General features: G+C 51.8%; 85 protein-coding genes (2 of these 85 running past the window's edge). 49 read left to right on the top strand and 36 right to left on the bottom strand.

All coding sequences use genetic code 11. From position 1 onward, the window contains the following. The 4 genes from argS to H144_RS0103165 form a co-directional block, all read left to right on the top strand. A protein-coding gene (gene argS, locus H144_RS0103180) for an arginine--tRNA ligase (protein WP_019940585.1) crosses the window boundary here: on the top strand, positions 1 to 1213 show its 3' portion. Its footprint begins 566 nt before the window's first position; only the last 1213 of its 1779 coding nucleotides appear in the window; its start codon lies off the left edge, out of view; it ends in the stop codon at positions 1211 to 1213. 137 nt (positions 1214 to 1350) lie between these two features. Beyond that, positions 1351 to 1908: a glutathione peroxidase gene (locus H144_RS0103175; RefSeq protein WP_019940584.1), complete on the top strand. Its 558-nt coding sequence runs from the start codon at positions 1351 to 1353 to the stop codon at positions 1906 to 1908. 81 nt (positions 1909 to 1989) lie between these two features. Next, a complete protein-coding gene (locus H144_RS0103170) occupies positions 1990 to 2373 on the top strand; it encodes a DUF5618 family protein (RefSeq protein WP_019940583.1) in 384 nt (127 codons plus the stop codon). A 25-nt stretch (positions 2374 to 2398) separates the two neighbouring features. Next, positions 2399 to 3292, top strand: coding sequence for a 1,4-dihydroxy-2-naphthoate polyprenyltransferase (locus H144_RS0103165; RefSeq protein WP_026350374.1), 894 nt, complete (start codon positions 2399 to 2401; stop codon positions 3290 to 3292). 3 nt (positions 3293 to 3295) lie between these two features. On the opposite strand, the gene H144_RS0103160 is transcribed toward H144_RS0103165, so the two are convergent. The 6 genes from H144_RS0103160 to H144_RS34690 all read right to left on the bottom strand — a co-directional run bounded on the left by H144_RS0103160 (position 3296) and on the right by H144_RS34690 (position 11337). Then, positions 3296 to 5077, bottom strand: a complete 1782-nt coding sequence (locus tag H144_RS0103160) for an SGNH/GDSL hydrolase family protein (RefSeq protein ID WP_019940581.1) — start codon at positions 5075 to 5077, stop codon at positions 3296 to 3298. 71 nt (positions 5078 to 5148) lie between these two features. Continuing rightward, positions 5149 to 5592 carry a DUF4920 domain-containing protein gene (locus H144_RS0103155; protein WP_019940580.1) on the bottom strand — a complete coding sequence of 148 codons (444 nt, stop codon included), beginning with the start codon at positions 5590 to 5592 and terminating at the stop codon, positions 5149 to 5151. Positions 5593 to 5669: 77 nt separating this feature from the next. Continuing rightward, positions 5670 to 9131 carry a DUF7948 domain-containing protein gene (locus H144_RS0103150; protein WP_019940579.1) on the bottom strand — a complete coding sequence of 1154 codons (3462 nt, stop codon included), beginning with the start codon at positions 9129 to 9131 and terminating at the stop codon, positions 5670 to 5672. Positions 9132 to 9152: 21 nt separating this feature from the next. After that, a complete protein-coding gene (locus H144_RS0103145; protein ID WP_019940578.1) occupies positions 9153 to 9773 on the bottom strand; it encodes an ABC transporter ATP-binding protein in 621 nt (206 codons plus the stop codon). A 17-nt stretch (positions 9774 to 9790) separates the two neighbouring features. Continuing rightward, positions 9791 to 11005, bottom strand: coding sequence for a hemolysin family protein (locus H144_RS0103140; protein ID WP_019940577.1), 1215 nt, complete (start codon positions 11003 to 11005; stop codon positions 9791 to 9793). Further along, on the bottom strand, positions 11002 to 11337 hold the full coding sequence (locus tag H144_RS34690) for a hypothetical protein (RefSeq protein WP_019940576.1): 336 nt from the start codon (positions 11335 to 11337) through the stop codon (positions 11002 to 11004). Before H144_RS34690 ends, H144_RS0103140 begins: the two co-directional genes overlap by 4 nt. A 238-nt stretch (positions 11338 to 11575) precedes the next feature. Here H144_RS34690 and fbaA point away from each other — a divergent pair, with 238 nt between their 5' ends. After that, complete coding sequence (gene fbaA, locus H144_RS0103120; protein WP_019940574.1) at positions 11576 to 12655, top strand: class II fructose-bisphosphate aldolase; 1080 nt, start codon at positions 11576 to 11578, stop codon at positions 12653 to 12655. Between the two features lie 74 nt (positions 12656 to 12729). Here the strand turns inward: fbaA and H144_RS0103115 are convergent, their stop codons facing one another. Further along, positions 12730 to 14652, bottom strand: coding sequence for a T9SS type B sorting domain-containing protein (locus tag H144_RS0103115; RefSeq protein WP_019940573.1), 1923 nt, complete (start codon positions 14650 to 14652; stop codon positions 12730 to 12732). 280 nt (positions 14653 to 14932) lie between these two features. On the opposite strand from H144_RS0103115, the gene H144_RS0103110 reads away from it, so the two are divergent. Together H144_RS0103110 and H144_RS0103105 are read left to right on the top strand one after the other, a co-directional pair. Then, the gene (locus tag H144_RS0103110; RefSeq protein WP_019940572.1) at positions 14933 to 15763 is read left to right on the top strand and encodes a retropepsin-like aspartic protease; all 831 of its coding nucleotides are present in this window, start codon (positions 14933 to 14935) and stop codon (positions 15761 to 15763) included. 224 nt (positions 15764 to 15987) lie between these two features. Then, positions 15988 to 16683, top strand: a complete 696-nt coding sequence (locus H144_RS0103105) for an FkbM family methyltransferase (protein WP_211220669.1) — start codon at positions 15988 to 15990, stop codon at positions 16681 to 16683. 2 nt (positions 16684 to 16685) lie between these two features. Here H144_RS0103105 and H144_RS0103100 read toward each other — a convergent pair whose 3' ends face one another. Next, positions 16686 to 17051 (bottom strand): winged helix-turn-helix transcriptional regulator, encoded by a 366-nt coding sequence (locus tag H144_RS0103100; protein ID WP_033402403.1) that lies wholly within the window; start codon positions 17049 to 17051, stop codon positions 16686 to 16688. Positions 17052 to 17155: 104 nt separating this feature from the next. Here H144_RS0103100 and H144_RS0103095 point away from each other — a divergent pair, with 104 nt between their 5' ends. From H144_RS0103095 to H144_RS0103085, 3 genes are all read left to right on the top strand, one after another. Continuing rightward, positions 17156 to 17791: an NAD(P)H-dependent oxidoreductase gene (locus H144_RS0103095; RefSeq protein WP_019940569.1), complete on the top strand. Its 636-nt coding sequence runs from the start codon at positions 17156 to 17158 to the stop codon at positions 17789 to 17791. A gap of 245 nt (positions 17792 to 18036) precedes the next feature. Beyond that, complete coding sequence (locus H144_RS0103090) at positions 18037 to 18744, top strand: DsbA family oxidoreductase (protein WP_019940568.1); 708 nt, start codon at positions 18037 to 18039, stop codon at positions 18742 to 18744. 200 nt (positions 18745 to 18944) lie between these two features. Continuing rightward, positions 18945 to 21509: a DUF5686 and carboxypeptidase regulatory-like domain-containing protein gene (locus tag H144_RS0103085; protein ID WP_019940567.1), complete on the top strand. Its 2565-nt coding sequence runs from the start codon at positions 18945 to 18947 to the stop codon at positions 21507 to 21509. On the opposite strand, the gene H144_RS0103080 is transcribed toward H144_RS0103085, so the two are convergent. Next, a complete protein-coding gene (locus tag H144_RS0103080; protein ID WP_019940566.1) occupies positions 21510 to 23366 on the bottom strand; it encodes a M1 family metallopeptidase in 1857 nt (618 codons plus the stop codon). Between the two features lie 203 nt (positions 23367 to 23569). Between H144_RS0103080 and H144_RS33765 the strand changes: the two genes are divergently transcribed. Then, positions 23570 to 23734: a DUF1328 family protein gene (locus H144_RS33765; RefSeq protein WP_019940565.1), complete on the top strand. Its 165-nt coding sequence runs from the start codon at positions 23570 to 23572 to the stop codon at positions 23732 to 23734. A gap of 61 nt (positions 23735 to 23795) precedes the next feature. Here H144_RS33765 and guaA read toward each other — a convergent pair whose 3' ends face one another. Beyond that, positions 23796 to 25325, bottom strand: coding sequence for a glutamine-hydrolyzing GMP synthase (gene guaA / locus H144_RS0103070; RefSeq protein ID WP_026350373.1), 1530 nt, complete (start codon positions 25323 to 25325; stop codon positions 23796 to 23798). 202 nt (positions 25326 to 25527) lie between these two features. Between guaA and H144_RS0103065 the strand changes: the two genes are divergently transcribed. Further along, positions 25528 to 28011 carry an outer membrane beta-barrel protein gene (locus tag H144_RS0103065; RefSeq protein ID WP_229207832.1) on the top strand — a complete coding sequence of 828 codons (2484 nt, stop codon included), beginning with the start codon at positions 25528 to 25530 and terminating at the stop codon, positions 28009 to 28011. Positions 28012 to 28248: 237 nt separating this feature from the next. After that, complete coding sequence (locus H144_RS0103060; RefSeq protein WP_019940562.1) at positions 28249 to 30690, top strand: TonB-dependent receptor; 2442 nt, start codon at positions 28249 to 28251, stop codon at positions 30688 to 30690. A gap of 123 nt (positions 30691 to 30813) precedes the next feature. Here the strand turns inward: H144_RS0103060 and H144_RS0103055 are convergent, their stop codons facing one another. After that, a complete protein-coding gene (locus H144_RS0103055) occupies positions 30814 to 32004 on the bottom strand; it encodes a phosphoglycerate kinase (RefSeq protein ID WP_019940561.1) in 1191 nt (396 codons plus the stop codon). A 283-nt stretch (positions 32005 to 32287) separates the two neighbouring features. Here H144_RS0103055 and H144_RS0103050 point away from each other — a divergent pair, with 283 nt between their 5' ends. Continuing rightward, complete coding sequence (locus H144_RS0103050; RefSeq protein ID WP_019940560.1) at positions 32288 to 34015, top strand: VRR-NUC domain-containing protein; 1728 nt, start codon at positions 32288 to 32290, stop codon at positions 34013 to 34015. Here H144_RS0103050 and H144_RS0103045 read toward each other — a convergent pair. Then, a complete protein-coding gene (locus H144_RS0103045) occupies positions 34002 to 34799 on the bottom strand; it encodes an endonuclease/exonuclease/phosphatase family protein (RefSeq protein WP_019940559.1) in 798 nt (265 codons plus the stop codon). The two genes, H144_RS0103050 and H144_RS0103045, sit on opposite strands and share 14 nt — an antisense overlap. A 76-nt stretch (positions 34800 to 34875) precedes the next feature. Here H144_RS0103045 and H144_RS0103040 point away from each other — a divergent pair, with 76 nt between their 5' ends. The 3 genes from H144_RS0103040 to H144_RS0103030 are packed head-to-tail and all read left to right on the top strand — an operon-like array spanning position 34876 to position 38518. Then, positions 34876 to 36198, top strand: coding sequence for a M16 family metallopeptidase (locus H144_RS0103040; RefSeq protein WP_019940558.1), 1323 nt, complete (start codon positions 34876 to 34878; stop codon positions 36196 to 36198). Positions 36199 to 36223: 25 nt separating this feature from the next. Further along, the gene (locus H144_RS0103035) at positions 36224 to 37600 is read left to right on the top strand and encodes a M16 family metallopeptidase (protein WP_019940557.1); all 1377 of its coding nucleotides are present in this window, start codon (positions 36224 to 36226) and stop codon (positions 37598 to 37600) included. A gap of 60 nt (positions 37601 to 37660) precedes the next feature. After that, positions 37661 to 38518 carry a sugar phosphate isomerase/epimerase family protein gene (locus tag H144_RS0103030; protein ID WP_019940556.1) on the top strand — a complete coding sequence of 286 codons (858 nt, stop codon included), beginning with the start codon at positions 37661 to 37663 and terminating at the stop codon, positions 38516 to 38518. 99 nt (positions 38519 to 38617) lie between these two features. Here the strand turns inward: H144_RS0103030 and H144_RS0103025 are convergent, their stop codons facing one another. From H144_RS0103025 to H144_RS0103010, 4 genes are all read right to left on the bottom strand, one after another. Beyond that, positions 38618 to 40513, bottom strand: coding sequence for a RagB/SusD family nutrient uptake outer membrane protein (locus H144_RS0103025; RefSeq protein ID WP_019940555.1), 1896 nt, complete (start codon positions 40511 to 40513; stop codon positions 38618 to 38620). A 15-nt stretch (positions 40514 to 40528) separates the two neighbouring features. Continuing rightward, positions 40529 to 44026, bottom strand: coding sequence for a TonB-dependent receptor (locus H144_RS0103020; RefSeq protein ID WP_157504415.1), 3498 nt, complete (start codon positions 44024 to 44026; stop codon positions 40529 to 40531). 166 nt (positions 44027 to 44192) lie between these two features. Then, positions 44193 to 45326, bottom strand: a complete 1134-nt coding sequence (locus H144_RS0103015; protein WP_019940553.1) for a FecR family protein — start codon at positions 45324 to 45326, stop codon at positions 44193 to 44195. 91 nt (positions 45327 to 45417) lie between these two features. Next, the gene (locus H144_RS0103010; RefSeq protein ID WP_019940552.1) at positions 45418 to 46005 is read right to left on the bottom strand and encodes an RNA polymerase sigma factor; all 588 of its coding nucleotides are present in this window, start codon (positions 46003 to 46005) and stop codon (positions 45418 to 45420) included. Between the two features lie 176 nt (positions 46006 to 46181). Here H144_RS0103010 and H144_RS0103005 point away from each other — a divergent pair, with 176 nt between their 5' ends. The 7 genes from H144_RS0103005 (at position 46182) to H144_RS0102975 (ending at position 53889) form a co-directional block, all read left to right on the top strand. Beyond that, positions 46182 to 47138 (top strand): isopenicillin N synthase family dioxygenase, encoded by a 957-nt coding sequence (locus H144_RS0103005; protein ID WP_019940551.1) that lies wholly within the window; start codon positions 46182 to 46184, stop codon positions 47136 to 47138. 58 nt (positions 47139 to 47196) lie between these two features. Continuing rightward, positions 47197 to 48339 (top strand): chromate efflux transporter, encoded by a 1143-nt coding sequence (gene chrA / locus H144_RS0103000; RefSeq protein ID WP_019940550.1) that lies wholly within the window; start codon positions 47197 to 47199, stop codon positions 48337 to 48339. Between the two features lie 75 nt (positions 48340 to 48414). Next, positions 48415 to 48681: a UPF0175 family protein gene (locus H144_RS0102995; RefSeq protein WP_019940549.1), complete on the top strand. Its 267-nt coding sequence runs from the start codon at positions 48415 to 48417 to the stop codon at positions 48679 to 48681. Positions 48682 to 48727: 46 nt separating this feature from the next. Then, positions 48728 to 51691 carry a serine hydrolase domain-containing protein gene (locus tag H144_RS0102990; protein WP_026350370.1) on the top strand — a complete coding sequence of 988 codons (2964 nt, stop codon included), beginning with the start codon at positions 48728 to 48730 and terminating at the stop codon, positions 51689 to 51691. A 66-nt stretch (positions 51692 to 51757) separates the two neighbouring features. Beyond that, positions 51758 to 52078, top strand: a complete 321-nt coding sequence (locus tag H144_RS0102985) for a DciA family protein (protein ID WP_019940547.1) — start codon at positions 51758 to 51760, stop codon at positions 52076 to 52078. 68 nt (positions 52079 to 52146) lie between these two features. Further along, positions 52147 to 53079 carry a S66 peptidase family protein gene (locus H144_RS0102980; protein WP_019940546.1) on the top strand — a complete coding sequence of 311 codons (933 nt, stop codon included), beginning with the start codon at positions 52147 to 52149 and terminating at the stop codon, positions 53077 to 53079. 9 nt (positions 53080 to 53088) lie between these two features. Next, positions 53089 to 53889, top strand: a complete 801-nt coding sequence (locus H144_RS0102975; protein WP_019940545.1) for an SDR family oxidoreductase — start codon at positions 53089 to 53091, stop codon at positions 53887 to 53889. 13 nt (positions 53890 to 53902) lie between these two features. On the opposite strand, the gene H144_RS0102970 is transcribed toward H144_RS0102975, so the two are convergent. The 5 genes from H144_RS0102970 to H144_RS0102950 form a co-directional block, all read right to left on the bottom strand. Next, on the bottom strand, positions 53903 to 55252 hold the full coding sequence (locus H144_RS0102970; protein WP_019940544.1) for an amidohydrolase: 1350 nt from the start codon (positions 55250 to 55252) through the stop codon (positions 53903 to 53905). Between the two features lie 111 nt (positions 55253 to 55363). Continuing rightward, complete coding sequence (locus tag H144_RS0102965) at positions 55364 to 55864, bottom strand: lipid-binding protein (protein WP_019940543.1); 501 nt, start codon at positions 55862 to 55864, stop codon at positions 55364 to 55366. 10 nt (positions 55865 to 55874) lie between these two features. Beyond that, positions 55875 to 56483 carry a DUF5011 domain-containing protein gene (locus tag H144_RS0102960; protein WP_019940542.1) on the bottom strand — a complete coding sequence of 203 codons (609 nt, stop codon included), beginning with the start codon at positions 56481 to 56483 and terminating at the stop codon, positions 55875 to 55877. A gap of 49 nt (positions 56484 to 56532) precedes the next feature. Next, complete coding sequence (locus tag H144_RS0102955; RefSeq protein WP_019940541.1) at positions 56533 to 58011, bottom strand: SusD/RagB family nutrient-binding outer membrane lipoprotein; 1479 nt, start codon at positions 58009 to 58011, stop codon at positions 56533 to 56535. Positions 58012 to 58022: 11 nt separating this feature from the next. After that, positions 58023 to 61226, bottom strand: a complete 3204-nt coding sequence (locus tag H144_RS0102950) for a SusC/RagA family TonB-linked outer membrane protein (protein WP_026350367.1) — start codon at positions 61224 to 61226, stop codon at positions 58023 to 58025. Positions 61227 to 62005: 779 nt separating this feature from the next. On the opposite strand from H144_RS0102950, the gene H144_RS0102940 reads away from it, so the two are divergent. The 6 genes from H144_RS0102940 (at position 62006) to H144_RS0102915 (ending at position 73750) form a co-directional block, all read left to right on the top strand. Next, positions 62006 to 65260 carry a SusC/RagA family TonB-linked outer membrane protein gene (locus tag H144_RS0102940; RefSeq protein ID WP_026350366.1) on the top strand — a complete coding sequence of 1085 codons (3255 nt, stop codon included), beginning with the start codon at positions 62006 to 62008 and terminating at the stop codon, positions 65258 to 65260. A 5-nt stretch (positions 65261 to 65265) separates the two neighbouring features. Further along, positions 65266 to 66702, top strand: a complete 1437-nt coding sequence (locus H144_RS0102935) for a SusD/RagB family nutrient-binding outer membrane lipoprotein (RefSeq protein WP_019940537.1) — start codon at positions 65266 to 65268, stop codon at positions 66700 to 66702. A 204-nt stretch (positions 66703 to 66906) separates the two neighbouring features. Further along, the gene (locus H144_RS0102930; RefSeq protein WP_026350365.1) at positions 66907 to 70125 is read left to right on the top strand and encodes a SusC/RagA family TonB-linked outer membrane protein; all 3219 of its coding nucleotides are present in this window, start codon (positions 66907 to 66909) and stop codon (positions 70123 to 70125) included. A gap of 30 nt (positions 70126 to 70155) precedes the next feature. Further along, entirely contained in the window at positions 70156 to 71604 is a 1449-nt protein-coding gene (locus tag H144_RS0102925) for a SusD/RagB family nutrient-binding outer membrane lipoprotein (RefSeq protein WP_019940535.1), read from the top strand. 68 nt (positions 71605 to 71672) lie between these two features. Next, positions 71673 to 72917, top strand: a complete 1245-nt coding sequence (locus H144_RS0102920; protein WP_019940534.1) for a pyridoxal phosphate-dependent aminotransferase — start codon at positions 71673 to 71675, stop codon at positions 72915 to 72917. A gap of 44 nt (positions 72918 to 72961) precedes the next feature. After that, on the top strand, positions 72962 to 73750 hold the full coding sequence (locus H144_RS0102915) for a queuosine precursor transporter (protein WP_019940533.1): 789 nt from the start codon (positions 72962 to 72964) through the stop codon (positions 73748 to 73750). A gap of 6 nt (positions 73751 to 73756) precedes the next feature. Here the strand turns inward: H144_RS0102915 and H144_RS0102910 are convergent, their stop codons facing one another. Beyond that, a complete protein-coding gene (locus H144_RS0102910) occupies positions 73757 to 74518 on the bottom strand; it encodes a TrmH family RNA methyltransferase (RefSeq protein WP_019940532.1) in 762 nt (253 codons plus the stop codon). A 44-nt stretch (positions 74519 to 74562) separates the two neighbouring features. Between H144_RS0102910 and tamL the strand changes: the two genes are divergently transcribed. The 6 genes from tamL (at position 74563) to secG (ending at position 81638) form a co-directional block, all read left to right on the top strand. After that, positions 74563 to 76974: a translocation and assembly module lipoprotein TamL gene (tamL, locus tag H144_RS0102905; protein ID WP_229207831.1), complete on the top strand. Its 2412-nt coding sequence runs from the start codon at positions 74563 to 74565 to the stop codon at positions 76972 to 76974. A 92-nt stretch (positions 76975 to 77066) separates the two neighbouring features. Beyond that, entirely contained in the window at positions 77067 to 78527 is a 1461-nt protein-coding gene (gene miaB, locus H144_RS0102900; protein WP_019940530.1) for a tRNA (N6-isopentenyl adenosine(37)-C2)-methylthiotransferase MiaB, read from the top strand. A gap of 77 nt (positions 78528 to 78604) precedes the next feature. Next, on the top strand, positions 78605 to 79900 hold the full coding sequence (locus H144_RS0102895; RefSeq protein ID WP_019940529.1) for a sigma-54 interaction domain-containing protein: 1296 nt from the start codon (positions 78605 to 78607) through the stop codon (positions 79898 to 79900). Next, positions 79890 to 80435 (top strand): LptE family protein, encoded by a 546-nt coding sequence (locus H144_RS0102890; protein ID WP_229207830.1) that lies wholly within the window; start codon positions 79890 to 79892, stop codon positions 80433 to 80435. Before H144_RS0102895 ends, H144_RS0102890 begins: the two co-directional genes overlap by 11 nt. 59 nt (positions 80436 to 80494) lie before the next feature. Continuing rightward, positions 80495 to 81148 carry a DUF8458 domain-containing protein gene (locus tag H144_RS0102885; protein ID WP_019940527.1) on the top strand — a complete coding sequence of 218 codons (654 nt, stop codon included), beginning with the start codon at positions 80495 to 80497 and terminating at the stop codon, positions 81146 to 81148. Positions 81149 to 81248: 100 nt separating this feature from the next. Beyond that, on the top strand, positions 81249 to 81638 hold the full coding sequence (gene secG, locus H144_RS0102880) for a preprotein translocase subunit SecG (RefSeq protein ID WP_019940526.1): 390 nt from the start codon (positions 81249 to 81251) through the stop codon (positions 81636 to 81638). Positions 81639 to 81734: 96 nt separating this feature from the next. Here secG and H144_RS0102875 read toward each other — a convergent pair whose 3' ends face one another. After that, positions 81735 to 82442 carry a hypothetical protein gene (locus tag H144_RS0102875; protein WP_019940525.1) on the bottom strand — a complete coding sequence of 236 codons (708 nt, stop codon included), beginning with the start codon at positions 82440 to 82442 and terminating at the stop codon, positions 81735 to 81737. A 227-nt stretch (positions 82443 to 82669) separates the two neighbouring features. Between H144_RS0102875 and H144_RS0102870 the strand changes: the two genes are divergently transcribed. Continuing rightward, positions 82670 to 82966, top strand: a complete 297-nt coding sequence (locus H144_RS0102870) for a co-chaperone GroES (RefSeq protein WP_019940524.1) — start codon at positions 82670 to 82672, stop codon at positions 82964 to 82966. Positions 82967 to 83022: 56 nt separating this feature from the next. After that, entirely contained in the window at positions 83023 to 84654 is a 1632-nt protein-coding gene (gene groL / locus H144_RS0102865; protein ID WP_019940523.1) for a chaperonin GroEL, read from the top strand. Positions 84655 to 84758: 104 nt separating this feature from the next. On the opposite strand, the gene H144_RS0102860 is transcribed toward groL, so the two are convergent. Then, positions 84759 to 85430: an ABC transporter ATP-binding protein gene (locus H144_RS0102860; protein WP_019940522.1), complete on the bottom strand. Its 672-nt coding sequence runs from the start codon at positions 85428 to 85430 to the stop codon at positions 84759 to 84761. An 85-nt stretch (positions 85431 to 85515) separates the two neighbouring features. On the opposite strand from H144_RS0102860, the gene sucC reads away from it, so the two are divergent. Further along, positions 85516 to 86739, top strand: coding sequence for an ADP-forming succinate--CoA ligase subunit beta (gene sucC, locus H144_RS0102855; protein ID WP_019940521.1), 1224 nt, complete (start codon positions 85516 to 85518; stop codon positions 86737 to 86739). A gap of 81 nt (positions 86740 to 86820) precedes the next feature. Here sucC and H144_RS0102850 read toward each other — a convergent pair whose 3' ends face one another. From H144_RS0102850 to H144_RS0102840, 3 genes are all read right to left on the bottom strand, one after another. Further along, positions 86821 to 88155 carry a GntP family permease gene (locus H144_RS0102850; protein WP_019940520.1) on the bottom strand — a complete coding sequence of 445 codons (1335 nt, stop codon included), beginning with the start codon at positions 88153 to 88155 and terminating at the stop codon, positions 86821 to 86823. Between the two features lie 7 nt (positions 88156 to 88162). Then, positions 88163 to 89314, bottom strand: coding sequence for an alpha/beta hydrolase family protein (locus H144_RS0102845; RefSeq protein ID WP_019940519.1), 1152 nt, complete (start codon positions 89312 to 89314; stop codon positions 88163 to 88165). A gap of 110 nt (positions 89315 to 89424) precedes the next feature. Beyond that, positions 89425 to 90321, bottom strand: a complete 897-nt coding sequence (locus H144_RS0102840; protein WP_019940518.1) for a diacylglycerol/lipid kinase family protein — start codon at positions 90319 to 90321, stop codon at positions 89425 to 89427. Between the two features lie 45 nt (positions 90322 to 90366). On the opposite strand from H144_RS0102840, the gene H144_RS0102835 reads away from it, so the two are divergent. The 6 genes from H144_RS0102835 to H144_RS0102810 all read left to right on the top strand — a co-directional run bounded on the left by H144_RS0102835 (position 90367) and on the right by H144_RS0102810 (position 99126). After that, entirely contained in the window at positions 90367 to 91404 is a 1038-nt protein-coding gene (locus H144_RS0102835; RefSeq protein ID WP_026350364.1) for an App1 family protein phosphatidate phosphatase, read from the top strand. An 87-nt stretch (positions 91405 to 91491) separates the two neighbouring features. After that, complete coding sequence (locus H144_RS0102830) at positions 91492 to 92178, top strand: response regulator transcription factor (protein ID WP_019940516.1); 687 nt, start codon at positions 91492 to 91494, stop codon at positions 92176 to 92178. 6 nt (positions 92179 to 92184) lie between these two features. Next, positions 92185 to 93552: a sensor histidine kinase gene (locus H144_RS0102825; protein WP_019940515.1), complete on the top strand. Its 1368-nt coding sequence runs from the start codon at positions 92185 to 92187 to the stop codon at positions 93550 to 93552. 104 nt (positions 93553 to 93656) lie between these two features. Beyond that, positions 93657 to 94904 (top strand): TolC family protein, encoded by a 1248-nt coding sequence (locus H144_RS0102820; protein WP_019940514.1) that lies wholly within the window; start codon positions 93657 to 93659, stop codon positions 94902 to 94904. A gap of 19 nt (positions 94905 to 94923) precedes the next feature. Continuing rightward, on the top strand, positions 94924 to 96012 hold the full coding sequence (locus H144_RS0102815) for an efflux RND transporter periplasmic adaptor subunit (RefSeq protein ID WP_019940513.1): 1089 nt from the start codon (positions 94924 to 94926) through the stop codon (positions 96010 to 96012). A 6-nt stretch (positions 96013 to 96018) separates the two neighbouring features. Then, a complete protein-coding gene (locus H144_RS0102810; protein ID WP_019940512.1) occupies positions 96019 to 99126 on the top strand; it encodes an efflux RND transporter permease subunit in 3108 nt (1035 codons plus the stop codon). Positions 99127 to 99177: 51 nt separating this feature from the next. Here H144_RS0102810 and H144_RS0102805 read toward each other — a convergent pair whose 3' ends face one another. The 6 genes from H144_RS0102805 to H144_RS0102780 form a co-directional block, all read right to left on the bottom strand. After that, entirely contained in the window at positions 99178 to 100035 is an 858-nt protein-coding gene (locus H144_RS0102805) for a hypothetical protein (protein WP_026350363.1), read from the bottom strand. A gap of 84 nt (positions 100036 to 100119) precedes the next feature. Next, positions 100120 to 101550: a hybrid sensor histidine kinase/response regulator gene (locus tag H144_RS0102800; protein ID WP_019940510.1), complete on the bottom strand. Its 1431-nt coding sequence runs from the start codon at positions 101548 to 101550 to the stop codon at positions 100120 to 100122. Between the two features lie 21 nt (positions 101551 to 101571). Next, positions 101572 to 103035 (bottom strand): sigma-54-dependent transcriptional regulator, encoded by a 1464-nt coding sequence (locus tag H144_RS0102795; protein ID WP_019940509.1) that lies wholly within the window; start codon positions 103033 to 103035, stop codon positions 101572 to 101574. 27 nt (positions 103036 to 103062) lie between these two features. Beyond that, positions 103063 to 104505, bottom strand: a complete 1443-nt coding sequence (gene rpoN / locus H144_RS0102790; RefSeq protein WP_026350362.1) for an RNA polymerase factor sigma-54 — start codon at positions 104503 to 104505, stop codon at positions 103063 to 103065. A gap of 467 nt (positions 104506 to 104972) precedes the next feature. Then, the gene (locus H144_RS0102785) at positions 104973 to 105284 is read right to left on the bottom strand and encodes a hypothetical protein (RefSeq protein WP_019940507.1); all 312 of its coding nucleotides are present in this window, start codon (positions 105282 to 105284) and stop codon (positions 104973 to 104975) included. A gap of 19 nt (positions 105285 to 105303) precedes the next feature. Then, a complete protein-coding gene (locus tag H144_RS0102780) occupies positions 105304 to 105588 on the bottom strand; it encodes a YtxH domain-containing protein (protein ID WP_019940506.1) in 285 nt (94 codons plus the stop codon). Between the two features lie 377 nt (positions 105589 to 105965). On the opposite strand from H144_RS0102780, the gene H144_RS0102775 reads away from it, so the two are divergent. Continuing rightward, positions 105966 to 106343 (top strand): response regulator, encoded by a 378-nt coding sequence (locus H144_RS0102775; RefSeq protein WP_019940505.1) that lies wholly within the window; start codon positions 105966 to 105968, stop codon positions 106341 to 106343. Between the two features lie 125 nt (positions 106344 to 106468). On the opposite strand, the gene H144_RS0102770 is transcribed toward H144_RS0102775, so the two are convergent. The 3 genes from H144_RS0102770 to pgmB all read right to left on the bottom strand — a co-directional run bounded on the left by H144_RS0102770 (position 106469) and on the right by pgmB (position 111847). After that, on the bottom strand, positions 106469 to 108745 hold the full coding sequence (locus H144_RS0102770; protein ID WP_019940504.1) for a tetratricopeptide repeat protein: 2277 nt from the start codon (positions 108743 to 108745) through the stop codon (positions 106469 to 106471). A 139-nt stretch (positions 108746 to 108884) separates the two neighbouring features. After that, complete coding sequence (locus H144_RS0102765) at positions 108885 to 111200, bottom strand: glycoside hydrolase family 65 protein (RefSeq protein ID WP_019940503.1); 2316 nt, start codon at positions 111198 to 111200, stop codon at positions 108885 to 108887. Beyond that, the gene (gene pgmB / locus H144_RS0102760; protein ID WP_019940502.1) at positions 111197 to 111847 is read right to left on the bottom strand and encodes a beta-phosphoglucomutase; all 651 of its coding nucleotides are present in this window, start codon (positions 111845 to 111847) and stop codon (positions 111197 to 111199) included. The genes H144_RS0102765 and pgmB overlap by 4 nt, the downstream gene beginning before the upstream one ends. 132 nt (positions 111848 to 111979) lie before the next feature. On the opposite strand from pgmB, the gene H144_RS31335 reads away from it, so the two are divergent. The 3 genes from H144_RS31335 to H144_RS0102745 form a co-directional block, all read left to right on the top strand. Beyond that, positions 111980 to 113719 carry an alpha-amylase family protein gene (locus H144_RS31335; RefSeq protein WP_019940501.1) on the top strand — a complete coding sequence of 580 codons (1740 nt, stop codon included), beginning with the start codon at positions 111980 to 111982 and terminating at the stop codon, positions 113717 to 113719. A 129-nt stretch (positions 113720 to 113848) separates the two neighbouring features. Next, the gene (locus H144_RS0102750; protein WP_026350361.1) at positions 113849 to 114667 is read left to right on the top strand and encodes an N-acetylmuramoyl-L-alanine amidase-like domain-containing protein; all 819 of its coding nucleotides are present in this window, start codon (positions 113849 to 113851) and stop codon (positions 114665 to 114667) included. Positions 114668 to 114673: 6 nt separating this feature from the next. Next, a protein-coding gene (locus H144_RS0102745; RefSeq protein ID WP_019940499.1) for a mechanosensitive ion channel family protein crosses the window boundary here: on the top strand, positions 114674 to 115343 show its 5' portion. 410 nt of this gene lie beyond the right edge of the window; 670 of the gene's 1080 nt are visible here — the first part of the coding sequence; it begins with the start codon at positions 114674 to 114676; its stop codon lies off the right edge, out of view.

Here is a 115343-nt window from a genome sequence, read left to right as displayed (position 1 = left end):
CCATTTGGCGGGTAAATATTATGTACTCTTCGATGTCGAATACAAAAAGCAGATTAAAGCGCTGGTAGCGGAAGGACTAAGCGAGGAAGAAGCGGCGAAAAAGGCGCCCTGGATTCTGGAAGCGCAAAAATTGCTGTTGCTTTGGGAAAATAACGACCCCGAAACGGTGGCGCTCTGGCAAAAAATGAATAACTGGGTGTACGCGGGCTTCGCTGAAACTTACAGGAAGATCGGCGTGAGCTTCGATAAAACATATTATGAGTCAAACACTTACCTGCTAGGCAAAGACATTATCGAAGAAGGCCTTCAAAGAGGGGTATTTTTCAAAAAAGCCGACAACTCGGTGTGGATCGACCTTACCGAAGAAGGGCTGGATGAAAAACTGGTGCTCCGCGGCGACGGCACATCCGTATACATTACACAGGATTTGGGCACTACCGAGCTGAAAAACAACGACTTCGGAAACGATCGTTACCTGTGGGTGGTAGGCAATGAACAGGACTATCATTTCAAAGTGTTGTTCGCCATCCTGAAACGTTTGGGAAGAACCTACGCCGACGACTGCCACCATATCAGCTACGGCATGGTGGATTTGCCTTCCGGAAAAATGAAGTCCCGCGAAGGAACCGTCGTGGATGCGGATGACCTGGTGGCCCAAATGATACAAACCGCTTCCGACCGTACGCAGGATCTCGGCAAAATCGACGATTTCAACAGCGAAGAGGCCAAACAGCTTTACAGCCAGCTGGCATTGGGCGCATTGAAATACTTTCTGCTGAAAGTAGACCCGAAAAAACGAATGCTCTTCAATCCGGAAGAATCCATTGATTTCCAAGGTCATACAGGGCCATTCATCCAATATACCTACGCCCGCATCCGTTCGATCATGCGCAAGGCGGAGCAGGCAGGCGTCGCCGCCGAAATTCCGGGCGAAAGCTACGTCATGCACCAGGCCGAGCGCGAGCTGGTATTTGCCTTGTCGCAATATCCGGTGAAGGTTCTGGCGGCTGCCAACGAGTTTGCGCCTTCGCTCATTTCGCAGTACGCATTCGACCTGGCGAAGGTCTATAACCAGTTCTACGCCGAGGTTTCGATCTTCTCCGATCCCGATCCCGAGGCGGTGAAATTGCGGGTCGCGTTGTCGGGCGCCGTTGCGGAAACGATTCGCAAGTCTTTGGGGTTATTGGGCATAGACGTCCCCGAAAGGATGTAAGCAACTTTTCTCAAAATCGGGCCGTATAGTGTTTTGGAAATGGCAATAACCCGATCCGTGCATGCAATATCACTTTCTAACATATGTACTAACCGTAACCAAAACCGATTATGAGCTTCATTAAGACACTTTTTATTATGATTACTTCATTGATTACAGGGCTTTTTGCTGATAAATCCGAAATCGCAAGTCGCCCGGAGAATGCTCCTGTTGCCAAGCAATCGCTTTATGATTTCAAGGTAAAATCGCTCGTGGGTGGGAAAACCGTCGATTTGAGCAAATACAAAGGCAAAAAAGTGGTGATCCTGAATGTGGCTTCCAAATGCGGCTACACCAAGCAATATGCCGACTGGGAGAAATTTTACAAAGACCACGGCGACAAAGTGGTGGTACTCGGCTTTCCAGCCAACAACTTCGGCGGCCAGGAGCCAGGCACCAGTGAAGAAATCGCGACATTCTGCTCGGCGACCTACGGCGTAACCTTCCCGATGTTCGAGAAAGTATCCGTACTCGGCGACGACCAGGCTCCGATCTACAAATGGCTGAGCAGCAAAGACCTGAACGGCTGGAACGACAAAGTTCCTACCTGGAATTTCTGCAAATATGTAATCAACGAAAAAGGCGAGCTGACACATTTCTTCGCCTCGAAAGTATTGCCTACCGACGCGGAGTTTACGCAGGCGGTTGGGATTTAATTAGATTTGCAGTCGGAAGCGTCTTCGGTTCTTCCGGGGGCGCTTTCGGCTGTTTTTTTAACACATTAACTATACGCAACTATGAAAAACATCAGCACCATTGACGAAGCACGCCGCTACCTCTCCAATGCCAAACAAATTCTTCTCGAAAAAGCAGTTAAGGAAGATGAGTTGTACAAAGACAAGAAGTATGTAAAAATGGCGGGGCACACCGCATACATCGGTGTATTGGAAGCGCTGGATGTTGTGTTTGTAACGAAGAAAAAAGGCAGAAAAAGCGTCGACTGGTACCGGGATGAATTATCAGCCGTAGACAAAAAGATGCTTTCATTATTCATTGAAGCCTATAATACGCTTCACCTTGCCATGAGCTACGATGGAAACCGTCTTGTGCCAGTTTCAAACGGAGGCCTTGACATCGCCGAAAAAATTATAAACTGGGCCGAGCAGAAAACTGCCGCCTGACATTACCCGAATTAACAATACCGAAATGAATCCCTGGATTGAAGCCGCGCGTCCCCGCACATTACCTCTTGCATTGTCTTGTATATTAATGGGCTGCTTTCTGGCGGCGGGAACAGGGCAGTTTAGCTGGCCGGTAGCCGCATTGAGCGTGCTGACGACCATTATCCTGCAAGTATTGTCCAACTTCGCCAATGACTACGGCGATGCGGTGAACGGCAAGGATACGGAACTACGCGAGGGCCCCCGCCGGGCCGTGCATTCGGGGCACATTACGGCGGAGAAAATGCTTCGCGCGATTATCATCTTTTCAGTCCTCGCGTTGATTTCCGGCATTTCGCTCCTGACTATTGCACTAAAGAACGCTCCTGCCAATACATTCTGGGTATTTCTCGGCATCGGCGTTGCCTGCATCATCGCGGCCATTACCTACACGGCGGGCAAGCGTCCGTATGGCTATGTGGGCCTGGGCGACCTTTCCGTACTGATCTTTTTCGGCTGGGTAGGCGTGCTGGGCAGCAACTTCCTGCATACGCACGTATGGGATTGGGGCCTGCTTCTGCCCGCCAGCAGCTGCGGACTTTTCGCCGTCGGAGTATTGAATATCAACAACATACGCGACATTGAATCCGATCGCGCTACCGGTAAAAACTCCATCCCCGTGCGGATCGGCCGCGAAATGGCGATCGTGTACCATTGGTGCATTCTGCTCGTCGGGATGCTATGCGTGACGGTTTACACCGCCCAGCATTTTTCGAGCTACACGAGCCTGATTTTCTTTCTCAGTTTCCCCCTTTTCGTCAAAAACGGCCTGGCCATTTCACGCCTTACCAAAGCCAGCGAACTCGATCCCTACCTGAAACAGATGGCGCTTTCGACGCTGCTGTTTGTGATATTGTTCGGGATTGGGATTGTGCTTTAGTGCCTATTTCACAAGTGGTTTAATCGCGTTACCCAGCAGGCTGTATCCTTTCTCATTCGGATGCAGGCCGTCGGAAAACAATGTCTCGTCGATCTTTCCGTCCGTTTTCAAAAACACTTTTCCCGGGTTGAGGAATGTGACATTCGCTTCGCCTGTGATTTGCAGTAATTTGTCATTCAATGCAGCCACGCGCGGCTCCTGCTGGCGGCGCGGGTAGATGCCCATCATGATGATCTGCGCCTGTGGCTGGCGGTATTTCAATGCCCCGATCAGCAGTTTCCAGCCTTCGGCGATTTCCTCGTCACTGTTAAAACCCAGGTTGTTCGTACCGATATTCACAAATAGCTGCTTCGCCTTGAAGCCGTCGAGCTCGCCGTGGTAAATGCGCCAAAGCACATTCTCGATGCGGTCCCAGCCGTAACCCATATTCACGGCATTCTTCCCGAATGTATTGCTCCATGAAGACTCACCCGCAGCTCTCGGACCTTTCGGTAAGCCGCCCCAGAAGTGGGTTATGGAATTGCCGATAACCACCGTCGAAGGCGAAGTCTTGCTGTTGTATTCGAGCACTTCCGCGTGGCGTTTTTCCCAATCATAATTGTGCAACTCGCGCATTTGAGTTATTGGGCGGGTCGTAGAAACGTCGCCCGCAGGCTCATGCAGGATGTTTCTCAAATGCTTTTCATAACCGTCGGCCATTTGCAGCATGCCCAGGTCCGTCGGGTGCGTACCATCGACGGTCGATTCGTAGGTTTGCCCGAAATCCGCTTTGGGTATGATATAAATATTTTGGACGCCTTGCGATTTCAGTGCGGCAAATGCATCCCGCAGTACCTCATTCACTTCCGTATAAAAGTGCTTGCTTTGCGGATTAATCGCCTCGTCGGTGTAGCCGGCATGTTCCGCGAGCACAATCGGTGCGTCTGCGCGCTTCTGCCGTAACGCCTTTACGGTGCGCATTACACGGTTTTTGATCTCTTCGGTAGTCAGGGGCATTTTCGAATCGGGGCGGATCGTGAGATTGGGCAGGCAATCGAGCACGTACACTTTCGCATCGATTTCACTTACCAGATCTACGACCTCGGTTTCCAGCCGCCCGTTACCCGAAAACCCGAGATTAATGAGCGGCCGGTCCATTTTACGCCCTAAAATCGACGTCCAGGCCATTCCCGGCCGGGATGCACATGCTCCCTGGGCAATGGAGGTGCCATAAATAACAATGGGCTTGTCGGGCCGCACGGCAAGCGGCGCAAATTCCGCCCCCGCGGGCGTCCCGATTTCCAGCCATTTCACGCTATTGTAAAGCGGTAGGAACAAACGGTATTCACGGCCATGCTTATGGTAGTTGTCGTTAGGCGCGAGGTTTTTAAAATCATAGGTAATGGTGTCACCAAATGCATATTTCCCGGCACACCAGCGCGTTTCGCCGTCGTTGCTGACCGCATACAGGTCGACCCCGCTCACGCCCGTTGCGGGCATATGAGGGAGCGCGTGCTTGCCTCCGACGGTATAGCGGATTTTAATTTCCGATGAATTGGCCCGAAACCGGATCATTAACCCGGCCGACTGGGTGGACAGCCCCCATACCACATCCCTTACCTGCTTTTCCGCACGCGCCGGGAGGCGGTCATAGGGACTTTTGAGCTCCTTCGGCCACGCCTGCCCTTCCACAACGGGAAAGGTCGCCGACTGCGGATTCCACCAGACATACTGGTTGTTTTGGGCAAAAACCTGAATGCCGAGCAGCAGGCCCAGCCACAAAATGGAGAAAGATCTGGAAAGCATAAAAAGAAAACGGACACCGGTGTATCGCTACAAAAGTGCCCGTTTGGCCATTTCTCCCGTAAACGGGCCGATTATTTCACGATCACGCCGTCGGCGATAAACGTCAGCTCGTCCTTCGGCCCGGTGATTTTCGCTATTTCTTCCCTGCTCTTGCCGGCATCCTGCGCATAATGTTTCAAATGCTCCACCGGCACTGTCGTTTTCTTCGCTTCTCCTTCAAAAACGACCGTTTTACCGGTAATATCCTTCGGCACGAAGAATGCGTAGTCCTTGAACATCACGCGCATTGTTTCGCCGTTATTGAGGTTTACCATCATCCAGCAGCCTTTCACCTGGCACACCGATTCTACCGTACCCGTCACTTTCACCTGCATTTCGCTTTTATCGCCCATCTTCGCCGGAAGCGCCGTCGCCGCAATGGCCTGTTGTTCATCGATTTGCTTCCCAAAATTCCCCTGCGCCTGCGCAAATGAGCCGGTTAAGATGACTAGTAGTATGGAAAAGATGTTTTTCATGTGTTTTTGTATTTAAAAGTGTGTTTCAATTTGATCAACTTAAAGTTAACACCTCTGCCGAAACAATCAAAACCCTTCTATTCCAGCACCTCCACCCAGCCTTTGCAGTGATTACCCTGCGGTGTGTCGACGACGTACAGGTAAGTGCCGTTGGCGATCCCTTTACCCCAATCGTTTTGGTAATCAGCACTTTTGAAGATGGATTTTCCCCAGCGGTTGAAGATTTCCAGTGTCGAAGAGGCGACTGGCACGATAAAGAAGTCGTTTTTGCCGTCTCCGTTGGGGGTGATCACATTGCTTAGCACAAATGCCGGCTCGGCACTGACTTTTTTAGAGGCCGTCAGCGAGCAACCCGCGGCATTGTAGGCCGTGAGCGTGATCGTGTATTCCCCGGGGACTTCGTAAATGTAATTTTTCACTTCCGGGTCGGTCACCGGGTTGCCGGTGCCCATATGCCATTCGTAGCGCTGCGCATTGCGGGTTTTGTTTGTAAGCGAATAGGTAAATGGCTCGTTACAAGCCCCGCCCGATTGCACGACGTCGAAATCCGGGGCGTAGGCGTTATCGACTTTCACGGTAATCTCGCGTAACGGGCGGCAGCCGTCTTCGTACATGCCTTCGATGATATAGGTGGTCGTTTGCGTCGGTTTGACCGTCACCGACTTGCCGATGGTTTCTTCGAGCCCGCTCGTCGCGTGCCATTTGTACCGGGGCGCGTTGCCGGCCACCGTGAGCGTCACCGTCGCGCCCTGGCATACTTCCGTATCGGGCATATCCACGAAATCAGTCTTTTTCGCGACGGTCACTTTCACGGTTTCAGAAACCTTACACCCTGCCCCGTTGCTGATTTCGACAGTATATTCCGCATTTTCTTTCACCGTGGCGACGGGCGTGGCGATATTCGCATTGTCGAGGCCCGTTGCGGGCGACCATTTGTATTGCGTACCTCCGCTCGCGCTGAGTTTTACGGCCGTATTTTCACAAACAGTGGTGTCGCCGGTTACCCTGGTCGCCAATGTTTCGACAATCACTTTCTTTTGCGCGACGTCCATTCGCTTACAGCTCAGACGGTTGTAGGCTTTGAGCGTCACCGTGTATTCACCAGGTTTGGTAAACCTGTACTCCGACTGCCCCTCTTCCCGCGAAATTGTAGCGCCATTAACCTCCCAAATGTAATCGACCCCGCCTTCGCTTGTGTTTACGAACGTCAGGTCCAGCGGTGCGCAGCCTTTGAGCACGTCTTTCGTCTGGCCCGCGTACACGTCGAAATCCGCTTTCAAACGGTCGATATCGATCTTGAATGCGGCGTTGTTGCAGTTGTCGCTGTTGTTGGTTTCCGACCATGCGTCTGGCGTGGCCGGGAAATGGCTGCCGCCGCAGGCACAGGTAGCGTGGTAGATCATGCCGTTTTTATCGAACCGGCTCGTACCGCCATCGACGTGGTCGCCTTGCAGGCGGGTATCGCGGGCGAGGCTGCCGAAAAATGTCGCGTACAGCATTGATTTAGCACCTTCTTCGAGAATGGCGATGTAAAAATTATTGCCGTTGGTCGTCGGTTGAATGGCGTCTTCGGTGACGTGGAGGCCGGTCGTGCTGCTGGCTGCATTGTTGTCCGTCCCGCTGTTGACATTACCGCCCCAGCCTGCCAGGTAAATGTTCCCGCATTCGCTTACCAGGAATGCGGTCGGCGAAATATCCGGCGTGCCGCGGCCGGAACCGATCACGGTCGAAAAGACGCTTTGGGACAATGCAGCATTCAATGCATGCACAAATTGACCGCTTTTTGCATTCTGATACACACCCTGGCTCACGGGATATGTGCCCATCGTGAGCCCGTACACATACACCTGCCCCGCCTGATCGAGATCGAGCAGGTAAGCGCCGTCCTCCTTGTCCGTACCCAGGTAGGTTAGTGCAGAAAGCTGGTCGTTCACAAAACGAGCTACAAAACCGTCCTCGACGCCCTTCAATGCCGCCTGGTAGGCACCGGTTTTGGAGGGCAGATTGGCGCTCCGCGAAATGCCCGCAATATAAATGCCGCTATTACCCGCTACTTTCAGCGAATAGGCCGCGTCCCACTTGCTGCCGCCCACATAAGTCGACCATAACAGCTGATCGAGCCCTGCCGAAAGCCTGCATACCACCGCATCCTGGCCGCCTGCCAGCTTATTCTGCGACGGGTTTTTCAATGGAAAATTAGCTGAATTGGTAGACGACACCACATAAACCTGGTCGTTTTGATCCACCCCAATTTCGCCGCGGAAGGCGTCGCCATAGTTCCGGATGGTAATACTGTCGGTGATGCTCACGCCGTCGTTACCGCTGCCGCCAAGGAACGTCGAGCCGGTGAGCTGGTTCCCCGCCGCATTTAACTTGGACACAAAAAGATCCCCGCCATAGGCCAGAATAAGGCCGGAAATAGGCTGAATGCCGGTCCCGCCGCCGAACGTCTTTTGAAATGCATTGGTGCGCACCGGAAAATCTTTGGAAGAAGTGGTGCCGAGAATGAGCAGCTCCTTTTGGCTGTTGACGATCATGCTTGTGGGCACATCGGTATTGTCGCCGCCAAGGAATGTCGCATAGAGCAGGTCGGTACCGTCGGGGTTGAATTTCATGATCGCGACATCCACCATTCCTTCAAATTTGACCTGAAAAGCGCCGGTAGTAGCCGGAAAATCGGTACCGAAAACGGTGCCGCCGGAGTACAGGTTACCCTCGCCGTCGTACGTGGCGGTATGGCCCCAGTTGTCGGCAGCCGAGCCGGAATAGGTCGAGAAGATCAGCTCCGGATCGATGGTGAGCGGCAATGATTGGTTATAACCATCGGGCAGCTCGAAATGGGCGATGTTATCGGGTGACAGGCGGAATGCGGAGGCTACTTCGGAGGTGCGGGCGTTGGCGGCAGGCTGATACGAGTAGGGCTGCGCTTCTTTAAATTCCCCTACCGAAGTTTTGATGACGATTTGCCCCGATTCATTCAGCGAAACCTTCTCGGCTCCCTTGTATTGCAGGGCGATCTGCGAGGCATCCGCGCCGGGTTTGACGATGAATTCGTATTTCAGCCGTGCCTGGTTCAGGTAAACACGCAGGTCGATATTGGGATAAATATTTTCATAAATCACTTCTTCAAACCCCTTCACGCCCGCCGCCCAGTTATCCGCATTGCTTCCAAGAAAATAGTTGAATGCCGATTTTCCCGCCTTCGCCGTTTTGAACCGCACATTGCCCGCTCCATTTCCCACCATCACTTCCACTCCGTGCGCACGTACGCCGGGCGCGCTCATGTCCTCACGTGCAGCGGGCATGCCACCGTGACTTTTGGCATGCAAAGCCGAGACTTTGGCGCCATCGTAAAGTACATAGAGCAAGGATTGATCTTTCAAAAACAGGAACCCACCGGGAATAGCGGCACGGAAGCGGATATCCTTGTCCCATTGCCCCCTGTTTTCAACAAACAGGCCGGTAGCGGCATGCGCGTGGCCGGCAGCACGGACGATGATCAGAAACGATATGAAAAGAAGCCGTAGAGTTTTCTGCATAGTCCGTATCGGCGGGTTTTTCTATTTGAACGCAGAAACCGAGATGATATTTTTGCAAAATTCGTATTCCTGCTGCACGTTCGAACCGAGCAAAACAAGCTGATTCTGTGTATGATCTATGACGTGATCGAGGTACCAATTGATGCCTTGCACATCCAGGTTTGTTGTTGGCTCATCGAGAAAAACCACCGGCACGTCCGAGAGAAACGCGAGGCCCAGCTTGACCCGCTGCTTCATACCGGAGGAAAAATGCCGGATAATCTTGTTACTGGCGTGGGGAAGTTGAATAAAATCTTCAAAATCTTTCGCCGACATACCGTTTTTGAAAGGTTTGAACTTCGCGTGAAATTCGATCTGCTCGCGCAATGTGAATTCTTCGATCAGTTCGAGGTAGGGAGCGGCGATCACGAGGTGCTTGTACCAATGGTCGGTTTCCACTTCCTTGTTACCGGAACCGGTGTAAATGATCTTGCCTTCGGAAACGGGTAGCATGCCCGTCAATAGTTGCAGCAACGTCGATTTACCGCTTCCGTTGGGCCCTACAAAAACATATTTCTCGCCGGCTGCGAGTTCGAAGCTCGCATTCCGTACGATCCATTCCCTGATAAACTTTTTACCTATTTGCTCTGCTGTAATCCGCACTGGTCCTGTAATGTCTGTTAATTGTGGCCGTTCCGTTCCGTCTTGCGCTCTTTTTCCTCGATCGTCAGCTTGACGAGCTCGATACGCGTGTCCTGGACGGAAACGATCTGGAATGAGTACGGCGGCATATCCACGACCTCGTTCTCGTCGGGCAGGTCGCCGTAAAAATGGATAAGCATACCGGCAATCGTGTCGTAATCGCCTTCGGGTAATTCCCAGCCATATTTATCATTGAGGTAATCGAGCTCGTGGCGGGCGCTGAGCATGTAAGTATGATCGTCGACTTGCCGCTCCGTCCAGTCCTCAGTGGTATCGTATTCGTCCTGGATTTCACCGAAAATCTGCTCTACCACGTCCTCTACGCTCACCAGACCGGAAGTTCCGCCGAATTCGTCCACCACCAGGGCAATGCTGCGGCGCTCTTCGAGAAAGCGGAGCATCAGGTCGCGGGCGGGCATGGCTTCGGGCACAATCAGGATCGGTGTGACGATGCTGCTGATGTCTTTGGGTTTTTTAAATAACGACAATGCGTGGCAGTAGCCGAGCACCTCGTCGACGGATTCTTTGTGTACGATGATTTTCGAATGCCCGCTGGTCAGAAACGCCGTCCGCAGGTCCTCGATGCTTGCATTCACATTCACGGCCGAGATTTCCGTGCGCGGGATCATACAGTCGCGGATTCGTAAATCTTTGAAATCCAATGCATTGATAAACATCCGCTCCTCGATGCTGTGATCGTCGAAATCAGGATCGTCGGCCGAGATAATGTCGTCACGCAAGGAAGGCGACAGGATATTTTCCTTCACAAACGGCTCGATGACCCAGTAAAGCGGCGTCATGAGCCATTCGCCGAAGCGTACCGGGAACGCTTTCAGGTCGAGTATTTTAGGAAAACTGCGCCCTACTTTCACCCAGGTTGAATAGCTGCCCATCCAAAGCACGGCCAACGCCGCAAAAAGCGCAATGACCAGCAGCCAGTTGCCTGCGCCGGAGTCCAATGCGAATAGTGGAAAAACCGTGATCACGGCCATAAAGCAGCCCAATGCGACGGCGGCGAGACGGATCATGCGCAGGATACGACGCCAGTAGAGCGTCTGCTCCACCTGCTCGTTCTTCTCATGCCGCAGCGAATACCGGTCGATCCACACATCGAGCAACACCGATCGTACCGCGCCGTAATAGCCCGCCAGCATGAAGAATATGATCGTGGTAACGAGGAGTATCAGGTTCATTTTTTCGGATTTTTACCGGGTTTGGAACGAGCCGGTGAGGCTGCTGACGGCTGACCGCTGACCGACGAAGGCTGACCGCTGACCGCTGACGGCTGACCGCCGACCGCTGATGCCTTACCCGGTTTTTTGGATGCAGCCCCGGTTTCCGCTGCCTGTTTCGCAAGCGAAGCGGCTTTCAAGCGGCTGAATTGGAATAGCAAAAAACAAATGACGCACAGGAGTAGCAGCCAGTAGCTTTCGAAAAGGCCGGCACGCCGGAATTCGAGCACCCACAAGGCCAGAAAACCGAATGCGAGGGCCAGGAAAATCGTCCGGATCAGTTTGGAATTCATTAATGAAGGATCTTCTTAAACATCGGGAGCGGCGCTCCCATTTTCTCATTGATTTTCAAAGATACCACAGATTGCGCCAAAACGATCACGGCTGTATTAATCTTCGCTGGAACGCATAATAAACCATACATAGCTCGGCCATTTTCCCTAAAATAGCTAACTTGCAGGGATTGCCGTACAATTCAGGGCCTACACTTGAATTGTAAAATTAATTCTTGAAAAAATATCCTTTATTACTATGAGCGAAACGACAAAACGCTTTGCACCCGGTGTTGTAACCGGCGATGGAGTTAGTGAAATTTTCCGCCATGCCAACGAAAACAACTACGCCCTTCCGGCAGTTAACGTGGTAGGTACCAACTCGGTAAATGCGGTCCTGGAAACAGCCAAAGCGGTTAACAGCCCTGTTATCATTCAGTTTTCAAACGGCGGCGCTATATTTTACGCAGGAAAAAGCCTTTCCAATGCCAACCAGCAGGCGGCTATCGCCGGCGGTATCTCGGGTGCGCAGCACGTACACCAGATGGCGGCATTGTACGAAGTTCCGGTAATCCTCCACACCGACCACTGCGCGAAAAAACTCCTGCCGTGGATCGACGGTTTGCTGGATGCGGGCGAGCGTTATTTCGATCAATACGGCAAGCCTTTGTACAGCTCGCACATGCTCGACCTTTCGGAAGAGCCTATCGAGGAGAACATCGAGATCTGCGCTAAATATTTCGAGCGTATGGCGAAATTGGGCATGACGCTTGAAATCGAACTCGGTGTAACCGGCGGCGAAGAAGATGGTGTTGACAACTCGGACGTTGACAGCTCGAAATTGTACACGCAGCCTGAGGAAGTGGCATTCGCTTACGAAGAACTTTCTAAAATCTCCCCTAACTTCACCATTGCAGCGGCATTCGGTAATGTTCACGGGGTATACAAGCCGGGTAATGTGAAGTTGGAGCCGAAAATCCTCCGCAACTCACAAGACTACATCAAGCAGAAATTCGGTACCGGCGACCTGCCTGTTAACTTCGTATTCCACGGAGGATCAGGCTCATCCCGCGAAGAAATCCGCGAAGCGATCGAGTACGGCGCGATCAAAATGAACATCGACACCGACATGCAATGGTCGACCTGGGAAGGTGTTCTCAACTACTACAAAGCAAAGGAAGGCTATCTGCAATCACAACTCGGCAACCCCGAAGGCGCAGATTCGCCGAACAAAAAATACTACGACCCACGCGTATGGCTGCGCAAAGGCGAAGAGAGCATGATCTCCCGCCTGAAAGTGGCGTTCGAAGATTTGAACTGCATTAACCAACTGGGCTAATCGGTTTCGGATTTTAAAGGAATGGAAAAGCAACCTGAGAGGGTTGCTTTTTTGTTACATTCGCGTTCGGCATTTCAGCGGATCAACGTCACCGACCCCGCCAGCTCAGGGCTATTTTCAGTCAACCGGATCTTGTATGCATACACGCCCGGCATTTGCAATGCGCCCGCGACCGTTCCATCAAATGCATTCTGATAGCCGACCGAGTTGAATACCACCGTTCCCCATCGGTTGTAGATCGTCACCCGGCAGTTTGGGTAACCTTCGATACCTTTCAATTCCCAGGTTTCGTTGATACCGTCGTTGTTGGGCGTGAATGCATCGGGGATGAGAATACTTTCGATGATTTTAATCTGAACATTACGGCTGGCTGCACAGCCGTATGCATTCGTGGCGGTGACGGTGTAGGTAATGCCCCCGGATGGTGTAGATGTAGGATTCGCGTAAAAATCGCTGTTCAGGTTGTTAGGAGGCGTCCATTGATAGGTTACGTCTAGCGAATCTTTCACCACGATTTGAATAGGTTTGCCTCGGGAACCATACAGCACGTCCTCCAAATCCAGCACCGGCGTTTCGCTGACAATCACTTCGCGCTTCGCTACCGATCCGGGGCAATCCGCCGAGCCCTGAAACGTGTACTCCACTTCATGCCTGCCTACCCCGGCAATGCCAGGATCGAATGTATTTCCCGCTACCCCCGGACCCGCAAACGTCCCGCCGAATGGTGTCGCGTTCAATGCTACGGGTGGCGCCGAGATGTCGCAAATCGGCGGAATACTGTCCAACGCTGCCCCGGCCGACGATGCAACGATTACGTTTACGGTTTCCGAATCGAAAGAATCGGGACAGCCATTAATGCGGGTTGTCAGTAGTTGATAATTGCCATTTTCCTTTACCGTGATGCTTTGCGAAGTAGCTCCCCAGATCGGCTTGCCGTCTTTGGTCCACTGGAATTCGGGTTGCGGGCCGGGGAAGGTTTGTCTGGAGGTTAACGTTGCTTCCGAGCCCTGGCAGATGGTGAGGGTTTGAACTGCGGTGGTGTCGTGGTAAAGCTTTTTGTCAAAAACCTGCTGCTGGTTGCAGTCTACAACCACGAGGGTGTAATAAAAGCTGACGGCGCCGATCTTTTGTCCGTTTCGATACTCTTCGACAGAGAGTCCAATAAAATATTGACCTGCCTCATCTGCTTTAACGGTCATTTCACCAGTGTTCTCATTGATGGTAAGTCCTGGGTTTCCATGGACTTGATTTTGGTCATTATAGCCGTTTGCCCAAATCAAATCGCGAGCAAATATTTCACCGTGCATGAGCCCGCCACCGCTCATTACGATACCAGGTTTCGACAATTTATATTTAAGCTGATCACCATCGCTATCGACTGCCGAGAATTGAATGGTTTCGAGATCATCCTTACATACGAAGAAAGTATTCAGATTTCCAATGACCGGACTTGAATTGCGAATACGCGCGCCAGTCATTGTCATAGGTGGAATGAATGTTGTTACCCATTCAAACGCATTTCCCGAATTGACGGAATTACTATCCTTACCATCACGCGTCCCGATCGAATGCCATCCGATTATGAATCCGTTATTCGAAGACAATCTCTGTAAGTCGGGAAGATTTACCGTTTTTTCATAGATGTTCACAAATACATGCCGCTGGCCATCGAAGTCTTCCCACGAGCCCGTTCCTGCACAGGCAAGTGTATCCTGTCCAACTTCGCGGGAGGATAGTCGTTCAAGCATGATTGACTCAAAATGGAGCCATTTTCTATTACCGGTTTCCCAATGTCGGTTATTCTTAAAAAGATAAACAGGTTGCTGCTGCTGCTCCAACTCTGCACTGGTCGCATCGAGGTAGAGGATCAACCTCACTTTGTATCGATCATTCGAACCCGGCACGGTTTGCCATTCCAAATAGCTTCCCATTACAGAAAGGCTGAATGCTTGTGTGCAAAAACAAAGCATTACAATGATTGAAAACAGTTTGATCATTTCCGACAGAGGTTAAAATGAATGCAATCCCCGCAACCGACAATCACCCACATTTTAACCACCCAGCAGTGACAAATGAAATCCAATGTGCAACGGGCCTATTTCAATTATTGAATAGCCCGCAGAGCAAAAGGGAGTCTTAAAAGCTGCTTATGAATGTGCGCTTCACGTTCAATGTCCACAGCGGACCGTTCACACATTTATCCCCGCCTCTTAATTATCTATATTCTTCTGATTGGCTGGAAGGCCTATTTTTCGAAAAACAAAACCTTTCACTCCGATGCGAACACACGCTCTTACCGCTACCTTCCTTATTCTCGTGAATTATGCCAACGCGCAAAAGACAACCGGAAGCATACCGGCAAAAACAATAAACAACGACCTATTCGTGGAAGCTTTCGTGAATGGAAAAGGTCCATACAATTTTCTGGTGGATACCGGCGCATCAGGAATGGGCCGTATTGACGAACGGATTGTAAAGGAACTTGGCCTGACCGCATCCGACTCAGTCAGGAATTACGATGGAAGCGGCAAATACAATGTCGTCCCGGTTTTTAGCGTGGCAGGCCTACGGGTTTCTGCACTCGAAGAGAAAAATGTCCGGTTACTTTCCAGAAACTATAATGGAAATAGGAAAAATGGCAGAATGTTGATCGATGGTATCATCGGGCGGGAATTCTTCCGGAAATACCTTCTCACAATCGATCCAAAAGATGAAAAAATCACATATTCAATGGATTCATTGACGACCGGCGACCCAGGTGTAATTCCCTACCAAGGCGATTTTCAAATTAGCGCGATCGTGGGTGACACCGCGGTAACGTTGCACCTGGATACCGGATCCACCCTGACCATGCATTTTCCCAAAATATTGATAGATAAGCTTCCGCACACCAATACGGAGAAGAAGACTATCGCCAGAAGAGCAAACTCTGAATATTTTATACAAGAGACAGTCCTGCATGCCACACTGAAAGTAAGTTCGGTTGAAATTAAGGATTTGGTTGTCGACTACTCCGAGCAGGCGCAATTTGTCAATGTTGGAATGGGATTTCTTAAAAAATACAAGCTCACTATTGACCAAAAACGGCGATTAGTACGAATTGAGTGAGCAAATTTTATTTGATTCCGTCGTGTTTTTTGGATAACCGTTTAAATTATCATCTGCGTATATCCCATCGTTTAAATTCCAAATTATCATTAACTTTCAGCACACTAATCACTACACATCGAAACACAATGCTGAAATTGATCGAAAAAATCTATGTGGCACTTTTTGCAAGAAAAAGTTTGTATGCCCTCAATTGCTTTGTTTACAAATTAGGGTTAAAAGGAATGGGCGTTCTGAATTATGAAACGGATGCCGTCAGCGGGGAAAAGGCTTTTATTGATTATATGATCGCCAATAGCAAGCTCACCGGCGGCGTGGTGATGGATGTCGGGGCCAATGTCGGTGACTATTCCACCATGCTCCGCCAGAATAATGTCCGCATTCCGATCTTTTCGTTCGAGCCGCATCCTGTTACGTTCTCCAAACTTATTACGCAAAGCGAAAAATACGCCTTCAACCCCGTCAATAAAGGTATGGGGCAGAAAGCCGAAAGTCTGATGATCTACGATTATCAGTCGAACGACGGGTCGGAACATGCCAGTATTTTCAAAGACGTGATCGAAACCATCCATCACAGCCAGGCACGGGGCACGGAAATCGAACTGACGACGGTCGATTCGTTTGTGGAAGAAAATGGCATTTCCAAAATAGCCCTGCTGAAAATCGACACGGAAGGAAACGAATACAATGTGCTCAAAGGCGCTTCGCAGACGATCGAAAAGGGCATTATCGACACCATCCAGATCGAATTCAACGAAATGAACGTAGTTTCACGCACGTTCATGAAAGATATCGTGGATCTGTTGCCCGGCTATACATTCTACCGCCTCCTGCCCGACGGGTTACGTCCCATGGGCGCCTACTACGTTTTCACCTACGAGATTTTCGCATTCCAGAACATCGTAGCCATGCGCAACTAGCTTTACTCCGCCACCATCATCCGCTTCCGGTGCGCTACGCCCCAGTCACGCAGCGTCTTGATCACGATTTCCAGCGAATGGCCATATTCCGTCAGTGAATATTCGACCACGACGGGTATGGAATCGTACACCGTTCGTTTGACGAGGTCGTTGGATTCCAGCTCACGGAGTTCTTTCGATAGCATTTTGTCGGTAATGCCGGGCACTTCTTTCGCGATCTGCGAAAAGCGCTTGTTGCCGAACATGAGGGATATAATGATGGGCAGCTTCCACTTCCCGCTCAGTACTTCCAATGCGTCGCGGACCGGAAGTATGCTTTTCGTGCATTCGCCGAGCGTGTGGGGGTGCGTTTCCTTTGTCTTTTCCATAGCCATTTTTTTCACTATCCTTTTGTATACTACTTACAAATGTATAGCTTATTTAATTAAGTTTGCATGCCGGTTAATCATTGGCACACCAAACTTAGATAAAAATGAGCGAGTTAATAAAAAAATTGAACTGGCGCTATGCCACCAAACGCATGAACGGCCAAACCGTTCCCCAGGAGAAACTGGACAATATCCTCGAAGCGATCAAACTGGCGCCTTCTTCCGTTGGTTTGCAACCATATAATGTTGTAGTTGTTGAAGATAAAGAACTGAAAGACAAAATCTTCCATGAAGCAGCGAGCCGCCAGGCGCAGATCCCGGACGCTTCGCATTTGCTGATTTTCGCAGCATGGGAAAAACTGACTTCGCAGCATGTAGAGGATTATATCAAACTCATCGCTTCCACCCGTAATGTGAGCATCGAGTCGCTGGCCGGTTTTCACAGCAGCATTAACGGCGGTATCCTCAGCCGGGGCGAGGATGTGAATTTCGACTGGGCTGCCCGCCAGGCGTACATTGCTTTGGGCCACGGGCTCGTTGCCGCCGCTACCGAAGAAGTGGACGCTACGCCGATGGAGGGCTTCGATGCGGCAAAACTCGATGAAATCCTGGGACTTCGTGAGAAAGGGCTTCGCAGCGTCGTGATCCTTACCCTGGGCTACCGCGATCACGAGAAAGACCCTTTGGTGAATGCGAAGAAGGTGCGCCGTGCGCATGACGAACTTTTTATTTCGATCTGACATTCTCCTTAACGGGTAAAGGGAGGTTGGACGTCAGGATGTAGTAAAGTGGTCAAATGTAGTCAGGACTACACCTGACCAAAAATGACAATCCCTGACGACAAATGACTACGCCTGACCAAAAATGACAATCCCTGACAACAAATGACTACACCTGACCAAAAATGACAATCCCTGACAACAAATGACTACGCCTGACCAAAAATGACTCTCCCCCAGAGTTAAAACTACGAACAAACGATACCATGAAAGTCGAAATATGGAGTGATGTAATGTGCCCGTTTTGCTATATCGGCAAGCGGCGCTTTGAGCGTGCGCTGGCGGAATTTCCGCAGGCCGACCAGATACAGGTCGAGTGGAAGAGTTTTCAGTTGAATCCTCAGATGAAGACCCAGCCCGGAAAAAGCATTAACGAATATCTCGCCGAAACCAAAGGCTGGACGCCTGAATATGCCCAGCAAATGAACGACCATGTGACCAATATGGCCGCAGAAGCAGGTCTGGAATATAATATGGATAAGGCCGTACTGGCCAATTCGTTCGATGCGCACCGGTTTTTGCAGTTTGCCAAAACAAAAGGCCTCGGCGACGCGGCGGAAGAGCAATTGTTTAAAGCTTATTTTACCGATGGCAAAAATACCGCCGATCACGAAACGCTGATCGACCTCGGAACGGCCATTGGTCTTGATGCGGCCGAGTTGAAAGCCGTACTGGAAGGCACGCGGTTCAGCGAGGATGTGCGCCGGGATATCTACGAAGCGCAGCAGGTAGGCGCACGCGGTGTGCCGTTCTTCGTCCTCGACCGTAAATATGCCGTTTCTGGCGCCCAGCATACCGAAACTTTCCTGAATGCATTGCAACAGTCGTTCGGTGAATGGGAAAAGGCGAATCCAAAACCCCTCGTAAACCTGGCCGATGGTGCGAACTGCACCGTCGACGGCGAATGCGATTAACGATATAACACCCCTTGCCACGCGGCGTACCGACTGATCGGTACGCCGCTTTTTGTTGCCGCCCGCATCACTGGTACGGTTCTATAAGTAAAGTCCACGTCGGTAGTCCGGAATGTCATGTAATTTGTGCTAATTGCGCTAATTTGTTGCACAAAATACCGCCTTCCAACTATCACTGACAGCACTTTACACTTTACTATATGCGTTTTCTGGCCCTATTGCTGCTCTTTCTGACCATGCAACAACTCTCCCGCGCCGGGGGAATCCGGGGACGCATTACCACAAAAAATGGCGAAGCCCTACCCTACGCGGGCATTGCCGTAAAGGGCACGAGTAACGGCACGATGGCCAACGACGAGGGGGAGTACGAGTTCAGCCTTGCGCCGGGCAACTACGAAATCATCTTCCAATACCTCGGCTTCAAGAGCGTTTCCAGAGCCATTACCGTCGGCAGCGACTTCACGGAAATCAATGTGATGATGGAAGAGCAGGCGCTCAGCTTGCAGGAAGCCACGATCGGCAGAGCGAAGGAAGACCCCGCGTACAGCATCATGCGCCGCGCGATCGCGAAGGCACGTTTTCACCAGTTACAGGTGCGGGGCTACACCGCGAAAGTGTATTCCAGGAGTACCGGCGTAGCCACCAAAATTCCCTTTTTATTACAAAAAAGACTGAAAAAAGAAGGCGTCCAGCAAGGAAAGGCCATTTTGAACGAGAGCGTAGCGGAAATCAAATACCGCCGCCCGAACAATTACAGTCAGCGCATCATCTCTACCCGTAACAGCCTCGACAACAGCATTCCATCCCCCAACGAATACATTCTCGCGAGTTTGTACAGCCCCGAGATCGCGGGTACCATTTCTCCCCTGTCGCCCAAGTCTTTTGCCTATTATAAGTTTGAATATGAGGGGTATTTCGAAGAAAGGGGGGAAATAGTCAATAAGATTAAGGTAATCCCAAAAGCATACGGCGAAGGGGTTTTCAGGGGGAGCTTGTTTATACTCGAAGACCGTTGGGCCATTCATAGCTACGATTTGCAAACTACGACCAGCGGTTTGAACATTTCGGCCAAGCAGATTTTCAGTCCGGTACAAGGTGTATGGATTCCGGTGAACCAGCAGTTCAGGCTCAACGGCAGCTACCTCGGGTTCGCGGGGGAATTCCGTTACCTCGTTTCGCTGACCTATGAAAAACTGGACGTCGATCCGGGCCTGCGCGAGGATATTAGCATCGCCGACCACAAAAAAGAAGAAACCGCCAAAGTGAAAGGCGGCAAAGACCTCGAAAACCTGATCCAGGCCCAGAAAGAATTTTCCACGAAAAATTTCAGGAAACTCACCAAACAATACGAAAAGCAGCAGAAGAAGGAGCAAAAGGAGCAGCTCGGCAACGACCGGCTCGTGCGCCAGGATTCCATCGTGATCGATTCTATGGCCAACAAGCGCGACACCACCTATTGGCAGGCATTGCGGCCCATTCCGCTGACTAAATCGGAGGTTTCGAGCTATGTCACGCAGGATAGCATCAAGGTCGTGAAAGATTCGATCCGGGTCAAAACCAAGCCGGATTCCACGCATTTCAAACCAATCCACATTATCACGGGGAATACCTATTCGCTCGGCAACCGGAACACTTTCTATTTCAAAAGTCCGCTGCTATCGATCAGCTACAATTCCGTGGAAGGTAATGCGATCAATCTCATCACCGAATGGCAGAAACGCTGGGGTAAAGCCTCGTACCTGAGCGTACGACCGCTCATGCGCTACTCGTTCGGGCGCAAGAAATGGTATGGGAACCTTGAAACCAATGTCGGCGGTAAAAATTGGAACCTGGCGCTGGCCGGCGGCGAAATGGCCTCTCAGATCAATAGCCGCGAGCCGATTCCACCATTACCGAACAGCGTCGCCGCGCGCTTTTTCGACCGCAGCCTGATGAAGTTGTACCAAAAGCAATTCGGGCATATTCAATATACATTAAGAAACATCGGTGACGTGCTGAGCGTTAATGCCAGCTTCGATTTCGAGCGGCGGAAAGAGCTTTTCAACCAGGAAAGCGCGCGGCCGATCATTTTCTGGAGCCAGTTTGGCTTTACCCCCAACAGGCCGCCCAACCGCGAGCTCGCCAATACCGGTTTTGAAGACCACGACGCTTGGCTTTTCGATGTTACGGCCACCTTGCGGCCGTGGAGAAGGTACCTGATCCGAAATGGAGAAAAGCGTTATCTGCGAAGCAAGGGGCCATCTTTCAGTGTGAATTACAAAAGCGGACTGGGTTTTCTGGGCGACGTCGATTATTCCCTGTTGCAAGGCACGATCCGGCAGGACCTGAGCCTCGGCCCGAGAAGCAACCTCGAATACCTGGTGAATGGCGGCGGATTTTTGAATACCGCCAAAATGTATTTCCCCGATTACCAGCATTTTATGGGGAATGAGTTTTTCTTCCAATACGTGTACCCGCCCGACCAGTTCCGCATGCTGCCCTATTACCGTTACAGCACTTCGCAATGGTTTTTCCAGGCACACCTCACGTGGAGCATGCAGCATTTTGCGCTTACACGCATTCAGTCGCTGCGCGTGACGGGCCTTTCTGAGACGTTGCAGCTGCATTACCTGCGCGTCCCAACGATCAGAAACTACTCGGAAGTCGTGTATGGAATCGACAATATCATGCGGATCGTTCGGTTGGAGGCCGTAGCGCAATTCCACGGCTCGCATTTCAACGGCATGGGATGGCGCATCGGTGCCTCCTTTCGGTTCGGACGATAGTTATTTTGCTTTGGCAGCCTTGAAACGCGGGATGGTCCTCGTTACCACCGGCCACACGTTATTATCAGGGTCGATATCGGCCATTCGCTGGCTTGGATCGATCACAATGGCTTGAATTTCGGCGATATTGCGGTCTATCGTGAAGGTATATTCCGGGTAAGTCCAACCCCAATCGGCCATTTGCGTCGTTTTAGAATACCAATTCTCCTTCTTTTCGCCCCGCATGATTTCCAGCGGAATATAAAAATTCTCCTGCGTGCCGTCTTTGTAGCTCACCACCACATCAAGCGGCATCGGCATCTGCCCGATCCTTTCGAGCACCACATCGGCTTTCCCGGCGTTAGCTACCACTTCACGAATGCCGTAGTCGATCGTTTTCGTCGTCCCTACGAAATTTTCCCAGTACCAATCCAGTTCCAGCCCCGATTCCTTTTCCATAATGCGCTTCAAATCGGTCGGGTTCGGGTGTTTGAACTTCCATTCATTGTAATACCGCTTCATACCCCGCTGGAACACGTCCTTGCCAATAATGTAGTTCAGTTGGTTCAAAAACACGGCGCCTTTGGAATAGCTCGCAATGCTGTACGCGCGGTTGGTATTGTAGTGGTCCGCATGGGTGGTCAGCGGCTCTTCCAGCCCCGACTTGACAAGACTGCGGTAACTGGTGGTCGCGCTGCGCTGGGCGTCACCGCGGGACGGGAACAGCTCGGCCATAACCATATTCTGCGCGTAAGTGGTAAATCCTTCGTCCATCCACGAGTATTTCGATTCGTTCGTCGCCAGAACGCCCTGGAACCAGCTGTGGATCGATTCGTGGACCGTTACGCTCGTCAATGCATTCAGGTTCAAGCGACCTGTGATGAGTGTCGCCATCGGGTACTCCATACCACCGTCACCACCCTGGATGACCGAATATTGTTTATAAGGATAACGCCCGAACTGCTCGTTCATGATCTTGAATGAGCGCACCGCCAGCGGCTCCATTTCCTTCCATGAATTAGCCAGCGTATCGGTTTGGTAAAAGAAATGCAGGTCCAGGTTATCATCCACCTTTACAATATCATGCTTGTAATCGCGGTCGGCGGCCCACATGAAGTCGTGCACTTCGGGCGCGACGAAATGCCAGGTAAGGCGGTCGCCGGGTTTGTGGGTAATGTTTTTGGCGGAATAACCGTGACCAATCTTGTCGGGATTCTGCAGGTAGCCTGTTCCGGCAATGGTATAGGCTGCGTCCATCGTGATTTTTACATCAAAATCACCCCATATTCCGTAGAACTCGCGACCGATGTAGGGATTGGCATGCCAGCCCTCATAATCGTATTCGCACATTTTGGGATACCATTGTGCCATCGAATAGTCGATGCCCTCGCTGTTGTTGCGGCCCGTGCGGCGGATTTGTACCGGCACTTGTGCTTCAAATTCCAGGTCGAAAGTATGCTGTGACTTGGGGAGGATTTTCTCGTTCAAAGTTACCTCGAGGATCGTGCCCACGACCTCGTATTTCAATGCCTTGCCATTCTGTTTGAGTGAAAGCACTTTTTCGTAACCGATTTCCGAAGGCGACAATCTGGAAATGCGGTCCTTCACGCGTGCATCGGGGTCGCTGATGGTGCGCGAGCGAACGTCCATCTGGCTGCCGGGCTGGAATGCATTCAGGTATAAGTGATAAAAAACCTTCTGAAGCGTATCGGGGGAATTATTGGTGTAAGCCAGCTTTTGGGTCCCTTTGTACTGGTGTTTGACAGCATCAAAATCGATCTCCATCTGATACTTCGCACGCTGCTGCCAACGGTCGTTTTGTGCTGAAACCCGGAATGTAACCGCCAGGAGCATCAACACAGACAATTTAAACTTCATTCGTAATCAGGTATTTTGGTTAAACCGCAAATTACGGGAATTGTCTGGTTTTATCCGGAAACTGTGCATCATTCTCCACAAAAAACCTCATTTCTAGGCGATTCCAGCGATTCAGGCGCTATTGTGCGCTTCTGCGCTTCTGGCATAATGTTGGTAGCTGTTATATCAGAAATCAATAATTAAAAACTAAATACTTGTCAATCATGCTTAGATGGACCGTAATATTTCTGATCATCGCTATTGTGGCCGGTATCCTCGGATTCGGTGGTATAGCAGCAGGCGCAGCCGGAATTGCTAAAATTCTTTTCTTCGTATTCCTTGTACTCTTCGTATTGAGCTTATTAAGCCGTGGCGTCGGGCGATCCTGACGTTTTACGCAAACACTACTAATGAAAAAAGCGGACGTAAGGTCCGCTTTTTTCGTATTCGTTATTCCCACTCGATGGTAGCCGGTGGCTTGGAAGAAATGTCGTAAACGACCCTGTTCACCCCTTTTACCTTATTGATGATGTCGTTCGAAACTTCCGCCAGGAAGTCGTAAGGTAAATGCGCCCAGTCGGCTGTCATACCGTCCACGGACGTCACGGCACGCAGCGCGACTACGCGCTCATACGTACGCTCGTCCCCCATTACGCCTACGCTTTGCACGGGCAGTAGCATCGCACCTGCTTGCCAAACGTCCTTGTAAAGATCCCATTTACGCAATCCGCCGATGAAAATCGCATCCACTTCCTGCAAAATTGCCACTTTTTCCGGGGTAATGTCGCCCAGGATACGGATCGCCAGGCCGGGACCTGGGAACGGGTGACGGCCCAGGATCTTCTCATCGATACCCAGTGTACGTCCCACCGCCCGCACTTCGTCCTTGAACAAAGTATTCAGTGGCTCAACGATTTTCAATTTCATGAAATCAGGCAAACCGCCCACGTTATGGTGCGATTTGATCGTCGCCGAAGGTCCTTTGACAGAGACTGATTCAATCACATCGGGATAGATCGTGCCTTGTCCGAGCCATTTTACGTCCTCGATGAGGTGCGCTTCCTGGTCGAAGATGTCGATAAACGACTTTCCGATCGCCTTGCGTTTCGCTTCCGGGTCCGTCAGCCCGTCGAGCGATTGGTAAAAGTGTGATTTTGAATCCACACCTTTGATATTTAAGCCCATATCCTGGTAAGAATGGAGCACTTGCTCGAACTCGTCCTTCCGCAGCAGGCCGTTATCTACGAAAATACAGTACAAATTCTGACCGATCGCGTGGTGTACAAGCGTTGCCGCCACCGTGGAATCCACTCCGCCCGACAATGCCATTACGACCTTATCGTTGCCCAGCTTCTTGCGAAGCTGCTCCACGGTGTGTTCTACAAATGAATCGGAAGTCCAATCCTGCTTGCAGCCGCAGATATTCACTACGAAGTTGTGCAGCAGCTTTTTACCCTCGGTGGTATGCGTCACCTCCGGGTGGAACTGGATACCGTAGGTCAGTTCGTCTTCAACTTTAAATGCAGCCACCTTCACCGATTCCGTCGACGCGATCACGTGGAAGTTCTGCGGCGCGCGAACGATGGTATCGCCATGCGACATCCAAACCTGCGAAGATTCCGACAGGCCGGCCAGCAATGAAGAATCCGTATCGTCGATTTCCAGGCGTGCCCGGCCGTATTCGCGGTGCTGCGAGGGTTTCACATCGCCGCCGAGCTCCTGTGCGAGGAGTTGCGCACCATAGCATACGCCCAGCAGGGGCAAGGTTTTGCGGAATTTGTTAAGATCTACGCGGGGAGAATCCTCATCCCTTACCGAACAGGGGCTACCTGAAAGAATGACGCCTTTGACGTTGGGAGTGAGGTCGGGGAAGTTGTTGTATGGGTGGATTTCACAATAAACATTCAGTTCGCGTACTCTGCGTGCAATCAACTGGGTGTACTGTGAGCCAAAATCTAAAATAAGAATTTGTTCAGTCATATATATGCTATCTAAAACGCAAAGGTAGGGAGATTGGAGGAAAACCAAAAAACGAAGTTGAAAGATAGGGGAGATAATGAAAAGGCCCGCACCGACAACCAGCTGCTAAATGATCGCTGCCGCGTGCTTATTTAATTGTTCTGTGGCTTCGGGGAGCCTTAAGTTCGCTAGATAATCCGATTGGTTCGGATCAGCGTGAACCATGAAACATTCTTTCCTTAAACCATCCTTCGCTCGTACAATGAAATTTTACCTATCCCCACTCCTGCTTCTTCTCTTCGCATTCGCCACATCAGCCCATGCTCAAAAAGCATCGGGAAAGATTATAGGCTCAGTTGTGGACGAAAACTCGACGGCCTTACCATTTTCCAGCATTGTTGTATCCAGCGCAAAGGATTCATCGATGGTGGTGGGTCAAACGGCGGATGAAAACGGCAAATTCAGTTTCGAAAAAATTCCTAATGGCCTTTACATGGTAACGGCTTCAATGGTGGGGTACCAAAGGTCTACGAGCTCCGCTTTTCAAATCGATGATAACACAATCCAGCTTCCGAGTCTGCAACTGTTGCATGCATCGCGCGATCTTCAGGAAGTTGCCGTGGTGGCAAAGAGGCCATTCGTAGAACAGCTGGTTGACAAAACTGTCATTAATGTTGCCAGCAGTATCAGCTCCACCGGCGGTTCCGCCTTGCAGGTCTTAGAAAAATCGCCTAGCGTATCGGTTAACGCACACCAGGAGCAAATTGAACTTGCAGGAAAATCCAATCCACTGGTAATGATCGACGGGAAACCTACTTATCTGTCACAGGCAGATCTTTTCAATCTGCTGAAAAACACCCCAAGCGAAAACATTGAAAAAATTGAACTGATAACAAATCCTTCGTCCCGATACGACGCGGCAGGGAATTCGGGAATCATCAACATAATATTTAAGAAAGGCAGTAAGCCTGGAACCAATGGCAGTGCATCTATATCCGGCAGTATCATCACACACGGATATGGCAGGGGTTCAATTGCTACCAGTATTAATCATAGTGAAGGAAGACTCAATTTGTTCGCCTCATTGAACGGAATGGAGGGTAAAGGATTTAGTAAAACCATTTATGACAGAACAATTGTTGATGGGCCTACACAAGTTCGGTTTGATCAGGTTTATGGTAACCTGCATTGGCTTAAAAACTATGGATATCGCGCCGGAGCGGACTACAATCTCGGCAACAATACAAGGATAGGTGCCAAGATCTATGGAACACTTAATAAGCTCAAGACATTGTCGCGGTACTCCGACACCAAGCTTTACAACGCAGATTTTACGCTTAAACAGAAATACTACACAAACGCACATACCAATGATCGGAGAGATAATATCAATGCGAATGTTAACTTTGATCATTCGTCAAAAAGCGGCTTGGGAATAAACTTCGATGCCGACTATCTGGCTTACACGGGGATAAAAGTAAATTCTCTCACAACCCACTTCTATAAACCTGACGAAAACCTCGATGGCCCACCGCAGGTGGTAAGAAATACGATGCCACTATCTATTAGGATCGGAGTTGCTAAACTCGACTTTAATAAAAAGGTTGGAAAATTCAATTTCGAAGGCGGAGTAAAATCGAGTTTTGTCAAAGCCGACAACGAAATGGTATACGAGGACTTTGAAAACCAGTGGATAGTAGACTCTCTTCGATCAAACCGCTTTATTTATAAAGAAAACATAAATGCTGCCTACTTTTCATTCAGACGGCCACTTACACCTGGTGTAACATTACAGCTCGGTTTGCGACTTGAACACACCAGGCTGTCGGGGCATTCGACAACACTTAAAAAATTAAATGAACAAAATTACATTCGCCCTTTCCCGACATTATTTTTGTCTCATGTTCTGAATGCTGCGCATACACTGACGTGGTCTTATGGCTATCGAATCGACCGTCCCAACTATCAGCTCCTAAACCCATTTGAAAGTTATCTCGACCCTTATACAACACTTCGTGGAAATCCTGATTTGCAGCCCCAGTTCACAAACAATTTCCAATTCACCCACCTATTTCGGGGTGTGGTAAATACAAATATTGCCTATGCCATCACCAGAAATTTAATCGTCAACGAATTTCCCTCCATTACAAAAAATGATAGCAAAATGTCCCTCTCGCCGGAGAACATGAGCTTTTCACGTCATATCAGTATTACGATATCTGCACCATTGGCGCTCACTTCCTGGTGGAACCTTCAAGCCAGTTTGTCAGGCCGGCTGAGTCGTTATCGAACATTCTATAAGCAAGACCAATTTCTTGTAAAGCAGCCTACGCTATCACTAATGATGAGCAATACGCTGAGCTTTGGAAAGGAATGGTCAGGAGAAATTTCAGGCAATTACATGAGCCGTCGCGTTTATGGACTTTTAACCTGTCCACCTATCGGGGCTGTGAACTTGGGTGTACAGAAGACATTCTTTCAAAAGAAAGCGAGCGTTAAATTTATCGGTCAAGACGTTTTTTGGACAAGCAAGTTTGTCGGATCGACCCATTTTGCAGATTTGGATCTTACCGTTCAGTCCCTTGGTGTTAGTCAAACTTTCACTATTTCTCTTTCTTACAAATTCGGCGCTCAAAACCTGTCAAAAGAAAAACCCACCAACAGCAATGCCGAAGAATTCCAAAAAAGAGCATCGGGAGGCAGCTAATGTCGCTCAAACCGCCATTTAACCGTTTAAACTTTTTTTTACGCCATATGCAACTTCCTTTTATCTCTTTGTATCTATAAGCCGAAAGATAGCCACACACCACTTGTACAGCATTTTGAACCATTTATGTAATCTAAGGTTCTATGCAATACCAGGTACTTATCTTTACAGTGTACCAAAAGGAACAACGCTTCCCTGCGTACGCTGAACTTTCAACTATTAGCCATGAAAATCTTAATGAACCTAACTGCAGCGCTGCTGCTGGGCAGTGGATTTGTGCACGCACAAGCTCCCCAGCCTCTTCCCGGAAAAGGAAAGATCACCGGCGCGGTGCTCGATGAAAAGTCACAACCGTTCCCGTTTGTGAATGTGCTCCTGCTGCAAGCCAAAGATTCGGTGCTTGTAAAAGGCCTTGCGGCCGACGACAACGGCAAGTTCGCCTTCGACCAGGTGGCCGCCGGCAAATACCTGACGCTGGTCTCGATGGTGGGCTACCAGAAAGCATACAGCGAAACATTTAATGTCAAAGACGCTCCCGTAAACCTTCCTACTATCACGCTTACATCGGATACGAAATCACTGAACGAAGTGACCGTCGTGGCGAAAAAGCCGTTTATCGAACAGGAAATCGACCGGACGGTGGTGAATGTCGAAAACAGCATTGTGTCCGCCGGCGCTACTGCACTGGAAGTGCTCGAACGCGCGCCGGGCGTGACGGTCGATCAGCAGAACGAACAACTGAAACTGCGCGGCAAGGAAGGTGTGATTGTTCAGATCGACGGAAAACAAACCTTTTTATCCCAGCAAGAACTCATTACCCTGCTCCGCAACACGCCGAGCGACAATATCGAAAAGATTGAGCTGATCACGAACCCATCTGCCAAATACGACGCGGCGGGCAACTCGGGGATCATCAATATCAAAATGAAGCGCAACAAAAACTACGGTACCAACGGGAATATCAACCTCGGCGGCGCGTGGGCGAAATACGGTCGCGCCAACCTTAACGGAACGCTCAACCACCGGGCCGGAAAAGTGAGCTCGTTTATCAGTGCAGGCGCTTTTTATAACAAAGGTTTTAACAACAACGACATTTACCGGACCATTCCCTACGATGGCAAAGTGACGATCTTCGACCAGAAAACGGAGCGGATCAACGAATCGGAATACTATAATGTGCGGGCAGGCATCGATTACAATGCAACGGACAAAACCACAGTGGGCGTACTGGTTTCCGGGTTCTACAACGATTGGAGCAACCCATTCGGACAAACCAATACCCGGATCCTGAACGAGAACATGAGCCTTCAACGGACCTTCCGGACCAACGTTTTCAATGGCGGCAAAATGAATAACATCAGTTCTAACCTCAACCTGAAACACCAGTTCAACGACAAAGGCAAGGAACTGACTTTCGATGTGGATTACGTGCATTACGGCGGCAAAAAGAAAAGCAACCTGGATACACGCTACTTCAATCCGAACGGCACGCCCGACGAATCCGCTACTGAAATCGTGCGCAACGAAATGCCTTCGGACATCAACATTGCGATGGCGAAACTGGACTACACCCAGCCCATCGGCAAAGGCAAGTTTGAAACAGGCTTGAAAACGAGCTACGTGACCTCGGATAACGATATGGTGTTCGAAACTTTCGCCGACAGCTGGCAGATCGACCCGAAACGTTCCAACCGTTTCAAATACACGGAAAACGTGAATGCTGCCTATGCCAATTACGCCGGCGCATTCTCGAAAAAAGTGAAATACCGGATCGGCGTCCGTGCAGAACACACACATTCGATCGGCAACTCGGTCACACTGAACCAGAAACGCGACCGGAATTACCTTAACTTTTTCCCAAGCATTTTCCTGTCGAACCAGCTCGATACGAACAACGTCCTGAACCTGTCGTACAGCCGCCGGATCGACCGGCCGAATTACCAGTCGCTGAACCCTTTCGAGTTTTACCTCGATCCGTACACATTTGCGAAAGGTAACCCGAACCTGAAACCGCAATACACGCATTCGTTTCAAATCGTACACGTATACAAGAATGCCATTAATACGACGCTGGCGTACAGCCGTATCAAGGATATGATCGCGGATGAACTGCCTCAGCAGATCGCATCGGAGAATAAGACTTTTGTAACATCCGATAACCTGGACAACCAGGACAACGTTAGCCTGACGGTCTCCTTCCCGATCCCGGTCACTAAATGGTGGCAGGTACAAGCGAACTTTACGGGCGTGTACAACCATTACAAATCATATTACCTCGAACAACAGCTCGAAATCAAACAGGTATCGTGGAATATGTACGCGAGCAACCAATTTACTCTCGGCAAGGGATGGTCCGCTGAGCTCTCCGGCTGGTATAATAGCAAGCAGTTCTACGGATTGTATAATGCCAAGCCGATGGGGATGATCAATGCAGGGTTGCAGAAAAATATCCTGAACAAGAAAGGAACGATCCGTTTCAATGTGAACGACATTTTCTGGATGAACCGTTTCCGCGGAACGGCCATGTATAAGGATATCGATTTCAGGGTGCGTTCCGAATGGCCTAGCCGCCAGTTCAGACTGACCTTCACCTACAACTTCGGTAACCAGAATGTGAAGGGTGCCCGCCAGCGCAATACCGGCTCCGACGATTTGCAGAAACGCGCAGGCGGCAATTAAAAGTGGAATTCCGGCCGAACGAGGCCAGTGTTCATAAATTAGTTAGGTTTGTTATGCAGAAAATCCATCCCGCGATGTGCGGGATGGATTTCTTTTTTTGCAATAAACCTAAAAAGGAAATGCTTATGCCTGCAATGCGGCAACACCCGGAAGCACTTTGCCTTCCATGTATTCCAGCAATGCGCCGCCGCCGGTCGAAACGTAGCTTACGCGGTCGCCGTAGCCTGCATTGTTGATTGCCGAAGCCGAGTCGCCACCGCCGATGAGCGAGAATGCGTCGTTTTCTTCGGTGACCGCCACCACTGCCTCCGCGATGGCATTGGTGCCTTGGGCGAAGTTAGGGAACTCGAATACGCCCATCGGGCCATTCCAGAGTACGGTTTTGGAGTTTTTGATAATGTCGGAGAAAATTTTCGCCGTTTCAGGACCGATGTCCAGGCCTTCCCATTCGTCGGGGATCTGGCCGGCAGGTACTACTTTGCGTTCCGCGTCGTTCGAGAATTTGTCGGCGATCACGGTGTCCACGGGCAACACGAGGTTAATCCCTTTGGCTTTCGCTTTTTCGATCAGTTCCAGGGTAAGGTCCTGCTTGTCGGCTTCGAGCAGGGACTTGCCGATGCTTCCGCCTTGTGCTTTGGAGAATGTATAAGACATACCGCCGCCGATGATCAGGTTATCCACCTTGTCGAGCAGGCGTTCGATGATCAGGATTTTGTCGGAGATTTTAGCACCGCCCATGATCGCCGTGAACGGTCTTTCCGAATGCTCCAGAAGACGTTCCGCGTTATCCAGCTCTGCTTGCATTACGTAACCGCAAACCTTGTCGGAGAAGAATTTACCAATCACGGCCGTCGAAGCGTGTGCGCGGTGTGCGGTACCAAATGCGTCCATTACCCACACGTCGCCCAGTTTCGAGAGTTTCTCGGCGAACGCTTCGTCACCTTTTTCTTCTTCTTTATAAAAACGCAGGTTTTCGAGCAACAACACTTCTCCCGGCTGCAACGCGGAGGCCAGCTCCGTAGCGCTTGCGCCAATGCAATCGTCGGCAAACTTCACCGTCTTGCCGAGGATCAGCGACAATGGGTTCACCAGGTGTTTCAGGGAGTATTTTTCCGTCGGGCCGTCTTTGGGGCGTCCCAGGTGTGACATTAAAATGACGGAACCGCCGTCATTAAGAATCTTGCTGATTGTAGGAATGGTAGCACGGATACGGGTGTCGTCCGTGATCTCAAATTTTTCATTAAGCGGGACATTGAAATCCACGCGCACCAGGGCTTTTTTCCCTGAAAAATCATAAGAATCTAATGTAGTCATGGGCAGGTAAAATTGTTATCCATAGAGAACAAATGTAAATCAATTTCTTAATTATATACTATGCATTTCAGAAAAGGCGGCATCCATCATAGGCATAATCCTATTTTTACCTTTCATTTTTCTATAAAATAAGTAATTAACCAAATTTTAATACAAATCATCCTGCACTGGCGGCTTGCGGGCCTTTTCGCTGCTCAGCAGGCCATTTTATTGATAATTTTAATATCTTCGAATGGATATTTTTGGTAACTTTATTTCTTCATCAACTTAGAAATTAACCGTTTTGTCTGCCGAATTGCCCGATCCGTTTGCCCAGGAACAGGTGTTTCCCACGGATCTACCGCCGAAGTATTACCTCGATTATTTCAACTACGTGCTCGCCTTCGTACGCAAGCGCTACGCGCACATCCTGCACGAGCGCGAGGTGGTGTTTCTGGACGATTACGAATCGCTTTCGGAGGACGCGCAATGCCTTTTCATCCGTTTCAGCAACCGCCGTAAATCGTTCTTCCGGACCAATGCACTCTCCTATTCCGAAATAGAGGATGTGGCCGCGGTACTCACCGAACTGCTCGACCGCGATTTCATTGAAACCCTTTGCCAAGCGCACGAAACGCGTTTCGCGGAAGTGATAGATCTGTTTACCAAACCTGAACTGCTGGCCGTAACCAGGCTCCTCGCACCGGACATCATGCCGTCGAAAAGCATTAAAAAACCCGATCTCGTCCGCTGGCTGCTCCACGAGTACGACTTTTCCGTGCTATGCGAGGTTATCGGCGAAATAGAACCGGTGGTGAAAGTGTCGTTCGAAGCGGAAGTAATGCTGATGAAATTTCTCTTTTTCGGCAACCGCTATGCCGACATGACCGAATTTGTCGTCCGGGACCTCGGTCACGTGCGGTTCCAGTCGTTCGACGAGCAGTTCCTGTCTATTCAGTTCGACACGCGCAAAGACGCCGACGATACGCTGATGGTGTCGCTCATGAAGGAAACTTTCGACGTGATCAAACACGACCTGCCGCCAGAGGAAATTTTCGACTGGTTCATGAACTGGCAGGTAGCCAGCGGCACGGGGCTCAGCCATAAGGCATTACCTTCGTTCAATACATTTATATTAAAGGTCAGCGCGTGGCTGGAACGGAAGAAAATGCTTTCCCAGGCCCTGACCATCTACCAGCTCACCAACGACGCCCCTGCCCGCGAGCGGCGCGTGCGGCTGCTGTACAATCTCGGCGAAATCGACGAGGCGCTCGCATTGTGCGAGGAAATTTCCGAAAGCCCGCAAAATGCCGACGAGCGCTTTTTCAGTCTTGATTTTTATGAAAAGATCAAAAACAAAAAGGCCCGGACCGTCAAACGGACAACCCGGGCCCTGAAAGCCGCGGAAGCGATCGAAGTGCCGATTTCTTACCGGTTCCGCGTGGAATCCGGTGCATTGACCTATTACCAATCGCAGGGATACAATGCGTTTTTCAGCGAAAACGAGCCCTGGCGCGCCTTGTTCGGGTTGCTGTTTTGGGACATTATTTACGATACGAATGTCCAAACCATCCATAACCCGCTCCAACGCATTCCGTCGGACTTCTTCCTGCCCGATTTCTATTTCAAACGGTCGGAGCTATTGAAGGAACGGCTCGCCGCCGCACATTCACGGGAGATCATCGACGAGCTCGTTACGCAAACATTTACAGACAAATACGGCATTACCAATGTGCTCGTGCCGTGGTATGACGGCGCATTGGAGAAAGTATTGACCTTAACCTCCCTGCTTAGCCCGGAGAAAATCCACAAGATCATGCTCGAAATGGCGCTGAACCTCCGCGAAAACACCCGGGGCTTCCCGGACCTGCTCGTCTGGAACGACCACGATTACGCATTCATCGAGATCAAGTCCCCTACCGACCACCTTTCGTCGCGGCAGCTGCATTGGCAGCATTTCTTCGCCGAGCATGGCGTGCAGAGCCGCATTGTGCGGGTGAACTGGATCAAGGAGGATATTACTCTAATGTAAACTCCGCAGTGACCGGCAAGTGGTCCGAGGCATATTTCTCGTCGATTACCGTTGTGTTGGCGCTTTTGAGCTGGGTGCCCTGCTTGTGCATGATGAAATCGATCGTCTTTTTCGGGACTTCCACGGGAATGGTCGGTTTGCATTCCGTGCACGAGCGCGTGAAGTACTTGTCGAAATACGCAATCACAGGGCTTTCGGGCACGGCATTGAAGTCGCCGGCGAGGATCATCGGCAGTTCTGTTTTACCAAAATGCGCCATAATGGTTTCCGCCTGGTCAATGCGGTTCGGCTCTTTGAGGCCCAAATGCGTGCTGGCGAAAATCAGTTTCCGGTTGTCGGGCAATTTCACGGTCACGGCAGCAATGGTACGGTCTTCTTCTTTCAGTTCCGGGCGGATCGGCAGGGCATATTTCGCCGAATCCACGATCGGAAATCTGGTCAGTACGGCCACGCCATAGTCGCCGCCCTGGTGGTCGATCGCTTTGGAAAAATAGAATTTCATGCCCGTGAGCGCCGCCAGCTGCTGTGCCTGGTTCTTGCCTTTGCCGGAGCGCTCGGTATTTACATCCACCTCCTGTAATGCCACGAAATCGGGTTTGGCGGCATTGATCACCTTCGCGATCGCCTCTACATCGATCTTGTCCCCCGCCGAGGGCGGATTGCAATGGTGGATGTTGTAGGTCATTACTTTGAAACGCTGCCGCCTGGCAGGCTGGTCGGGCGACGTTCCGGCTACTCCGTTGAGCGCCAGCAAGGCCATAAAAGGGAAAAGGAACTTCTTCATCGGTGGTACGAATGATTTAGATTAATAATGCTCCAAAAATAGCTATCATTACACATTCATTAACAATCCCTGCTTCATGAAGCTCCGAAAATTACTGCTCGCCGCGGCCGCATTGACCGGTTTCGGCGTTGCTCATGCGCAAACCAGGCCGGAGGATGTGAAATCGTTCACATTGAACAACGGCATGAAATTCCTCGTCCTGGAAGATCATTCGATCCCCACGGCCAACATGTACCTCTTCTGGAAGGTCGGCTCGCGGAACGAGGTCCACGGCATTACCGGCCTCTCCCACTTCTTCGAACACATGATGTTCAACGGCTCGAAAAACTACGGTCCCAAGCAGTTCGACCGCGTGATGGAAGCCAACGGCGGCTCCAACAACGCCTACACGAACGAAAACGTGACCGTATACACCGACTGGTTCCAGAAAGACGCATTGGAAACGATCTTCAAACTCGAATCGGACCGCATCGGCCATCTTACCATCGACCCAAAAATGGTGGAAAGCGAGCGAGGCGTGGTGCTTTCCGAGCGCAGTACCGGCCTGGAAAACAGTAATTACCACCTGCTGGGCGAGCTGGTGCAATCCGTGGCATTCCAGGAACACCCTTATATGCTTCCGGTGATCGGCTTCGAGTCCGATATCAAAAGCTGGACGCAGAGCGATCTGGAAAATTATTTCAAAACTTACTACTCGCCTAACAATGTGACGGTGGTAGTGGTGGGCGATATCAAATACGATGATGTCAGGAAACTGGCGGATCAATACATGGCCCCGTTGCCCGCACGCGGATTGCCGCCCAAAATCCGTACCGTGGAGCCGCCGCAAAATGGCGAGCGCCGCGTGACGACCTATAAGGACATCACTACGCCGAATATCCTGCTCGTATACCACGTCCCCGAAACTGCCCACGCCGACTATTATGCGCTCGATCTGTTCAGCAGCCTGCTGAGCTCGGGCAATTCTTCGCGGCTCGTGAAATCGCTCGTGATGGACACGACGATCGCTTCCAGCGTCTCTACCAGCCTCGACAATGGTTTCGACCCGACGTTATTTGCCGTTTTCGGTGTGGCGGGCGACAATGTATCGGCGCCCGATCTCGAAAAAGCCATTGAAAAACAGATAGATATGGTCATTCAGAATGGGGTGACGGAGGCGGAGTTGCAGAAAGTGAAGAACCAGAAACTAATGGAGTTCTACCACACGCTGGAAACGATCAATGGAAAAGCAAACAGCCTGGGAACATACGACGTGTTTTTTGGTGATTACAAAAAGATGTTCGAAGCGCCGGATAACTACAAAAAGGTGACTGTGGACGATATTAAGCGCGTGGCCGCCAAATACTTCACCGACCGCAACCGCACCGTGGGATACCTGCTTCCCGAAACTTCGAAATGATCCGCATTCAAATTTGACATTCAGCATGAAAAATATCATCCTTTTGGTACTAGCCTTCTGCTCGCTTTCGGCAATGGCCCAGAATAATTTCAAAGTGCCGCCTTACGAAAAGCTCAAACTCAAAAACGGGCTGACAGTGTACATCATGGAGCAGCACGAGGTGCCGCTGATCAACGTTTCGGCCGTGTTCGATGCCGGTTCTATCAACGACGGCGAGCGGCACGGCCTCGCCAGCCTGACGGCCGACGCATTACTGTTCGGCACGCAGAAATATACCAAAGGGCAGATTGAAGAAATGACCGATTACGTCGGCGCGACGCTTTCAACCTATGCGACCAAGGACAATGCAGGCCTTGCGGCCTCGTTTGCCGTGAAAGACCAGGAAAAGCTTTTCGAACTGATCCAGCAAGTGCTCATACATCCCGTTTTCGACGTGGCGGAATTCGACAAGCACAAGCAGCGCACGCTGCTCGAACTCGCGCAGGCCAAGGAAAGTCCCCGTTCGGTCATAGGCAACTATTATAATGCATTCCTGTTCAACAACTTTCCTTATGCCACGCCCACGACCGGCAGTAAATCGACCGTCGAGAAGATCGATGCAGCGGCGGCAAAAGCATTTTATGAAAGCAACTACACCACCGGAAAAGGGGCGATCTCGATCGTCGGCGATTTCAAGGCGGCAGATATGAAGAAAAAGGTCACCGCATTGTTCGGAGAATGGAAAACGGCGCCGGCCAGAATGGTGAAGCGCGTTGCCCCGAATCTGGAATTCGAAAAAAGCCGCGTCCTGCTCGTCAATAAGGAAGATGCCCGCGAGACGACACTCATGATCGGCGGTAAAGGCATCGATTACAATTCTCCGGATTATGTGCCGGTAGTCGTCATCAACACCATTCTCGGCGGCCGGTTCACGTCGTGGCTCAACGACGCATTGCGCGTCAACTCCGGGCTTACTTACGGCGCAGCGAGCCGTTTTACGCGTTACAAATATGCGGGCACATTCGGGATCAGCACATTTACCAAAAACTCCACCACGTTCCCGGCCATCGATCTGGCGCTGAGCGTGCTCGACAGCCTGCATAAAAACGGCATCAATGAAGAAATCCTCGCATCCGCGAAGGCGTACGTGAAAGGCGATTTCCCACCGGATTACGAGTCGGCCGGCGCATTGGCGCGTTTGCTGACGGATATGTTTATCTATAATTTCGACGAAAGCTTTATCAATACATTCCAAAGCAAGGTCGATGGGCTGACCACCGCACAGGCGAAGGACATTATCGCCACCTATTTTCCGAAAGACAAGCTTCAATTCGTGCTTGTCGGCAAAGCTGCCGAGATTAAGGAGCAGGCCAAAAAGTACGGCGAGCTGAGCGAAAAGCAGATCAAGGCCGACGGGTTTTAGTATATCATTCGCGGGCAATGCTTTTTGCAATACCTATCTAAAACAATCGAGAAAATGACAATGAAAAAACTAATCGGTCTGGGCTGTCTGGCGGCTGCATTGCTGGTAGGCGAGAGCGACCTTTTCGCGCAGGGCAAGGTGTACACCGCTCCCATCGGCTTGCAGGCATATACTTTCCGCGGCAGCTGGGGCAAAGGCATCGAAGCGACGCTCGATACCATCAAATCGCTCGGGGTTACCGAAATGGAAGGCGGCCCCATTGCCGGCATGACCACCGAAGAACTCCGCAAGCAGCTCGACAAACGCGGCATCGCCATGCGCTCGATCGGCGCGGATTACAAAAAACTCAGCGAAAGCACTGCGCAGACAATCAAGGATGCCAAAATCCTCGGCGCGAAATACGTGATGGTCGCCTGGATTCCTCACGAAAAAGGCAACTTCAATCTTGAAACTGCGAAAAAAGCCGTCGCCGATTTCAACAAGGCAGGTAAGGAATTGAAAGAAGCAGGCATTTCGCTCACGTACCACAACCACGGCTACGAGTTTGTACCTTACGAGGACGGCACCCTGTTCGACTACATTGTCAAAAACACCAATCCCGAATACGTCAACTTCGAGATGGACGTTCTCTGGACCGCATTCCCAGGCCAGGACCCGGCTAAGCTGCTTTTGAAATATCCTACCAGATGGAAGCTGATGCACCTTAAAGACCTGAAAAAAGGCGTCAAAGGTGACCTCTCGGGCGGCACGCCTACGACCAACGACGTAGCACTAGGCACCGGCCAGATCGACATTCCCGCCACTTTGAAGGCTGCGAAAAAGGTAGGGATCAAGCATTATTTCATAGAAGACGAAAGCCCTTCGTACCTGAAACAGATTCCTGTGACGATTGCTTATATTAAGAGTATCAAAGAATAAGCCTAACAACTTCTGACAATACATGACAACACCTGACCATGAATGACTTCGTCGTCATTTGTAGTCAGGTGTTGTCATTTGTTGTCAGGAGGTTTCAGGTTACCACCCCGGATTCTGCTTCAAAGTCGGCGTGCGCTGCAATTCGTCCTGCATGATCGGGAATAGGTAATGCCTTGGCGTGACGAACACGCGGCTTTCTACGAAATAGCGCTGCATCCGGTATTTCTTGCCGTCCACCACGATCTTTCCATTCACGTCTTCCACGGGCTTCATACCGTTGATCATCCGCTGCGTTTTCGGATAAGGCCAGTAGGCTTGCGAACGCTGCTCGTTGGTTCCGCCGGCTGCCTGCCATGCCTGCTCGCGGGCAACTTCTTTGGCCGAGCTGGCTTCGAGGTAGAGCCGCGAAGTCCAGATGCGGTTGTTTTCATAAAACAGCTCCACCCTTCTTTCGCGTTTGATGTATTCGTCCATCAATGCCTTGCTGCTCTGTGCTTCCGGTGGAATCGGCGCCATGAAGGAACGCTTTCTCACGTCGTTCAGCATCTGATAAATCTCCGCATTAGGCCCGGCCGACTCGTTCACTGCCTCGGCGTAGATGTAAATGAACTCCGGCAGGCGCCAGATCGGCGGGCCGCTGATGGCAAAACTCTTGTCGCGGTTCCAGGATTCCCGCAGGATTTTGCGCAGAAAATAACCGGTAGTCGAAGAGTTGGAAGCGCCGATCTTATCCGCGCCTGTGGCCGTATTGATCACCTTTCCTTTGAATGTAGAGCCGTGGTAAACAATGTCACGGTAGAAACGCGGGTCTCTCTTCACACTTTCGTAAGGGTTACCGTCGTCGTAGCCGTCGGTTTTGGCTCGGGAACCGTAGACGGGATAACCGTAGCCATTGGCAGCAATGTATTCATATTCATCCACTTGCTCCTGAACGGGCATCTGGCGCGAGCTTCCGCCCCAGCTTGGCGGGTAAATGTCGCCCTGCCAGTTGTTGTCCTTATCCCGCGTTACGAAGAAAACAGCCTCATTCTGAAACGATTGCATATCGTGATACAAATCCCACAAACGGGCGGGCACTTTCGAATTGTTATTATTCACACCCGCGTCATCCCGGAAATCCGCCGCGTCGTGGCCCTGGTAGAGGCTGTACCGCTGGCGTCCGTCGACTTTGAAATCGATCACGGCTTTGGCAGCTTCCTTTGCTTTCACCCAGCGGTCCACATTATAGGTGTATTCGGCCGCGAACTGGCGCGTATCGTTCGGAAAAGTGCCGCCGTTCCACATCGGCGTGGCGGCCATCCACGAAATCATCGCTTTCAGGCCCAGGCAGGCGCCCTTGTCTACCCGACCGAAATCCGCTCCTCCCCAGCTGCCCGGTACCAATGCAAATGCCGAGTCGCAATCCTGCTTGATTTTCGCAGCGATGGTATGGAAAGACTCCTGTTTGAAGTTCATCTGATCCGTAGGCTGGACGGTATTCGTCATGTAAACGACCTCCCCGTACATACGTGCGGCCAGGTAATGGAAGTAGGCGCGCATGAAGTAGGTTTCCCCCAGGCGTTTATCCAGGTCGCCGGCTTGCAGGGGGTTATCCGGCGTCTTGTATTTCCTTACACCTTCCAAAATCACATTGGCCTTACGGATGCGGCTGTACAAATCCCACCAGTATTGCCCGCGGCTGCTGCGGTCGGGCATGGCGTTCGGGTTCCAGTCGCCCGTGTTAAATTTGTTGGTAAGGCTTCCCTCGGCGGTCGATCCTTCGGCCTCGTCCGTCACAGGCGCCGATGAAAAGTGCGAGAAGAATACCAGCGGGCTGTTGGAACCTTTGGCATTGTCGTACAGGTCCGTGATCAGCTGGTTCATTTTGTTGTATCGGGTAAAAACCTGCTCGGCGTCTACCTGATCGTCGGGTTTGCGGTCCAGGAAATCCTGCTGGCAGCCTGAAAGCACTGTGAGGCTTAATGCGACGGTCGTAAATATTTTTCTGCTATTCATAAATGTCAGGTTAAATCAGAATGAAATGTCGACGCCAAAATTCACCACCTTCTGGATCGGGTACCAGTCGCCCGTACCTTCGCGGGTTTCGGGGTCCATATCCACATCTTTGAGCCCATCCCACGTGAGCAGGTTCATACCCTGCACGTAAATGCGGAAATTGTCGATACCGATCTTTTTGATCGTCGTTTTGGGAAGGTTATACCCTACCTCTACCGTTTTCAGACGGATGTATTTCGAATTGTACAAAAACAGGCTGCTGTTACCGTTCTTGTTGTTGCTATGATCGCCGAAATGCAATGCCGGATACGTGGCGGTAGCAGCAGTCTCCGGCGTCCAGCGGTTCAGGTGCATGGGTTTCACTTTACCATATTTGTCCTGGCTAAACAGCGGAAAGTCGTACACCGCAGCGCCCGACAGCTGCACCGAAGCCCGCGACGCACCCTGGAACAAGGCACTGAAATCGAAGTCGCGGAAGCGGCCGCCTACCGGCAAACCAAACATCAGCTCGGGGTTACGCGGGTTACCTACCGCCGTACGGTCGCCCAGGTCGTCGATCTTACCGTCGTTGTTCAAATCCTTGTACAAGACATCCCCCGGCCGCAGCGTACCGAACGACTGGAACCCGCTGCCGTTGTTCATGGCGTTGAGCTGATTAGCCTCCTCCTGGTTGGCAACAAACCGGTCGAAAATGTAGTCGAAATGCTCGTCGATGCGCTTGCCGGTATTGGCTCGTCCCGGTGAAGCATATGGGATTTCATTCATAAAAATGATCTTGTTGCGGGCAAAAGTCATATTCGGGCGAATGAAGTACGTGAAATGCTTGCCCACGCTGCCCGTCCACCCGATCTCGAAGTCGAAGCCTTTGTTGTTGACAATACCCGAGTTGAGGAACGGTGCGTCTTTACCCACGATGTCGGGGAAACCGAGCTTGTTGCCGCCGCCCATATTGGTGATAATGTCGTACCGGTGCTCACGGAAGAGGTCCAGGGTCAATGTGAGGTGTTTCAGGAAGGTAGCGTCGATACCGATATTGGTCTTGCGCGCCTTTTCCCACGTCAGGTTAGGGTTGGCCAGGTCGCCTTCCGAAAGGAAACCGCCCGCTCCCGAGCCGAAGTTGTCGGTCCCGAAATTGTAGTCGCCGTCCCGACGTCCGAAATACTGCAGGTAGATAAAGCGCTTGTCGTCAGGAATTTTATCACTTCCTACCAAACCGAATGAACCGCGGATTTTCAGGTTGTTCAGCCAGCTTTGCGTGTTGGTCATAAACCGCTCCTTCGTCAGCACCCAGCCCGCCGCCACCGACGGGAAGAATCCGTACCGCTTACCTTTCGCGAAGTTTTCAGAGCCATTGTAAGCCGCATTCACTTCGAGCAGATAGCGGTCGTCGTAGCCGTATGTCGCCCGCGCGGTGATGCCCTGGTAGCTGAATGGCACCTGGTTGTTGATGACACGCTTCGACCGGTTGAAAAGTACCATTCCCGTCACGTCGTGCAGCCCGAAGTTGCGCATGTAGTCGAGCTTGGCCTGCAAATAGGCGCGGCTCTCATTGTCGTTGTCGTCATAGCCGTTCCCGATCGTCTGGTCGATATTATACTTGTTCCCCGACTTGTACGCGCCCGTATAATGCCCCGGCGTGCGATAGATGTCGCTGCCGGCTGTCGGTACAAATGTGGCATAACCCGGATACTCGCGGTAACCTTCCGAATAGGTCCCCACCTTCCGATCGATCCAGCCGCCGTCGTTGGCGTCGTAGGAGAACATTCCCTCGATCGACAAGCCTTTTGTAATGAAATTCAGCTTGTGCCCGAGCGAGAACGAACCATTGAGGTAGGTATTCTTCTCATTCAGAAAACCCGTGCGGCTAAGCTCTCCCAGGATGTTGAAACGATAAATCTGGTCGCCGTAAAGCATTCCAAGCGGGTTGTTGGCCTGGAAAACCTTGTTTGCAGGATCGTCGTTAGGCTCAACGACGATCGGCAGGTAGGATGGCTGCGTGTTGGCCAGCTCCACAATACGGGCAGCTGAGGTACCCGGCGCATTGCGATCGGTAATGCGCGCTCCAAGGTCGAGCTTGGCGTAAAAATTGTCCGTAATGTCGATATCGATGTTCGAGCGGAAGTTGTAACGCTTGAAAACGGCCTGCGTGCTGTTCGCCGCCAGATCGGTATGGCGGTAGTTACCATCCTGCTGGAAGTAGTTGGCCAGGACGAAATACCTGGCCCTTAACGATCCACCGCTAATAGACAAACTGTAATCATGCTGCACACCCGGCTTGAATGCGTAATCGAAATAATTCCAATTGTAGCCCAGCCCATCGGAGTTATCGCCCTTCGCCCTCCTGAAATCCGCAATAGCCTGCTCCGAAAACAAATTGAGCGTCGTGGGATCGGCGTCCGGGTTATCGTTTCTTCTGGCCTCGTTATACAGCATCGCATAATCCGCCGAACCGAGGTAAGTAGGGAATTTTACAGGCTTGTTAATACCCACCGATGCTTTGAAATTTACAGTCGCCTTGTCCTGCACCTTCCCGCGTCGTGTGGTGATCAGGATTACACCGTTGGCACCACGCACACCGTAAGGCGCTGTGGCCGAAGCATCTTTCAAAATCGTAAACGTCTCGATTTCCGATGGCGCCAGGTAATCCATGCTCCGTTCCAGACCGTCGATGATGACAATCGGCGCCTTGTTGCCGTAAGTGGCAGCGCCCCGGATGAAAATTTCACTGCGGTCCACACCCGGCTCACCACCGCCAAACTGGTTGGCGAACAACCCGGGCAAACGGCCCGCCAATGCATTGGTAATACTGGCCGTCGGGCTTTGCTTCAAATCTTCGGTCGTAATGGTCGCGATGGAGCCCGTAATGGTCGCCTTACGCTGCGCGCCGTAGCCCACGATCACGATCTCTTCCAGCCCGTTCAGATCTTCTTCCAGCTGAACGCTGAGTGTCGTCTGGGCACCCACCGGCTGTTCTTTTTTGAGATAACCGATAAAAGAGATAACCAGCACATCGCCTGCCTCTGCTTCTACGGTAAATTTCCCCGTGGCATCGGCGGAAGTGCCCTTGTCCGTCCCTTTCACAATCACCGTCGCCCCCGGCAGCGGATTGCCTTTTGCGTCTGAAATGGTCCCGGTTATTTCACGGATTACCACCTCCCGAACTGCGGGCATGGCCGGGAGCTGCACGGGGCCGGCCCCACTGTTCTCTTCCTTTTTGTAAATCGCGATTTGCTTACCTATTACCCTATACGTCAGATCTGTTCCTTTGAGTGCGGCATTCAGGATAGCCGGCACGGTTTCGTTTTTCAGGTTAAGGTTGAGATTAATCTCCTGTTTGCCCGAAAATAGATCATCCCTGTAAAATATGCGGTAACTGGTCTGCTCCTGAATTTGCCTGAACAGCGTGCCCAGATTTCCGTTCCGGATTTTGACATCCATCCTGCTTTTCTGGGAATACCCCGTTGCATGCACGCTCATCATCCCGATCCATAACAGCAGCACTGTCAGTTTCATGATTCTCAGCAGTTTTGATGGGTGCAATTCTCCCAAAGGGCAATACCCTTTCTGGTCAAATTTTTTCATAAATTTGATTCGACTTTTGTGAATACATTAGTTTAAATGATCACTTGCTTGCCGGCAAGTGTGAAGGATCGGGAAACGTTGCCGCGTTTCCCGTTTTTTATGGTTTGATAGTGCTTTCCTCCAATACGTACCTCCTTTCGTTAGGTTGTTGTTTATAAATGAGCCCCGTCGTCAGCGAGAGCGCTTCTAATATGTCGCGGATGTTTTCCTGCAAATCCAGCGTGCCGCCAAACCGCACATCCGCGAGTTTCGGTTGTTTTAGAATAATATCAACCCGGTAATACCGCGACAGCTTTTTCAAAACCTCGGTCAGCGGCGCGCTGTTCAGCACCAGGTAGCCGTCCTTCCACGACACATATTCCTTCACATCCACCTGTTCCGTTTGCAATGTCGCCTGCTGCTGATCGTACACCGCGCGGGTACCCGGCACGATCTTCGTTGTTTTCGAACCAAAAAGCGATTTGGGCTGGGTCGTCAGCTCCACGCTGCCGGTAGCGAGCACAGCTGAGGTATAACTATCGTCCGCATAAGCACTTACATCGAACTCCGTACCGAGCACTTTCACCTCCATGTCACGCGTGTACACGTGGAACGGCACGTCGTCGGAATGCCTGACCGAGAAAAATGCCTGGCCTTCGAGGTACACTTCGCGCCGGCGGTCGTCGAAATGCGAAGGGTATACCAGCTTGGAGCCGGAGTTCAGCCAGATACGCGTGCCGTCCGCGAGCGTGAGCACCGATCGCTTGCCGTAAGGCACGATCAACGTATTGAATTGCTGATCCCCGGCCACCTGCTGGCCTATCGTCGATGAAGAGTCAACCTGAATGAGCGCGCCATTATCCTTATATTCCACGCTCGAATTTTCTTTCTGCAAGCTTACCACACGCTTGTCGGCCAGGATCAGCTGCGTTTCTTTCGGGCCATTCGCACCGCGGGCCGCAAACTCCTGCATCACCCGGGCGGAATCCTTGTAAAACACCAGGTAACCTACCCCGGCCAGCAGCAGCAATGTTACCGATGCGGCGGCTGAAATCCAGAATGTGTTGAACGACCTTTGCTTTTTATGCGAAATGGTCTCTTCGACCTGGTTCCAGAGTACTTCTTTTTCGGAACCGGAAAACTTTTCGTTACGGAGGGTTGTAAACAACAGTTTTGCCCGTTCTCCGGCCGCTCTTTCCTCGTCGGTCAGGTGTTCCGGGTCCGGCTGCTGTTTGTTGCTTTTTCTTTTCATGGAAGCGCTTGTTTGAAATAGAAGAGCAGCGCGACCGGCAGATATAGACTTCTGAAATGATCTTTTTTAATATAAAATAGAAAATATTTTATTACCAGCACAAAATCAGCAGGATAGCTCCGAATTCGAGCTTTCCGCGGAGTTGTTTGAGGGCCCGGTAAATGAAGGTGCGGCAGGTAGGAACGGAAATCTGCATAATCGCTGCGATTTCCTCGTAGTCGAGGTCCTGATGGAAGCGCAGGTAGAGGATCTCCCGCTGGCGGTCGGGCAACAGGTTGATCTCGGCGGCGAGGTGCTGCAATACTTCCCGCTCCTTTTCGTCGGTGATCATTTCCTGCTCGATACCAAAATCGAATGCGTGAATTGCCATATTATCGTCGGAATTCCAGCGGTCGAAGCTCAGCAGCGAGCTTTTCCGGTGTGCGGCGTGCAGCTTCCTGCGGAAGGATTTGAGGAGGTAGAATTTCACATTCACGTCCTGCGCCAGGTTTTTCCGATATGCGTGCAGATCGATGAACAGGTCATGGATACAATCCTTCACCAGGTCACGGTCGGTACTGTACCGCATACCGAATGCGTACAGCACGCCGGCGTACTGGTCGTAGAGCCCGCTGAATGCCTCGGGGTCACCGGAAATGAAGCGCAGCCAGATGTCGTGATCCGGCTCAGAATGTACCATAATGCGATGTTCGATGCATAATTTCCCCAAAACGGGTTTAAAAGTAATGAGTATCTATTAAAGTTATCAAATATCTCCTGTTTCTTCTTTCTATTTTTATACCGGCAAAGCAGCGCATTTTCAAAACTTGCCTGGTGTGCGGATACTATTTACTTTGCATCAAAAAAGCAATCAACATGGAACCAGCACTATTGAATGAAGTCCCGTCGCTCGATTTGGCCGATTTCACATCCGGGGACGCCGGGCGAAAGCAGCAGTTTGTCCAGGACCTGGGCGCCGCATTTACCAATATCGGTTTTGTGGCCATTAAAAACCACGGCCTGAGCGATGCCCTGCGCAACGATCTGTACGAAAGTGTACAGAAATTCTTTTCGCAGCCCGACGAGATCAAAAAAAAGTACGAGTTCCCTGAGCTCTTCGGTCAGCGCGGCTACATTGGCAAGGGCAAAGAAACGGCCAAAGGCTTCAAAGTAGCCGATTTGAAAGAATTTTACCATGTAGGCCAGCCTGAGCCCATCGGCCAGATGCCTTCGAACGTGTTCCCCGACGAGTTTCCCGATTTCAGGAAATATACCCTCGAAGTATACCATACCTTCGAAAATACGGGCAAAACGCTGCTCCGCGCCATTGCCATTTACCTGGACCTGCCGGAAGATTATTTCGACGACAAGGTGAAAAACGGCGACAGCCTGCTCCGCGCATTGCATTATTTCCCTATTCCAAACCCTGAACTCGTACCGGAAGGCGCGGTAAGGGCCGCGGCGCACGGGGATATCAACCTCATTACCCTGCTCATGGGCGCCAGCGCCGAAGGCCTGGAAGTGCTCCGCCGCGATGGCGAGTGGATCGCCATTACCGCACTGCCCGACCAGATCGTCGTGAATGTGGGCGACATGCTCGACCGCCTTACGAACCACAAGCTGAAATCGACCATTCACCGCGTCGTGAACCCGCCGCGCGAGAAAATGGGGACATCGCGGTATTCGATCCCGTTCTTCATGCACCCTCGCGCAGACATGAACCTGACCAGCCTCGAAAGCTGCATTACGCCGGAACAACCCAAACTGTACACCGATATGACAGCCGGCGAGTTTCTCGATGAACGTCTGCGGGAGCTAGGTTTGAAAAAATAAAAGTACCCTCAGCTTGTCCTACCCACCTATCCGTCGTTTCCGTTACATCATTTACCTGATGGACATACTCCTGCTGTCGCTCACGGCATTCGGAGGCCCGCAGGTGCATTTGATGATGATGATCGAACGGCTGGTGCACAAGCGGCGGTATGTCACGGAAGAGGAGCTCCTTGAATTACAGGCGCTCTGCTCGATCCTTCCCGGCCCAAGTTCCACGCAGACCGTCACGGCCATTGGTCTTAAAATCGGCGGGCAGCCGCTCGCCTATCTTACACTGCTGGTATGGTCGCTGCCCGCGATGCTGCTGATGACGCTCGCCGCCATCGGCATCCATTACCTCGAACGGAATGCCATTTCGCTGAATTTCACGCGGTTTGTAGGACCGATGGCCGTGGCGTTCCTCATGTACGGCGCCTCGTCCATTGCCCGGAAAGTGATCCATAACACCCAGGGCTGGACGTTCCTGCTCATTTCCACGATCCTGGCCTACCTCTACCCTTCGCCTTACATGACGCCCGTGCTCATCATATGCGGGGGCGTGGCGGCTTCGCTGAATTTCAAGAAGCACGAAAAGATGGAGAAGGCCGAAATCCGCATCAAATGGCGGCCTATTATCTTCTGGATTTCGGTGCTGATCGCAGCGGCCATAATCGGTAAGATCACCAATTCGCTGCCGGTGCGGCTCTTCGAGAACTTCTACCGGAACGGCAGCCTCGTTTTCGGCGGCGGGCAGGTGCTGATCCCGATCCTTTACAACGAGTTCGTGACGTTCAAGCACTACCTCACCGAGCAGGAATTCCTTGCGGGCATGGCGCTCACGCAGGTGGTGCCGGGGCCGGTGTTTTCCATTGCGACATTCGTCGGGAGCGTTTCGCTGCAATCGGCGGGGTGGTTCGGTCAGTTTGTCGGCGGGTTTGTTGCCACGGCGGGCATATTCCTGCCTGGTACGTTCTTCATATTCTTTGCCTACCCGTTCTGGGACCAGCTGAAACGCTACCGCGGCATCCGCGCCTCATTAGAAGGCATCCACGCCGCGAGCTGCGGGCTTACCATTGCCGCCGCCATTTCCCTCTTTCAACCGATGATGACCGACATACAGCCCGTCATCACGGTGATCGCCACGCTCATCGTCGTTGCATTCGGCAAGGTACCTTCGTATGTGATCATCCTGGCCGGTTTGCTGCTGGGGCTTGTGTTTTGAGGGGTTTTAGCCGGAGAACGGGAAAGGTTGTGTACATTTACTTAGAGTTCTTTCGAAAACTTAATATCAGCGTATATGCTTTTGGAGCTCAATGACAATGTGATCAAAAGTACCGGTCTCTCCGAGCAGGAGTTACGGATCGACCTGGCCGTGCGCCCGTATGAAGACGGTAAAATCACTGTCGGACAAGGCGGTACGATGACGGGATTAGGCCATGTGAAGTTCCAGCATGAGTTGGGCAAACGCAAAATTGCGTCGCATTTTGATGTTGAAGATTTGGAAGCAGATCTGGAAACGCTTGAAAAGCTTGCTATTGCACGTGGTAAGCAGACCAACACTTAAAATCAATTAACGAATACCAGTACCAAGAATAAGTTCCCCAAACCCAATGACCAGACACCACCTTACCTTTCTAACACTCCTTTTCCTAAGCGCATTTACCACAAAAGCCCAGATCAGCACGCCTCCCCGCTTTTTGCATCAGCATAAACAATGGGTGGATTCCGTTTTTGCGACGCTTACGCCCGATGAGCGTATTGCCCAGCTGATCATGGTCGCGGCGGTTTCCGATACCAAACGGGCATTGATCGACCCGAAAACCAGTAACCCGGCGGCCGTCGAGAAGCTGATCCGCGAAAATAAGGTCGGCGGGATCGTGTTTTTCCAGGGCGGGCCCATACCGCAGGCAAGGCTGACCAACTACTACCAATCCATTTCGAAAGTACCGCTCCTCGTGGCAATGGATGCCGAATTCGGCCTCGCAATGCGGATCGACAGCACCGTACGCTATCCTTACCAGATGACATTAGGCGCCATTCAGGGTAACGACGACCTCATTTACGAAATGGGCGCGCAGGTGGCCAGGCAGGCGCGGCGATTGGGTATGCATATCAATTTCGCGCCGGTGGCGGACGTGAACAACAACCCCAACAACCCGGTAATCAGCTTCCGGTCGTTCGGGGAAAACAAATACAAAGTGGCCGAAAAGGCCGTCGCGTACATGCGCGGGATGCAGGATAACGGCCTGCTGACCAGCGCCAAACACTTCCCCGGCCACGGCGACACGGGTACCGACTCGCATTATGACCTGCCATTGATCCCGCATTCCCTGGAACGGATTGATTCACTGGAACTTTACCCTTTCCGGGAGCTGGTGCGAAACGGTTTGAGCGGCATGATGATCGCGCACCTGAGCATCCCGGCATTGGACAAAACGCCGAATTTGCCCTCTACCCTTTCCAAACCGATCGTCACCGATTTGCTTCGGAAACAGCTGGGATTCGGGGGATTGATCTTCTCCGACGCGATGAATATGAAGGGTGTTACCAAGTTTTTCCCCGACGGCAAGGCCGACGCGATGGGCCTCGAAGCCGGAATGGACCTGCTCGAATTCACCGAGGATGTGAACAAATCCATTGCGGAGATCAAAAAAAGCATTGCCGAGGGTAAAATCACGCAAGCGGAGATCGACTACCGCTGCCGGAAAGTACTCGAGGCCAAAGCCTGGGCGGGTTTGAACCAATACAAACCGGTGGACCTCAACCGCCTTTACGAAGACCTGAACCCCAAAGCCGCCGAGCTGACCAACCGTTTGCTCACCGAAAAGGCATTGACAGTACTTAAAAACGACCATAACCTGCTGCCGCTGCGTGCGCTGGATACGTTGAAGATCGCTTCCATTTCACTCGGCGCAGACACGATCACGACTTTCCAGAACACGCTGGGACTTTATACGACGGTCGACCATTTCCAGATCCCGGCGAAGGCAACCGCCGAGCAGATCGAAGCGGTGCGTTCGAAGCTGAATGCATATAACCTGCTGCTGGTCGGCGTGCATTTGGGCAGCATTTCGCCCCGCACCAACTACGGCCTCACCGAGCCGATGAGCAACATTTTGCAGGAGCTCATTGCGACCAAAAAGGCAGTGGTATCCGTGTTCGGCAATCCCTATGCCTTAAATAAAATGCCGAAAACAGACGACGCAAAAGCATTGGTGATGGCCTACCAGCTCACGCCTTACACGCAGGATTTGTCGGCCCAGCTGATTTTCGGGGCTATTCCGGCGCAGGGCAAGCTGCCGGTGACGGTGAATGCGCAGTTTCCGTACAATGCGGGTATCGAAACGCCGGCCATCGGCCGTTTGAAATACACCATTCCCGAAGAACTGGGACTGGATTCGCAGGTCATTACATTCAAAATCGATTCCATTGCCAATGCGGCAGTGACCCAGAAGGCAACGCCAGGCTGCGTCGTGCAGCTGGCGAAGGACGGCAAAGTGTTTTTCCGCAAGGCTTATGGCAAGCATACCTATGAAGGCAATCAGCCTGTCAAAGTGACCGATCTGTACGACCTGGCCTCGGTAACCAAAATCACAGCGTCTACATTGGCATTAATGAGCCTTTGGGATGCGAAAAAGTTTGATCTGGATGCGACAATGAAAGATTACCTGCCCGATTTCGAAGGATCGAACAAAGCGGATCTGCACTGGCGCCGCGTGCTCACGCATAGCGCCCGCCTGAAAGCATTCATCGTGCTCTGGAAAGAAGCGCAGAACGCCGACGGCAGCTGGAAAAAGAAGACGTTCAGCACGAAACAATCGAAGCGCTACCCTACTTCCGTGGTAGGTGACAGCCTGTTCATTTTCAAGAATTATGACAAAACGATTTTCAAAGCTATCCGTAACTCACCGCTGAACGAAAAAGAAGGGTATGTGTACAGCGACCTTTCGTTTATCCTTTATCCGCAGATTGTGAAGCGGCTGAGCGGAGAGAATTTTGAAGATTATGTCAAAAACCATTATTACCACAAGCTTGGCGCGAATACATTGACTTTCAACCCGAAACGCTTTTACAAGCTGGACGAGATCGTGCCTACCGAGCGCGATACTTTCTTCCGCATGACGCAGCTGCACGGCCAGGTACACGACGAAGCCGCGGCGATGCTGGGCGGATTGAGCGGCCACGCGGGGCTTTTCGGAACGTCCAACGACGTGATGAAAGTGTGGCAAATGTATTTGCAGGACGGCTATTACGGCGGTGAGCAACTACTGAGCCAGGACGCTTTGATCGAGTTTACGCGCTACCAGTACCCCGAGGAAGGCAGCCGCCGGGGCATTGGTTTCGACAAGCCGACATTCAAATACACAGGCAATGCACCGCGTTACGCGAGCCCGTCAAGCTTTGGGCATACGGGTTATACGGGCATCATGACGTGGGCCGATCCGGCGTGGGGCCTCAACTACGTGTTCCTTTCGAACCGCGTGTACCCGACCCGCGAGAACAACAAGATTTCGACGCTGAACATCCGGACGTCGATCATGGATGTGGTATACGAGCAGTTATTAAAAAAGTAACCCCGGTTACTCGCACCGAGCCCTGATCTTGCTACCTTTGTAACACTCACGAACAAGGTTATCGCTATGTACTATCGGTTTGACAAAGAAAAAGCTTCCCGGCGGCCCGGCGTTACGCCGTTGAAGGATGCGATCGATCAAATGCTGGATAGGTACAAGCTGCGCAGCCGTTTCGACCAGTCGTACGTGGTGGCGCATTGGGACAAGATCATGGGCTCGGCCATTGCCACCCGCACCAAGAAGGTGTATATCAAAGACGGCATTCTCTTTCTGCAAATCGAATCCGCCCCTCTCCGCAACGAACTTTTCCGCGCCAAAGGCAAGATCATAGAGCTCATCAACCGCGAAATGGGCAGCACGCTCGTGCAGGATGTGATTTTTGTGTAATCGACCATTTCGAAGGAATTTTAATACATTTGTCGGCGCTGCAAAGCGTTGTACTGAAAGCATTTTGAATGAACCCAATCCAATTTCCTGCATTTCTGAAACCCGGTGATCGTATCGGGGTGGTGGCTCCGGCGAGTATTGTGAAGTATGAAGATCTGGTGGCCGGGATAAGGCTTTTTACAGCGCAATGGGGCCTGGAAGTGGTTGAAGGAACAACGCTTCGAAGTGCTTACAACCAGTTTTCTGCAACGGACGAAGACCGCCTGAACGATGTGCAGCAGATGCTGGACGATCATTCTGTTAAAGCGATCATCGCGGCACGCGGCGGGTATGGATGCTCCCGGATTGTAGATGGGCTGAATTTTGACCAATTCCTCGAAAATCCGAAATGGATCGTCGGTTTCAGCGACCTGACGGCCTTCCTTTCCAGAACTTATCAGCTGGGTTTCGCCAGTATCCACGCGCCGATGGCTAAAACCATCACGTGTGTAGGCGCGGAAACCGCAGCCGAATCTTTGCGGCAAATGCTTTTTGGCGAAATGCCCGAATATGCCGTGGCAGGCCATGCCTTGAACCGCCACGGGCAGGCGACCGCCCAAGTCGTGGGCGGCAACCTCTGTCTGCTGGCCCATATGATAGGCTCGGCGACGGATATCGATACGGACGGAAAGATCCTTTTCATCGAAGACATCAACGAATACCTCTATAACCTCGACCGTATGATGATCCAGCTGAAACGGTCGGGCAAGCTTTCGCGGCTGGCGGGGCTGGTCGTCGGGCAGTTTACCGATATGAAGGACAACAACAGCCCGACATTCGGTAAGGATTCCGACGAGATCATTGCGGAACATGTCGCAGAGTTCAACTACCCGGTTTGTTTCAATTTCCCCGTAGGCCATGTGGGCGACAACCGCGCGATGGGCGTGGGCATGCCGGCCGCGTTCAGCGTTTCCGAAAACGGGGCGCGTTTACAATTTCTACCAGTTTCGACAGCGGTATAGCCGACAGATATGACGAATTTCAAAGATAAGGTGGTCTGGATTACCGGCGCATCGTCCGGCATCGGCGAGGCGTTGACGATGGCTTTTGCCCGCGAGGGTGCGAAGCTCGTGCTGACGGCCCGGCGCCGCGAAGAGTTGGAAAGGGTAAAACAGCAAACGGCATTACCCGCCCGCGATGTGCTTATACTCCCGATGGACGTTACGCAGTTCGACCAGGCAAAACCCGCCACCGACGAGGTGATCGCGCATTTCGGGCGTATCGATATCATGGTGCACAATGCCGGCGTGAGCCAGCGCTCATACATCAACGACACCGACCTGGAAGTGTACCAAAGCCTGATGAATGTAAATTTTTTCAGCACCGTGGCGCTTACCAAGGCCGTTTTGCCGCATATGATCGCCCGGCAATCGGGGCATTTCATTGTAATGAGCAGTGTCGCCGGGAAAATCGGGACGATTATGCGCTCGGGCTATAATGCCGCCAAACACGCATTGCAGGGCTTTTACGACTCGCTGCGGGCGGAAGGTTACCGGCACAATATCAAGGTCACTACCATTTGCCCTGGTTACATCCGCACCAATATTTCCCTGAATGCATTGAATGCTGCGGGTGACAAGTTTGGCAAAATGGATAGCAACCAGGCGCAGGGCATTCCAGCCGATGTGTGCGCAGAGAAAATCCTGAATGCAGTCAGGAATGATAAAAAAGAAATTTACATCGGGGGCTTCAAGGAAGTGGCAGCCATTTACCTCAAAAGGTTCTTCCCGAACCTGCTGTTTGACCAGGTCAGGAAGAACGTTCCGGAGTAGCCGCAATGGCCTGCTATCTGGCTTTCGCCTTACTTTTTTCGAGGTAATCCGTTGCGAGGCGGGCGATCGAACGCACACCGAGCACGAGGCTGCCCTCATCTACATAAAAATCAGGCGTGTGGTGCGGCGCTGCCTCGGCGACACTTTTCCCTTTTGGCATACCGCCCAGAAAGAAGAAGAAACCCGGTACCTTCTGCTGGTAATACGAGAAATCTTCCGCACCGGTCTTGGCCGGGATCACATTCACATTCTCCTTTCCCGCCACATTTTCCAGCGTCCCGATCATTTTGGCCGTCAACGCCTCGTCGTTATAGGTAACGGGGTACATAATGTCTATATCAACCGTCGCGGTAGCCCCGGCGCTTTCCGCAATGTGACTTGAAATATCCTTGATACGCTTGTGCACATACGTATGCATGCCCTCGTCGAACGTGCGGATGGTACCGATCATTTTCACGGATTCGGGGATGATGTTCTGCCTTACGCCTCCATGAATGGCGCCGATCGTCACCACCGCGGGCGCCTGCGTGAGGTTCAGATTGCGGCTTACGATCGTTTGTAATGCATTCACGATCTGCGACGACGTCACGATCGGGTCCACGCCCGACCACGGATACGCGCCGTGCGTCTGTTTTCCCTTTACATCGATACTGAAAAAATCCACCGCCGCCATCGTCGCTCCGGGGCGGTAGGCGATCTTGCCGACTTCAATCTGGGAATCGATATGCAGGCCAAAAACTGCTTCCACTTTCGGATTTTCCAGCACGCCTTCCTTCACCATCAGCTCCGCTCCCCCTTCCTCGCCTTGCGGGGCGCCTTCTTCGGCAGGCTGGAAAATGAATTTGATCGTCCCCGGCAGGTCGTTTTTCATCGGCGCCAGCACCTCGGCGACGCCCATCAGGATCGCGACGTGCGTATCGTGCCCGCAGGCATGCATGACGCCCGTGTTCTGGCCATTGTATTCCGTAGTCACCTTCGATTTGAATGGCACATCCACCCGCTCGGTCACCGGCAAGCCGTCCATATCGGCCCGTAATGCTACTACCGGGCCTGGTTTCCCTCCTTTCAGAATCCCGACGACGCCGGTATGCGCCACGCCGGTTTGTACCTCAATGCCGAGTTGCTTCAAATGGCTGGCGACCTTTTCGGCAGTTTTGAACTCGCGGTTGCCGAGCTCCGGGTTCTGGTGAAAATCGCGGCGCCACTCCACAAGCTTCTTTTCCAGAGCCGGCGCCTTCTGGTCGATCGACTTCGCGAGCGGGGATTGCGCGATGGCCATTGGTGTGCAAAGGCCGGTTAGTAATGCAGCTGCGGAAACACGGAGCAGGTTATTGGCAATGCTTTTCGTAAAAGGAGTTTTCATTTTCTACTGTTGTAATAAAAGGATCAGGTTTTTCAAGATCGGAAAGATATTCTACAATAAAAAGGCCCTACCCACTAGGGGTAAGGCCTTGACGCTGGGATGGACCGTGTATTAATGTTCGTCTTCGAGGAAACCTGTCCGGCGGTAACCTGCGTATTCGTATATTTCACCCGGCACGGCTTTGAACTCGAATTTTACATAAATCGAGTCTGTTTTGTTGCCTCCGGTGGACGTAGCGCCGCCTTTCAGGATCTTACCTTCGAGGATCGACACTGCGCTTTCTCCTGCATTCATGTTCGGCAGGTCGGGTGTTGCATTGAACGTCATACCACCCAGGGTTACCTTCGAAATCACCTTGATCGGAGGATACTCGTAGGGTGTCAGCAATCCGTGGTCGTCTACAATGAGGTCTGTCTCATTGTTTTCGGCCGTATTGGCGGTGGTGATCAGGTGGTAGCCGATCCCCTGGTCCTCGCCACCCGAGTAGAGCTGTACGTACCATTCGCCGCACATCGCTTTCAGCTTTGTACCTTCAATGGCAGGCTCGTCGCCAAGGTCGCAGGATGCCAGTGCGAACACCAATAATATCAGAGAATACTTTATATATTTCATAACGTCAATTTTATTGTTTTTCAAAAGTACGAAGCGCTGTACCGTAGCCTGGGTTGATCACGACCCAGCTGTAAGAAACCCCTTCCTTGATGGTCGCATTGGTACATTCAAATGCGTTACCGGGGGTCAGCTGGTAAGGAACGCCGAGTTTGCCTTTATCGTAATAATAAAAGAAAACGGCGTCGCCCGGCGCCGGAACGGCCACACCGCCGACGTTATCGGCTTTGTACAGGTTCCCGCTCACTTTCGTCACTTTCGATACGCCCAATGCACCTGCATTCCGCTTGTAGCTTCCGGTGATGTCCGTCGTCGCGGCGGCTGATATTACCCCTACGTAGCGGTATTCGGTGGACGAGTAGCCGTCCTTGTTTACCGCGTCGTACTGGATGACATACACGCCCGGCGTTTTGGTGTCCACCGTGCCGCTCACTTTCACCGTAATATCGGCTTCGCCTTCCTTGGCGGTTGCGCCCGGATCGGTGAATGTACCTCCCACTGCCACCTGGTTCCACTGCTCACCTTTCAATGTGATGACGGGATAGTAGGTAATCGTGGAGATTCCTTCCGTGACCTTATCTTCTTCGCACGAGAATGTGGCAAACAAGGTCAGGGCTATCATTATCAGTTTTATTCCTCTTTTCATAATTTCTGTTATCAATGACCTTTGTTTATTTCATCCACCAAACCTTGGCGGTAACAGGCACTGCGGCAGGCGTGTTGGGGTTCACGTCGCGGGATGCAGCTACATAAGGTACGCGTTTCGGCAGCGCCCGGCCTTGTGTCACGGCGGTTACGGACGATGTCCATTGGCCCGGCACATATTTGGCATCGGTAACGGCCACAGGCGAAGCTTCCGGATACCCGGTTCGCGCCTGATCCCAGAAGGATTCGTACCCCTGACGGAACATCGCCACCCATTTCTGATAGATGATCGCTTTGACTTTGGCTTCTACGGTTCCGGCAGTCGGATATGCATAAACGCCTCCGGCAGCGATTTTCTTGGCATCGAATACGATGTTGAATTTCGCGTAGGCTTCCGCAACCGCTTTGTCGTAAAACTCCTTCGCTTTGGCGTCATTGCCGGTACGCAGGTAGGCTTCGGCGAGCAGGAAGTGTACTTCGTCGATACTGAAAAAATAGAAAGGATCCGTTGCGGTCATTTTCGCCACGCTCGGTGTGGCGGGGGCCACGGTGCTGTTGTAGTCACCCTGCGCGAGGCCGGCCTGGCCGGTTGCCCCCGGCGTGAAATAGGCGGCAAGCCTGGCATCGTCGCCGTTTGCCTGCAGATAACTCTGCAAGGTGCGGCTCAAACGGAGGTTTGTTCCGGTATTCAGCTGGCGAACGTTCGTTTCGTACAAAGGATTACTGCGGTTGGGCTCGTCCACGAACTTGGTCACGGCTGCATCGTCGTCGAGGAATGCCGTGTTGGCATCCAGCATCGCCTTAATCGCCGCGATCGCCTGGGCTGAATTGGCACTGGCCGTCTGGCGCAGGTACATTTTCAGTTTCAGCGTGTTCACGAAGCGTTTCCACTGATCTATCTGGCTTGCAGCGCTCAGACCGCCGTAAACGAGGTCGGAAGCGACGGCGGTAGATTTGCCGTTGTTAAAGTCGAGCGCCAGGGCGGCATCGAGTCTTTTCAGCAATTCGGCGTAAACGGCCGGGCCATCGTCGTACTTAGGGGCTTTGTTCGATTCCACCTGCAATGCCTCGCTCAGCGGGATTTTGTCGAAAAAGTCGGCCAGCATCTGGAAACCGTAGCTTTGCACGGCTACCGCCTGCAACACCATATTGTTGTTGCCTATCGTGGTCGCCTTGTTTTTTACGTCCTCGAAGTCGTTCAGACCGCCCGCGTACAATTCTGTCCACGCGATATTGTAGTCTGATGGATTGAGGTCGTACGAATCGATGTTGCGGTATTGCGAGCTGGCATTGGATTGTGTCCAGTGCTGCGACCAAAGGCCGCCGATGATCGCAAAATCACCTCCCACGGCACCTACGACGGATGCCTGTGCAGCCGGCAACACAAACTCCGGCGACACGTTGGTCGGGTTGTTCGGGTCTTCGTTTACATCGAGCCAATCGTTACAAGAGCCTAGTGAAAGTGCTGCGAACAGCAAGACACTATTTTTTATAAAACCTTTCATTTGAAGCCTGATTAGAATGATAAATTTAACTGAACACCATACGTTGCAGTAGAAGGACCGGCAGCGAATTCACCGTAAAGGTTTTTCAGGCTGGTTCCGAACGTATTGGCTTCGGGATCTACGACGTGGTTGGCTTTCGGTGTCCACAATACCAGGTTACGACCGAAAACACCCAGGGACGCACCTCTTACCGGCAGCTTTTCAAGCGCCTTTTTAGGGATCGAATAGGTCAGCGACACGTTTCTGAGTTTAAAGAATGTCTTCGGCAGTACGTGGTTGTATTCGTTGGCCGAAGTGGCGCCGCCGTAATAGGTGAACACGTCCGCGCGCGATACCGGCGTGGTGTTGGTCACATAGGAATCTCCTTCTTTCACAACAGAACCCGGCACTACAAATGGCTCACGGTCATTGTATTGAGACATATAGGCATTACCGTTGAAGTAATTCAGGCGGGCGGTATACGAGTAGAACACGCCGCCGTTACGGTAGTCACCATTCACGCTGAATTTGAAGCCTTTGTAATCGAGGTAAGTAGCGATACCCAATGTATAGTTCGGGTTGATCGATCCGCGGTAGGTTTCTTCGGAACTTACGAGCGGCAGACCGTTCGTCGGGTTCACGATGATGTTTCCGCTTGGATCGCGCTGTACGTCGGGCGAGTAAATCGCGCCCAGCGGCTTGCCTACCACGGCGCGCAGCTTCACATTGTAGCTGCTGTTCAGGAGAATGTTCCCTGAACCACCATCGAGGCCAAGCGATTCCACCTCGTTCCAGATTTTATTGTAGTTCACTGTCACACCCCATTCCAGTTTATCGGTACGGACGGGGATCAGGTTCAATGCCAGTTCCACCCCTTTGTTGCGCACGCTACCGAGGTTAACCGTCTGCGTGGTGGCGCCGGTAGCAGGTTCGAGGTTCAGGCTGATGATCTGGTTTTTGGTCAGCTTGTTATAGTAGCTCAGGTCGAGGCCGATGCGGCGTCCGAAGAAACCGAGTTCAAGACCTCCCTCGTATTCTGTCGAAATTTCCGGTTTCAGGTTCTGGTTTCCGAGGTTGTTGGAAACTTCGTAGGCATTCAGACCGCCGAATGGGAAGTTGATGTTACCGAAGCCGCCTGCACGGATCGAACCGGGTACATATACCGAATACACCTGATAAGGATCGGCGTCGTTACCCGCTGATGCCGCCGCGAAACGCACTTTCACGAAAGGAATCTCAGCCGGCAATTTGAATACGTCCGACAATACGGCGCTGATGCTTGCGCTGGGATAGAAATAGGAGTTTTTGCCTTTTGGCAGCGTACTCGTCCAGTCGTTACGTGCACCTACGGTGAGGTACAACCAGTTATCGAACCCAAATGTAGCCTGGCCGTAAATACCTACAAGACGACGTTTCGTCGTAGTCGCGAAGGTCGTTGGCGTTACAGAGCTATTCGACAGGTTGTAAAATCCGGGAAGGTCGAGGTTCGTCACTTTCGAGAAGTGGGTCTGGCCTGTTCTCTCGTTGAGGTTATGTCCAAGGAATGCCTGCACATCGAAGCGTGATCCGAAGTTGTGTTTGAAATTCAGGATCAGGTCGCTGTTGAACTGGCGGTTTTGCCTGGCCAGCTGCGATACGCCGCCGAAAACGTCGTTAGCGGTGCTGTTAGGCGCGCTGTCTGCGATTTTACCGACATTACCCCAGTCTTTCTGGAATGCATCGGAGTAGTCGCCACCGACCCGGAATTTCACATCGAGGTCTTTCAGCAATTGGTAGCCGAACTCGATGTTACCGAAAATACGGTCTTCGTCGTAGTTGTTGCCCTGGTTGTACAGCGTCCAGTAGGGGTTCTGCGCATATGGCGTAAAATAGTTATCCAATGTCATGAACTTGTAATACGGGCTGCTGGGGTCCAGCAATGCTTTTGAATCCACGATAGAATGGTCGCGCGGGATCTGGATGATCTCCTGCCATACCACCTTGCCACCGCCTGCATCGTCGCCCTGGCCGGTTGCTACCGCTTTCTGGTTTTTGTGAACATAGTTGATGTTCGAGTTCACGGAGAATTTATCCAGCTTCAAACCGCCGTTCAGGCTCAATGTGTTACGCTTGTAAGAGTCGGCATTGGTAGGTACTACCCCATCCGCGGTCGCATTGGAATAGGCCACGCGGTAGTTGGCCGTTTCCGTACCACCCGATACCGCGATGCTGTTGTTCCATTCATACCCTTTGTCGAAGAAGTCTTTCAGGTTGTCTTCCTGTGCGGAGAATGGTTTCAGCATTTGCGAATTATCGACCACATTACCCCACAGGCGCGTCTTGCCGTCGAGCCTCGGTCCCCATGAACCGTTTTCAATGCGATCGAACAATCCGCTCCATCCTTGTCCGTAGTTGTTTTGCAAATGCGGAACGCGCAGGACCTGAGATCTTGCGAACGACGACGAAACATCTACCTGGGTTTTACCCGACTTCCCTCTCTTGGTGGTGATCAGGATCGCACCGTTGGCTGCGCGGCTACCGTACAATGCGGATGCCGAAATACCTTTCAGTACGGTAATGCTTTCGATCTCGTTAGGGTTGATATCGTTCATCTGGTTACCGAAGTCCATCGAACGGTTAAAGTCGTCGTTGCTGTTTTGCGCGTTGGTTGATGAAGTGTTACCCCGGTTGTTCATCGGCACGCCGTCGATGACGAACAGCGGCTGGTTGTTACCGGTCACGGAGTTGAAACCGCGGATGTTCAGGACGGTCGACGCTCCCGGCGCACCCGATGCGGTATTGACAGAAAGACCGGGCACGCGTGCGTTGAGCGCATCGAGCGGGCTGGTATTCCTGGCTTCCGTGATCGAGGTATTGGAAATGGTGGCGGTACTGTACCCGAGCGACTTGCGTTCCCGCGAGATACCGAGTGCGGTCACGACCACCTCGCCGAGCTGCTGGGCATCGGCCGCCAGCGTCACATTGATGGTCGATTTCGAACCGACCACGACGTTCTGGCTCACGTAACCCACGAACGAGAACACGAGGGTTCCGGAAGAGGGGGCTGAAATGGTGTACTTGCCGTCGATATCGGTGGTGATACCTCTGGTTGTACCTTTCAGGGCGATATTCACACCGGGAAGTACGCTGCCGTCGTCGGCGGTAACGGTTCCCGATACTTGTTTATCCTGGGCAAACGCCTGCCATCCAGGAATCAATAAGCACCCTAAGAATAGAATCAGTAGAGTCTTTCTCATACAAAGGATTTAAAGTTTGTTTAAATAGACAATTAAATGCGTCGGTTACAAAACTAAGTGTTGTTTAAATCAATTACAACGGCCTGTCAATCAATGCCCAGAAGATAATTTGGCACAACTGCAATTCCATTGCCAGATTGTTAGCCGGATACCTGAAAACACATGTATAAACGTATTTGTTAGAACTTGATACTTTCCCCTGCAATTACCGCCAAAATTGCAATCCTTCCCTCCTTTCCTTAGATGATTTTCAAACAATTCAAACATTTACTAAATGCAGCCGACTCAGAAAAGGGCAGTTTTTTAGCGACAAAATACCCGGTTATGGTCGTAAAAAAATTTACGTCAAGCTACAAACAATATTGGAAAAATACAAATAAATATTTAAAATAACTGCATATGCCGGATCTGGCATCCGCCGCACGACCGGCGCCGTATTTAATTTAGATTCATTCTCAAAAAATGCTGCGTATACAGATACCGTCGCATTACCGCCAACTTTTGCACAGCTTGTCGCCTTTGCCCTTTATTTATGCAAAAACCTCAAAAAAAGGGGTATATCGTTAACATTTAGACAAAATCGACGGCATTTTCGAAAATTTCACATATTTGAAAAAATTGCAAAAAAATGTCACTTATACGTAGAAAATTCGCCCAATAAGCGGGTCATGCCAAACTAAATTTTGAAATTTCGCAATGAAAAGGTTGTAATGGTTAAACTAATAGTTATTTTTGCAACATTATGTTTACATAACAAACCTAACTTTATTAATTCATTTATGAGGAAGACTTTATTCTCCTTCATGGGGTGTTTGCTGCTATTGCTCACGCAGCTTCACGCTCAGGATCTCGCAGTGACTGGTAAGGTCACAGCCGAGGACGGCTCGACTCTTCCGGGCGTCAACATTTCTTTGAAAGGTACTACTCGCGGTACCACCACCGACACCGAGGGCAAATACCAGATCTCCTCCTCGACGGGGTCGACGCTCGTATTCAGTTTTATCGGTTTTCAAACACAGGAAGTGGTTGTCGGAAACCAGTCAGTCATCAACGTATCGCTAAAAAACGATGTAAGCCAGCTTCAGGAGGTGGTTGTTACCGCCCTTGGACAAGAGCGTAAAAGAAATGAGCTCGTGTACGCAGCCCAGCAGATCAACAACGAACAGATCGTGCAGGCTCGTAACCCGAACGTAATGAACGCCCTCGCCGGTAAAATCGCAGGTTTGGATATCAAGACCAACAACAACATGGGTGGTTCGACGAGCGCCATCATCCGCGGTTATAAATCCATCACCGGTAACAACCAGGCTTTGTGGGTAATCGACGGGGTACCTGTTACCAACGCGAACAACAACTCATCCGACCAGCAGACAGGCCGTGCCGGTACCGACTACGGTAATGCCGCTTCGGATATCAACCCGGACAACATCGCTTCCATCAACGTACTGAAAGGTGCTGCCGCAACCGCATTGTACGGTTCACGCGCATCCAACGGTGTGATTTTGGTCACCACCAAGCAAGGTCGTAAAAACAGCTTCGACGTAACCGTGAACAGCGGCGTTACCTGGGGCAAAATCGACAAAAGCACTTACGTAAAATACCAGAAAGAATACGGCGCAGGCTACGGCGGCGACGGGGCGAAAGACCAGTTCTACCGTGGTAACCTCGGTTCAGGAGAAGGCGATATCGCCGTTTTTGATGCCGATGCATCTTTCGGAGCGAAATTCGATCCAAGCAGAATGGTGTACCAATGGGATGCATTGGACCCGTCTTCACCTACTTTCGGCAAAATGACCCCGTGGGTTGCTGCGAAAAACGGTCCGGACGCATTCTTCGAAACGGCTGTAACCTCTAACCAAAGCATCAGCATCCTCGGTGGCGGCGAAAACACGACATTCAAAGTGGGTTATACCCGCAGCGACGAGAAAGGTGTGCTCCCGAACAGCAAGCTTGGCAAAAACCTCTTCAACTTCTCGGCTTCTTTCGACCTGACCAAGAAACTGACGATCTCTGCCAACGCGAACTACTCGCAGGTGAAAGGCTTGGGCCGCTACGGAACAGGTTACGACGGCAAAAACCCTAACCAGCAGTTCAGACAGTGGTTCCAGACCAACGTGGACCTTTTGGACCAAAAAGCAGCTTATTTCAGAAACCGCCAGGATGTAACCTGGAACTGGGGTGATCCTACCGCGCCATTCGACGATAACGGCCCGATCTACTCTGAAAACCCATACTTCTCACGTTACGAGAACTTCTCGAACGACACGCGCGACAACTTCTTCGGCTACGCTGCGGCAGTTTACAAAATCGCTCCGTGGGTTGACCTGACCACCCGTTTCGCTTACAACGGCACGCAGGATATGCAGGAAGAGCGCATTGCATTCGGCAGCTCCGATCCGGCACAATACAAACGCTACAACAGAGGTTTCAACGAGACTAACCTCGACGTGATCTTCAATTTCCGCAAAGCCATTACCAAAGACATCAACTTCTCCGGTTTGGCGGGTGGAAGCATGCGCCGCTCGAATGAAAATTCGATCCGCGCACAAACCAACGGCGGTATGGTCGTTCCGGGCCTTTTCTCGCTCTCGAACTCGGCCAACCCGATCGAATCACCTACTGAAACTTACAGAAGAATCGGTGTGGACGGTATCTATGCACAGGCTTCCTTTGGTTACAAAGACCTCGTGAACCTGGATTTGACCGGCCGTCGCGACAGATCAACAACGCTCAGCAAAGGCAACAACACGTACTTCTACCCTGCGATCGGTGCGAACTTCAACCTTTCGAACCTGGAAGGCATGAAGAGAATGAGCTGGCTGACCATGGCGAAACTGAGCGCCAACTACGCAGAAGTAGGTAACGACGCACCCTGGGGTAGCACCGCGGATGTTTACGACAAGCCTACCGGCCTTGGAAGCATTCCTTACTTCACGCTGAGAAATACCAAAAACAACCCGGACCTGAAACCGGAAAGAACGAAAAACTACGAATTCGGTTTGGAATCAGCATTCCTGAACGATCGCGTAGGTTTCAACTTCACTTACTACCGCTCGCAAACACTCGACCAGATCCTTCCGGTATCGATCACCGCTGCAACCGGTTACGCATTCCGTTATGTAAACTCGGGTGAAGTACAGAACAAGGGTATCGAGATCTCCGCTTACGTAACGCCGATCAAGGTTCAGGATTTCTCATGGACATTGAACCTGAACTTCTCAAGAAACCGTAACAAGGTGATCAGCCTGTACGGAGAAGGTGCACAGGAAGTAACCAACGTTACCATCGCTTCATTGCAGGGTGGCGTTTCCATCAACGCGGCAAAAGGCCAGCCTTTCGGTATCATCCGCGGTACAGACTTCGTATATCATGAAGGAACAGGTCAGAAAGTGGTAAGAACCAACGGTTTGTACCAGGCGACTTCTGCTTCCGACAAGATCATCGGTAACCCTAACCCGGACTGGATCGCAGGTTTGAGCAACACATTGAGATACAAAACACTCTCACTGAGCTTCCTGCTCGATGTACGTCACGGCGGCGATATCTGGTCACTCGACCAATGGTATGGCGAAGGAACCGGTCTGTACCCGATCACAGCCGGCCTGAACGAGCAGGGTAAGCCTAAGCGCTCTCCGGTTGCTGACGGTGGTGGTGTATTGTTTCCGGGCGTACAAGCCGACGGAACGCCTAACACGATCCGCGCTGCAAACGTGGACGGAAACGGGGCTACCGCCTACGGTTACCCAGGCAACCCGCCAAGAGCCATGTACATCTACGACGCGAGCTACATCAAGCTGAGAGAAGTAGCGCTTACCTACGCGCTTCCGCAGGCGATCGTAAGCAAACTGCGCGCATTCAAAGAAATCGACATTTCGGTAATCGGTCGTAACCTTTGGATCATTCACAAAAACATGGAGTTCCAGGATCCCGAAGAAGGCCTGGGCTCAGGCTTGCTGAATGGCGCGGGCGGATACCAAAGCGGTGCTTACCCGGCTGTAAGAAACTATGGTTTCAATGTTAAATTCCGTTTCTAAGCAATATGAAAAAATTAATCGTTCTTTTCCTCCCGTTCCTGCTGCTGACGTCCTGCGTCGACAGTCTGGACGACTATAATGTGGATACCAAGCGCCCGTCGACGGTACCACCAGTTACTTTATTTTCGAATGCATTGAAAGGCCTGGCCGATACGCTCACCACGCCGAACGTAAACGTGAACAACTACCGGTTGTACACGCAGCAATGGACAACCACTACTTACCTGGATGAGCCTCGTTACAACGTGACGGCCCGTATCATCCCGGAATCGTTCTGGCGCGGATTGTACAAGGGCGTAATCTCCGATTTGAACGAGTCGAGAAGGCTGATCAACGCGGATGCGCTTTTGACACAGGCGACGAAGGATGTGCAATTGGCACAGATCGAAGTCGTAGAAGTAATGACCTGGGCTGCCCTTGTAAATACTTTCGGTAACATTCCTTACTCGGAAGCATTGAACCCTGAAAACCCGCTGCCTAAATACGACGACGCAAAAACGGTTTACGACGCGCTCCTCGCCCGCCTCGACGCGGCACTTCCTAAACTGGAAGCAAAAGGAACGGCATTCGGTGCGGGTGACCTGCTTTACAAAGGCAATATCGCGCAATGGGTGAAATTCGCTAACTCGCTGAAACTGAAAATGGCGATGATCATCGCCGACAGCGATGTAGAAAAAGCGAAGAAAATGGTAGCGGAAGCAGCTCCGAAAGTGTTCACCAGCAATGCGGACAAAGCGGCTTTCCCATTCATTTCCACACCGCCTAACTACAACCCGATCGCACAAAACCTGAACTCGCTGTACACCAGCCGTCAGGATTTCATCCCGTCGGCAACGATCGTGAACCCGATGAACGACCTGAACGACCCGAGAAGACCTTTCTTCTTCACAACGATCGGCGGTAAATACGTGGGTGGCCAGTACGGCTTCCTGAACACCTACTCTGCATTCTCCCACGTGAGCGACAAGATCATCGATCCTGCGTTCGAAGGGTTGCTGCTAGACTATTCGGAAGTAGAATTCCTGTTGGCAGAAGCTGTTGAAAGAGGTTTCATCACCGGTTCAGCTGCGGATCACTACAACAAGGCCGTAACAGCATCCATCACTTACTGGGGCGGAACGGCAGCAGAAGCAACCGCTTACCTGGCTCAGCCAAAAGTGGCTTACGCAACTGCAGGTGCCAACTGGAAAGAAAAAATCGGCTTCCAGAAATGGATCGCCCTTTATAACAGAGGCTGGGAATCGTGGGTTGAATGGAGAAGACTCGACTATCCGAAACTTTCCCCTCCATCAGGCGGAAACGTTCCGGCCGGTCTGGCGATCCCTGTACGTATGATCTACCCGATCATCGAGCAAACCCTGAACGGTGCCAACCGCGAAGCAGCGGCCGGCGCCATCGGCGGTGACCTTGCTACGACCAAATTGTGGTGGGATAAATTCTAAGACCAGCATTGGTTGAACAATAAAGGCGGGCCTCGGTCCGCCTTTATTGTTTTACACCCACTACAAATCCCGGACGTGTAGTATACCGATTAAAAACCCATTCCCGCCGCAGGCTGAAAAAATACGATTGAAACCCGATCGATACTTGTAATTCGGAGTCACAAAGGTTTTCGAAAACCCTTCACCTAACTAACCTGACTTTGGATGAAATCACTACTACTCTTGATCGGGGCCGGCATTCTTGTTTTGTTTTTCGGGCCCGCCTACGCGCAGACACAGGACGTCACAGGAAGGGTGACCGCCGAGGACGGCTCCTCGCTGCCCGGTGTCAATATCACATTAAAGAACACGACAAAAGGGTCCACCACAGACGACCAGGGCCGGTACAGCATTTCGGCTGTGCCCGGCTCCGTCCTTGTTTTCAGTTTTATTGGTTTTAAAACCAGGGAAGTGCTGGTAGCCAACCAAAATAAGCTGGACGTCGTGCTCACCAGCGACGAAACGCAATTGCAGGAAATAGTCGTCACGTCCCTCGGCATCGCCCGGGAAAAGAAAGCGCTCGGCTATGCGGTGCAGGAAATCAAAGCCGACAAACTGACGCTTGCCCGCGACGCCAGTATCGGCAACGCGTTAGCAGGCAAAATTGCCGGCGTACAGGTATTGGGGCAGTCGGCCGCGAAGTTTGGTACGCCCACGATCCGAATCCGGGGAATCAACTCCCTCGCCGGCAGCGACCCGCTGTATGTGGTCGATGGCACGCCCACCGACATTAGCATGGTCAATATGGATGATGTGGAGTCGCTGACGGTGCTGAAAGGACCATCCGCTACCGCACTGTATGGCAACCGCGCTTCGGCCGGCGTGATCGTGGTCACCACCAAGCGTGGAAAATCCGGAGAAACGTCTTTGAACTTGAACCACAGCATGACCATCGATCAGGTCTCGCTTCTTCCCAAATACCAGAACGAATACGGCGGCGGCTACTCACAGGAATGGGAAACATTTGCATTTGACCCTAAAATCCACCCCGCGGCCTGGTCGGCCTACAACGGCCAGAGAATACTCGACTATTCCGCCGACGAAAGCTGGGGGCCGAAACTGGATGGATCCATGCACCGCTCCGCATTCTCGTGGCAGCCAGGTGAAGGTTTCGGAAAAGAAACACCGTATGCAGCGCATCCAAACAACGTTCGCGATTTCTTCGAAAGGCCCATCAGCTCTAACTCCAACATCGCATTTGCAAAAGCCGGCGACAGCTATTCCGCCCGCATTTCCTACACCCACATAGTCAACAACGGCATTGTACCGAACAGCAAGCAACTTCGCGACTATATCAGCGCCAAGACATCCGTGACCTTTTCCAAAAAGTTGGTCGCCGAGTTGAACCTCAGCTACACCGGAACAAAAACCGATAACACCCCGGCCGACCGCTACGGCAGCTCGGGCGGTACCAGCGCCGGGACTGCCCTTTTCAACACCGGCAATGCCACATTGAACGGCTACAACCAGACCTCGGGTTCATTTAATCAATGGTTCCAGCGGCAACTGGATATTGAAGACCTGAAAAATTACAAAAATCCGGACGGCACTTTTCGCAGCTGGAATATCGGCAGCCCGACCGACGCCCGCCCCAAATACTGGGACAGCCCTTACACGCAGGCTTACGAGAATACCAATGTAAACCGGCAGCAACGCATTTTCGGCGACGCCGGGCTGACCTACCGCATGACCGACTTCCTTAAAGTAACGGGCAAGTTCCGACGCGACTACGGTACTTACTTCATGGACGGGCGCGTGGCATCGGGCACGTTGAATGCAGGCGGATTAGGCGCATACGCGTACCTGAGCGGGGCGACCTCTGAAAATAATTACGAAAGCATTGTCAGCTTCGACAAGACGTTCCGGCAAATCTCGGTGCTGGTGAATGCAGGCGGCAATGTGCGCTATAACCGCACAGAAGGAACACTCCAAGCCACCGCAGGCGGACTGACGACACCCGGCTTCTACAATATCGCCGGGTCAAAAGACCGGCCTGTAACCGCTAACTATCTTTTTGAAAAGAAGATAATCAGCCTGTTCGCGAATGCAAGCCTGGGTTACGGCGATTTCCTGTTCGTCGAAGGCTCGGTACGCAACGACTGGTCGTCATCGCTGCCGCCGTCCAACAACTCTTACCTGTATCCCGCCATTTCGACCAGCATTGTGTTTTCGGAATTTATTCCTGCTAATCAGGTTTTGTCGTTCGGTAAGCTGAGGGCCGGCTATGCGCAGGTCGGAACGGACCTGGGGCCTTATCAGACCGCATTGAGCTACAATGCCGGTTCGGTGTACGGCCCGAACCCGACTATGACGCTCCCCGGCATCTTGCCCAATTCAATCCTGAAACCGGGTATGTCTTCCTCCTACGAAGGAGGGATCGATCTCCAATTTTTCAACAAGCGTCTCGGCTTTGAGTTCACGGCATATAAAAACGAAAACAGCAACCAGATCATCCCGCTGGCCGTGGCTTCCACAAGCGGCTATAACAATGCCGTCGTCAATGCCGGCCTGATCACCACCAGCGGGATGGAATTACACCTTTTCGCCCAGCCAGTAAAAACCGCGGATTTTATCTGGGAAATCGATATCAACGCAGACCGAAACCGGTCCAAAGTAGTGGAGCTCACCGAGCAGAGCAACAACTACCGGCTGGACGGCCCGCAATGGCGCGCGCTCACCCTGAATGCACGCGTGGGACAGGACTGGGGAATGCTCGAAGGTGTGGGTATTAAAAAAGATGCAAACGGCAAAAAGGTGGTATATGCGCCAACGCCTGAGAACATCAAGGCGGGAACCGCGGGCCTGTATGTAAAGGAAAATAATGTCAACCTCGGCAATGTGCTACCCAAGTTCAAGGGCGGCATCATCAATGCATTCGAATACACAGGGCTGACATTGCAGGCGAGCACCGATTTCGTGGTGGGCGGCAAATTCTTTTCCGTCACCCGGATGTTCAATGCAGGCTCAGGCCTGGCAGCGGAAACAGCGGGCAATAATGAGCTCGGCAACCCGAAACGCGACGATCCTGCAAAAGGCGGCGGCATTCTGCTGGACGCCGTGACCGAAGACGGCCAGCCTAACACACACCGCGTCGACACACAGAACCTGTATGAAAACTGGCTGTTTGCTCTCAATGAGCAGTGGATTTACGACAAAACCTACGTCAAGCTGCGCGAGGTATCGCTCGGCTACAAGATTCCCAAAAAGATCCTGGGCAAGCACATTAAGTCAGCCTCCGTGTCGCTGATCGGCCGGAACCTGCTGCTGATTTACAGTGCCATCGGCGGCGGGATCGACATTTCCGAAACGGAAACGCTTTGGTATGAAGGCGGACAGTTGCCGCCGGTACGATCAATCGGCGCCACGCTCAGAGTCGGTTTTTAAAGAACACCCTAACCACCAATCACCTCGATCATGAAAAAAAGCTGGCAATTATCCATTGTCGCAATCGCCATCATTATCCTTTTGCCCGGCTGCGGCGATTTCAAGGATATCAACGTGAATCCCAACAACCCCTCATCGCCCAGCACGGCCGGGTTGCTTACGGGTGCATTGCGCAATGTTGGCACGATCAGTGCCCAAGTTGGTCCGGCTGGGGCCAACATCGCCCCCGCGCTGTATGTGCAGCAGGTAGGCGACGTGATTTACATTGAAGATTCGAAATATAAAACGATCAATTTCAATTATAATGGCTGGTACGCAGGACCGCTCATTAACCTGCAACATATTATCCAGCTGAATACAGACGAAGGCACCAAAGTAGCCGCGTCCGCATTCGGTTCCAATGCCAACCAGATTGCAACGGCCCGCATTTTGAAAGCCTATTTCTACCAATGGCTCACCGACCGCTGGGGTGACATCCCCTATTCCGAGGCATTGAAGGCCGACGGAGACTTTACGCCCGCATTCGACAAACAGGAGGATATTTACAAGGATCTTTTCAAAGAATGGAAAGAAGCCGTCGCCCAGTTCGATGAAGGCAAGAACTTCCAGGGCGATATTCTGATGGCGGGAAACACCGGCAAGTGGAAGAAGTTTGCCAACTCGCTCCGGCTCATTGCCGCGCTGAGGCTCTCGAAGGTCAAGCCGGAACTGGGGAAGCAGGAATTTAATGCGGCTTTGAAAGACGGGGTTTTCACGTCGGCTGCCGATAACGTTCAGTACAAATTCTTGTCTGAATCGGCAAACGAGAACCCGCTATACAGTAACTACGTCGTCAGTAACCGGAAGGACTTCGCATTGAGCGATGTGTTCGTCAACTACCTCAAAAAGACCGCCGACCCGCGCCTGCCGTTTCTGGCGGCCAAGAATATTTCCGGTGAATATGTGGGCGTTCCCTATGGCCTCGGCGGCAAAAAAGCCCAGGAAGTGTCGCTGATCGGCCCCCTGCTTTCGCAACAAAATGCGGCCGTCAATATCCTGACCTACTCGCAGCTGCTATTCGCCCAGGCGGAAGCTGCCGTACTGGGCTGGACCAATGGCGATGCAAAAGCGTTGTACGAATCAGCCGTGAAAGCTTCCCTCGAACAGTGGATGGGCAGCAGCTATACCGAAGAAGCGTTTAAAACCTACATAACTCAACCGGAAGTTGCATTTTCAGCCAATACCGCCGTTGAAAAAATAAGTACCCAGCGCTGGATCACCCTCTTTTTCCAGGGAACGGAAGCTTGGTCCGAATGGCGCAGGACCGGTTTCCCAACCCTCAAACCAGCACCCACTACGCTCAACGGCGGTAGCGAAATCCCACGAAGGCTTGCCTACCCGGTGACCGAAAACACCCTGAACCACGACAACTATCAGGCGGTGATCGCAAGGCAGGGCAAGGACGACCATTATACCCGCGTTTGGTGGGACAAACCCTAAAATCCAGCCCCCGTATCGTTCGATCGTTGATTTTATTTAACTTTGAGAGTTATCCAACTCTTGAAAAAATGGAATTTCTAAAAAGCGACCGCCTGAATCATCTGAAATACGAGATCCGCGGGGCTACCTACCAGAAAGCGTTAGAGCTTGAAAGCCAGGGCTACAAAATCCATAACCTGAACATCGGTAACCCCGCACCGTTCGGTTTCGATTCGCCCGACGAGATCGTCCACGACATTATCATGAACATCCGCAATGCGCAAGGCTACTCGGATTCACGTGGTTTGTTCGCGGCACGTAAGGCGATCATGCACTACACGCAAACAATTGGTATTCAAGACGTTGAAATCAATGATATTTTTATTGGAAACGGCGTAAGCGAACTTATCCTGCTATCCATGCAGGCATTGCTCAACCCCGGCGACGAAATCCTCGTGCCTTCGCCCGACTATCCGCTGTGGACGGCGGCGATATCGCTCAGCGGCGGCACGCCCGTACATTATATATGCGACGAACAGGCGGATTGGAACCCCGATCTCGACGATCTGGAAAAGAAAATTACCTCGCGCACCAAAGGGATTGTGATCATTAATCCCAATAACCCGACCGGCGCCGTGTACGATAAAGAAGTACTCGCACGCATTGCCCGCATTGCCGAAGAGCACGGACTGATCATTTTCTCCGACGAGATTTACGATAAAATCCTCTACGACGGAGCCGAGCATTATCCGATGGGCTCGTTTGTGAATGATACACTCTGCATTTCTTACGGCGGCCTCTCGAAAAATTACCGCTCTGCCGGTTTCCGCGGCGGGTGGATGATCCTTAGCGGCGCCAAGCAAAAAGCCAAGTCCTATGCGGAAGGCCTGCTCCTGCTCGCCAGCATGCGCCTTTGTGCGAACGTACCTACGCAATACGCGATCCAGACGGCATTGGGTGGTTACCAGAGCATTAAAGAACATATCGTCCCGACCGGACGGTTGTATAAGCAGATGAACCTCGTGTACGATCGGCTGACGGCCATTCCTGGTATTACCTGCGTCAAACCGAAGGGCTCATTGTACGTTTTCCCTAAGATCGACCTGAAAAAATTCGGTTTTAAGGCGGACGACCAGTTCGTATACGAGCTGCTCGCCGAGCAAAAAGTGCTGGTAGTGGCCGGGACGGGCTTTAATTACCACCTCGACCCCCATTTCCGCATCGTATTCCTGCCGACCGTCGACGAGCTGAACCAGGCAATGGACAAGCTGGAATTTTTCCTGACCAATCGCCGCGTCATGTCCACGCGGACTGTTGAAGACCTCATTGCATAGTCGAAAAACATCACCTATCCTCCACTGAAAGTACATATCTCCCGATGACCATCCCCGACAGAACCATTCAGGAGGCCAAAAGACAACGCCTGTTCCTCCTCCTTTGCGGTATCTTCATCACCAACGCGCTCATCGCGGAAATCATAGGCGGTAAAATATTTTCAGTGGAGACGCTTTTGGGCATCGCCCCGGCGCAGTTGCCGATCGCAGGCCAGAAGCTGGATTTCAATATGACCGCCGGGGTGATCAGCTGGCCGGTCGTATTTATTACTTCGGATATTATCAATGAGTATTTCGGGCGAAAAGGCGTAAAAAGAATTTCCTACCTCACATCCGCGCTGATCGTCTACACGTTCCTGATCATTTACGTCGCCACCCAGCTCCCGCCCGCGCAATTCTGGCTCGACCTCAACAACACTGACAGCAACGGCAACACCTTCAATATCAACGACGCTTTTTCCAAGATTTTTAACCAGGGATTGGGCATTATGATCGGTTCGATCACCGCCTTTTTGCTGGGACAGCTATTGGATATTCTCGTGTTTTCATGGCTCCGCAGAAAAACCGGCAGCCGGTTCATCTGGCTCCGCGCAACGGGCTCCACGATGTTTTCGCAGCTGGTCGATAGCTTCGTCGTGATCGGAATCGCCTTTTATGTGTTCGGGAATTGGGATTTGAAACTGGTATTTTCCGTAGGAACGATCAATTACCTCTATAAAGGCGTGGTAGCCATTCTGCTGACGCCATTGCTGTACGTCGCGCATTATTTTATCGACAACTATCTCGGTAAGGAATATGCAGAGGAACTCTCGCACCACGCCGCGCACGAGTAACGAGTATCAAACCGGTACCTGCCTGCGCATATTATCGAGCATCACCGCCGTGGCAATGCCCACATTCAGCGACTCCGCTTCTCCAAATCGCGGGATCATGATTTTATTCGTCACAAATTCCGCGACCCGGTCGCTTATACCGTTCGACTCGTTACCCATCATGATAATGCCTCCTTTTTGCGGAAATGCATAATCATAAAGGGAATCGCCGCCGAGGAATGCCCCGATGACAGGGAAATCTTTTTCTTTTATCTGCTCAAAATAGGCGGCTAAATCGGTGTAGTAGAGCTTCACGCGGGTAAAAGAGCCTTTGGCGGCGGCGATCACTTTGGGATTGTAAACGTCGGTGGTATCGCGGGAGCAGACTATTTTTTGAATACCGTACCAATCCGCCACACGGATAATGGTACCGAGGTTGCCAGGGTCACGAACATCGTCGAGCACGAGCATATATTCCGCGTCCAGGGGAGACAAAAACGCGTTTTCCTTCGTTTTAGCGACAGCCAGGCAGGAATCGTTTGTCTGGAATGCTCCCAGCCCTTCCAGCTCCTGGATCGTCACGGTTTCGACGGGCACGTTATGCCGGGATAAAATACTTGAGTATTTTTGCTGAAATTCCTGTGTTACCAGTACAAACTCAATCTCAAAGTCAGAGTCCAGCAGTTCCAGCACGCTCTTGGCCCCTTCTATGATAAAGGCCTCATGAAGTTGCCGGTACTTCTTGATTTTCAACGAGTTGATATACTTGATACGATTTTTTGACAACATTGAATATTAATTGTAGGACTATATACGGCTGGTTGATTTTCCTGATGCTCACGGGACTATTTGCCTGCGCACCCAAACCCACTTCCAAAGGCTATTTACTCGGCAACTCTTCCATTAAAGGCAACCGCGTCGTGAGCGATTCGGAATTGGAGGACCTGATCCCGCAGCGGCCCAATCGTCGTTTGCTGGGCCTTCCCGTCTTTCCTTACCTGGGCCTTTACCGTTTCGGCGAGCTTTTTTACAACCGCGAGGAAAAGCAGCGCAAGGTGATCGAGGTCACGCAAAATTACCAGAAAGAATCGCAGGAGCACGCAAATTCGCCCCGAAAGCTCGAAAGAATCCAGCGCCGCTACGCCAAAAAACTCGAAAAAGCGCAAGCCAGGGCAACGGAGGGCAACTTCTGGATGCGCGTACTCGGAGAGGCACCGGTATTTTATGTTCATGCAGATGCCACGCAGAATGCCGAGAAAATGCAGAAGTACCTGTATAACAACGGCTTTTTCGACGCCAAAGTGACATTCAAGCCGGACTCGATTTTTAAAAGGATCAGGGTAACCTATTTTGTTACCGAAAACCGGGCGACGATGATCCGCAACCTGCAATACCAGGTGAGTACGGCCCTCGCCGACAGCCTTATCAAAGCCGATGTGAAGAATGCGGCCCTCCAGCCGCGGAAGCGCTACGATGGCGATGCATTCGAAGAAGAGCGTATCCGCATCGAAACATTGCTTCGGAACGAAGGTTATATGACCTTTTCGCGGCAGAATGTAAGCTACGTCGTCAACGACACCATTACTAACCGGCCGACCGACAGCCTCTTCAAATCCGTGGATGTGAGAGTCCGCGTGGATTTGCCTGCGGATGCAAACAAACGATATACGGTTAATTCAGTCAGTTTCGAGGTGTTGCCGCCCGCCGGCGTCCCTGACTCCATTTTCAGGAAAGACACGAGCACGTTCCAGGGCATTAAGTACATTTTTTCGGATAAAAAATTCTCCCGGAAGGTGCTGGACACCAAAATGCAGGTGCGCCCGCAGACCTGGTACAGTCAGAAAAAAGAGCGCGACACCCAGCAGCAGTTGTCGCTCACCGACCAGTTTCGTTTTGTCAATTACAACTACACCCTCGACTCTACCGGTGGGGGAATTAACAGCTATTTCAGGGCGATCCCGCTGGATAAGTACCAGATTTCCACCGACGTTGGTCTGAATGTGATCCAGCTGCAAGGCACGCCGGGCCCGTTTGCGAACCTTTCCTACAAGATCCGTAACGTGTTCAACGGCATGGAAAACTTCGAAGCGAGCGTGCGGGGCGGTATCGAGCTCGTGCCGAATTTTGTCGGTAACCGGCAAATTTACAAAAGCGAGGAAATAGCGGTGAATACGTCGCTTACCTTTCCGCGCCTGCTCACGCCCCAGCGGCTTTTCAAGAGCCGGACCGCAAACCTGAACCCGCGCACGCAGCTTAACCTGGGTTACAACTATGTAAACCGGCCGGAATACACCCGTACGAACATTAAAATCAATACGACCTATTCCTGGCAACCCACTACCACGACGCTTTTCAACGTCTCCCTCGTCGACCTGAACATTCTCAATACCACCCGCAAGCGGGACGATTTCAAAAGACTTCTGGACTCCCTCGCGATACAGGGCAACAACCTGATTTACAGCTTCAACCAGTCGTTCGTTTCGGATATTAACCTGAGTTTTGTCTACAATACCAATCCCATTGCCGGTCCGCCGAAAAACGCCCGCTACTTCCGCGTTGCGCTGGAATCGGGCGGGACGTCGCTGAATATTTTGCCGCGACAGCAGGAAGCGATCCGGAATGTGTTCGGAAACGATTCGCTGCAATTTTATAAATACATCCGCTGGAATGCCGATTTCCGGCGCTACTGGGCTACCGGCCGGCGGTCGTCGTTCGTGGCGCGCGTCAATGCAGGTGCCGTTTTCAGCTACGGCGACAGTACCAAAGTACCGCCATACGAAAAATACTTCTTCGCGGGCGGCTCGAACAGCTTGCGTGCGTGGCTGCCGCGCCGGCTCGGGCCGGGCTCGTCGGTGCCGGTAACGTACAACAACCTGTCCATTGAAGCGCCGGGCGAGCTGTTGCTCGAAGGTAACCTGGAATGGCGCGGGTTTCTGGCCAAGTTCTTCGGGGATATTAATTATGCATTGTTCGTCGACGTCGGGAATGTGTGGCGGCTGGGCAAGGAGACACCGGACGACCAGCGTTTCAAAGCGAACAGGCTGCTGCGCGACCTGGCTGTCGGCACTGGTTTTGGGGTTCGCTACGACCTTTCGTTCTTCATTCTCCGCTTCGATTTCGGGGTGAAGGTGTACGACCCGGCATTGCAGCGTTTTGTATTGGATGAATTGAAATTGAAACACCTTTTCAGGCGTACGGAAGCCAATTCATTGAATATCAACCTCGGCGTGGGCTACCCTTTCTGAGCCCGTTTGCCGCTTAGGGCTGTATGACAGTTTGTCAGTTTTCATTCAAATTTTCCTATCTTTGCGCTTTGAGCGTTTAAGAATTCCTTCTCATGGAGCAACGAATTGCAAATTCATTAAAAATACTGACCGAGGCGGACAAGGAAGCCTGTGAAATCGTGCGGGTTTCGGAAAATGAGCCGGCTACGGGTAAGAAAAGACTGTTTATCGAAAGCTATGGCTGCCAGATGAACTTTTCTGACAGCGAAATCGTGGCATCGGTGATGCGCGACGCGGGTTTTGCGACAACATCCGACGCGAACGATGCCGACCTGATATTTTTGAATACCTGTGCCATCCGCGACAATGCCGAACAGAAGGTCAGGAACCGTTTGAAACAGTTAAATTTTATTAAAAAAAATAAACCGGGCATGCTCATCGGCGTGCTGGGCTGCATGGCGGAACGCTTGAAAACCAAGTTTCTCGAAGAAGAAAAAATGGTCGATATCGTGACGGGCCCCGATGCCTACCGCGATCTTCCCCGCCTGGTGGAAGAAGCGGAAACCGGCCAGAAAGGTGTGAATGTGTTCCTTTCCCGTGAAGAAACCTACGCCGACATTTCCCCTATCAGACTGAATTCCAACGGCGTAACCGCATTCATTTCGATCATGCGCGGCTGTGACAATATGTGCAGCTTCTGCGTCGTGCCTTTCACACGCGGACGCGAGCGCAGCCGCGATCCTTACTCGATCCTGAAAGAAGCGGAAGACCTTTTCCGCGACGGCTACCGCGAAGTGACGCTGCTCGGCCAGAATGTGGACAGCTACAAGTGGAAAGGCGAGGGTGCGGAAACATCGGGTGAGACCGTTGTAAACTTTGCAAACCTGCTCGAAATGGTGGCGAAGGTAAGCCCCGAGCTACGCATCCGTTTCAGTACGTCGCACCCGAAAGACATTACCGACGAGGTGTTGTATACGATGAAAAAGTATGACAACATCTGTAAATACATTCACCTCCCCGCACAAAGCGGCAATACCCGCGTGCTGGAACTGATGAACCGGACTTACACCCGGGAATGGTACATGGGGCGCATCGATGCGATCCGTCGCATTCTGGGCGATGAATGCGGGGTGTCGCAGGATATGATCGCCGGTTTCTGCACGGAAACGGAGGAAGAACACCGCGATACGCTTTCGCTGATGGAATATGCGAAATTCGATTTCGGGTTTATGTTCGCCTACTCGGAGCGCCCCGGTACGCTGGCGGCGAAAAAATTCGCGGACGATATTCCGGAAGAAGTGAAAAAAAGGAGGCTTGCGGAGATCATTGAAGTACAGCAGAAGCTTTCGCTTGCGCGCAACCAGCAACTGGTCGGCACGGTGCAGAGAGTGCTTATCGAAGGAACTTCAAAACGTTCCGATGAAGACCTCAGCGGCCGGAACGACCAAAATAAGAAGGTGGTGTTCCCGCGCGAAAATTTTGAAAAAGGCCAGTACGTCGACGTGCTCATTACCGAATGCACGACCGTGACGCTGCTGGGGCACGTGGTACAGCCCGAGCCGATATTGGGATAGGCCATTGCCTGTTCATTTTAAACCCGTTTTGTTAATAAACTAAGGCTTTCGGTTAGCCGGAAGCCCTCAGCTACTTTATGGATTCATCGGAAATACAAGCAATAAAAAACCGCTTCGGGATCATCGGTAATTCGTCGGGCCTGAACCACGCGATCAATGTGGCCGTGCAGGTCGCAGCGACCGACCTGACGGTTTTGATCACCGGTGAAAGCGGTAGCGGTAAGGAATCATTTTCAAAGATCATTCACAGCCTCAGCTCGCGCAAGCACGGCCCGTTCATCGCCATCAACTGCGGCGCGATACCGGAAGGAACGATCGATTCGGAGCTTTTCGGGCATGAAAAAGGCGCATTTACCGGTGCATTGGATGCACGCAAGGGATATTTCGAAACGACCAACAGCGGTACCATTTTCCTCGATGAAGTAGGCGAAATGCCGCTCGGTACGCAGGCGAGATTGCTGCGCGTGCTGGAAAACGGGGAATATATCCGTGTTGGTTCGTCCAAAGTTTTAAAGACAAATGTCCGTGTTGTTGCAGCCACCAATGTAAACCTGCTCGACGCGGTGAATAATGGTAAGTTCCGTGAGGACTTGTACTACCGGTTGAATACGGTGCCCATTTACGTACCACCGTTGCGTGACCGGGGCGAGGATATCCTGCTGCTTTTCAGAAAGTTCACCAACGATTTCTCCGAACGGTACCGCACCAAGCCGGTAAGGCTCGACGGCGAAGCGCGCGATCTTTTGATTCAATACGCATTCCCCGGTAACATCCGCCAGCTTAAAAATATCGCCGAGCAGATTACCATTCTCGAAACAGATAAAGAACTGCCGATCAGCGTCGAAACGCTCAATCATTACCTGAACCCCGTGCAGCCATCCAGCCGCAAGGCATTGGTGCCGCTGCGCACGGGTGACGATAATGGCACCTCGTTTTCGGAACGGGAGCTACTATATAAGGTACTTTTCGATATGCGGCGCGATATGACGGAGTTGAAAAAACTGGTCAGAAATGTGCTTGAAAACGAGAAATACGGCGGCGATATATTGAAAGACCACCAGGAGCTGTTCAGTTCGCTTAATAATGTGGAGCCGATCATCACCACACCGACCATCGAACCGTCCCGTCTGCTCACACCGCCCCCTTCCCGCACGGTAGACCTCGACCGGTATTCCGACGAACGCGACGAGATTGAGGACGTAACACACGTGACGGCCGAGGAAGAATCGCTTTCATTGGAAGACAAGGAAAAGGAAATGATCATTAAGGCGCTCCGCAAAAACAACAACAAGCGAAAATACGCCGCCAATGCATTGGGCATTTCCGAGCGCACGTTATACAGGAAGATTAAACAATACGACATTGAAGAATAATAGTCATGTCCCTGCATCCGGCCGGCGGGCCGGTTGGAAAGTATGGGCGCTCGTGCTGCTGGTTTGCCCGGTTTTTATGTCGGGCTGCGGGGTGTATTCGTTCACAGGCACCAACCTCTCGCCAGACATCAAGACATTCAGCGTGCTGAACTTCACAATGGGTACGGCCGGCGGCCCCAGCGACCTGCCCCAACGCCTTACCGAAGATTTGAAAGAATATTTTCAAAGAAACACCAGCCTGGTAAGTCAGCCGGGCGGAGGCGACCTGGTCCTGGAAGGCTCCATTACCGGCTATGACGTGACGCCCGCAGCTCCTACCGCAAACGACCAGGCCGGCTTGAACCGCCTCAATGTGACCGTGCAGGTGCGTTATACCAATGCGAAAGACGAGACGAAAAACTTCGACCAGTCGTTCACCTACTACGCCGACTTCCCTCAGGATCAAACGCTTAATCAGAACGAAGCCCGGCTTCTGCCTACGATCCGCGAGAACCTCGTACAGCAGATTTTTAATAAATCGGCGGCCGACTGGTAGGAACCGTCCTGCCCGCACTTTCCATTTAATCACTCGACTTTCTCATTAATACCCGTAATATGGCGCTCATCGATAAGGAAACATTTGATCAGCTGGTGAAAAACCCGGCGCTGATCACGGCAGATGTGATCCCGCAGCTGGAGGCCACCATTAAGGCATTTCCCTACTGCCAGATCCCGTATTCGATGCTGGCCAAGGCATCGAGCCTCGCCGGTACCGAAAAGCTGGAAGAAACCCGTCCGCGCGCAGCCGCATACGCCCTCAGCCGCGTGGCATTGCAGCAACTCGTAGAAAGCGACAACGAGCGCTACGACGCCACCGTTGACGTGGACGACATCCTCGAACCGCAGCCAGCACCCGAACCGCTCGATAGCGACGACATATTAATCAGTACCGTAGATCAGCAGGCGTTCGCAGAATCGCAGCGCAGCGAAGAGCAGCGTCGCCAGCAGCAGATTATCCAGGGTTTTATGAAAAAGAACCCGCGCATTGCTCGCCAGGACAATAACATCGAACCGATCAGTCTCGACCTGAGCGGCCGGATCGGGGGCAGCCCGGACGGCGGTATTGAAACCGAAGCATTTGCCAATATCCTCATCCGCCAGGGCAAAATCGACAAGGCGATAGACGTTTATCAAAAATTGATTTTGAAAAAACCGGAAAAAAGGAATTACTTTGCGAAAAAATTGAGCGAACTGTACGCGCGACCGTAACGGAGTTCAGAAGTCAGGAGGTCATTGGTCAAGTATAGTTTCTTCACACATTCACACATTCAAAATTCAGTCATTCAGTCATTCAAAATTCGTTTAAAACATGTATTTGGGTTTAATTATTCTGGTTGCCATTGTTGCAGTATTGTTGATTTTGGTCGTTTTGGTCCAAAATTCAAAAGGTGGAGGGCTTTCAAGCGAGTTTAGCGGCGCAGGAACTACCCAAATGTTTGGTGTTAAAAAGACAACCGATTTGCTGGAACAAATCACTTGGGGCCTGGCATGCGCGGTGATCGTTATTTCACTGGCATCTTACATTATGGTAGGCGGGGCCAATACCGGCGCCGGCATCAACAGCGTAAACGTCGACAGAGCTCAGAACGCAGTGGTACCAGGCGGCAAAATCGCCCCGGCACCCGCTGCAACCGAAGGCGCAGCACCTGCTGGAACAACAACACCAGCTGCTACACCAGCCGATACAGCGAAGAAATAATTCGGGCATCCGCCGAAAAAGAAAATCCTGCGACGAACATCGCAGGATTTTTTTATGCGTTAATCTGCATTTTACAGGCATTTAGAATGCAATACTTTATGCCACGTTAATCTCCCGCAGCATCAGCCGCTCCGCCACGGGCAGCAATGTCTCATGCAGGGGATATTCGTACTTTGATTCCACGACGTAAGTTGCGGGATTGGGGATTTCGCGGTTCCGCTTCGTGAGGTCCACTTTGATCTGCGACACCGTGTTACCCAACCCGATGCGCACCGTTTCGATGAAATGCGTTTTAAGATAGCGCTCCTTCAATGCATTATACAGCGCCAGTTGGTAGTAAAATATGCTTACCATCGGCTGGAACGTGTGCAAAAACAGCAGATAACCTTCCTGCAAGTGCAGCGGCACAATGCCCACCGGCGAAACCTTCACATTCTCCTCCACTTCCGAAAAACGGTCGGTACCCTCCTCGATGGATCGCGAAAAACGGGGAATCGCGAAGTCGAGCAGGTAGTTCAGGTCCGACATGTAGGCATCCTCCTGGTGCATTTCCTCGTACTGTAACTGCCAGTTTTTGACGTCGATACCTGTCAGATTTTTGGGTAAACTTGTCCTGATCCTGCTTTTATTGGTCTGGATGCTGACACATGCGTCGAGATGCGACTTCAATTCTGGCAGGCAGGGATGTAAGCGGTTGCGTGTGAACTGGTCCCGGACGTGCTGGAAGTAGGCCATCAGCACATATTTTTTGTACTCAAAATCAAAAATTCCTTCGGTAAGCCAGTTTTTATCGAGTTCTGACATAGGGTTTTCAATTTGGTGTCCATAAAATCTAGTGAATTCCGTCGCTGAAAACAAAATTTCAGCATTCCTGACACGCAAATGACTTTATAATGCTATAACGACATGTCGGAGTACAAATTTGTCACAGTAGCCGGAAAAAATGTCAGAGCGACGCCGCTGGCACAGATTGTGCTATCCCGATGGGAGTCTAATCATTACTGACAATTAAAAATAAACGTTTAATATTTATGTCAACTTTAGCAGAAATACAAGTGAATGTACAACCGCTAGCTGACCGCGTTCTGATCGAACCTGCCCCAGCCGAAGAAAAAACAGCATTTGGTATCATTATCCCTGATACTGCAAAGGAAAAGCCACAACGTGGAACCGTATTGGCAGTAGGCCCCGGTAAAAAAGACGAGCCTCTTACAGTAAAAGTGGGCGATACTGTATTGTACGGAAAGTACTCAGGCACTGAATTGGCATATGAAGGAAAAGACGTCCTGATTATGCGCGAGTCGGATATCTACGCGATCATCGGATAATCCAACGCACTCAGATTCAATAGTTTCTCTTAAAGTTTTTCAAATTAAAAACAGTTATGTCTAAGAAAATATTTTTTGACACAGAAGCACGCGATAAGATCAAGAAAGGCGTGGACACCCTGGCTGACGCCGTTAAGGTTACATTGGGACCTCGCGGTCGCAACGTGGTAATCGACAAGAAATTCGGTTCTCCAAGCATCACCAAAGATGGTGTTACTGTTGCCAAAGAAATCGACCTGAAAGATCCTATCGAAAACATGGGAGCTCAGCTGGTGAAAGAAGTAGCTTCCAAAACGGCTGATTCAGCGGGTGATGGTACTACTACCGCAACCGTTCTCGCACAGGCGATCTACTCGATCGGTGTGAAAAACGTAGCGGCCGGCGCTAACCCGATGGACCTGAAACGCGGTATCGACAAAGCGGTTTCCGTAATTACCAAGGACCTGGAAGGCCAGAAAAAAAATATCTCTACTTCAAAAGAAATCGCTCAGGTTGCAACGATCTCTGCAAACCATGACGAGGAGATCGGTAACATGATCGCCGAAGCGATGGACAAAGTAGGTAAAGAAGGTGTGATCACCGTAGAAGAAGCACGCGGAACTGAAACAGAAGTTAAAACTGTGGAAGGTATGCAGTTCGACCGTGGTTACCTGTCTCCATACTTCGTGACCAACACTGAGAAAATGGAAGCTGAACTGGAACGCCCGTTCATCCTGATCTCTGAGAAGAAAGTTTCTTCGATGAAAGAACTTCTTCCTGTGCTGGAAGCAGTAGCACAAACCGGCCGTCCATTGCTGATCCTGGCAGAAGACGTTGACGGAGAGGCGCTTGCTACACTGGTAGTAAACAAAATCCGCGGTGCATTGAAAGTAGCGGCTGTAAAAGCTCCTGGTTTCGGTGACCGTCGTAAAGCAATGCTGGAAGATATCGCTATCATTACCGGCGGTACCGTTATCAGCGAAGAGCGCGGTTTCAAACTCGAAAACGCCACTTTGGAATACCTCGGTACTTGCGAAAAAGCGATTATCGACAAAGACAACACTACATTGGTGAACGGAAGCGGTGCATCGGAAGACATCCAGAGCCGTGTTAACCAGATCAAAGCGCAGATCGAAAACACTACATCGGACTACGATCGCGAAAAATTGCAGGAGCGTCTGGCGAAACTGTCAGGCGGCGTAGCTATCCTGTACATCGGTGCTGCGACTGAGGTTGAAATGAAAGAGAAAAAAGACCGCGTTGATGACGCCCTTCACGCAACCCGCGCTGCGGTAGAAGAAGGTATCGTTGCAGGTGGTGGTGTAGCTTTCATCCGCGCAACTGCTGCTCTTGCCGACTTGAAAGGCAACAACGAAGACGAAAACACCGGTATCAATATCATCCGTGTTGCGCTCGAAGCTCCTTTGAGAACAATCGTTTCCAACTCTGGCCAGGAGCCGTCGGTTGTGGTTCAGAAAGTAAAAGAAGGAACCGGTGCTTACGGATACAACGCGAAAGACAATACCTACGGAGATCTTCTTGAAGCAGGTATTATCGATCCTAAGAAAGTATCTCGTCTGGCGCTTGAAAACGCAGCATCTATCGCTGGTCTGTTGCTGACAACAGAATGCGTGATCGCTGACGAGCCGGAAGAAGCCCCTGCGGGCGGTGGCCACAGCCACGGCGGCGGAATGGGCGGCATGATGTAATCAGCCTCCGTTTTTTCGGAACATATAAAAACCGGCTGTCAGGAAACTGGCAGCCGGTTTTTTGTTGGGTAATTATTTTGAATTATCTGTTGACGGGAATAATATCATGCCAAATGCTGGACCATTAAACCGTCCTGCATAACCAGCCTGCGATCCGCCATTTCGGCCAGCTCTTCATTGTGCGTCACAATAATGAACGTTTGCCCGGTTTCGTCCCGCAGTTTGAAGAACAACTGATGCAAATCCAATGCGTTATGCGAATCCAAATTGCCGCTCGGTTCGTCAGCTAATACGATGGCCGGCCGGTTCACCAGGGCACGGGCTACGGCTACACGTTGCTGTTCGCCGCCGGAAAGCTGGGATGGCAAATGGTCCATCCGGGAGCCAAGGCCCAGCAGTTGCAGCAGCTCTTTCGCGCGGGTCTGGATGTCCTTTTCATTGACATTCCCATTGATATATCCCGGCATACACACGTTTTCCAATGCCGTGAATTCCGCTAGCAGGTTATGGAACTGAAAAATGAAGCCGATCTTTTCGTTGCGGAAACGTGCGAGCTCCTTATCCTTCTGGGTAAATACATTGATACCTTCGATAAATACCTCGCCATGTTCCGGCCGGTCGAGGGTTCCGAGGATGTGCAGGAAGGTACTTTTCCCCGCGCCGGATGGTCCGACGATCGCTACTACTTCCCCCTTTTTTACTTCGAGATCAATGCCTTTTAAAACCTGCAATGACCCGTAAGTACGCCTGATCCCGCTCGCCCGAAGTAGCTCCATAATGAAAAGATAATTGCGCCGAAAACACGCCCGTTTTGATTAATTCCTTAATTTGCCGTGAAAATACCAATTTACTTTTATACTCATGAATATTCACGAATATCAAGGCAAAAGCGTTCTTAAAAAATACGGTGTGCGTATTCAGGAAGGCCTCGTAGCCGACACTCCGGATAAGGCGGTAGAGGTTGCACGTGAGCTGAGCCAGCAGACAGGCACCAAATGGTATGTTGTAAAATCCCAGATCCACGCAGGTGGCCGCGGAAAAGGCCGTATCGTCGGCAGCGAGCAGCGCGGTGTGGCATTGGCTAAATCCGTTGAAGATGTCAGGACCATCTCCAATAATATCCTGGGTAAAGTATTGGTAACGCACCAGACCGGTGCAGAAGGCAAGCGAGTAAACAAAGTCCTGATTGCGGAAGACGTATACTACCCAGGCCCTAGCGAGCCGAAAGAATATTACCTGTCGATCCTGCTGGATCGCGGCAGAAACTGCAACGTGATCATGGCCAGCACCGAAGGCGGTATGGACATCGAAGAAGTGGCAGAACATACTCCTGAAAAAATCATCAAAGAATGGATCGATCCGAAAGTTGGATTGCAGCCGTTCCAGGCACGTAAAGTGGCATTTGCCCTGGGCCTGGAAGGTGATGCGTTCAAGGAAATGGTGAAATTCATCTCTGCACTATACAGAGCCTACGCGGAAAGCGACTCGTCGATGTTCGAGATCAACCCGGTTTTGAAAACATCCGACAACAAAATCCTCGCCGTAGATGCCAAGGTTGACCTGGACGACAATGCATTGTACCGTCACCCGGAACTGGCCGAAATGCGCGACACCAACGAAGAAGATCCTTTGGAAGTAGAAGCAGGCGCCAACAACCTGAACTACGTGAAACTGGACGGAAACGTAGGTTGTATGGTAAACGGAGCCGGTCTGGCGATGGCTACCATGGACTTGATCAAGCTTTCGGGCGGTGAGCCTGCCAACTTCCTCGACGTAGGCGGTGGCGCGAACGCACGCACGGTAGAAGCGGGTTTCCGTATCATCCTCAAAGACCCGAACGTAAAAGCGATCCTGATCAACATCTTCGGCGGTATCGTTCGTTGCGACCGTGTTGCTGCCGGTGTCGTGGAAGCTTACAAAGCGATCGGCGAAATTCCGGTGCCAATCATCGTTCGTCTGCAAGGAACCAATGCAGAAGAAGGCGCGCGCATCATTAACGAATCCGGTTTGAAAGTATATTCAGCAATCGAATTCAAAGAAGCAGCTGCAAAAGTTTCAGAAGTTTTGGCCCAGCTGGGATTGTAAGAAGCAAAAGCTTATAAGAGAGAGGGTAGTCGTGATGGCTACCCTTTTTTCGTTTAAAATGTCCGGTAAACCTGACTTCTCCTACCCCAATATCCAATACAACACCATTGTCGCCGCGAAACTCACTACGCCCTGCAAGCCCGTCAGGATGGTGTGCGTGCGGTAGGTATCCCTGGCCGAAATGCCGGTGAATTGCGATACGACCCAGAACCAGGCGTCGTTCGTGTGTGAGACGATCATTGCGCCGCTTCCTACTGCCATGACGACCAGCGTTATTTGAACGGGCGTTACAAAACCGAGGGATGCCAGCAGCGGGGCGAGGATGCTGGTGGTGAGTACCATCGCCGACGTCGTCGAGCCCTGCGCTGTTTTAAAGAAAATGGCGATCAGGAATGCGATAATGAGCAGGTAGCCACCCGACATTTCATTGTGCAGCAGCCATTCGCTGACCATCTCTTTAAGTGAGGTTTCCTTTAAAATAGCGCCGAATGCCCCTCCCGCACCTACGAGCACGAGCGTGGTGCCGCAATGCTCGATACCGCTTTTGAAACAAGCCATCATGCGCTGCGAAGCGTTTTCCGGGAATAATGAATAACTGAAAAAGATCGCGAGCAGGAATGATACCAGCGGGCTGCCGAGGAAATTCAGCCAGCGCGTGAGCTCCTCAGGAAAATGCAGGATTTTGGCAAATGAAGCGAGGGTAATGAGCAGAATCGGCAAAACAATGGGCATGAATGCCTTCCATGCAGGCGGCAGCAGCTTTTCATCGATCATCACCGGCTCTTCCACAGCAGCATCATCAACGAGCTTCACATTATTTGCATATTTGCCCGCAAACCAGGTCGAAAGGAACAGGCTGGGAATCGAGACAACGAGGCCGATGAGGATTACCAGCCCGATGGAGTCGGGAATGCCGAGGTTCCCGGCCGCAGATAGTGGTCCTGGCGTGGGCGGCACAAGCGTATGCGTGGCAAAAAGGCCGCCGGATAGCGACAATGCGATAGTAGCCAATGGTTTACCGGTGCGTTTCGCGACGATCTGGTTGAGTTTATGCAAAATAATAAACCCGGAATCGCAGAAAACCGGGATGCCGACAATGCCACCGATCACCGACATGGCAAATGCGGGCCGCTTTTCGCCGAACAGGTTAAGAATGACATCCGCCACCTTGATCGCAGCGCCGGATTTGTCGAGAATGGCGCCGATGACGCAGCCGAGAATTACCATCAGGCCGATTTTGGACATCAGCTCACCGAAACCCTTTCCGATGGTTTCCGCCAGCTTATCGATCGGTAAGCCGGCAAAGACACCTACAAATAGCGCCGCCAGCAGCAGGCCGACAAGCGGGTGCATTTTGAAAACTGTTGAACTGAGTACGATAAAGGCAATGGCCGCCAGTACGATGACGAATATCATGGGCGCACTATAAAAGTTTAAGCACCGCGTCGTCGCCCATTACCGCATTCGAGGGACGTGGGTGCGCATTGTCGAAAACCGCCAGGTCCTTTTGTTCCAACACCTTGGCCGGTTCCTCGTCAATTTGCCCGTCGTTGCTGGTCACCGCTTTCAGGTCCAGTTTCAGGTGTTTCGCCATGAATGCATACATTGCCTTCCGCTTTGAAGGGCCGTAATCGTGCTTTTCGTTGGCCAGATGCACCGCTTCGAGATTATCCTTCTTGTTATACAATGCATAAATCTTTTGCATGAACGGGTATTCCACGTCGGGCGTGTTCTTGGTCCAGTCGCCGCCGTCGGAGATCATGATCATCGGGCGAGGAGCGGCCAGGGCGGCTATTTCCACGTTATTGGTTTGGTAATCGCCTTTTTTGTGAATAGGCAGGCCGCTTTCGCACACGCAGCCGCCGAAGAAATAGGCCGATACCATCACCACCGGCACCGACACTTTTACGCGGTTATCCAATGCAGCGAGCAGGAATGTCTGCGTGCCGCCACCCGATTCACCCGTACAGGCGACGCGGTTCGGATCGACGCCTGGTATCGTCAGCAGGAAGTCGAGCGAACGAATGCTGTTGATCGTCTGCAACTTCAATGCTTTCGCCATTTTGTGCTCGCATTGTTTGGCATCACCCTGCCCTACCATATCCCAAACAAATACGATCGCGCCCATGCGTGCGAGCGTCGCGCAGCGCTTCTGCGTCTGCTCCCGGAACCGCCCGTGCGGGTTCTCGCCATGCCCGTGCGGTGCGAGGATAGCGGCATAGGACTTCTGTTTTTTCAGAGGCTTGTACAAATTTCCCGTCACATAAATACCCGGCATACTCTCGAAAGCCACATTCTCGATGGAATAGCCATCCATTTCCTTTTTGGAATGGATGATCGGCTGGGACATCGGCTTTTCGGGCAATGTCTGCAAATCCATCCCGTCGCGGATCTGCTGGCGGATTTGCGCCGCGCGGGCTTCCCATTCCACTTTGGAAACGGGGACGTGTTTAGTTAGGAACACCCGGCCCTGCTCTTCGGTAAAATAAGCACCCTGGCAAAGTTCGGGCTGCTGCGCCTGCGCGACCGACGCCAGGCCCAGGAGGCCAAAAAGAATGGTATATGCGATTTTCATAGAGATTGCAGTTTGGTGAGAAAAGCGCAGGAGTTCCGTTGGATACTGTTGACGACAGAGGATTTTGACCACCGACCGCTGTCGGCCGTCGGCGGTCAACAACCGCCCCCCTACTCCTCATCCCGCAGCCCTACCGGAATGGCAATGCGAACGTAGCCCGGCAATATCACCGCTTCCAGCTCCGTTACCAGCCCCTTATATTCGCCGTCAATCTGAAAATGTGCGGATTTTTCCACGCATTCGATCTTCGCATGTTCCACGGAGATTACTTTCATGATTTCGGGATTGAAATCGGTGCTGCCGGCGAGGATCTTGGCTGTTTCGATGAAATCCAGCTTCTTGGCAATGACCAGTTCGAAAAAACCGTCGCACATGTCGCCGATCGGGTTAATGCTCACGCCCGTACCGTACTTTTTGGCATTGGCGATGATGACGATCAATGCCTCGGTTTCCAGTACTTCGTCCCCGGCAGTAATCTTTACGTCGAAATTTTCATGCTCGCTCAGCGTACGGAGCATTTCGCGGGCATAGCCGAGCTTGCCGCGCGTATCGCTGTCCTCGTAGTTTTTGACCAGCAATGCATTCAGCCCGATATCCGCCAGGTGCAGGCTGATCTCCCCATTGATAGACACCGCGTCGATCGCCGAAACTTCGCCTTCGAATGCCACTTCCAAAGCCTGATCGATGGAACCCGAAAGCCCGAAATCGACGGAAAGGCCATTCGCCGAGCCGGCCGGGATAATGCATAAAATGCTGTCGGTACCGTGCATCGCCTGGGCGACCATCGAAATGGTTCCGTCACCGCCGGCCACCAGCACGCGCTCGGGCCTGATATTTTCAACCATTTCCCGGATGGTCTGCTGATCGTCGTCGCCGGTGGTGGAGTAAATGCGCAGGTCGCAGCCCTCCGTCTCCGATTTTTCAATGACCTTTTCAAAAATTACATCCTTGTTCACGTCCCCTGAAATGGGATTTACGACCAGCAAAACTTTCGGTTGTGAAGACATATTCAATAAATTAGGGACTCGAAGTCGTAGAGGATAAAGATAGTTATGAAACGTTGTGACTTAAAACTATACCGTGGCTACGCCAACAAAAGAGAACTTGTCGTGTTTGGCCATGTGGTGAAAAAATACCCCTCGGGTGACCGGAAATATACCAGGCGGGGTTTCCGGTACGCGAAGACCATTATCGAGCTGTTCTCCATTAAAACCATTCCCTTTTTAAAAATTACCCTGCACGTGGGTGAAAACACCTTCGAAACGACCGCCGAAGCCGACGGTTACTTCCGTTTCCAGGTTCCGCTCAACGAAGAAATGCCCAGCGGATGGCACACCTACCGGGTAACATTAGACGACGAGCTTAACGGCAAAAAGTACCACGCCGAAAGCTCGGAAGAATTTTTCCTGCCTTACAAAAGTTCGTATGGGATCATTTCCGACATCGACGATACTTTTCTCATCTCGCATAGCCGCCGTTCTTTCAGGAAGTTATTTGTATTGTTATCCAAAAACGTGCAGGCGCGCAAGCCTTTCGACGACGTGGTGAGGCATTACCAGCTGCTATCGTTCGCGAGCCGCACGCACCCGCACAAGGACAGCAACATTTTCTTTTACGTATCGAGCAGCGAGTGGAATTTGTATGATATGATCGTCCGTTTCGCCGAGCTGAACGGGCTGCCGAAGGCCGTTTTGAAACTCAAAAAAATCAAGTCGGGGCTGGACGATTTCGTGATGACGGGCAGCGGTTCGCATGAGCATAAGTTGCGGAAAATCCACAATATCATCAATTTCTATCCCGAATTGCAGTTTATATTACTCGGCGACGATTCGCAGAAGGACCCCGAAATCTACGAGGAAATCTGCCGGACGTTCCCGCAAAGCATCCGGGCCGTGTACATGCGCCAGACGCGCCGGCGCGCGAAGCCGCTTACGACGCTTTTGCTTAAAAACATTCAGGACATGGGCATCGACACATGTTACTTCGCGCACAGCAACAAGGCCATCATCCATTCGCTCGAACAGGGCATCGTGTTCCAGACGCCCGCAGAACCCGAAGTGAAGGAAATTGTGCAGAAAGCCATTTCCTGACTTACTTTGCCGGGTGGATTATCTGTCGGCCGATTTTGGCAAGTATCCGCACTTTTGTAACTTGATCCGACGCTTTTTAGCATACACATGAAAAAAATCCTGATCGTAGAGGACGACCGCAGGATCGCCCAGAACATTTTCCGTGGGTTGGTCGCCGAGAATTTCGAGGCCGAAATTGCCTATGACGGCATTACGGGCAAGCAGATCGCGTTGGAAAAGAAATTCGATCTCGTGCTGCTGGACGTGAACCTGCCGGGCATGAAGGGCTACGACGTTTGCCAGCAGATCAGGATTTATAAGCCGTCGCTGCCCATTATCATGCTCACGGCATTCGGCGAGATCGAGGATAAGGTAGAGGGGCTCAATAGCGGCGCCGACGATTACATTGTCAAGCCGTTCGATTTCAGGGAGTTATTAGCACGCATTAATGCCGCATTACGGGTTTCGGAATTATTAAACCCCGAAATTTCGGACAAAATCCTGCGCATTGCCGACCTGGAAATGAACCTTGGCACCAAACAGGTGAAACGTGGCGGTAATGTGATCGACCTCACGGCGAAGGAGTTTGCCCTGCTCGAATACTTCCTGCTGCACCGCGGGCGCGTCGTGTCGAAGATGGACCTGGCCGAGCACGTGTGGCACCTCAATTTTGACCCCGGCACCAATGTGGTAGAGGTGTATATCAATTATTTACGCAAAAAAGTCGATAAGGACTTTCCCACCAAGCTGATCCACACCCGCCCCGGGATGGGTTACATTATGAAAGAAGAATAGCCTCCTATGAAGATCAAAGACCGTATCGCCCTCCAATTCACGCTCCTGGTGGCGGGGGTGCTGCTGGTGTTTTCCATTGCCATTTACAGCGTGTCGGAGCATTACCGGCAGGAGGAATTTTACGACCGCCTGCGCAGCCGCGCACGCACAACCTGCCGCCTGCTCGTGAAAGTGAAAGGGATCGACAAGGACCTGCTCAAAGCCATCGATCAGAATACGCTTTCGGAAATGCTCGACGAAAAGGTGCTCATTTTCGATTCAAAAAACGAGCTCATCTATTCCAGCGTGGATGACAAGCTGCTGACCTACCATACGACACTACTGAACGAAGTCCGGGTGAACGAATACATGGAGTTCCACCAGGGAGAAAACGAGGTGATCGGGCTGCTGTACCAGGAGGGCGACGACCCGCTGGTAGTGTTGGCATCGGCTTATGACACATTCGGGCATAGCAAGCTGCAAAACCTGCGCAGCACGCTCGGCTGGGGACTGCTGGCCGGGATTGCGCTCACCGTCGGGCTGGGGATTTACTTCGCCGGCAATGCATTGAAGCCCATTAGCCGCATTAATGCGCAGGTGTCGCTCATTACGGCGCAGAATTTGTCCCAAAAACTCGACGAGGGTAACCGGAAGGATGAAATCGCCCAGCTGGCCATCAATTTCAATACGGTGCTATACCGTCTCAACAAGGCGTTCGAACAGCAAAAAAGCTTCGTGTCCCATGCCTCCCACGAGCTGCGTACGCCGCTGGCAGCATTGAAATCGGAGATCCAGCTGGGGCAGCGGTTCAATAAAAACAACCCCGAAATCGAAGAGGTATTTGCCAATCTTTTCTCCGACACCGAGCGGCTGATCAGCATTACCAACAACCTGCTTTTCCTCGCGCGCTCGTATGAGAGCATGGGCAATATCAAAATGACGCAGATACACATCGAAGACCTCGCATTCGTGGCGAAGGAAGAGCTGCTGTCCGCGCACCCCGATTACACCATTGTGATCGACTACGAAACGATCCCCGAAAACGAGAACCAGACGGTGATCGAAGGCAATGAGGAATTGCTGAAAAGGGTCTTTACCAACCTGCTCGACAATGCCTGCAAATACTCCGCCGACCACGGCGCACAAATCCTGATCTCGTCCGACGACAAATCGTGCATTGTCAAAGTCCGCGACCGCGGCATTGGGATCAGCGAGGAAGATTTGCCGCATATTTTCAACCCCTTTTTCCGATCGTCCAATGCGACCGAGCTGCCGGGGTTCGGGATCGGGCTTTCCATTTGCCAGCGGATCGTGGAGCTGCACCAAGGCACCATTTCGGTGACCAGCGAAATAGGTGTCGGGAGCGAATTTCAGGTCCGTTTGCACCACGTTTGACGCCTTCCGGGCCCGGCCCCAGGCATTCTAATTTTTTTCTAAGCTTTTTTTAAGCCTGGTGTAATACCGGTGTCGGAATATCGCAGCATTCTAACACGGACATTATGCGAATCTATCTCACCGGGCTTTTAGTACTCCTAACAACCGCCTTACACGCACAGGACACGCTCCGGCTCTCCATCCGGCAGGCCGATAGCCTGTTTTTACAACACAACCTGCAAATCCTGGCCGAAAAGTACCAGATCGACATTGCGAAGTCGATCGAGATCCAGGACAAGCTTTGGAACAACCCTTCTTTCGGGGTCGAAATCAGCGCATACAACCCGTCGCGGGGCGCGTTCGACGTGGGCAGAAACGGCCAGAAAGCATTCACCATCCAGCAGCTCATCACCCGGGCCGGCAAGCGCAACAAACAGGTGGCGCTGGACGTGGAATCGACGCGCAAAGCCGAGTACCAGTTCTACGACCTGATCCGCACGTTAAAATTCGACCTGCGGCAGATCTTCTTCGAATCGTACTACCTGGAACAGACCGTGGCATTGTACGACACGCAGATCGCGACGCTCACGACGACCGTCAATGCATTCGACAAAGAATATAACCGCAAGAATATCTCGCTGAAAGAAGTGGTACGTCTGAAAGCCCTCCTGTTCGAGCTGACGAACGAACGGGCTAACATCCTTTTTGAATTACAGGAAAACCAGCGCGACCTCCGCACACTGCTCAGCACGGAACGCCCCGTGAAATCGATCGTCGATAGCTCGGAAATCCAGCGGTACCACCTCGACCGGTACAACCTGGCGGCGTTGCGGGAGAAAGCATTGCAAAGCCGGGCGGACCTGAAAGTGGCGCAGTCGGAAGCAAAACAGGCGGAATTGAATTACACCTTACAAAAAGCATTGGCTAAGCCCGATGTGCAGGTAGGCGCCATTTACGACCAGGCCAGTAACTACCAGAACAACTATTTCGGTCTCAATGCCACCATCGACCTGCCGTTTTTCAACCGGAACCAGGGAAATATCCGTGCTGCCAAAAGCAGCATCAGCTACTATAAAACGGCCGAGACTGCCAAACAGAACTCGGTAACCAATGAGGTAGACGCCGCCGTGCAAAAGGTAGGCATTGCCGACAAGGCCTTCCAGAGCGTGGAAAGCCAGTTTTCCGACCAGTTTCAGCTGCTGAGCAAGGGCATTTACGACAATTTCCAGAAACAAAATATCACCCTCCTCGAATTCATCGACTTTATCGAAACCTACAACGAAAGCATCAAGGAATTTAACCGCCTGCAAGCCGACCGCATCAAGGTGTACGAGGAGCTGAACTACGTCGTCGGCGAGGAGCTGTTTAACTAACCTACTAACTCATTTACCCATGAAAAATTCCCTGTATGCAGTCGTGCTGGCCACCGTGGGCGTGTGGTTGACGTCCTGCGAGCAAAAGAAGGTCGAAAACGACGAATCGAAGGCATTCATGCTTTCCGACACCATGATGAGCCGGATCAAACTCGACACCGTGCGTACCGAGCCTGTGCGCAACGAGCTCACACTCGTGGGCAAGGTGGTGCCGGACGAAAACCAGGTGATCAAAGTGTACCCGCTCGTGGGCGGTAATGTCGATGAAGTGGATGTGGAACTCGGCGACAATGTGCGCAAGGGCCAGAAACTGGCGACGATCCGCTCCGGCGAAGTGGCCGATTTTGAGCGGCAGAAGATACAGGCACAGTCCGACCTGCTCATTGCGCAGAAGAACCTGTCGTCGACCGAGGATTTGTTCGAAAGCAAGCTCGTACCCGAGCGCGACGTGATTTCCGCGCGGCAGATCGTGGACAAGGCGCAGGCCGAGCTGAACCGCGTGAAGGAGGTATTTACCATTTACGGCTTGGGCAATTCTACCAACTACACCGTGAAATCGCCCATTAACGGTTTCATTATCGACAAGAATGTGAACCGCGGCATGCAGCTGCGTTCGGACAATTCCGAAAGCCTTTTCACTGTGGGCCAGATCGCCGACGTGTGGGTTATGGCCAATGTGAACGAAAGCGACATCCCGCGCATCAAGCTCGGCATGCCGGCAGAGGTGCGCACGATCAGCTTTTCGGACGAGGTATTTAAAGGGAAGGTCGATAAAATATACAATGTCCTTGATCCGGACACGAAGGCGATGAAGATCCGCATTCAGTTACAGAATGTCGGTTTCAAACTCAAACCCGAAATGCACGCTACCGTTACCCTCAATTTCGAGGAAGGCGAACAAATGCAGGCGATCCCGTCACAGGCCGTGATTTTCGACCGGAGCAAAAACTGGGTTATGGTATACCACAGCCGCACGAAAATCGAAACGCGCCCCGTGGAAGTGTACCGCTCCCTCGCGAACCGCACCTACATAGCCGAAGGCCTCAAACCGGGCGAAACGATCATCTCCAAAAATCAACTGCTGGTTTACGACGCGCTTAACGACTAATATCCCATGAACAAATTCATCCGAGGCATCGTGGGCTTTTCGCTCAAGAACCGGTTCTTCATATTCTTTATGACAGGCCTGCTGATCATTTCGGGCATCGTCAGCTACCAAAACACGCCGCTGGAAGCATTTCCTGACGTGACCAACACGCAGATCATCATCGTAACGCAATGGAACGGCCGGAGCGCGGAAGAAATCGAGCGGTTTGTAACCGTGCCGATCGAGGTGGCGATGAACTCCGTGCAGCAGAAAACCAATGTCCGCAGCACAACGATGTTCGGTTTGAGCATTGTCAAAATCATTTTCGATGATAATGTCGAGGACTTTTTCGCCCGGCAGCAGGTAAACAACCAGCTCCGGACCGTATCGCTGCCCGAGGGCGTGGAGCCCGACGTACAGCCACCCTACGGACCCACCGGAGAGATTTTCCGGTTTACATTACAAAGCAAGGACCGCGACAGCCGCGAGTTGCTCACACTGCATAAATGGGTGATCGACCGCCAGCTCCGCAGTGTGCCCGGTGTGGCCGACGTGGTGGCATTCGGCGGCCGCGACAAGATTTACGAGGTGCAGGTGAACCCTACCAAGCTCGTCAAATACAACATTACCCCGCTGGAAGTGTACCAGGCCGTGACGAAAAGCAATGTGAACGTCGGCGGGGACGTGATCGAGAAAAACGGGCAGGCGTACGTGGTGCGCGGGATCGGGCTGCTGAACTCCATCCCCGACATTCAGAACATTATCGTTGAATATGTCAAAGATTACCCCGTGCTGGTCAAAGACGTGGCCGATGTACGGGAATCGGACATGCCACGGGTGGGACAAGTGGGGCTGGACGGTAATGACGACGTCGTGGAGGGTATCGTGGTGCAGCGCAAAGGCGAGAACCCAAGCGAGGTATTGGCACGTGTGAAGGACAAGATCGAGGAGCTGAACACGAAAATCCTCCCGCCGGACGTCAAGATGGTCACATTCTACGACCGCGACAACCTCATCGAGTTCTGTGCGCATACCGTGAAGCATAATCTCGTGGACGGGATCATTCTCGTGACGGTGATCGTGTTCGTATTCATGGCCGACTGGCGCACGACCGTCATCGTATCGATCATTATCCCGCTCGCATTGCTGTTCGCATTCATGTGTCTACGGCTCAAAGGCATGTCGGCAAACCTGCTCTCGATGGGCGCGATCGACTTCGGGATCATCATCGACGGCGCCGTGGTGATGGTGGAAGGCATATTCGTCGCGCTCGACCACCTGGCGCACAAGAACGGCATGGAGCGGTTCAACAAACTTTCTAAATTAGGATTAGTGAAGCGCACCGGCGGCGAGTTGGGCAAAGCCATTTTCTTTTCCAAACTCATCATTATTACGGCATTGATCCCCATTTTCAGCTTCCAGAAAGTGGAGGGTAAAATGTTTACGCCGCTGGCCTACACGCTCGGGTTCGCATTGCTGGGCGCGTTGCTGTACACGCTCACGCTGGTACCGGTGCTTTGCTCGATATTGCTGCGGAAAAACGTGCGCGAAAAGAGCAACCCTATTGTCCGCTTCTTTGATAACATCGTCACCAAAGGCTTTGAATGGTGCTATGCCCGTAAAAAGCTCAGTATCATCCTGGCGACGGCATTCCTGGGCCTCAGTTTATTTTCTGCCAAATTCCTGGGTACCGAGTTCCTTCCGACCCTGAACGAAGGCGCATTGTGGGTAGAAGCCAAAATGCCGATGAGCAGCTCGCTCGCCGAAACCACCAAAATGGTGACCACGCTACGCGCGAAGCTCAACGAATTCCCCGAGGTGAACGGTGTACTCTCTCAAACAGGCCGCTCCAACGACGGTACCGACCCGTCGGGCTTTTACTATGTGCAGATGCAGGTGAATCTGAAACCCAAGGAGGAATGGAAGCGCAAGATCAGCCAGGACGACCTCATTGAGGAAATGGATACGAAATTGAAACAATTCCAGGGCATCAACTACAACTATTCGCAGCCCATTATCGACAACGTGGCCGAGGCCGTGGCGGGGATGAATGCGAGCAATGCCGTGAAAATCTACGGTGACGACCTGGAAACACTGAATGAAAAAGCAAACCAGGTGCTGGAAAAAATCAAGGACGTACCCGGTATCAAAGACGTGGGTATCCTGCGAAACATCGGTCAGCCGGAGATCAGCGTGATCCTCCACGATCATAAAATGGCCCAGTATGGCGTCAGTACCGCCGACGCGCAAGCCGTGATCGAAATGGCGATCGGGGGTAAAACGGCCTCTATCCTGTACGAAGGGGAGCGTAAGTTCGACATCCGCCTGCGCTACGAAGAACAATACCGCCGCACGGTCGACGACATTCAGCAGCTGATGGTACCTACCCTCACCGGCGGCAAAATCCCTTTGAAAGAAATCTCCACGATCCGCACCGTCACCGGCCCGGCATTCGTGTACCGCGATAACAACAAGCGCTTCATTGGCGTGAAATTCTCCGTCCGCGAGCGCGATCTGGGCAGTACCATCGCCGAAGCGCAGTCGAAAGTGAAGCCATTGCTTTCATCCTTGCCGAAAGGTTATTCGGTAAGCTGGTCGGGTGAATTTGAAAACCAGGTGCGGGCCACGGCGCGGTTGGGCCAGGTGGTCCCAATCAGCCTGATCGGGATATTCATTCTGCTGTTTATCATGTTCAGTAATGCCAAAGACGCCGGACTGGTGCTGATCAACGTGCCGTTCGCTTTGATCGGCGGTATCCTGGCGCTCCACATTACGCATATGAACTTCGGCATTTCCGCGGGTGTGGGCTTTATTGCACTTTTCGGGCTTTGCGTGCAAAATGGGGTAATATTGATTTCGGTATTCAACAAAAACCTGGCTGCGAGAATGTCGCTCGACGAGGCGATCCGCGAAGGTGTGAAATCGCGCATCCGGCCGGTTATTATGACTGCCTTAATGGCGGCGATCGGTTTGCTGCCTGCGGCGGTATCGACAGGTATCGGTTCCGAAACGCAGAAACCGCTGGCCATCGTCGTAATCGGCGGGCTCATCACCGCCACCGTGCTGACGCTCCTGATCTTCCCGATCATCTACGGGTTCTTCAACAGGAAGATCCGGGTTTCGAAATACGCGTGATGGAATGTTGATTGTATGAAGAATGGGTCACCTGCACAACCGGTGGCCCATTTATATTTTTCCGTGATTCAATGGAGAGAAATCATACCCGATATGGAACACATAACGCAATGAAATACCAAAATTCCACCCGCTGCCATCTCCTTCGATCCGCGCGCGCTCGGTTTCTACCCCATTCACTTTATAGACGAGATCGGTGGTGATGGAATTGCCTATCCCCCATTGTTTCCGGGCAAAAATGGACATGTCGATGGATTTGGCAACCTTAATCACATACTCGGCGGAAGCCTCCACGAGCCCGGTCATGGATTTGCTGATACGCGTGTCGCTCGACATATACAATGTATCCACACCCAGCCGCCGGCCTCTTTCACGGTAGCCCGAAAATTCCATAAATTCCTTCGCCCTGCCCGAGTTAGGCACGAGCCCCGCCCCGGCGCTAACCCAGAATGCAGATTTGCGGACGGATGGCTTTCCAAACAGCAGCCGCATTTTACCCCGCAGAATGAGGTTGTTCTTGTCATTTTCCATCTGGTAGCTCAGCGGGTTATCGCCATAAATCATCAGCACATTATGGATCGCCGAGCGGTCGTAAGCGAGCTCGATATTCCATTGCTCCTTATAAACCCAGCCCGTCGAAATGCCCCAGGAAGATACCGTGGGCGATTGCGTACCAATGAGTCCGTCGAAGTCGTTGTCGATCGTGTTATTGTCTTTTCTGACAAAACCATTCACCCCCACATACCAGCGGTCGTGCACTTTGATATCCCCGAATTTTTTGAGCAGTGATTCGGTATTGTAAGGCTTCGCGCCGATCGGCTTCGTGTAGATTTTCCGGTAGTAGTCTTCGTCCTGCGCGCTGGCGGCGAGGAACAGGCAGCAAAAGAGGATGGTAAAAATGGGTTTCATAGAAGTGCTCCGGCTTTTTCTCACCTTACGCGCGTCTATGCCCGGACGTTGCACGAAAAACGGCGATCAACGCCGTTCCTCCTACTATTTGGTGGTTTGGAAACTAATCGTGAATGTGGTACCCTCGCCCAGCGCCGACTGTACTTCGATACGCCCGTGATGCGCGTGGATGATGCTCATTGTCGTGGACAGGCCAATACCCATCCCATTGTTTTTACCCGTAAAATATGGTTCGAAGATCTTGTCCATGTGCTCCTCGCTGATGCCCGAGCCGTTATCGGTAAATATCACCTGTATGGCGTCAGCATTCCCGCGCGTCGCGATGCGCAGCACGCCCTTATCCTCCTCCATCGCCTCGATGGCGTTGGTAATGAGGTTCAGGAAAGCCATTTGAAGGGAAACGCGGTCGAGCGGTATGGCCAGTTCATCCTGGCAGAACTCGTTGACGATCTGTATTCTTTTCAACTGAACGCGGTCCAGTGCGGCGCTGATCGCCTGGCTGAGCACCGAATGCACCGAATTTTCGACCAGTTCGATATCTTCCGAGCTCGACGGTTGCAGCAGCTGCGTAATGAGATCGTTAATGCGCGTGCAGTTGCGTTTGATAATCTGGGTATAAAATTTCTGGTCTTCGTCGGTGAGCTCCATTTCCAGCTGCTCGGCCGAGAGGTTCACGTTCGTAAGTGGGTTACGCACCTCGTGGGCGAGCATGCGCACGAGCCGGCCGGTTACGGCCATTTTTTCGGAAAACAACCGCTCTTTTTCGGATTGTTTCCGGGCAGTCATATCATGTAGTCGGCCCTGGATATACGGATGGTCGTCGTCGACCTCCACCGAGGCCGAAAACAGGCAGTATTTTTTGTCGCCTTCCCTGGGTAGCAGCCGTACCTCGTGGTCATGAATGGGCTGCTCGGCAATGTCTTGCCACAAGGCCGAGAACTGCGGGTCGTCCACGAGTTCGGTGATCTTTTTCTCCTTCAACTGCTCGCCGGAGTAGCCTGTAAGCTGGCTGGCCGCTTCGTTCAGATCGATAATGTTGCCTTCGAGGTCGCTGATGAACAGGAAGTCGTTGGATTCTTCGAAAACCCTCCGGTAGCGGCGTTCGCTGTGGCGCAATGCTTTCAGTACCGACGTCCGTTCCAGGGCGTAACGAATGCTCCGTTCCAGCTTTTCGGCGTCGAGTTCGCTTTTGATCAGGTAATCGGCCGCTCCGAGGCGCAATGCTTCGACGGCGATTTTGGTATCACCCTTGCCGGTTAGCAGGATAATCGGCTCTTCGCATTCGAAGCTGCACGCGAGCTCGATCAGGTCAATGCCCGTACTTTCGCCCAACAGGTAATCGAAGAGGTACAGGTCAAATTTGTTGTCTTTGATCTGCGTCTCCGCCTCCCTGAAAGTCGCGCACCAGGTAATGTCGAACTTCCAGTTGACGAGGTCCTGAAAATACTCCCGGGTCAGGAAGTAATCGTCCTCGTCGTCATCTACCAGCAATACCCGGATCTGTTTATTGTTCATTCCGCACGAGCCGTTGCGATATCAGATATCGAATTGTTTCATTTTGTTATAAAGTGTCTTACGGTCGATGTTGAGCAGGCGCGCGGCCTTGCTTTTATTGAAATTCACATCCCGCAAAACCTGCATGATCATATCGTATTCCGCCTCGTTGGCCACCGTTTTCAGACTTGGCTTGGTTTCTTCGCCGTCCGCATTGTCGGTCAGCAACGACGCCGCCGCGGCACTGCTTGCCGGTGCAGGCTCGTCGTCCAGGTCTTTCAACCGGCGGTAATTGACGATCTCGAACGGAAGCGCTTTTTCTTCGATCAGCTCCCCGTCGGAAAGCAATGTCGAGCGCTTGATCACGTTTTTGAGCTCGCGCAGGTTACCCGGCCACGAGTAGTTGAGGAAATCGTTTTTCACTTCTTCCGAAAATCCCCTCACATTCTTGCCCAGCTCCACATTCGTCGTTTCGAGGAACGAAGTCGCGAAAAGCATCAGATCGTCTTTCCGGTTGCGCAATGCAGGTACTTCGATCGTAAATTCATTGAAGCGGTAGTATAGGTCCTCCCGGAACTTCCCGTTCCGCGCCGAGTCGAGCAAGCGCTCGTTACTCGCCACGATGATCCGCACGTCGAGGTCTATTTCTTTCGACCCGCCGATCCGTCGCATTTTGCGTTCCTGCACCACGCGAAGCAATGCTACCTGTATCTCGTACGACAAATTGGACACTTCATCGAGGAACAGTGTACCGCCGTTGGCTAATTCGAAATGCCCTATTTTGGTTTGCAATGCACCGGTGAACGAGCCCTTTTCGTGCCCGAAGAGCTCGCTGCCTGCCAGCTCCTTCGAAATCGCGCCGCAGTCCATCGCCACGAAAGGCATATCCTTGCGTTTCGACCGGTTGTGGATCTCCTGTGCGATAGCTTCCTTGCCGGAGCCGCTTTCACCGTAAATGATCACGGAGAAATTGGTAGGCGCCACAAGGTCTACCTGCTTGAAAAGATTGTCCGACACATCGCTGTTGCCCATCACATAACCCGCCTTCGTACGCAGCTGGCTTTTGCGGGCGGGTTTCGGCGCTTCCGCCGTTCCGTCCGACGATGCAGGCGCTACGTACTGATGATCTTCGTTCTGAGCAGCTTCCGCGTCGGCGATCGCCTTTTTCACCGTCACGAGGATCTCGTCAGGGAAAAGCGGTTTGGTGATATAATCGTAGGCTCCGAGCTTCATCACATTCACCGCTACCTTGATATCCGAGTAGCCGGTAATGATCAAAACCGGAACATTGGGTCTTTTGGATTTAATGGCCGTGAGCAGCTCCGTACCGGTAATATCGCCCAGCCTGAAATCGGTCATTACGAGGTCCGGTGAAATGGATTCTATCAATGCGAGACCGTCCTTACCATTCTGCGCTGTTTCAACTATAAAATCATTCTTTGATAAAAAACGCTTCAAAAGGAAGCAAATATCCGCTTCATCATCAACAACAACTATTTTTTTCATGCCGGGTATCAGGGCTTAACTTTGGTTTTAAATAGTAACTCTCAACCTCGCGGTGGGTATGTTCAATTGCTCGCGGTACTTCGCTACCGTCCTTCTGGCGACGGAGTATCCTTTCTCGGCGAGCATGTCTGTGATTTGTTGGTCATTGTAAGGGTGGCGCTTGTCTTCGTCGCTCACAATTTCGCGGATCGCCTCCTGGATTTCACGGTTCGAAACCTCCGTTCCGTCCTCGTTCGTCACACCTTCCGTGAACAGGTCTTTCAGGAGTACAATGCCGAAGGGCGTCTGCACGTATTTGTTGGTGGTAACCCTAGATACGGTTGAAATATCCATATCGATGATTTCCGCCACGTCTTTGAGGATCATCGGGCGCAGCTTCTTGATATCGCCTGTCTGGAAATAGTCGTATTGCAGCTTCACAATGGCTTTCAGCGTATTCAGCATTGTATTTTCACGCTGCTTGATCGCGTCGATAAACCATTTGGCCGAGTTCATTTTATTTTTCAGGAACTGGTTGGTGGCCTTGTCGCGCTTCTCTTCCGCCATTTGGGTAAATACCTTGTTCAGCTTCAATGCCGGGCTGTTCCCCCAGGTCAGCTGCACTTCAATTTCGCCGTCTTCGGTGTACCAGAGCATGAAGTCGGGCTTGATGCTTTCGTTTACGATCGCGTCATTACGGAGGCCCGACGCCGGTTTGGGATTGAGCGTCGTGATCAGCTGAATGGCTTTTTTCAGCGACTCTTCGTCGAGGCCGGTAATCCGCATGATCTTGTCGTAATTGCGCGAACCCAGCTCGTCGAATGCGTCGCACACGATTTTGTAGGCCCATTTCCAGGTATCGTTCTGGACCTCCATGCGGTTGAGCTGAATAATCAGGCATTCCCTCAAATCGCTGGCCGCAATGCCGGGTGGATCAAGCTGTTGGATAATTTTCAGCATTGTGTTCACTTCGTCGGTATCGATAAACATGCTGTTCGCAAATGAAATATCGTCCGCAATCACATCGCTTTCCCGACGGAGGAATCCGTCCTCATCCAGTGAATCGAGGATAAAGTCCGCTACGAGTTGCTGACGTTCATCCAGTTGCAGAAAGTGTACCTGCTGTTTAAGATCGTCCCGGAAAGAGATGGCTTCTACCATCGGACGGGTATACAACTCGTTGTCCGCCGACTGGTTATTTGCATACGTTTTGTAGTCCGGGATATCGTCGTCTCGGAACTCGTCCCAGTCGTAATAATCCTGTACGGAGTTGTCGTCGCCGCCGGGGGACAGGTCAGCATCGTCAAATTCTTCGGGTGCATCCTCCGCCGTACTTTCCTCTTTCCCTTCTTCCAGTACAGGGTTTTCCTCCAACTCCTCCTTTATCCTTTGTTCAAGCTCCATTGTAGTCAGGTGCAGTAAATTCAGCATCTGAATTTGCAAGGGAGAGTATTTTAAAGTCTGTCTTTGCGTCTGCGTCTGTCTTTGCATATAGCAACTAAGGGTATAATTTAAATTCTCTTGGTGCTTTAAATTTACGACTCTTTATCCAATGTTGACTCAACGAAGAGGTGCGTTACCGAAGATTGCGTAGTTATTTCCACATACTGAGAATTTTAATTCAGAATGTAGCGCGAATCCCCATTGCGAAACCGCTTTCTGCTCCTCCCTGACGGCATTTGACCGGCGTGTCCCTGGTAGTATTTCCGCCCGGAGCGTCAGGTTCCTGCCGGCGTAACCCGTGGCCGCCGCCGTTTCATCTGATTGAAAATCAAAAGCTATTGTTATTTTTCATGGATTTGCCACATCCTTGCCCCTCATTCCGAACATCGCACGGCGGCGCTTGCGATGTTGTCCGCGTGTATGAACGTACATTATACGAAATACAAAACCCTTGCCCGGCTGTAAACGACAAAACCCTCCGTTCGGGAGGGTTTTGCAAGCAATGTATGTAAGTATCAGGCTGGCCGCAACGGCTTATCCTCGGTCGCATTTTTGACCCAGTATAAACCTTTCAGCAGCAATTCCCTGCCTTCTTCCACGCCATGCTTCATGATGACCTTTTCGATCACCAGCGGCGCGATGAAATTAAACGGGACCGGCAAGCGTCGCAACGCCGTCCGCCCGAGCAAAGCACCCAGCCCGATCTCCATGCCACGGCCCGTGACGCCGGATGGCCCGGAAGCCATCAGATCCTTCACATAACCGATCGCGTCGGTAACATTCGCTTTGGTCTTTTCCGGTTTCGATTGAAGAGCTATCGTTTCCATAGTGCGTGGTATCCCGAATTTAAATGTTTCCTACCTGCTCGCGCGCAGACTCTGCGTAGGCTTCTGCCTTGCCCAATGTTTCGTCGGCGTAGGCTTTGCCTTCTTTTTTCCATTCGGCAGCTTTGTCGGCAGCCTGGTCTTTGCTTTTCTCTAAAGCAGCTATCAGTTCGCCTGCGAGACTGTTGGTTTTCTTTCTCAATTTCTTGATTGTCTTTTTGCTATCCTCCGGCGCGATGATCAAACCGATTACCGCCCCTGCTACCGCGGCTACTGCTATCCCTAAAATGATTTTGTTCGCTGACATAGTACGTTTGGTTTAAATGTTATCATTTCGTTTGCATCCATTGCCGAAAATCCTATACCAACCACACCGCCGCACGCGCCATCCAGGTTAACGACCTAAAATAGAGTTGATTAACGACCCATTTCAACATTGACCCGTATTTTCCTCACCTTCAAAACTGTAAAATTTGCGCCCTAAACGGTGTAAAAATGATACAAAAGCTACCGGTCTTGCCATGATGGCGCTTATTTGGATTTAAACTGATTTCGCGTGGAACAATGGCAGGGTTATTGCCTATTTTGAAGGAAAGGTTAGTTAGTAATCCAAACGCTTATTTGACAGCGCCGGAAAATACCTCCACAACCGATGGCTAGAATTTTTACTTCTCACACAGCGCTATGAAAATTGTTATTATCGAAGATGAAAGGGATTTGGGAGTGTTGATGCGCAATTTTCTTATTAGACAGCTGAATATTAAAACACCTGAGGGATCGGTCCGGGTGGTGGCTTCATTGACAGAAGGCCTTGAGTGCGTAAGGGATATGAGCCCGGATTGGATATTCATAGACAACAACTTACCCGACGGAAAAGGCGTGCAGGCGATCAGGCAAATCCGTGAGGTGCATCCCGATAAACTTACCAAAGTGGTCATGATGAGCGCCATGACAAATTTGAAGGAAGAGGCATTCCGCAACGGGGCGGATTTTTTCCTCGACAAGCCGATCAGCTTCGTGGAAGTCAAGAATATCTTCACACGACCAGCCAGCGACGTTTGATCCGGCTAAACCAAGGACGCTGCCAAATAGTGGAAAAACTTGCATCAATTGGGGATATAGCCCGATTGTCCGTGGAAAATTTTACTCAAGACATTCGATTGAAGGGGTTAAGTCGCGGTAAACTTCTAGAAAAGCACCGGACACTTGGTCCCTGAGCGGTTGCGGCTGCCTGGCATCTTGACCTTCTGGCTGTGGTACCGTACCCTTTTCTTCTTGCTGTTATCAGCCTTTTTCTTCTCGTAAGCGACCAATTTGAAATCATATTCCGGAATGAAGTAATCTTCCTTGTATTCGCTCACCGGCAACGGCATATAATGGCGGCCGGGGAAGCTCAGCACGTCGTATTCGTAGTCGTAAAGGTAAATCGTCACAAAACCGTCGCGACTGTATTTGATACCGATATCCGAAAAAGGGCTATTCTCGTCCGACGACGCCACCAGCCGCATCATTTCCTTCTGCTTGCCTTTCACGAGCACCGTCATATTGTACTGAAAAACCCGGTGCAGCGAGTCGATCTGGATGGCTACGCCGAGGTAATATTTCGCGTCTTTCAGCCGCTCCTGGCCGGCGTACATGACGGCGGTATTGTTCAGTGCGCTTTTGTCCTGGTAGTTCTGATAGCTCAGTTTAGCATCTTCATACCGCTCCATGTAGCGGTATACATTACCCTGGTTGACATTGTAGAACTTCCGGCCCGGCGCGGCGGCCATCGCCAGTTTGAAATCTTCGAATGAACCATCGTATCGCGCATTCGCCTCATTTACCTGGTGTTTCTGGGCGTGCCGGTTACCAATATAGGCTTGCACGATGCCGTGGTTGTTGTGCAGGAACGGGAGCTCCGGCTTCTCGCGTACGAGGCTGTCGAACAGCGCCATCGACTTGTCGAGCTGGTCGTTTTCAAGCAGGGTAACCCCCCAGCCGTTCTGTGCATTCACATTCGCCGGGTTCAGCGACACCGCTTTTTTGAACACCTGATACCCCTTTTTAAACATATCGAAATGCAGGAGCAGGTTACCATAGTTGCTCCACATGCGGTCGTAGCCCTGCTCGTACTGCAATGCCCTGGCCATAAACTGGCCCGCCTCCGAGTACCGTTTCTGATCGATCATGATCCCGCTCAGCCCGGCCAGTGCCTCGTAGCGCGTCGGGTCTAGCTTTACCGCCGTCTGGAAATCTTCCTGGGCCTGGGCGCCCTGCTTAAGATAATATTCGGAGAATGCTTTGGTCACAAACAGGTCGGCGAAGAACTTGTTGTCGGCATTCAGGGCTTTTTCACCCTTTTTGAAATCTTTGAGCGCGAGATCGTAACGCTTCTGCCCGTAATGCGCTACCGCGCGCCCCAGGTATGCGGGCAGGTAGGTGGAGTCTTTCTTAATGACCCTGTCGAAGAGCGTGAAGGCGGTCTGGTACTCGTGCTTGGAAAGGTGGGTATTGGCAATGCCCGATTGCAATGCGGGCGTTTCGCGTTTCAATGTCGATGCGAGCTTGTAGTACCGCTGTGCCTCGCTCGTCTGTTTCAGGCCGTAGCACGAATGCGCCATGCCGAGGTATGCGTCGCCGCGGAATGTACGGTCGTCGGTTTCGAGGTATTTTTCAAAAACGGCTTTCGCCATGCCGAACTGGTTCAGCGAGAGCAAAGCATTTGCGTAGCGGATCTGCGCCTTCGGGTGCGTGCGCGCCACTTTCTCAAAATCTTTCACAGCGCGCTTCTCGTTGCCGGTGCGCATGAAGATGTCGCCTCGTTGGAGGCGGTAGGCCATTTCGTCCTTCTGGCGGATCGCGGCGGTGATCTCGTCCACGGCATCTTCCATCCGCCCGCTATACTTGTGCACCATACCCACATTGAAGTTCCACTTGCCGCCCGTGTTTTTGGCGGAATTGTCGCTCGCGAAGCTGGCCGCTTCCTGGTATTTTTTCTGCTTGCCCAACGTCACCAGGGTGTTCAGCGTCGCTTCGGAGCCACCCGGCGAGGCGGAGAAATCGTTGCGGGCCGCCCCGAACTTGCCCGAGAGCAGGGCAAACAGGCCACGGTTATACCGGAGCTGCGGGTCTTTTTCGCCCAGGTCCAGTTCCTCCATGATATGCAATGCTTTCTGGTAATTACCCGAAAGGGCGAGGACCACCGCCTCATTATTCATCCGCTGCACGGAATCCGAGGGCTGGAATGCGAGCCGGTGGTACGCGGCATAGGCGGCCTGAAGGCTCCTTACACCGCGCTGGTATGCTTCGGTTCGGAGTAATGCGGGATTGTTTTCTTCGAAAGAGCGGTTGAAGACGGGTAGAAGTTCTTTTACAAGCCGCTGGCATTCACCAAAATCCTGCGCTGAAACCTGCTGAGGAACTAACATCCTCAACATCAGCAACATACCTGTCATCACAAGTAAGTAGATTTTCTGTACCATGGGTGCGGTGAATGGCTCAAAAAATACTAACCTACAAGGAATGAGGGAGATTTACAATTATTGCTTTAACCGTTTGCTAAATTTCAGGTAAAATATAATTTTTTAAATAAATAACATTATTTTAAGTAACCCTTGGTAATTAGAGTTGTACGGAAGCCAGAGCACCCACTTCCACCTTCTGATCGTTAATCCATACACGCACAGCCGTTTCTGACGTATTTTCGATCGTTACCACCTGTTTGGAGACCGTAATCTTCAACAAACTTCCCTGATGCCCGATCCGGAACGAATAACCGCCCCATTGCTCCGGAAGATATGGTTTGAACGACAATAGCCCGTCTTTCACGCGCTGGCCTGCGAAGCCTTTCACGACGCTCATCCAGGTACCGGCCATCGAAGTAATATGCAGTCCGTCCTCCGTGTCGTTGTTGTAATCGTCGAGGTCCAGGCGGGCGGTGCGAAGGTACATTTCATAGGCTTTTGCACGCAGCCCCAGCCCGGCGGCGAGTATGGAATGCACGCAGGGCGAAAGAGACGATTCATGCACGGTCATCGGTTCGTAAAATTCGAAATTCCGGCGAATGGTGGCTGCATCGAACTCGTGTTCGAAAAAGTAGAGCCCCTGCAATACATCGGCCTGCTTAATGAAGCATGAGCGTAGGATACGGTCCCACGACCACCGCTGGTTGATCGGCCGCTGTTCGGCAATATCGTTCACGGTGAGCAGCTGCTTGTCCAAAAAGCCCTGCTGCTGCAAATACACCTGCCGTTTGTCGTCGAACGGGTAATGCATATTGTCGACAATGTGCTTCCAGTCGGCGAGTTCGGTGTTGAGCTGGAGGTTGGTTTTGAAAATGACCTCGTTCAGCTTTTTCGAATCCTCTTTCCACAGCTGATCGATCACTTCCAGCGTGTACCGCAGCGTCCAGCAAGCAATGTAGTTGGTGTACCAGTTGTTGTTGACATTGTTTTCGTATTCGTTCGGGCCAGTCACGCCCAGCATGACATACTGCCCCTGCTCCTCCGACCAGTTGACGCGCTGTTTCCAGAACCGCGAAATGCCGATCAGCACTTCCAGCCCCTCGTTGTGGACGTAGCTGTGGTCGCCCGTGTAGCGGGTATAATCGTAAATGGCATAGGCGATGGCCCCGTTCCGGTGGATTTCCTCGAAGGTAATCTCCCATTCGTTATGGCATTCCTCGCCGTTCATCGTCACCATCGGATAAAGCGCGGCGCCGTCGGTAAAACCAAGCTTGGCGGCATTCTCGATCGCTTTCTGCAAATGCTTGTAACGGTACACGAGCAGGTTACGCGCCACCTTCCCGTCGGCAGTGGAAAGGTAGAACGGAATGCAATAGGCTTCGGTGTCCCAGTAGGTACTGCCGCCGTATTTCTCGCCGGTGAAGCCTTTCGGACCGATGTTCAGGCGCTCGTCCTCCCCTGTGTAGGTTTGTCCCAAATGGAAGATATTGAAGCGGATGCCTTGCTGGGCAGCCACATCGCCGGCGATGGTAATGTCGTTTTTCTCCCATTTGGCAGCCCAGGCCTGCACTTGCTCGGCGTACATGCGATCGAAACCCTTTTCGGTAATGCGGGCCAGGTAGGCTTTGGCTTGGGGGATCAGCTCCTCGTGCGCGTAGTTGGCCGACGAGAGGTTTACCGCATATTTAAAAATGGTCAGCTGCTCCCCTTCCCGCACTTCCAGCTGCACTTTGCCGGCCACATACTTGTCCTGGGAGGCATGCTGCACCGTCATATTCACGGGCATGCCGTTCAGTTGAACATCAAACTTCATCCCGGTAGCCACGCGGAACTGCTCTACCTTGTAAGGATTACTTTTCGTTTCGAGTACCAGGTAACCCTCCTGCCCCGACGCTTCGTGCGCGATGCCGTCCCAGAACGACTCGTCGTAGTTCGAATCGCGGTTGCGGATGTTGCCGTCGAGGAATGGGGTAATGGTAAAATTGTCGGTGAAGTTAAGCGGTACCATGCTGTAACTGATTGCCGCGGACTCGTCGTCGGCCATGCTGCAAAAGCGCTTCGAGTGAATGCGCAGCCTGCGCCCGCCCGTAAGCGTGACGGTGGCGGTGCGTTCCAGCACGCCTTCCTTCATATTCAGCACCCGCCGGAATTCCTCGATTTTACAGGTGTTCAAATCGAGCAGTTCGGTACCGACGCGAACCTGGATGCCGGTCCAGTTACAGGCATTAAGTACTTTGGCGAAATAATTGGGATAGCCGTTTTTCCACCAGCCTACCCTTGTTTTATCGGGAAAATATACGCCTGCCACATAGTTACCGAGCAGCGTTTTGCCCGAATAGCCTTCTTCGAAATTGCCCCGCTGGCCCATCCGGCCGTTGCCGAGGCTCATCAGGCTTTCCGTGATTTCATTGTGTTCAGGGTGAAAACCGTCTTCTACGATGCACCATTCGTCGTGCGTAATGTAATTCTTCATATGTTTTCCAATTGCGGCAAACCAAAATTTTCAAAACCGGGGATGACGATATCGGCCTGCGTGAGTACCGATGCTTCCCCTATGCCTACGGCGAGCATTCCGGCCGCTTTGGCCGACTCTATGCCTGCCACTGCATCCTCAAATACAGCGCATTGCGCCGGCGGCACATTCAGGTCGGCGGCGCCCATGAGGAAAACCTGCGGGTCGGGCTTGCCTTTGGTAATGCGGTTGCCATCGACGATCGTGTCGAAATAATGCAGCATATCGATCCGTTCGAGGATCACCTGCGCATTCTTGCTCGCCGAGCCCAGGCCGGTACTTATGTTGTTCGCTTTCAGCTCGTCCAGGAAGCGGCGGACGCCGGGTAAGGCGTCGTCAGGCGTCATTTGCATACATAATTCGAGGTACCGGGTGTTTTTCGCGGCTGCCCTGCGGGCTTTTTCCTCTTCCGACAATTCCACGCCGCCGATCGACAGCACGATTTCCAGCGATTCCATGCGGCTGATGCCTTTTAATCGTTCGTTTTCTTCGCGGGTGAGATCGAAACCGAGGTCCTGCGCCATTTCCCGCCAGGCGATGTAATGGAACTGCGCGGTGTCGACGATCACGCCGTCGAGATCAAAAAGGCAAGCTTGTATTGAGGGCATACTTATCAAATTTAATATCTTGCAAAATAGTAAAAAATAGCAATTTGCCGCGCCAGGGGCAAAATAGAGGGCCTAATGCTCTCCCGAAAACGCCGGGCGCACTTTCTCAGAACTCACAAAAGCCGGAACCAGATGACTGCCGTCAACCAGGATAAATTCATTATATACCAGATCTTTACACGCCTCTTCGGCAACCGCAACCAGACCAACAAACTGTACGGAACGATCGACGAAAATGGCTGCGGGAAGTTCAACGACATCGACGATACGGCGCTGGGCGCATTGAAGGAATTCGGGGTGACGCACCTGTGGTACACGGGCGTGCTCGAACATGCGACGCTCACCGATTACGCGCGATACGGCATCAATCCGGACCATCCGCTGATCGTGAAAGGCATTGCCGGCTCGCCCTACGCCGTGAAGGATTATTACGATGTGGACCCCGACCTGGCCGTCGACGTACCGAACCGCATGGCGGAATTTGAAAACCTCATCGCCCGCACGCATGCGCACGGCCTGAAAGCCATTATCGATTTTATCCCTAACCACGTGGCGCGGCAGTACCATTCCGACATGCGGCCGGAAGGTGTCAAGGATTTCGGCGAGGGAGATGACGATACCATCGCTTTCAGCCCTTCCAACAACTTTTATTACATTCCCAACCACGATTTCGTCGTGCCGGAAGGCCACACACCGCCGCTGCCCGTGACAACGCCTTACCACGAGCGGCCCGCCAAAGCGACGGGTAACGACGTATTCCAGGCCCAGCCGAGCCAGTACGACTGGTACGAGACGGTGAAACTCAATTACGGCGTGGATTACCTCGACGGCCGCACCCGGTACTTCGACCCGATCCCTTCAACCTGGGTTAAAATGCGCGATATTCTCGTGTACTGGGCGCAAAAGGGCGTCGACGGTTTCCGATGCGATATGGCTGAAATGGTGCCGGTGGAATTCTGGGGCTGGGTGATCCCGGAAGTAAAGAAGGCCAACCCGGCGATCATCTTCATTGCGGAGATTTACAACCCGTTTGAATACCGGAATTATATCAATATCGGCCAATTCGATTACCTGTACGATAAGGTGGGGCTGTACAATTCGCTGCGCCGCATTATCGAGGGACATGGCACGGCGGAGGACATTACCCGCATCTGGCAGCACGAATCGGGCGATTTTGCCGAGCATATGCTCCGTTTCCTCGAAAACCACGACGAGCAGCGCATTGCTTCACGGTACTTTGCCGGTAACCCGTGGACGGCCCTGCCGGCTATGGTCCTGAGCGCGACGCTGCATACCGGCCCGTTGATGCTCTATTTCGGTCAGGAGCTGGGCGTAGACCCTACCCAGCAGGAAGGTTTCCAGGGCGAGGACGGCCGCACGACCATTTTCGACTACTGGGGCGTGCCGGAATTCCAGCAATGGGTCAACGGCGGGAAATTCAACGATGAATTGCTTTCGACGGAGCAAAAGACCTTGCGCGATTTTTATCAAAAAATGAATGCATTCGTGCTGGGTAACGAGGCGGTATATGCCGGTGGCTTCTATGATTTGCAATATGTGAATGCGGACGGGCAGTCTGTCAATTACGACAAAACCATCATTTACAGCTATTTACGTCACACCGACAATCAAAAATTATTGTTTGTATACAATTTTGACGAGTCGAGAACCGTAGAAACGACGATCAAAATACCGCAGGATGCCTGGACGAACGTTCTCAAACTGGGCAATACCGGTTCGTATAAACTGAAACCTGTTTTTCCCCTGGAAGTGCCGCAGGTGCAGCTGCGTACGGCCGAGATCACGTCCACCGGCGTGCCCATTGAATTACCGCCGATTTCGGCCTTCGCATTCGAGATCGTGCCGAAGTGAGGGCATTGCTCCCCGCGCTGAATTGCAAAAGGGGCTTTTGATCGTTAATTTTACATGATACCCACCGGCCGGCGCATTCGCCGCCCGATGTTTAAGACCGTAACGTACCCTGTGCTAAAAGATTTCCGTATGATCAGATTTGTCGTGCTTTCCATTTTGTTGCTGAGTTCTGTGGCCTCGTTCGGGCAAGCCGGCCTGCAAAAGACCTTTGTGCAGAAAATGGAACTGCCTGCCACGCCCGATATGGGCACGCAGGTGTTACGGATCAGCGAGTCGTTCCTGGGCACGCCTTATGTGGCTGGTACGCTGGAAGGCAACCCGTCCGAGCGCCTCGTGTGCAAGTTCGACGGCCTCGACTGTACTACATTGGTAGAAAGTGTGATCGCGCTGGCGGTTGCCAAACGGGAGAATTCTTCTTTTGAAGAATATAAAAATGAACTCACCCGGCTGCGCTACCGCGAGGGCGTGATCGACGGCTACCCTTCGCGCCTGCATTACATCCTCGACTGGATGTATGAAAACCAGAAGCGCGGGCGACTGGAAGACATTACCGCCAAGGTTGGCGGCGTGCCTTTCACGAAAGAAATCAATTTTATGACTACCCATGCCAACCTGTACCCTTCCCTCGCGCCGAGCGATGTGTACGAGAAGTTGAAGGAGCAGGAATCGGTCATCAACTCACGCGAGCATAGCTACATTCCCAAAAGCGCCATCCAGAAAGCCGAACCGATGCTGCACGACGGCGACATCGTCGCATTTACATCGTCGGTGGAAGGTCTGGACGTGAACCATATGGGTATTATTTCCAAAGTTGGCAGCCGGGCGTACCTGATCCACGCGTCGCTGACGGGCAAAAAGGTGATCATGACCAACGTTCCCCTGGCCGAATACGTGGCGTCCGTGCCGAAACACACGGGTATGATCGTGGCGCGGCTCAACGATATCTGAAAGTGAATGGATTTTACCGACCTCATTAATTACCGGAATTCCCCCTGGCTCCTGCTGCTCCTCAGCGGAGCTATTGGATTGATTATCAGCATTGTTGTCACCAGCCTCGTCAGGGTGACAGCGAACAAAAGCGAATGGCGGCCATTGCGGTCCATTAGTGAGAACCTGACGAGCGTGCTACATTTCTTTCTCCCGGTCGTATTTATCACGGCGGCGTCCAAAACTTATTCCTACGCCAATCCACAGTACGAATGGGTTTTCGCATTGAGTAAAACAGCGCTTATCGGCATTACGACCTGGCTGATGGCCCGGATCGTGATCATCGTCGAAAAGATCCTGATCGACAAGCTGGACTTCAACTCGCCCGATAACAACCAGGCCAGGCGGCTTTTTACGAAGATCAAATTCATCAAACGCATTGTCGTGATCATGGTCGTCACGATCGGCGTGTCGATATTGCTGCTCAGCTTCGACAGCGTGCGGCAGTACGGCGTGGGTATACTCACATCGGCCGGTATCGCGTCGGTAATCATCGGTTTTGCGGCGCAGAAGTCGCTGGCCAACCTCATGGCCGGCATTCAGATCGCATTTACCCAGCCGATCAAAATCGACGACGTGGTGATCGTGGAAGGCGAATGGGGCCGCATCGAGGAGATCAATCTTACCTATGTAGTGG

The organism is Dyadobacter beijingensis DSM 21582, from assembly GCF_000382205.1.
Lineage (GTDB): Bacteria > Bacteroidota > Bacteroidia > Cytophagales > Spirosomataceae > Dyadobacter > Dyadobacter beijingensis.
This window is presented reverse-complemented; position numbering and strand designations above follow the sequence as displayed.

Coding starts and splice junctions, on each gene's coding strand:
- H144_RS0103025 (WP_019940555.1), bottom strand. CDS start 40,513: ATGAATAGCAGAAAAATATTTACGACCGTCGCATTAAGCCTCACAGTG.
- H144_RS0103105 (WP_211220669.1), top strand. CDS start 15,988: ATGGGCGTTCTGAATTATGAAACGGATGCCGTCAGCGGGGAAAAGGCT.
- H144_RS0103045 (WP_019940559.1), bottom strand. CDS start 34,799: ATGAAGAAGTTCCTTTTCCCTTTTATGGCCTTGCTGGCGCTCAACGGA.
- H144_RS0103065 (WP_229207832.1), top strand. CDS start 25,528: ATGAAACATTCTTTCCTTAAACCATCCTTCGCTCGTACAATGAAATTT.
- H144_RS0103140 (WP_019940577.1), bottom strand. CDS start 11,005: ATGAACCTGATACTCCTCGTTACCACGATCATATTCTTCATGCTGGCG.
- H144_RS0102875 (WP_019940525.1), bottom strand. CDS start 82,442: ATGTCAGAACTCGATAAAAACTGGCTTACCGAAGGAATTTTTGATTTT.
- H144_RS0103015 (WP_019940553.1), bottom strand. CDS start 45,326: ATGAAAAGAAAAAGCAACAAACAGCAGCCGGACCCGGAACACCTGACC.
- H144_RS0102895 (WP_019940529.1), top strand. CDS start 78,605: ATGGATTCATCGGAAATACAAGCAATAAAAAACCGCTTCGGGATCATC.
- H144_RS0103020 (WP_157504415.1), bottom strand. CDS start 44,026: ATGAAACTGACAGTGCTGCTGTTATGGATCGGGATGATGAGCGTGCAT.
- H144_RS0103175 (WP_019940584.1), top strand. CDS start 1,351: ATGATTACTTCATTGATTACAGGGCTTTTTGCTGATAAATCCGAAATC.
- H144_RS0103055 (WP_019940561.1), bottom strand. CDS start 32,004: ATGACTACATTAGATTCTTATGATTTTTCAGGGAAAAAAGCCCTGGTG.
- H144_RS0102805 (WP_026350363.1), bottom strand. CDS start 100,035: ATGAAACCCATTTTTACCATCCTCTTTTGCTGCCTGTTCCTCGCCGCC.
- H144_RS0102925 (WP_019940535.1), top strand. CDS start 70,156: ATGAAAAAAAGCTGGCAATTATCCATTGTCGCAATCGCCATCATTATC.
- guaA (WP_026350373.1), bottom strand. CDS start 25,325: ATGACTGAACAAATTCTTATTTTAGATTTTGGCTCACAGTACACCCAG.
- H144_RS0102935 (WP_019940537.1), top strand. CDS start 65,266: ATGAAAAAATTAATCGTTCTTTTCCTCCCGTTCCTGCTGCTGACGTCC.
- H144_RS0102750 (WP_026350361.1), top strand. CDS start 113,849: ATGATCAGATTTGTCGTGCTTTCCATTTTGTTGCTGAGTTCTGTGGCC.
- H144_RS0103060 (WP_019940562.1), top strand. CDS start 28,249: ATGAACCTAACTGCAGCGCTGCTGCTGGGCAGTGGATTTGTGCACGCA.
- H144_RS0102780 (WP_019940506.1), bottom strand. CDS start 105,588: ATGTCAGCGAACAAAATCATTTTAGGGATAGCAGTAGCCGCGGTAGCA.
- tamL (WP_229207831.1), top strand. CDS start 74,563: ATGCTCACGGGACTATTTGCCTGCGCACCCAAACCCACTTCCAAAGGC.
- H144_RS0102995 (WP_019940549.1), top strand. CDS start 48,415: ATGCTTTTGGAGCTCAATGACAATGTGATCAAAAGTACCGGTCTCTCC.
- H144_RS0103165 (WP_026350374.1), top strand. CDS start 2,399: ATGAATCCCTGGATTGAAGCCGCGCGTCCCCGCACATTACCTCTTGCA.
- H144_RS0102775 (WP_019940505.1), top strand. CDS start 105,966: ATGAAAATTGTTATTATCGAAGATGAAAGGGATTTGGGAGTGTTGATG.
- H144_RS0103170 (WP_019940583.1), top strand. CDS start 1,990: ATGAAAAACATCAGCACCATTGACGAAGCACGCCGCTACCTCTCCAAT.
- groL (WP_019940523.1), top strand. CDS start 83,023: ATGTCTAAGAAAATATTTTTTGACACAGAAGCACGCGATAAGATCAAG.
- H144_RS0103005 (WP_019940551.1), top strand. CDS start 46,182: ATGGAACCAGCACTATTGAATGAAGTCCCGTCGCTCGATTTGGCCGAT.
- rpoN (WP_026350362.1), bottom strand. CDS start 104,505: ATGCAAAGACAGACGCAGACGCAAAGACAGACTTTAAAATACTCTCCC.
- H144_RS0102795 (WP_019940509.1), bottom strand. CDS start 103,035: ATGAAAAAAATAGTTGTTGTTGATGATGAAGCGGATATTTGCTTCCTT.
- H144_RS0102985 (WP_019940547.1), top strand. CDS start 51,758: ATGTACTATCGGTTTGACAAAGAAAAAGCTTCCCGGCGGCCCGGCGTT.
- H144_RS0103080 (WP_019940566.1), bottom strand. CDS start 23,366: ATGAAGTTTAAATTGTCTGTGTTGATGCTCCTGGCGGTTACATTCCGG.
- H144_RS0102870 (WP_019940524.1), top strand. CDS start 82,670: ATGTCAACTTTAGCAGAAATACAAGTGAATGTACAACCGCTAGCTGAC.
- H144_RS0102955 (WP_019940541.1), bottom strand. CDS start 58,011: ATGAAAGGTTTTATAAAAAATAGTGTCTTGCTGTTCGCAGCACTTTCA.
- H144_RS0103035 (WP_019940557.1), top strand. CDS start 36,224: ATGAAAAATATCATCCTTTTGGTACTAGCCTTCTGCTCGCTTTCGGCA.
- H144_RS34690 (WP_019940576.1), bottom strand. CDS start 11,337: ATGAATTCCAAACTGATCCGGACGATTTTCCTGGCCCTCGCATTCGGT.
- H144_RS0103110 (WP_019940572.1), top strand. CDS start 14,933: ATGCGAACACACGCTCTTACCGCTACCTTCCTTATTCTCGTGAATTAT.
- fbaA (WP_019940574.1), top strand. CDS start 11,576: ATGAGCGAAACGACAAAACGCTTTGCACCCGGTGTTGTAACCGGCGAT.
- H144_RS0102930 (WP_026350365.1), top strand. CDS start 66,907: ATGAAATCACTACTACTCTTGATCGGGGCCGGCATTCTTGTTTTGTTT.
- pgmB (WP_019940502.1), bottom strand. CDS start 111,847: ATGCCCTCAATACAAGCTTGCCTTTTTGATCTCGACGGCGTGATCGTC.
- H144_RS0102770 (WP_019940504.1), bottom strand. CDS start 108,745: ATGGTACAGAAAATCTACTTACTTGTGATGACAGGTATGTTGCTGATG.
- miaB (WP_019940530.1), top strand. CDS start 77,067: ATGGAGCAACGAATTGCAAATTCATTAAAAATACTGACCGAGGCGGAC.
- H144_RS0102965 (WP_019940543.1), bottom strand. CDS start 55,864: ATGAAATATATAAAGTATTCTCTGATATTATTGGTGTTCGCACTGGCA.
- H144_RS0102840 (WP_019940518.1), bottom strand. CDS start 90,321: ATGTCTTCACAACCGAAAGTTTTGCTGGTCGTAAATCCCATTTCAGGG.
- H144_RS0102860 (WP_019940522.1), bottom strand. CDS start 85,430: ATGGAGCTACTTCGGGCGAGCGGGATCAGGCGTACTTACGGGTCATTG.
- H144_RS0102885 (WP_019940527.1), top strand. CDS start 80,495: ATGGCGCTCATCGATAAGGAAACATTTGATCAGCTGGTGAAAAACCCG.
- H144_RS0103150 (WP_019940579.1), bottom strand. CDS start 9,131: ATGCAGAAAACTCTACGGCTTCTTTTCATATCGTTTCTGATCATCGTC.
- chrA (WP_019940550.1), top strand. CDS start 47,197: ATGGACATACTCCTGCTGTCGCTCACGGCATTCGGAGGCCCGCAGGTG.
- H144_RS0103100 (WP_033402403.1), bottom strand. CDS start 17,051: ATGGAAAAGACAAAGGAAACGCACCCCCACACGCTCGGCGAATGCACG.
- H144_RS0102835 (WP_026350364.1), top strand. CDS start 90,367: ATGAAACGTTGTGACTTAAAACTATACCGTGGCTACGCCAACAAAAGA.
- H144_RS0102915 (WP_019940533.1), top strand. CDS start 72,962: ATGACCATCCCCGACAGAACCATTCAGGAGGCCAAAAGACAACGCCTG.
- secG (WP_019940526.1), top strand. CDS start 81,249: ATGTATTTGGGTTTAATTATTCTGGTTGCCATTGTTGCAGTATTGTTG.
- H144_RS0102950 (WP_026350367.1), bottom strand. CDS start 61,226: ATGAGAAAGACTCTACTGATTCTATTCTTAGGGTGCTTATTGATTCCT.
- H144_RS0102800 (WP_019940510.1), bottom strand. CDS start 101,550: ATGAACAATAAACAGATCCGGGTATTGCTGGTAGATGACGACGAGGAC.
- sucC (WP_019940521.1), top strand. CDS start 85,516: ATGAATATTCACGAATATCAAGGCAAAAGCGTTCTTAAAAAATACGGT.
- H144_RS33765 (WP_019940565.1), top strand. CDS start 23,570: ATGCTTAGATGGACCGTAATATTTCTGATCATCGCTATTGTGGCCGGT.
- H144_RS0102990 (WP_026350370.1), top strand. CDS start 48,728: ATGACCAGACACCACCTTACCTTTCTAACACTCCTTTTCCTAAGCGCA.
- H144_RS0103090 (WP_019940568.1), top strand. CDS start 18,037: ATGAAAGTCGAAATATGGAGTGATGTAATGTGCCCGTTTTGCTATATC.
- H144_RS0103085 (WP_019940567.1), top strand. CDS start 18,945: ATGCGTTTTCTGGCCCTATTGCTGCTCTTTCTGACCATGCAACAACTC.
- H144_RS0103095 (WP_019940569.1), top strand. CDS start 17,156: ATGAGCGAGTTAATAAAAAAATTGAACTGGCGCTATGCCACCAAACGC.
- H144_RS0102810 (WP_019940512.1), top strand. CDS start 96,019: ATGAACAAATTCATCCGAGGCATCGTGGGCTTTTCGCTCAAGAACCGG.
- H144_RS0102975 (WP_019940545.1), top strand. CDS start 53,089: ATGACGAATTTCAAAGATAAGGTGGTCTGGATTACCGGCGCATCGTCC.
- H144_RS0103010 (WP_019940552.1), bottom strand. CDS start 46,005: ATGGTACATTCTGAGCCGGATCACGACATCTGGCTGCGCTTCATTTCC.
- H144_RS0102765 (WP_019940503.1), bottom strand. CDS start 111,200: ATGAAGAATTACATTACGCACGACGAATGGTGCATCGTAGAAGACGGT.
- H144_RS0102910 (WP_019940532.1), bottom strand. CDS start 74,518: ATGTTGTCAAAAAATCGTATCAAGTATATCAACTCGTTGAAAATCAAG.
- H144_RS31335 (WP_019940501.1), top strand. CDS start 111,980: ATGACTGCCGTCAACCAGGATAAATTCATTATATACCAGATCTTTACA.
- H144_RS0102960 (WP_019940542.1), bottom strand. CDS start 56,483: ATGATAGCCCTGACCTTGTTTGCCACATTCTCGTGCGAAGAAGATAAG.
- H144_RS0102815 (WP_019940513.1), top strand. CDS start 94,924: ATGAAAAATTCCCTGTATGCAGTCGTGCTGGCCACCGTGGGCGTGTGG.
- H144_RS0102920 (WP_019940534.1), top strand. CDS start 71,673: ATGGAATTTCTAAAAAGCGACCGCCTGAATCATCTGAAATACGAGATC.
- H144_RS0102845 (WP_019940519.1), bottom strand. CDS start 89,314: ATGAAAATCGCATATACCATTCTTTTTGGCCTCCTGGGCCTGGCGTCG.
- H144_RS0102830 (WP_019940516.1), top strand. CDS start 91,492: ATGAAAAAAATCCTGATCGTAGAGGACGACCGCAGGATCGCCCAGAAC.
- H144_RS0102970 (WP_019940544.1), bottom strand. CDS start 55,252: ATGAAAACTCCTTTTACGAAAAGCATTGCCAATAACCTGCTCCGTGTT.
- H144_RS0103155 (WP_019940580.1), bottom strand. CDS start 5,592: ATGAAAAACATCTTTTCCATACTACTAGTCATCTTAACCGGCTCATTT.
- H144_RS0102825 (WP_019940515.1), top strand. CDS start 92,185: ATGAAGATCAAAGACCGTATCGCCCTCCAATTCACGCTCCTGGTGGCG.
- H144_RS0102820 (WP_019940514.1), top strand. CDS start 93,657: ATGCGAATCTATCTCACCGGGCTTTTAGTACTCCTAACAACCGCCTTA.
- H144_RS0103040 (WP_019940558.1), top strand. CDS start 34,876: ATGAAGCTCCGAAAATTACTGCTCGCCGCGGCCGCATTGACCGGTTTC.
- H144_RS0102980 (WP_019940546.1), top strand. CDS start 52,147: ATGAACCCAATCCAATTTCCTGCATTTCTGAAACCCGGTGATCGTATC.
- H144_RS0103115 (WP_019940573.1), bottom strand. CDS start 14,652: ATGATCAAACTGTTTTCAATCATTGTAATGCTTTGTTTTTGCACACAA.
- H144_RS0102850 (WP_019940520.1), bottom strand. CDS start 88,155: ATGATATTCGTCATCGTACTGGCGGCCATTGCCTTTATCGTACTCAGT.
- H144_RS0102940 (WP_026350366.1), top strand. CDS start 62,006: ATGAGGAAGACTTTATTCTCCTTCATGGGGTGTTTGCTGCTATTGCTC.
- H144_RS0103030 (WP_019940556.1), top strand. CDS start 37,661: ATGAAAAAACTAATCGGTCTGGGCTGTCTGGCGGCTGCATTGCTGGTA.
- H144_RS0103160 (WP_019940581.1), bottom strand. CDS start 5,077: ATGCTTTCCAGATCTTTCTCCATTTTGTGGCTGGGCCTGCTGCTCGGC.
- H144_RS0102785 (WP_019940507.1), bottom strand. CDS start 105,284: ATGGAAACGATAGCTCTTCAATCGAAACCGGAAAAGACCAAAGCGAAT.